The organism is Streptomyces sp. NP160 (assembly GCF_006335115.1).
Classification (GTDB): Bacteria; Actinomycetota; Actinomycetes; order Actinomycetales; family Quadrisphaeraceae; genus Quadrisphaera.
The window spans coordinates 169,826-255,869 of the sequence record NZ_VDMJ01000009.1; the positions used below are offsets into that span (position 1 = coordinate 169,826).

At 76.0% G+C, this 86,044-nt stretch carries 75 protein-coding genes and 3 pseudogenes (1 of these 78 only partly in view); 25 read left to right on the plus strand and 53 right to left on the minus strand.

Annotation, left to right across the window (positions count from 1 at the left end; genetic code table 11):
• The 11 genes from FHN55_RS07060 to FHN55_RS07110 form a co-directional block, all read right to left on the minus strand.
• On the minus strand, positions 1-422 hold the 5' portion of the coding sequence (locus FHN55_RS07060) for a nitroreductase family protein (RefSeq protein WP_139711539.1). Its footprint begins 370 nt before the window's first position; 422 of the gene's 792 nt are visible here — the first part of the coding sequence; the start codon lies at positions 420-422; the stop codon falls past the left edge of the window.
• A 5-nt stretch (positions 423-427) separates the two neighbouring features.
• A complete protein-coding gene (locus FHN55_RS07065; RefSeq protein WP_139711540.1) occupies positions 428-787 on the minus strand; it encodes a hypothetical protein in 360 nt (119 codons plus the stop codon).
• A gap of 148 nt (positions 788-935) precedes the next feature.
• Positions 936-1,349: a RidA family protein gene (locus FHN55_RS07070; RefSeq protein WP_139711541.1), complete on the minus strand. Its 414-nt coding sequence runs from the start codon at positions 1,347-1,349 to the stop codon at positions 936-938.
• Positions 1,350-1,682: 333 nt separating this feature from the next.
• Complete coding sequence (locus tag FHN55_RS07075; RefSeq protein WP_218974418.1) at positions 1,683-5,129, minus strand: ATP-dependent DNA helicase; 3,447 nt, start codon at positions 5,127-5,129, stop codon at positions 1,683-1,685.
• Positions 5,126-8,437 carry an ATP-dependent DNA helicase gene (locus FHN55_RS07080; RefSeq protein ID WP_139711542.1) on the minus strand — a complete coding sequence of 1,104 codons (3,312 nt, stop codon included), beginning with the start codon at positions 8,435-8,437 and terminating at the stop codon, positions 5,126-5,128. The genes FHN55_RS07075 and FHN55_RS07080 overlap by 4 nt, the downstream gene beginning before the upstream one ends.
• Positions 8,438-8,489: 52 nt before the next feature.
• Positions 8,490-9,257, minus strand: coding sequence for a YafY family protein (locus FHN55_RS07085; RefSeq protein WP_139711543.1), 768 nt, complete (start codon positions 9,255-9,257; stop codon positions 8,490-8,492).
• An 11-nt stretch (positions 9,258-9,268) separates the two neighbouring features.
• A complete protein-coding gene (locus FHN55_RS07090; protein WP_139711544.1) occupies positions 9,269-9,667 on the minus strand; it encodes a nuclear transport factor 2 family protein in 399 nt (132 codons plus the stop codon).
• 94 nt (positions 9,668-9,761) lie between these two features.
• Positions 9,762-10,229 (minus strand): MGMT family protein, encoded by a 468-nt coding sequence (locus FHN55_RS07095; RefSeq protein ID WP_373995704.1) that lies wholly within the window; start codon positions 10,227-10,229, stop codon positions 9,762-9,764.
• Complete coding sequence (idi, locus tag FHN55_RS07100; protein ID WP_139711546.1) at positions 10,115-10,693, minus strand: isopentenyl-diphosphate Delta-isomerase; 579 nt, start codon at positions 10,691-10,693, stop codon at positions 10,115-10,117. Before idi ends, FHN55_RS07095 begins: the two co-directional genes overlap by 115 nt.
• A gap of 17 nt (positions 10,694-10,710) precedes the next feature.
• Positions 10,711-11,838 carry a ThiF family adenylyltransferase gene (locus tag FHN55_RS07105; protein ID WP_139711548.1) on the minus strand — a complete coding sequence of 376 codons (1,128 nt, stop codon included), beginning with the start codon at positions 11,836-11,838 and terminating at the stop codon, positions 10,711-10,713.
• A 108-nt stretch (positions 11,839-11,946) separates the two neighbouring features.
• On the minus strand, positions 11,947-12,864 hold the full coding sequence (locus FHN55_RS07110) for a hypothetical protein (RefSeq protein ID WP_139711550.1): 918 nt from the start codon (positions 12,862-12,864) through the stop codon (positions 11,947-11,949).
• A gap of 203 nt (positions 12,865-13,067) precedes the next feature.
• On the opposite strand from FHN55_RS07110, the gene FHN55_RS07115 reads away from it, so the two are divergent.
• Together FHN55_RS07115 and FHN55_RS07120 are read left to right on the plus strand one after the other, a co-directional pair.
• The gene (locus FHN55_RS07115; RefSeq protein ID WP_139711552.1) at positions 13,068-13,292 is read left to right on the plus strand and encodes a DUF3107 domain-containing protein; all 225 of its coding nucleotides are present in this window, start codon (positions 13,068-13,070) and stop codon (positions 13,290-13,292) included.
• 21 nt (positions 13,293-13,313) lie between these two features.
• Positions 13,314-14,096 (plus strand): SDR family oxidoreductase, encoded by a 783-nt coding sequence (locus FHN55_RS07120; RefSeq protein ID WP_139711553.1) that lies wholly within the window; start codon positions 13,314-13,316, stop codon positions 14,094-14,096.
• A 105-nt stretch (positions 14,097-14,201) separates the two neighbouring features.
• Here the strand turns inward: FHN55_RS07120 and FHN55_RS07125 are convergent, their stop codons facing one another.
• The gene (locus FHN55_RS07125) at positions 14,202-14,933 is read right to left on the minus strand and encodes a ferritin-like fold-containing protein (RefSeq protein WP_139711555.1); all 732 of its coding nucleotides are present in this window, start codon (positions 14,931-14,933) and stop codon (positions 14,202-14,204) included.
• A gap of 177 nt (positions 14,934-15,110) precedes the next feature.
• Between FHN55_RS07125 and FHN55_RS07130 the strand changes: the two genes are divergently transcribed.
• The 3 genes from FHN55_RS07130 (at position 15,111) to FHN55_RS07140 (ending at position 19,108) form a co-directional block, all read left to right on the plus strand.
• Positions 15,111-17,087 (plus strand): DEAD/DEAH box helicase, encoded by a 1,977-nt coding sequence (locus FHN55_RS07130; RefSeq protein ID WP_373995705.1) that lies wholly within the window; start codon positions 15,111-15,113, stop codon positions 17,085-17,087.
• Positions 17,088-17,238: 151 nt separating this feature from the next.
• Positions 17,239-18,234, plus strand: coding sequence for a Rieske (2Fe-2S) protein (locus FHN55_RS07135; protein ID WP_139711557.1), 996 nt, complete (start codon positions 17,239-17,241; stop codon positions 18,232-18,234).
• Between the two features lie 10 nt (positions 18,235-18,244).
• Positions 18,245-19,108 carry an oxygenase MpaB family protein gene (locus FHN55_RS07140; protein ID WP_139711558.1) on the plus strand — a complete coding sequence of 288 codons (864 nt, stop codon included), beginning with the start codon at positions 18,245-18,247 and terminating at the stop codon, positions 19,106-19,108.
• 265 nt (positions 19,109-19,373) lie between these two features.
• On the opposite strand, the gene FHN55_RS07145 is transcribed toward FHN55_RS07140, so the two are convergent.
• From FHN55_RS07145 to FHN55_RS24090, 3 genes are all read right to left on the minus strand, one after another.
• Positions 19,374-20,258: a PD-(D/E)XK nuclease family protein gene (locus tag FHN55_RS07145; protein ID WP_257570753.1), complete on the minus strand. Its 885-nt coding sequence runs from the start codon at positions 20,256-20,258 to the stop codon at positions 19,374-19,376.
• A complete protein-coding gene (locus FHN55_RS07150) occupies positions 20,255-21,115 on the minus strand; it encodes a PHP domain-containing protein (protein WP_139711560.1) in 861 nt (286 codons plus the stop codon). The genes FHN55_RS07145 and FHN55_RS07150 overlap by 4 nt, the downstream gene beginning before the upstream one ends.
• A 62-nt stretch (positions 21,116-21,177) precedes the next feature.
• On the minus strand, positions 21,178-22,965 hold the full coding sequence (locus FHN55_RS24090; protein WP_139711561.1) for a lytic transglycosylase domain-containing protein: 1,788 nt from the start codon (positions 22,963-22,965) through the stop codon (positions 21,178-21,180).
• Between the two features lie 231 nt (positions 22,966-23,196).
• On the opposite strand from FHN55_RS24090, the gene FHN55_RS07160 reads away from it, so the two are divergent.
• Positions 23,197-24,801, plus strand: a complete 1,605-nt coding sequence (locus FHN55_RS07160; RefSeq protein WP_139711563.1) for an aminopeptidase P family protein — start codon at positions 23,197-23,199, stop codon at positions 24,799-24,801.
• Positions 24,802-24,873: 72 nt separating this feature from the next.
• On the opposite strand, the gene FHN55_RS07165 is transcribed toward FHN55_RS07160, so the two are convergent.
• The 3 genes from FHN55_RS07165 to FHN55_RS07175 all read right to left on the minus strand — a co-directional run bounded on the left by FHN55_RS07165 (position 24,874) and on the right by FHN55_RS07175 (position 26,889).
• Complete coding sequence (locus FHN55_RS07165) at positions 24,874-25,392, minus strand: general stress protein (RefSeq protein WP_139711565.1); 519 nt, start codon at positions 25,390-25,392, stop codon at positions 24,874-24,876.
• On the minus strand, positions 25,389-25,955 hold the full coding sequence (locus FHN55_RS07170; RefSeq protein ID WP_139711567.1) for a Dps family protein: 567 nt from the start codon (positions 25,953-25,955) through the stop codon (positions 25,389-25,391). Before FHN55_RS07170 ends, FHN55_RS07165 begins: the two co-directional genes overlap by 4 nt.
• Before the next feature lie 73 nt (positions 25,956-26,028).
• The gene (locus FHN55_RS07175) at positions 26,029-26,889 is read right to left on the minus strand and encodes a L,D-transpeptidase family protein (protein WP_218974419.1); all 861 of its coding nucleotides are present in this window, start codon (positions 26,887-26,889) and stop codon (positions 26,029-26,031) included.
• A gap of 182 nt (positions 26,890-27,071) precedes the next feature.
• Between FHN55_RS07175 and FHN55_RS07180 the strand changes: the two genes are divergently transcribed.
• The 5 genes and pseudogenes from FHN55_RS07180 to FHN55_RS07200 all read left to right on the plus strand — a co-directional run bounded on the left by FHN55_RS07180 (position 27,072) and on the right by FHN55_RS07200 (position 33,500).
• Positions 27,072-28,466, plus strand: coding sequence for a magnesium transporter MgtE N-terminal domain-containing protein (locus tag FHN55_RS07180; protein ID WP_257570754.1), 1,395 nt, complete (start codon positions 27,072-27,074; stop codon positions 28,464-28,466).
• Positions 28,459-28,950: pseudogene (locus FHN55_RS23620) on the plus strand (DUF1003 domain-containing protein); the annotation flags it as partial. The gene FHN55_RS07180 and the pseudogene FHN55_RS23620, both read left to right, overlap by 8 nt.
• 332 nt (positions 28,951-29,282) lie before the next feature.
• On the plus strand, positions 29,283-31,376 hold the full coding sequence (locus FHN55_RS07190; protein ID WP_218974420.1) for an ATPase, T2SS/T4P/T4SS family: 2,094 nt from the start codon (positions 29,283-29,285) through the stop codon (positions 31,374-31,376).
• A gap of 53 nt (positions 31,377-31,429) precedes the next feature.
• Positions 31,430-32,266 (plus strand): hypothetical protein, encoded by an 837-nt coding sequence (locus FHN55_RS07195; protein ID WP_139711571.1) that lies wholly within the window; start codon positions 31,430-31,432, stop codon positions 32,264-32,266.
• A gap of 49 nt (positions 32,267-32,315) precedes the next feature.
• Entirely contained in the window at positions 32,316-33,500 is a 1,185-nt protein-coding gene (locus FHN55_RS07200) for an Mrp/NBP35 family ATP-binding protein (RefSeq protein ID WP_373995706.1), read from the plus strand.
• A gap of 44 nt (positions 33,501-33,544) precedes the next feature.
• On the opposite strand, the gene FHN55_RS07205 is transcribed toward FHN55_RS07200, so the two are convergent.
• From FHN55_RS07205 to FHN55_RS23625, 12 genes and pseudogenes are all read right to left on the minus strand, one after another.
• Positions 33,545-34,201 carry a twin-arginine translocase TatA/TatE family subunit gene (locus tag FHN55_RS07205; protein WP_139711573.1) on the minus strand — a complete coding sequence of 219 codons (657 nt, stop codon included), beginning with the start codon at positions 34,199-34,201 and terminating at the stop codon, positions 33,545-33,547.
• A 119-nt stretch (positions 34,202-34,320) separates the two neighbouring features.
• Complete coding sequence (gene sigE / locus FHN55_RS07210; protein WP_257570755.1) at positions 34,321-35,004, minus strand: RNA polymerase sigma factor SigE; 684 nt, start codon at positions 35,002-35,004, stop codon at positions 34,321-34,323.
• Positions 35,005-35,029: 25 nt separating this feature from the next.
• Positions 35,030-35,734 (minus strand): O-methyltransferase, encoded by a 705-nt coding sequence (locus FHN55_RS07215; protein ID WP_139711576.1) that lies wholly within the window; start codon positions 35,732-35,734, stop codon positions 35,030-35,032.
• Positions 35,734-37,410, minus strand: coding sequence for a M17 family metallopeptidase (locus FHN55_RS07220; protein ID WP_218974421.1), 1,677 nt, complete (start codon positions 37,408-37,410; stop codon positions 35,734-35,736). The genes FHN55_RS07215 and FHN55_RS07220 overlap by 1 nt, the downstream gene beginning before the upstream one ends.
• A gap of 47 nt (positions 37,411-37,457) precedes the next feature.
• A complete protein-coding gene (locus tag FHN55_RS07225) occupies positions 37,458-37,625 on the minus strand; it encodes a DUF3117 domain-containing protein (protein WP_109772666.1) in 168 nt (55 codons plus the stop codon).
• 148 nt (positions 37,626-37,773) lie between these two features.
• Positions 37,774-39,012 carry a hypothetical protein gene (locus FHN55_RS07230; protein ID WP_139711578.1) on the minus strand — a complete coding sequence of 413 codons (1,239 nt, stop codon included), beginning with the start codon at positions 39,010-39,012 and terminating at the stop codon, positions 37,774-37,776.
• 10 nt (positions 39,013-39,022) lie between these two features.
• Positions 39,023-39,484, minus strand: coding sequence for an SRPBCC family protein (locus FHN55_RS07235; RefSeq protein ID WP_139711580.1), 462 nt, complete (start codon positions 39,482-39,484; stop codon positions 39,023-39,025).
• 1 nt (position 39,485) lies between these two features.
• Positions 39,486-39,842 (minus strand): DivIVA domain-containing protein, encoded by a 357-nt coding sequence (locus FHN55_RS07240; protein ID WP_257570756.1) that lies wholly within the window; start codon positions 39,840-39,842, stop codon positions 39,486-39,488.
• Positions 39,843-39,910: 68 nt separating this feature from the next.
• Positions 39,911-40,537: a TIGR00730 family Rossman fold protein gene (locus FHN55_RS07245; protein WP_139711582.1), complete on the minus strand. Its 627-nt coding sequence runs from the start codon at positions 40,535-40,537 to the stop codon at positions 39,911-39,913.
• Between the two features lie 86 nt (positions 40,538-40,623).
• On the minus strand, positions 40,624-40,902 hold the full coding sequence (locus tag FHN55_RS07250) for a hypothetical protein (protein ID WP_139711584.1): 279 nt from the start codon (positions 40,900-40,902) through the stop codon (positions 40,624-40,626).
• 88 nt (positions 40,903-40,990) lie between these two features.
• On the minus strand, positions 40,991-42,370 hold the full coding sequence (locus FHN55_RS07255; RefSeq protein ID WP_257570757.1) for an FAD-dependent oxidoreductase: 1,380 nt from the start codon (positions 42,368-42,370) through the stop codon (positions 40,991-40,993).
• A 110-nt stretch (positions 42,371-42,480) separates the two neighbouring features.
• Positions 42,481-43,848: pseudogene (locus FHN55_RS23625) on the minus strand (MFS transporter); the annotation flags it as partial.
• A gap of 39 nt (positions 43,849-43,887) precedes the next feature.
• On the opposite strand from FHN55_RS23625, the gene FHN55_RS07265 reads away from it, so the two are divergent.
• Positions 43,888-44,844, plus strand: a complete 957-nt coding sequence (locus FHN55_RS07265; protein WP_139711588.1) for a LysR family transcriptional regulator — start codon at positions 43,888-43,890, stop codon at positions 44,842-44,844.
• A gap of 54 nt (positions 44,845-44,898) precedes the next feature.
• On the opposite strand, the pseudogene FHN55_RS23630 reads toward FHN55_RS07265, so the two are convergent.
• Both FHN55_RS23630 and dapE read right to left on the minus strand, forming a co-directional pair.
• A pseudogene (locus FHN55_RS23630) lies at positions 44,899-45,918 on the minus strand (YihY/virulence factor BrkB family protein); the annotation flags it as partial.
• Complete coding sequence (gene dapE, locus FHN55_RS07275; protein ID WP_139711591.1) at positions 45,825-47,051, minus strand: succinyl-diaminopimelate desuccinylase; 1,227 nt, start codon at positions 47,049-47,051, stop codon at positions 45,825-45,827. The pseudogene FHN55_RS23630 and the gene dapE, both read right to left, overlap by 94 nt.
• A 132-nt stretch (positions 47,052-47,183) precedes the next feature.
• Between dapE and dapD the strand changes: the two genes are divergently transcribed.
• Both dapD and FHN55_RS07285 read left to right on the plus strand, forming a co-directional pair.
• A complete protein-coding gene (dapD, locus tag FHN55_RS07280) occupies positions 47,184-48,197 on the plus strand; it encodes a 2,3,4,5-tetrahydropyridine-2,6-dicarboxylate N-succinyltransferase (RefSeq protein ID WP_139711593.1) in 1,014 nt (337 codons plus the stop codon).
• A gap of 33 nt (positions 48,198-48,230) precedes the next feature.
• Positions 48,231-49,244 carry a hypothetical protein gene (locus FHN55_RS07285; protein ID WP_180357691.1) on the plus strand — a complete coding sequence of 338 codons (1,014 nt, stop codon included), beginning with the start codon at positions 48,231-48,233 and terminating at the stop codon, positions 49,242-49,244.
• A gap of 163 nt (positions 49,245-49,407) precedes the next feature.
• Here FHN55_RS07285 and FHN55_RS07290 read toward each other — a convergent pair whose 3' ends face one another.
• From FHN55_RS07290 to FHN55_RS07325, 8 genes are all read right to left on the minus strand, one after another.
• The gene (locus FHN55_RS07290; protein ID WP_139711594.1) at positions 49,408-50,727 is read right to left on the minus strand and encodes a citrate synthase; all 1,320 of its coding nucleotides are present in this window, start codon (positions 50,725-50,727) and stop codon (positions 49,408-49,410) included.
• A gap of 89 nt (positions 50,728-50,816) precedes the next feature.
• Entirely contained in the window at positions 50,817-51,986 is a 1,170-nt protein-coding gene (gene dapC / locus FHN55_RS07295) for a succinyldiaminopimelate transaminase (RefSeq protein ID WP_218974432.1), read from the minus strand.
• Complete coding sequence (fdxA, locus tag FHN55_RS07300; RefSeq protein ID WP_139711597.1) at positions 51,983-52,309, minus strand: ferredoxin; 327 nt, start codon at positions 52,307-52,309, stop codon at positions 51,983-51,985. Before fdxA ends, dapC begins: the two co-directional genes overlap by 4 nt.
• A gap of 55 nt (positions 52,310-52,364) precedes the next feature.
• Complete coding sequence (locus FHN55_RS07305; protein ID WP_139711599.1) at positions 52,365-54,371, minus strand: VanW family protein; 2,007 nt, start codon at positions 54,369-54,371, stop codon at positions 52,365-52,367.
• A gap of 20 nt (positions 54,372-54,391) precedes the next feature.
• Complete coding sequence (locus FHN55_RS07310) at positions 54,392-54,925, minus strand: flavin reductase family protein (RefSeq protein WP_139711600.1); 534 nt, start codon at positions 54,923-54,925, stop codon at positions 54,392-54,394.
• Entirely contained in the window at positions 54,922-56,880 is a 1,959-nt protein-coding gene (locus FHN55_RS07315; RefSeq protein WP_139711602.1) for an AAA family ATPase, read from the minus strand. The genes FHN55_RS07310 and FHN55_RS07315 overlap by 4 nt, the downstream gene beginning before the upstream one ends.
• Positions 56,881-56,985: 105 nt before the next feature.
• Positions 56,986-57,924, minus strand: a complete 939-nt coding sequence (gene mshB / locus FHN55_RS07320) for an N-acetyl-1-D-myo-inositol-2-amino-2-deoxy-alpha-D-glucopyranoside deacetylase (RefSeq protein ID WP_139711687.1) — start codon at positions 57,922-57,924, stop codon at positions 56,986-56,988.
• Positions 57,925-58,251: 327 nt separating this feature from the next.
• Positions 58,252-58,893 (minus strand): TetR/AcrR family transcriptional regulator, encoded by a 642-nt coding sequence (locus FHN55_RS07325; protein WP_139711604.1) that lies wholly within the window; start codon positions 58,891-58,893, stop codon positions 58,252-58,254.
• 90 nt (positions 58,894-58,983) lie between these two features.
• Here FHN55_RS07325 and FHN55_RS07330 point away from each other — a divergent pair, with 90 nt between their 5' ends.
• Complete coding sequence (locus FHN55_RS07330; RefSeq protein ID WP_139711605.1) at positions 58,984-59,535, plus strand: DUF1772 domain-containing protein; 552 nt, start codon at positions 58,984-58,986, stop codon at positions 59,533-59,535.
• A gap of 93 nt (positions 59,536-59,628) precedes the next feature.
• Here the strand turns inward: FHN55_RS07330 and typA are convergent, their stop codons facing one another.
• The 12 genes from typA to FHN55_RS07390 form a co-directional block, all read right to left on the minus strand.
• Positions 59,629-61,533, minus strand: a complete 1,905-nt coding sequence (gene typA / locus FHN55_RS07335) for a translational GTPase TypA (protein WP_139711608.1) — start codon at positions 61,531-61,533, stop codon at positions 59,629-59,631.
• A 34-nt stretch (positions 61,534-61,567) separates the two neighbouring features.
• Positions 61,568-64,270 carry a bifunctional diguanylate cyclase/phosphodiesterase gene (locus FHN55_RS24095; protein WP_139711609.1) on the minus strand — a complete coding sequence of 901 codons (2,703 nt, stop codon included), beginning with the start codon at positions 64,268-64,270 and terminating at the stop codon, positions 61,568-61,570.
• A gap of 112 nt (positions 64,271-64,382) precedes the next feature.
• Entirely contained in the window at positions 64,383-65,369 is a 987-nt protein-coding gene (locus FHN55_RS07345; protein WP_139711688.1) for an aldo/keto reductase, read from the minus strand.
• 23 nt (positions 65,370-65,392) lie between these two features.
• The gene (locus FHN55_RS07350) at positions 65,393-66,184 is read right to left on the minus strand and encodes an SDR family NAD(P)-dependent oxidoreductase (protein ID WP_139711611.1); all 792 of its coding nucleotides are present in this window, start codon (positions 66,182-66,184) and stop codon (positions 65,393-65,395) included.
• Entirely contained in the window at positions 66,181-67,056 is an 876-nt protein-coding gene (locus FHN55_RS07355; protein ID WP_139711613.1) for a fumarylacetoacetate hydrolase family protein, read from the minus strand. The genes FHN55_RS07350 and FHN55_RS07355 overlap by 4 nt, the downstream gene beginning before the upstream one ends.
• Before the next feature lie 67 nt (positions 67,057-67,123).
• On the minus strand, positions 67,124-68,281 hold the full coding sequence (locus tag FHN55_RS07360; RefSeq protein ID WP_139711615.1) for a sugar kinase: 1,158 nt from the start codon (positions 68,279-68,281) through the stop codon (positions 67,124-67,126).
• Positions 68,278-68,961 carry a bifunctional 4-hydroxy-2-oxoglutarate aldolase/2-dehydro-3-deoxy-phosphogluconate aldolase gene (locus FHN55_RS07365; protein ID WP_139711617.1) on the minus strand — a complete coding sequence of 228 codons (684 nt, stop codon included), beginning with the start codon at positions 68,959-68,961 and terminating at the stop codon, positions 68,278-68,280. Before FHN55_RS07365 ends, FHN55_RS07360 begins: the two co-directional genes overlap by 4 nt.
• On the minus strand, positions 68,958-69,722 hold the full coding sequence (locus FHN55_RS07370; protein WP_139711618.1) for an SDR family oxidoreductase: 765 nt from the start codon (positions 69,720-69,722) through the stop codon (positions 68,958-68,960). The genes FHN55_RS07365 and FHN55_RS07370 overlap by 4 nt, the downstream gene beginning before the upstream one ends.
• The gene (locus FHN55_RS07375; protein WP_373995707.1) at positions 69,719-70,756 is read right to left on the minus strand and encodes a zinc-binding dehydrogenase; all 1,038 of its coding nucleotides are present in this window, start codon (positions 70,754-70,756) and stop codon (positions 69,719-69,721) included. The genes FHN55_RS07370 and FHN55_RS07375 overlap by 4 nt, the downstream gene beginning before the upstream one ends.
• Entirely contained in the window at positions 70,753-71,214 is a 462-nt protein-coding gene (locus tag FHN55_RS07380) for an RbsD/FucU domain-containing protein (protein ID WP_139711620.1), read from the minus strand. The genes FHN55_RS07375 and FHN55_RS07380 overlap by 4 nt, the downstream gene beginning before the upstream one ends.
• Positions 71,215-71,265: 51 nt before the next feature.
• The gene (locus tag FHN55_RS07385; protein WP_257570759.1) at positions 71,266-72,228 is read right to left on the minus strand and encodes an amidohydrolase; all 963 of its coding nucleotides are present in this window, start codon (positions 72,226-72,228) and stop codon (positions 71,266-71,268) included.
• On the minus strand, positions 72,218-73,552 hold the full coding sequence (locus tag FHN55_RS07390; protein ID WP_139711622.1) for an enolase C-terminal domain-like protein: 1,335 nt from the start codon (positions 73,550-73,552) through the stop codon (positions 72,218-72,220). Before FHN55_RS07390 ends, FHN55_RS07385 begins: the two co-directional genes overlap by 11 nt.
• 268 nt (positions 73,553-73,820) lie before the next feature.
• Here FHN55_RS07390 and FHN55_RS07395 point away from each other — a divergent pair, with 268 nt between their 5' ends.
• From FHN55_RS07395 to FHN55_RS07420, 6 genes are all read left to right on the plus strand, one after another.
• A complete protein-coding gene (locus tag FHN55_RS07395) occupies positions 73,821-74,522 on the plus strand; it encodes a FadR/GntR family transcriptional regulator (protein ID WP_257570760.1) in 702 nt (233 codons plus the stop codon).
• 125 nt (positions 74,523-74,647) lie between these two features.
• Complete coding sequence (locus FHN55_RS07400; RefSeq protein WP_139711624.1) at positions 74,648-75,901, plus strand: sugar ABC transporter substrate-binding protein; 1,254 nt, start codon at positions 74,648-74,650, stop codon at positions 75,899-75,901.
• A gap of 48 nt (positions 75,902-75,949) precedes the next feature.
• Positions 75,950-76,897: a carbohydrate ABC transporter permease gene (locus tag FHN55_RS07405; RefSeq protein WP_139711625.1), complete on the plus strand. Its 948-nt coding sequence runs from the start codon at positions 75,950-75,952 to the stop codon at positions 76,895-76,897.
• Positions 76,887-77,819 carry a carbohydrate ABC transporter permease gene (locus tag FHN55_RS07410; RefSeq protein ID WP_139711626.1) on the plus strand — a complete coding sequence of 311 codons (933 nt, stop codon included), beginning with the start codon at positions 76,887-76,889 and terminating at the stop codon, positions 77,817-77,819. The genes FHN55_RS07405 and FHN55_RS07410 overlap by 11 nt, the downstream gene beginning before the upstream one ends.
• A 46-nt stretch (positions 77,820-77,865) precedes the next feature.
• Entirely contained in the window at positions 77,866-79,263 is a 1,398-nt protein-coding gene (locus tag FHN55_RS07415) for an alpha-L-fucosidase (RefSeq protein ID WP_139711627.1), read from the plus strand.
• The gene (locus FHN55_RS07420; RefSeq protein ID WP_218974423.1) at positions 79,260-80,894 is read left to right on the plus strand and encodes an alpha-L-fucosidase; all 1,635 of its coding nucleotides are present in this window, start codon (positions 79,260-79,262) and stop codon (positions 80,892-80,894) included. Before FHN55_RS07415 ends, FHN55_RS07420 begins: the two co-directional genes overlap by 4 nt.
• Positions 80,895-80,983: 89 nt before the next feature.
• Here FHN55_RS07420 and FHN55_RS07425 read toward each other — a convergent pair whose 3' ends face one another.
• Entirely contained in the window at positions 80,984-82,591 is a 1,608-nt protein-coding gene (locus FHN55_RS07425) for an alpha-N-arabinofuranosidase (protein ID WP_139711628.1), read from the minus strand.
• 111 nt (positions 82,592-82,702) lie between these two features.
• Between FHN55_RS07425 and FHN55_RS07430 the strand changes: the two genes are divergently transcribed.
• The 4 genes from FHN55_RS07430 to FHN55_RS07445 all read left to right on the plus strand — a co-directional run.
• Positions 82,703-83,749: a LacI family DNA-binding transcriptional regulator gene (locus FHN55_RS07430; RefSeq protein ID WP_139711629.1), complete on the plus strand. Its 1,047-nt coding sequence runs from the start codon at positions 82,703-82,705 to the stop codon at positions 83,747-83,749.
• A gap of 57 nt (positions 83,750-83,806) precedes the next feature.
• Positions 83,807-84,478 carry a MerR family transcriptional regulator gene (locus FHN55_RS07435; RefSeq protein ID WP_139711630.1) on the plus strand — a complete coding sequence of 224 codons (672 nt, stop codon included), beginning with the start codon at positions 83,807-83,809 and terminating at the stop codon, positions 84,476-84,478.
• Positions 84,475-85,449 (plus strand): hypothetical protein, encoded by a 975-nt coding sequence (locus FHN55_RS07440; protein WP_139711631.1) that lies wholly within the window; start codon positions 84,475-84,477, stop codon positions 85,447-85,449. Before FHN55_RS07435 ends, FHN55_RS07440 begins: the two co-directional genes overlap by 4 nt.
• A 120-nt stretch (positions 85,450-85,569) precedes the next feature.
• The coding region (locus tag FHN55_RS07445) for an alpha-hydroxy-acid oxidizing protein (protein WP_180357692.1) at positions 85,570-86,044 on the plus strand (475 nt) is incomplete at its 3' end.

The window sequence follows — 86,044 nt, forward strand, 5'->3', positions numbered from 1 at the left end:
ACGAGCTTGCGGTTCTCCTCCCCCAGCGTCTGCGGCACGCGGAGCGCGTTCATGAGCTTCTGCCCGCGGCGCGTGAACACCTGCCCGGTGAAGGGGCGCAGCGGTGCGGGCAGCCTGTCGAACAGCATGCCGCTGCGCTGCTCGGCCATCTCCTGCGCGCTGAAGCGGAAGTACCGCTTGTAGCGCTCGAAGAAGGTGCCGTTCGACATCGCCGTGGTCATGCTCTCGCCGCTGATCGCGGCGACCTGCTCGATGGTGGAGCGGTCCTCGACGAGCACGAACCGCCACGGCTGGCTGTTGAGCTGGCTCGGCGCGCGCCCGGCCACCTCCACGAGCAGTCGCTGGTGCTCCGGGCTGACGGGGTCGGGCAGGAAGGGACCGTTGGTGGTGCGCCGGCGGCGGATCGCGTCGAGGAGGTCCACGTCGGCTACTCCCCCGCCCGCGCCGCGGCCCACGCGGCAGCGGTGGCGCCCAGCAGCGGCGGTGCCAGCGACGCCGCGAGCGCCACATGACCGCGCCCGCCCGCCCGGACCCGGGGGACGACGACGAGCGGCAGGAGCGCGGCCGCCAGCAGCGGCGTGGTCGTCCGGCTGCGGCGGTCGAGGGCAGAGGCGGCCAGCGCGAGCAGCGTCCACGCACAGGTGGAGGCGTACAGGGCGTGGTGCGGCCAGCGGCTCCCCCGGCGCCCGCGCCACGCCGCCACACCGACGGCGCAGTTCGCGGCCCAGCTCGCAGCTGCTGCGCCGGCCAGGGCGGCGGGGACGGCCCGCAGGCCGGTCGGTGTCACCGGCTCACGCTAGGTCAGGTGCCTGGGAGCAGCCCCCGCAGCGTGCGCAGCGGCGCGCCGCCCGGCCCTCCACGTGGCACGGGGGGCGCCCGCGTCAGGACAGCACGGCGTCGAGGCTGCAGGGAGCGCCCTCGCGCTGGTCGGACGCTCAGGGCAGGACGGCGACGGCCTCGACCTCCACCAGCTGGTCGGGCCACCCGAGCGCAGCGACGCCGAGGAGCGTGCTGGGGGCGTCGTGCTCACCGAAGGTGCGAGCGACCACGTCCCACACCTCACCCAGCACCTCCCGCCGGTCCGAGGCCACGTAGACGGTGGTCTTGACGACGTCGGTGAGGTCGGTGCCCGCCTCGCGCAGCACGGTGCGGAGGTTGGCGAGCACCTGCTCGGCCTGCGCGACGTGGTCGCCCGGAGCCACGACGCGGCACTCCTCGTCCAGGGGGCACGCACCGGCGGTGAACAGCAGGCGCCCGGGACGGTCGGTGGCGGCGGCGTAGGCGTACGGCACGGACGGCGTGAGCTGCCCGCTGCGGAGCAGCCGCACAGGTCCGAAGGGGGAGGTCATGCGCGCACCCTCGCAGCGGCGCGACCCACCACGCCACCGGGTTCTGACGTCGGCCACCGGGTGCGGACGACGGTGTCCGCGGGGGCCACCAGCAGCTGCAGCGTCCGCGGGCGCCACAGGACCACAAGGACCCGCACCGTGGTGAGGAGCTCACCGGACGGTCGACCACCACGACCAGCAGCCCCAGCACCAGGCGGCGCACCGCCGAGGACGACGCCAGCGGCGTCGAGGAAGCGGCGGAGGTGGGCACCACACCCGGAGGCCAGGGGCGCTGGCGATCACCGGGAAGCAGCCGCACCGCGTGTCCGTCCGGGGGGAGGGGCGTCTGAGGGCTCACACGGCGGTCGGGCCGGCGGCCGCGGCGGCGCCCCGCACGAGGGCCTCCAGGCCGTCGGCGTCGAGGAGGTCGGCGGGCCGGCTGGTGGTGCCGGTGGCGGCGTAGAAGAACGCCGCGCCCACCTGCTCCAGCGGCACGCCCTTCCACCGCGACCACGCCAGCCGGTACACGGCCAGCTGCACCGCGGCCGCGCGGGCTGCCTCGCCGGTGGGCGGCCGGCCGGTCTTCCAGTCGACGACGTCGACCCCGCCGCCCTCGCTGGCCGGGCGCGGGAAGACGGCGTCGACGCGGCAGCGCACGACGAGTCCCGCGACCGGCGTCTCCAGGTCGACCTCGACGGCGATCGGCTCGCGCTGGGCCCACTCCGAGGCGAGGAAGCTCTCCTGGAGGGCGGCGAGCTCCTCCTCGTCGGCGCCGAGCGGACCGAGGCCGTCGCCGGGCTCCCCCTCGCCGTCGTCCTCACCGCCGTCGTCGGGGCCGAGCACCTCGTCGACATCGAGCAGTGCGGCCGAGCGGAACCGCTCCTCCAGCCAGGCGTGGAAGGCCACGCCGCGGCGCGTGGCCACGCGCGGTTGCACGGGCACCGGACGGCGCACCGCGAGCGCGAGCGCCGCAGGGTCGGCGGCGAGCTGCACCAGGCGGGAGGCCGACAGGTGGGCGGGCAGCTCCACGTCAGGAGTGCCCCCCGCGTCGCCGCGGGCTCGCTCCGCCAGCAGCGCCTCGACCTCCTCAGCCCAGGGGCCGCCGTCGCTGGGAGGCTGGCCCGTGACGTCGTCGTCCGTGAGGGCCAGGGCGACCGCGGCCTGGCGCACCGCGCTGGCCGCCGCGTCGAGGACCGGACGGCGGGGGCCGAGCGGGTCGAAGGGCCAGGTGGCGCGCCGCGGCTCGCGCAGCTCGGGGTTCTCCGCCTCCTCGGGCGCCTCGGGGAGCGCGGGGACCTCCTCGTCGCCGCGGGCGCGCAGGTGCTCGACCACCTCGACGAGGAACGCCGACGGTACGCGCTCCTTCTTCCGCTCACCGCCCCACCACGCGCCGGTGAGCAGCAGCAGCGAGCGGGCGCGGGTGAGCGCCACGTAGGCCAGGCGGCGCTCCTCGGCGCGGTGGGCCTCGGCGCAGCGCTCGGCGTACGCGGCGCGCTCGGTCTCGGCGCCCTTGGCGTCCAGCGCGGCCTCCCACCCGAGGTGGGGCAGGGAGTCGGCGTCTCCGCGAAGCGGGTGCGGCAGCACCCCGAGGCCGGACAACCATCCCTGCGACGTGCGCGGCCGCGTCGGGAAGCCGTTCTCGGCGAGGCCGGCGACGGCGACGACGTCCCACTCGAGGCCCTTGCTGGCGTGCACGGTGAGCAGCTGCACGGCGCTGCGGCTGGGCTCGGTGCCCTCCTCGCCGCCGTCGCCCAGGCCGGGAGCGGGCTCGTCGGACTCCGACGACGACTGGTCCAGGCCGTGCTCGTGCTCCTCGGCGAGGCTCAGCCAGGCGAGGAACGCCCGCAGCGACGAGCGGTGCGACGCGCCGGCTCCGGTGGCTTGCGTGAACGAGGCCGCCACCTCGGCGAGCGCGTCGAGCCCGGCCCGCGCCGCCGCGGGGCTGCTGCCGGGGCGCGCGGCCAGCTCGACGTCGAGCAGCAGCGCCCTCTCGACGGCGACGACGAGGTCCGCCAGCGGCAGGTCCAGCTCGCGCAGCCGGCGCAGCAGCAGCCCGGCCTCGTGGACCCGCTCCCGGGCCGCCTCGGACAGGCGGAAGCCCTCGGAGGTCTCCCAGTCGGCGGGGGGCGGGTCGTCCACGGCGTCGACGAGGCTGGCCTCCTCGGCGAGCTCCGGCTGCGCACCACCCGGGTGCTCCGCTCCCTGCTCGGCGCGCGACCGCCGGGACGTGGCGCGGCGGCGCGACCACGCCGCGAGCACCGCGAGGTCGCGCGGCCCCAGGCGCCAGCGGGGGCCGGTGAGCAGGCGGACGACGGCGTCGCCGCGGGTGGGGTCGGCGACGGCGCGCAGCGCGGAGACGACGTCGACCACCTCCGGGCGCAGCAGCAGCCCGCCCAGGCCCACCACCTCGACGGGCACGTCGCGGGTGCGCAGCGCCTCCTCGAGGAGCGGGAACTGCGAGCGGGCGCGGCACAGCACGGCGGCGGTGCGGCGCTGGTCGGCGGGGAGCCGGGAGTCGGCGTGCCAGAGCACGGCGATCCGGTCTGCGAGCAGCGCGGCCTCCTCCCCCGCCGTCTGGGCCCACGCCACCTCCACGCGGCCCTCACCGGCGCTGGGCCGCGGGCCGAGCACCGGCAGCGGCAGGCGCGAGGCGGCGCGCAGCGGCTGGGCCACGACGGCGGCGGCGCCGAGCACGGCCACGTCGTTGCGCCAGCTCGTCGAGAGCGCCAGGTGCGCCGCGGCCGCGCCGTCGGAGCGGCGGAACCGGGTGGGGAACGCCTGCAGGCCGCCCGCGCTCGCACCGCGCCAGCCGTAGATGGCCTGGTGCGGGTCGCCGACGGCGGTGACGGGGTGCCCGCCTCCGAACAGCCGCGAGAGCAGCTCGGCCTGGGCGGTGGAGGTGTCCTGGTACTCGTCGAGCAGCACCACGCCCCACCGGGCGCGCTCCAGCGCGGCGACGGCCGGCACCTCGGCGGCGATGCGCGCGGCCAGGCGCACCTGGTCGCCGTGGTCGAGCACGCCCAGCTCGCGCTTGCGCTCCGCGTACCGGCGCAGCAGCGGCAGCACCCGGCGGCGCTGCTGCAGCACCGCCAGCGCCGCCGCCACCTTGGCCGGCTGCTTGCCCGGCAGGGCGCTGACGCGCTGGACCACGCCCGCGAGGGTCGCCTCGACGGCGTCGACGTCCACGAGGTGCTCCGCGCACTCCCCCGCCAGCCCGAGCACGGCCGTGACCACGGTGGAGGGGGCGGCGTCGAGGTCGCCCAGACCGTCCGCGCCCTCCCCGTCGGCACCGTCCACGACGTCCGCGGCCAGCTGCCACGCCGCCGCCGGCCCGATGAGCTGCGAGCGGGGCTCGATGCCGATGCGCAGGCCGTGGTCGGTCACGAGGCCGGCGGCGTAGGCGTGGTAGGTCGCGACCGTCGGCGAGGCGTCACCGATCGCGCCGCCGGGGCCGTCCGCGCCGTCACCGCTGTCGAGGACGGGCAGCAGGCCGGCGCGGTCCAGCGCGGCCAGGCGCAGGCGCACCCGCTCGGCCAGCTCGCCCGCGGCCTTGCGCGTGAAGGTCAGGCCCAGCACGCGTTCGGGCTCGACGTGCCCGTTGGCCACCAGCCAGACGACGCGCGCGGCCATCGTCTCGGTCTTGCCCGAGCCCGCCCCGGCCACCACGAGCAGGGGCGCGAGCGGCGCCTCGATGACGGCGGCCTGCTCGGGAGTGGGCGGGTGCTGGCCGAGCGCGGAGGCGATGTCGGCGGCGCTGAGGGCCTGCACGGGCCTCGTCGTCGTCGTGCTGTCGGTGCTCACCGGACGCAGCCGCCCTCGGGGCGCAGGGGGCAGCTGGTCCGCACGGGGCACTTCGAGCACAGGTCGTTGGCGACCGCGTCGAAGGCGCTGGCGGCCATGCCTTCGGCGGTGCGCTGCAGCAGGTCGTGCGCCCACTGCGGGTCCGCGGCGTCGGAGAGGCGCTCCTGCGCCTGCTCGCCCGGCTTGGTGCGCTTGCCGCCCAGCTGCACCAGCGCGGCGCCACCGCTGCGCTCCCCCTCGCCGAGGGCACCGGAGTCGACCACGGCCTGGTAGAGCCCGAGCTGCGGGTGGGTGGGCAGCTCGTCGGCCCGGGGCGCGCGCTGCCCGGTCTTGAGGTCCACCACGCGCAGCGACCCGTCAGGCTCGCGCTCGAGCCTGTCGAGGCGCCCCCTGACGAGGGCGCGGCCGATCGCGGCGTCCACCTCGACCTCCACGCCGGCGAGCGTGCGCCCCGCCGACCGGGCGTCGAGCACGTAGGCGGCGAGCATCCGCACCATCCGCTCGGCCTTGCGCCGCTCCCGCTGCCCCACCCACGTGTCGGGCAGCCCGAGGGTCGGCCACAGCTCCTCGAGGCGCGCCGACATCTCGCCGAGGCTCCCCTCGGGCAGCTCCTGGGCGATGCGGTGCACGAGGTTGCCGACGCCCTGCTGCACCGAGTCGGCGGGGCGCCCTCCGCTCGCCTCCAGCAGCCAGCGCAGCCCGCAGCGGCCGAAGGACTCCACCGCGGACGGGCTGACCGGGACGGGCTGGTCGGGGTCGCGCAGGGGCCGCTCGTCGGAGACCGGCGGCAGGCCGTACCAGTCGCGGGGGTCGGCGCCGGGCACGCCGGCAGCGGCCAGGCGCGCCAGCGCAGCGGCGGCGTGGTCGAGCCGCGCCTGGTCGACGACGACCCCTGCGCGGTCGCGGGCGCCGACCGGGGTCAGGAGCACCGAGCGCAGCTCCGCCACGAGCGCCGGCAGCGACGTGGCGCGCGGGACGGTGCTCAGCGGCCGCTCGGCGTCAGCGGCGGCGCCGTGCTCGCCGTCGGCGGGCGCGTCGGGCGGGCAGACGAGGTCGACGAAGGCCGAGGGCCGCTCGTCCTCGCTGCGCACGGCCGTCACCACCGCGCGGCGTCGCGCGCGGGAGACGGCCACCTGCAGCAGGCGGTGCTCGTCGTCGAGGACCTGGCGGCGGGCCGCGGCGGCCGCCGCGGACGCGGCGATCCGCTCGTCGGCCGACAGACGGCCCGCCAGCACGTCCGCGAGCTCGGGCGCCCCGAGCAGCGACCCGCGCAGGCGGGTGTCGGGCCAGGCGCCCTCCTGCAGCCCCGGGACGACCACGACGTCCCACTCCCGCCCCGCAGCCGCCGTCGGCGTCAGCAGCTCCACCGCACCAGCGCCCGTCGCGCGGGCGGCCAGGGAGTCCGCGGGGACGTCCTGCGCCTCGAGGTGCTCCAGGAACCGCTGCGGGGGCGCGCCCGGCTCGCGCTCCTCGTAGCGGGACGCGGCGTCGAAGAGGGCGACGACGGCGTCGAGGTCGCGGTCGGCCAGGGCCGCGGCGGACTCCGCGCCCAGCCCGGACGCCGAGGGCGCGGCCAGGGCCCGGGCCCGCCACCGCTCCGCCAGGCCGGTGCTGGCCCACAGGGCCCACAGCACCTCCTCCGCGCTGCCGCCGGCTCGCGCGGCGGCGCGGCCGGCGGCCAGCACGGACGCGACGTGCCGCGCCGGGCGGGCCGCGCGCGCCGGGAGGTCGGGCCACCGCTCGGGGTGCAGGACGACGTCGACGAGGAGCGCGTCGCTGCTGCGGGAGGCGCCGGAGGGCGCGCCCCCGACCCGCTGGCGCTCGGCGGCCAGCAGCACCTGGCGCAGCCGGCGCAGCGCCAGCGGGTCCGCGCCGCCGACGGGAGGGGCGAGCAGGGTGAGCACGTCGTCGACGGCGGGCCGGCGGCCCTCGTCGTCGTCCTCGTGGTCCCAGGCGTCGGACAGGACGAGGCGCAGGGCGACGAGGAGCGGCACCACGGCGGGCTCGGCGCGGACGGGCACCTCGGCGGGCGGCACCACCACGGGCACCCCCGCACGGCCCAGCTCGCGGCGCAGCGTGCCCGTGCCGGCGGCGCTGCGGACCACCACGGCCATCTCCCGCCACGGGGTCCCGGCGCGCACGTGCTCCTCGCGCAGCAGCGCGGCGACGAGGGCCGCCTCCTGCGCGGGGGTGGGCAGCAGGTGCGCCTCGACCGCGCCGTCCTCGGCGGTGGCCGGCGGGTCGGCGTCGCGGTGGGCGACCGCGCCGACGCTGCCGGTGCGGCGCGCCACGCGCGCCGACGCCGCCGCGACGGCGCGCGCGGAGCGCCAGCGGGTGGGCAGCACGGCCACGGGCGCCGGGCCGTCCGGTCCGGCGAACCGCTCGGCGGCGCCGGCGAGCAGCGTCGGGTCGCCACCGCGGAACGTCGTCGTGGTGGTGTCGGGATCTCCGAGGAGCAGCACGTCGCCGCCGCGGCCGGCGAGCAGGTCGAGCAGCTCGGCCGTGGCGGCGGTGGACTCGTGGTGGTCGTCGACGGCGACCAGGGACAGCCGCGAACGCTCCGCCGCGAGCAGCGCCGGGTCTGCCCTCAGGGCGCTGCAGGCGTCGTGGACGATGGCCGCGGGGTCGTGGGCGCCCGGACTCGCCAGAGCCGTGACCTGCAGGTACTCGGCCAGGACGACGGCGGCGGCGCGCCAGGCGGGGCGGCCGTGGACGTCGGCGAGGCGGGCGAGGTCACGCGGGCCCAGCCCGCGCTCGAGGGCGCGCATGAGCAGGTCGCGCAGCTCTCCGCGGAACGCCGGGACACCGCGGACGGCGGCGGCGACCTCGTCCGGCCACGGCGGCGCCGGCGCGTCGCCGGCGTCGTGGCCGCGGAGCAGCTCGGCGAGCACCTGGTCCTGCTCGGGGCCGGTCAGCAGGCGCGGCGCGGGACCTCCGGAGGCCTGCGCCGCGCGGCGCAGCAGCGCCCACGCGAGGGAGTGCGGCGTGCGCACGAGGGCCTCGGTGGTGGTGCGGCCCAGGCGGGAGCTCACGCGGTCGCGCAGGGAGGCCGCGGCGCGCCGCGAGGGCGCGAGCACGAGCAGGGAGGAGGGGTCGGCGCCGTCGCGCTCGACGCGGGTGACGAGCGCTTCGAGCAGCGCCGTCGTCTTGCCGGTCCCCGGAGCGCCGAGGACGACGAGCGGGCCGCCGCCGGTGGGGTGCTCCGCGACGCGGCGCTGCACGGGGTCGAGGGCCGGCGCCGCGGCACTGCTCGCCGCCGTCGTCGACAGCGCACCGCGCACGAAGCGCGGGACGGCGACGGCGGTCATGGCACGACCGTGCCACGCACCACCGACAGCGCGGCCGAGGGGCCGCTCCGGGTCACCGCCCCCGTCGAGGGTGCCGGGGGCCGCCGCTGGCCCCGCCGACCCGCTGGACGGCGTCGGGAGCGGGCCCCGTCAGCGGCCGCGTCGACCACCGGGCGAGGTCGGCCTCCCACAGCGCCGGGTCGCGCACCGGAGCGACCTCGTCCAGCACCTGCAGCTGCGTGATCCGCTCGGTGCGGAACCCGCGGACCGCGTCCCGCAGGCGGCACCAGCCGGCGAGCAGCCACGCGTCCCCCGCGCGCAGGAGCCCCATCGCCTCGACGTCGCGGGTGGTGGTGGCGCCGTCCTCGCCGAGGTAGGTGAGCCGGACCACGCGCCGGGCGGCGATGACGTCGGACAGCACCGTGCGCGGGACGGCGGCGCCCGCGCCCGCGACGGCGTCGACGACGCGCATCCGCCCGAGCAGCTCCTCCACGGGGGCGCGGTGCGCCTCGTCCACCACGGCGGCGATCTTGGCGTGGGCCCGGCGAGCAGCCGCCTGGTAGGGCGACGACTCCAGCAGCGCCAGACCGGCCAGCACCGCCAGGGACTCCGCGGCCGAGAGGTTCAGGGGCGGGAGGGAGTACTCGCGCAGGACGGAGTACCCGCCTGCTGCTCCGCGGTCGGCGTAGAGGGGCACCCCCGCCTGCTGCAGCGAGGCGATGTCGCGCTCGATCGTGCGGCTGGACACCTCGAAGTGGGCAGCGAGCCGAGCGGCCGACCAAGGTCGCCGTGCAGCGCGCAGCAGGTCCACCAGCGCGTGGTGCCGCTCAGCTCGCTTCACGTCCGGCTCTCTCAGCTCCGCAGGCTGCGCTGGCCCCCCACGGACCACACGCGTGAGACCCGCCCCTCGTGGTCGAAGTCGAACACGTCGACGCCGCCCGCCGTGCGTCCCCCCGACTCGACGTCCCAGAGGAGGCGGCCGTGGTCGGCGTCGACGGCGTCGGACACCCTGGTGAAGACGGTGCCGGGGTTCTGCTCGTGCCACCAGCGCAGGTACCGGACGAAGTCCTCGCTGCTGCGGATCTCGTCGGCGGGGGTGGACCCGTCGGGTTCCGTGACGGCGAAGCGGATGCGGAAGTCGTGCGCGCAGATCTGCCGGGCGAGGTCGCCGTCGGTGTTCCACATGGTCAGCCACAGGTCGAGGGAGCGCCGTGCTCCGGAGCTGGCGAGGGCGCTCGTGCTGTTCGTCATGCGCCCACCCTCGGGCCCGGTCGCGACAACGGTGTGTCGGAGTTCCCGCGACCGGCCACGGCCCGCGTCCCGCGACCGCTCACCCCGAGCCGCGTCAGGCGGGGCCGTCCTCGGGGCCGTCCTCGGGGCCGTCCCAGCGGCACCTGACCAGGTCGAGGCGGCTCGTGCCGAGCACCAGCGGGTGCCCCTCGTCGGCCCAGTGGACCATCGCGCGCGGGGTGAGCCCCTCCGGCAGGGAGCCGTCGGCGCGGACCACGCGCCACCAGGGCAGCTCGTGCCCGTGCTGGCTCATCACCGCGCCCACGGCACGGGCGGCGCCCCAGCCCGTCAGCTCGGCGACGTCTCCGTACGTCAGCGCCATGCCCTCGGGGATGGCGAGGACCAGCGGGCCGACGTCGTCGATGTAGGCGCGCCCCGGAGGGCGTTGCCGGTGCTGGGGCGGCGGGGTCAGCGGGTCGCTCCTGCGCCGAGGTCGAGCTGGCTGAGCTGGCCCAGCTGCAGGACGGCCCACGGGGAGATGGCGAACGGCGTGCGCGCGGCGAGCGCCACGGCGTCGTCCCACTCCACCCAGGCCCACTCGGCGACCTCGTCGGGGTCGGGCACCGGGTCGGCGTCGGCCACGGCGGTGAAGACCGGGCAGAACTCGTTCTCCACCACGCCGGAGGCGTCCACGGCGCGGTAGGCGAACTCGGGCAGGCGCTCGACGAGGTCGCGGACCTCCAGGCCGAGCTCCTGGCGGGCGCGGCGGCGCACCGCGTCCTCGAAGGGCTCTCCCGGTGCGGGGTGGCCGCACACGGAGTTGGTCCACACGCCGGGCCACGTCAGCTTGGAGACCGCGCGGCGCGTGAGCAGGAGCCGGCCGCGGCTGTCGCTGACGTAGCAGGAGAACGCCAGGTGCAGGGGGGTGTCAGCGGTGTGCACGCCCGCCTTCGGGGTGCTGCCGACGGGGCGGCGCTGCTCGTCGAGGAGCACCACGAGCTCGGGCGCCGCGGTCTGCGCGCCGGGGGCGGCCAGGGAGGTCGTCACCGCACGAGCGTAGGCGCTCAGGCGACGACGAGGCCGGGGTCGACCTCGGCCGCCCACGCCAGCAGGCCGCCGCGCAGGTGCCCCACCTCGACGTGCCCGGCAGCGCGCAGGGCCCGCACGGCCCGCTCGGAGCGGGCGCCGGAGCGGCAGTGCACCACGACGCGGCCCGGCGGCAGCGGCGGCAGCACCCCGGCCACGGCGTCCTCCAGCGGGACGGGCACCGACCCCGGCAGCGCACCCAGCGACCGCTCGGCCTCGGTCCTGACGTCGACGAGGACGACGTCGACGCCGCCGGCCAGCGCCTCCGCGAGCTGGCGCGGGCTCAGCTCGGCGTCCGCGGGCAGCGGCTCCTCGACGCGCGGCTGCGGCACGGCGGCGCGAGCAGCACCAGCGCGGATGCGCACGGTCCGCCAGGACATCGACAGCGCGTCGAGCACGAGCAGCCGGCCGAGCAGGGGCTCCCCCGCGCCGACCAGCAGCTTCACGGCCTCGACCGCCATGACCGAGCCGACCACGCCGCAGAGCGCCCCGAGCACGCCGGCCTCGGCGCAGGAGGCGACGGAGCCGGGCGGCGGCGGGGCGGGGAACAGGTCGCGGTACCCCGGCCCGGTCCCGCCGGCGGACGACGGCCAGAACACGGCGACCTGCGCGTCGTGCTGCAGCAGCGACCCGAACACCTCCGGCACGCCCAGCTCCTCGCAGGCGTCGGCGACGGCGTAGCGGGTCGCGAAGTTGTCGGCCCCGTCGACGACGAGGTGGCAGCCGGCCAGGAGCCGCGTGGCGCTGTCGGCGGTCAGGCGCTCGGGCGCGCGGACCACGTGGGTCCACGGCGCCTGGCGGGCCAGGGCGTCGGCAGCCGAGTCGACCTTGGGCCGCCCGACGTCCGCGGCGCCGTGCAGCACCTGCCGCTGGAGGTTCGAGGCCTCGACGTCGTCGTCGTCGACCACCACCAGCTCACCGACGCCCGCGGCCGCGAGGTAGGCGAGCACCGGGGAGCCCAGGCCCCCGGCACCGACGACCCCGACGCGCGCGGCGCGCAGCCGGCGCTGCCCCAGCTCACCGACCGACGGCAGCAGGAGGTGGCGTGACCACCGCTGGCGCTCCTCGGGGGTCAGCGGCGGGCCGGGCTCGACGAGCGGCTCCACCGCTCAACTCTCGCACGCCCGTCCTCCTCGCACTTTCCGCGGGAAGTGCGAGGAGGAGAGGGGTCCATGGCGCACTTCCCGCGGAAAGTGCGGGAAGGGTGAGGTGGGTCAGCGCAGGTCGGGCGCGAGGCGGCGGTTGCACGCCGCCAGGACGGCCCGCACGACGGCGGGCTGCGAGCCGCCCTCCAGCGCGGTGCCCACCAGCTGCTCGCTGCCCCGCGCGCTCGCGGTGCCGACCATCACCGTGACGGCGGCGCGCCCGTCGAGCTCGCACGGGCGCACGGCCTCGACCTCGGCGCGCAGGGCGCCGCCCGCGGCGGACTCCAGCGCGCGCAGCGTCGCCGACGCCAGCGCACGGTGACCGCCGGCCGGGGTGTTCGCCGACTCGGCCACGCCGGTGTGCACCGTGCGGCCGCGCGCGAGCACCACGGTGGCCGTGGTGGACAGGCCCTCGGTGACCACCTGCACGCGCTCCAGCACGAGGCGCTCGCCGCCGTCGCCCTTCGGCTCGGGGGTGACGTCGCCGAGCCACTGCGGGGCGGGGGTCGCCGCCACCGAGGAGGCGCTCAGCGGCGGCACGGAGATGCGCCCGGTGCGCGGGCGCTCGGACTTGTCCGGGCGCTCGCTCTTCTCCGGCGTGACGGCGGGCATGGGGACGCGCGCCCCGGCGCGGGGCGCCACGGGCGCGTCGGCCGCGGCCTGGTCGGCGGGCGGGTCCGCGACGGCGACGGGCGCGACGAGCGCCACCGGGCCGGGGCCGGGCTCCGCGCCGGGCGCGACGGGCGAGGCCTGCTCGGGCGCGACCGGACCGGTCGCGGCGTCGCGCTCCAGCGCGGCCTCCACGGCGGCGGCCACCTGCTGCTCGTCGGCGCCGGGGGCCAGCTCGAGGCGGACGGTGGCGGAGCCGTCGGCGTCGGGCTGCACGCGCACGCCCGTCACGCCCGGCACGGTGAGCGCCACCCTCACGACGTCGTCCACGCGCGACGCGGTGCGGTCGGTGGTCTGGCCGATCGTCTGACCGGTCATCGTGCGCCTCCCGGCGGTCGTCGGCAGTGCATGAGCGCCCTGTGGTGAGCGCTTCACGGAGTGTCACAGACCTCGTGGGTTCGGCGAGGGCGAACGCGAGCACTCGTCCTGCGACCGCCCACGACCCGTCGGTGCAGGATGGAGCCCTGCGCACGCGGTGCGCACGCAGGACAGCCAGCAGCACATCCAGCACAGGAGGCCCCGTGGAGATCCGGATCGGCGTGCAGAACAGCCCTCGCGAGGTGGTGCTGGAGTCCACCGACAGCGTCGCCGACGTCAGCGCCGCGGTCAGCGCCGCGCTCAAGGGCGGCACCACGCTGACCCTCAAGGACGAGCGCGGACGCACCGTGCTGGTCCCCGGTGCGGCGATCGCCTTCGTGGAGATCGGCTCCGAGGAGAAGCGCGGCGTCGGCTTCGGCGCGCTCTGACGCCCCGGTGGGGCGCGCTCGATGAGCCGCGTCGCGGTGGCCGGCGGCACGGGTGCCGTCGGCCGCCTCGTGGTCGGGCGGCTGCGGGCGGCGGGCCACGAGCCCGTCGTCCTCAGCCGCTCGGCCGGCGTCGACGTGCTCCGCGGCCCTCGGTCGGCGCTGGTCGCGGCGCTGATCGGGTGTGACGCCGTCGTCGACGTCCTCGGTCCCACCGGCCCCGCTGCGCAGACCGCCGCGGGCAGCCGCGCGTTCTTCAGGACGACGACGGCGGCGCTGCTGCGAGCCGGTCACGAGGCCGGCGTTGCGCACCACGTGGCGCTGTCGGTCGTGGGCGCCGCGCGCGTCGACGCCGGCTACTACGCCGGCAAAGCGCTGCAGGAGCGCCAGCTGACCGTCCGCCGCGAGGGCGGGTGGACCCTGCTGCGGACGACGCAGTTCCACGAGTTCGCGCCGGGGCTGGCGGCGCTCGGTGCGCTGGGCGGACGCGGGCGCGACCCGCGGGTGGTGGTCGTGCCGAGCTTCGTCAGCCAGCCCGTGGCCGCCGCCGAGGTGGCCGACGAGCTGGTGGCGCTGGCCGCGGGAGAGCCGCGCGGCGCGGTGCGCGACCTGGCCGGGCCGCGCGTGGAGGTCATGGCGGACCTGGTCCGGCGATGGCTGCGCGCGCGGGGCCGTGACGCCCGCGTGGTGCAGGTGCCGCTGCCGGGCCGCTTCGGCGCTGGTCTCCGCCACGGGCTCGCGCTGCCGGGCCCGTGGGCGCGACTCGGTCGGCAGCCCTTCGACGACTGGCTCGCCGCCCAGCCCTGACGCCACTCACCCGGCCGTGGTCGTGGACCTCCGAAGCACTCTCCCGCCGTGGGACGCGCTCGGGAAACCCGTGATCACGGGAAGGGGTGGGGTCAGGGGGTGGGGTCAGGCGGTGAGGCCGAGGCGCAGCATGCGGCGCACGTGGTTCTCCGTGAGCCGGTTGAACATCTTGCCGATGGCCACGAGGTCAGTTCCCGCCCCGCCGCCCTCCACGAGCAGCACGGTGAGCGAGTCCCGGTCAGCGGCCACCCGCTGGGCCTGGCTGAGGGCCTCCCCCACCAGGCGGCGCCCCCACAGCGCCAGCCGGCCGGCCACGCGCGGGTCCCGCTCGGTGGCCTCGCGCACCGCGCCCACCACGAACTCCGCGCCGCTGGTCTCGTCGAGGAGCCTCTCCACCAGGTCCCGCGTGGGCTCGGGCGCGAACGCCGCCACCTCCCGGTAGAAGTCGGTGGCGATCCCCTCCCCCACGTAGGCCTTGAGGAGGCCTTCCAGCCAGTCGTTGGGGGTGGTGCGCTCGTGGTAGGCGTCGACCGCGGCCACGAAGGGCCGCATGGCGGCCTGCGGGTCGGCGCCCAGCTCGCGCAGCCGCTCCACGAGCAGCGTGTAGTGGCGGAACTCCTCCACCGCGAGCGCCCCGACCTCCGCGGTCTGCTCCAGCGTCGGCGCCTTGTCGGCGTGGGCCGACAGCCTCAGGAAGCCGGTGAGCTCCCCGTAGGCCAGGGCGCCCAGCAGGTCCACCTCGGCCTGGAGGGCGCCGCCGCGACCGCTCGCGCCGGTGGCTCCGTCGGCGCCCTTGTCGGCCCTGGCGGACGATCGGCTCAGGCGGGGCGGCGTCATGCCGATCAGACTAGGACGACGACCCGACGGCGAGCGCCGGTAGCATGGGGCTTGACAACCTCGGTCGACCGGTCGCTGCCACGATCGGCAGCCGAACCGCCGCGGAGCCGTCCGAGCCGCGCCGTCACCACTGACCGGCGCCCGACGAGCTCCTGCCACCGAGACGTGAGGCCGCACGTGCCCGACACCACCACCGACCAGGTCGACGAGACCACCACCGAGTCCACCGGGACCGCCGACGAGCAGGTCACGGTCGTCGCGGCGAGCGACGCCGACCGCGCCGCCCTCCCCGAGGACGCCATCCTCGCCGGTGACGACGAGACGCCCACCGTCGAGGTGCTGGCGCAGAAGTCCTTCGCCGACTACGGCGTGGAGCCGGCCATCGTGGCCGCGCTCGACCGCGCCGGCATCACCCACCCGTTCCCCATCCAGGCGATGACCCTGCCGGTGGCGCTGGCGGGCCACGACATCATCGGCCAGGCCAAGACCGGCACCGGCAAGACGCTCGGCTTCGGCGTGCCCGTCGTCCAGCGCGTCACCGGCCCCGGCGAGGACGGCTGGGACGCCCTGGAGGCGCCCGGCAAGCCCCAGGCGCTCGTCGTCGTCCCCACCCGCGAGCTGGCCGTGCAGGTCGCGCGCGACCTCGAGCGCGCCGCCACCGACCGCGCCGCCCGCGTGCTGGTCATCTACGGCGGCCGGGCCTTCGAGCCGCAGGTCGAGGCGCTGCAGCGCGGTGTCGAGGTGGTGGTCGGCACCCCCGGCCGCCTGCTCGACCTGGCGCAGCAGGGCCACCTCAGCCTGGCCGCGGCCCGCGCCGTCGTCCTCGACGAGGCCGACGAGATGCTCGACCTGGGCTTCCTGCCCGACGTCGAGAAGCTGCTGTCGATGACCCCGGCGGGCCGCCAGACGCTGCTGTTCTCCGCCACGATGCCCGGCCCCGTGGTCGCCATGGCCCGCCGGTACATGAGCCAGCCCACGCACATCCGCGCCGCCGACCCCGACGACGACGGCGCCACGGTGAAGGCGACCACGCAGTACATCTACCGCGCCCACGCGCTCGACAAGGTCGAGGTGCTGGCCCGCATCCTGCAGGCCGAGGGCCGCGGCCTGACCATCGTCTTCGCCCGCACCAAGCGGACCGCCGCCAAGGTGGCCGACGAGCTGGTCGAGCGCGGGTTCGCCGCGGCGCCGCTGCACGGCGACCTCGGCCAGGGCGCCCGCGAGCAGGCGCTGCGCGCGTTCCGCAACGGCAAGGTCGACGTGCTCGTGGCCACCGACGTCGCCGCCCGCGGCATCGACGTCAGCGACGTCACGCACGTCGTGAACTACCAGTGCCCCGAGGACGAGAAGACCTACCTGCACCGCATCGGCCGCACCGGCCGCGCCGGCGCCACGGGCACCGCAGTGACCTTCGTCGACTGGGACGACCTGCACCGCTGGACGATGATCGACAGGACCCTCGACCTCGGCATCCCCGAGCCCGTCGAGACCTACTCCACCTCCCCGCACCTCTACGAGGACCTCGGCATCCCGGCCGGCACCAAGGGCCGCCTGCCGCGCTCGGCGCGCACCCGTGCCGGCCTCGACGCCGAGGAGCTCGAGGACCTCGGCGAGACCGGCCGCCGCGGTGGCCGTGACGGCGAGCGCGGTGGCCGTGACGGCGGTCGCGGTGGACGCGGCGGACGTGACGGCGAGCGCGGTGGCCGTGACGGTGGTCGCGGGCGCGGCGGCGAGCGCTCCGAGCGCCCGGCGCGCTCGGAGCGCCCGGCCCGCGAGGACCGGCCCGCCCGCGCCGAGGGCGAGGAGGGCTCGGGCTCCGAGGCCCCCCGCCGCCGTCGTCGCCGTGGTGGCAGCGGGTCCGGCGAGGCCGGCGCGGCGGCTGCGGAGGGCGCCGCCGCGGTGACCTCCGAGGGCGGCGAGCCGGCGAGCCTGGACCAGATCGCCCTGCCCGACCGCTCCGGCGGCACCGGTCCCGACGGCGAGCGCGCCGAGGGCGGTGAGGGCGCTCCGCGCCGTCGTCGTCGTCGCGGTGGCCGCGGCCGCGGTCGCGCCGGCCAGGCCTCCGGCGAGGGCGCGTCCGAGAGCGCCTCGGAGGGCACGTCCGAAGGCTCGTCCGCGAGCTCCGCGGGCGAGGCCTCCGGTACCGACGCCTGACCCCTCCCCCCTCGTCGCAGCCGGGCGCCCGGTTGCGGTTCAGACACCCCTCGGAACCGCAACGGGGCGCCCGGTTGCGGTGGGGGGACGGGCGGTGATCACCGAGGGTGATCGGTTCGCGGGCCTGCGTGAGCAGGGCGAGGCTGGCGGCATGGCCGAGCAGCGCCCCGCCGACGCCCGCCCCCAGCCGTCCGCGGTGGCCCCGCGGCCGCTGCTCCTGCGCATCCTCGACGTGCCGGTGCACTGGGCGTGGCTCGACCCGCTCGCCGGCCCGGTGCGCGACCTCGTCCACCGGGTGGAGCCCCGCTGGCTCGCCGACCTGCTGCACGGCTCGCCGATCGGCCACCCGCTGCACCCGATCCTCGCGCAGGTGGTGGTGGGCTCCTGGACGAGCTCCGCCCTGGTCGACGCCCTCACCCTCACCGGCCTGGTGCCCGACGACCTGGAGGAGGGCGCCGAGGCCGCCTCCACCACCCTGGCCGCGACGGGTCTGGCGGCGGCGCTGCCGACCATCGCCTCGGGGTGGACGGACTGGTCGGACCTCCACGAGGACCAGCAGCGCCTCGGCCTGGTCCACGCCGCGGGCAACTACGCCGCCACCGCCATGGTCGCGCTGTCGCTGGTGCAGCGCTGGCGGGGACGGCGCACGAGCGGACGCCTGTGGTCGATGGCGGCGCTGACCACCGCCACGGCGGGCGCCGCGCTGGGCGGGCACCTCGCCTACCGGTGGGCGGCCGGCGCCTCGCACGCCGAGCACGTCCCCCACGTCGCGCCCGAGGGCTGGTACGCGGTCGGCGCCTGGGACGACCTGGAGGTCGACTCCCCGGCCAAGGCGCAGCTGGGCGACGTCCCCGTCGTCGTCGTCCGCACGCACACGGGCGTCACCGTCCTCGCCGACTCCTGCAGCCACCTCGCAGCCCCCCTGTCCGGTGGACGGGTGGTCCGCGAGCGCGGTGAGGACTGCCTCGTGTGCCCCTGGCACGGCAGCACCTTCCGGCTGGCGGACGGCTCAGTCGCGCACGGTCCGGCCACCGCGCCGCAGCCGGTGCTGGCCAGCCGGGTGGAGCCGGACGGCACCGTGCTCGCCCGCGTGGTGGAGCTCCCGGGCGTGGCCGCCTCGCCGGGCCTGGACTCGCGCGCGGGGTGAGGATGGGTCGGTGGACCCCGAGCGCGACGACGACGACGGCCTGTTCGGCCCGACCAGCGCCACGTGGGAGCTGCACACCGACCCGATGATCGGGCCTGCGGGCCTTCGGGCGCTGGTGCTGCAGGCCCTGCACCCGCTGGCCATGCACGTGGTGGCGCAGCACTCGACGTTCAAGCAGGAGACCTGGCAGCGCCTGCAGCGCACCGGGGAGTACGTGGACGCGACCACCTTCGGCAGCACCCGCACCGCGCACCGCGCTGCTGCCAGGGTGCGCGGGATCCACGCGCGCATCCGCGGCACCGACCCGGACACCGGGCTGGAGTACCGCGCGGACGACGAGGACCTGCTGCTGTACATCCACTGCGCCCTGGTCGACAGCATCCTCGACGTCGTCTCCCGCAGCCGGCCCGCGCGCGAGGCGGTCAGCGACGAGACCGCCGACCGGTACGTGGCCGAGCAGGTGGTGGCCGCCGAGCTGGTCGGGGTGCGTCCCGAGGTGGTGCCCGCCAGCCGCGCCGACCTGGCCGCGTACTTCGAGGAGGTCCGGCCGCACCTGCGGGTGACCCGCGAGGCGCGCGAGGCCGCCAGCTACGTGGTCGCCCCGCCGATGGAGCCGAAGGTGCTGCTCACCACGCCGGCGGCACCGGTGTGGTTCGGGGTGGCCAGCACGGCCGTCGCGTCGCTGCCCGGCTGGGCGCGGCGCATGTACGCCCTGCCCCAGCTGCCCGGCACCGGCCCGTCCGTGGAGGCCGCCACCACCGCGGCGCTGCGCGGGCTGCGCCTGGCGCTGGTGCGCTCGGCGGGGAAGGTCCCCGGTGTGGAGCAGTCCGAGCACCGCAAGCGCGCCGTGCAGCGGCTCGCCGAGGCCTCCTGACCGCGGCCCTCCTCAGACCCCGTCCGCGACGTCGAGGGCCTCCGGGCCACCCCCCGTCACGGGCACGCGCTGCGGGACGCCGCGACCGCCGCGCACCGCAGGTGACCGCGGTCAGGTGTCGCGCCGTCCGTGCAGGAGCTGACGTCCGCGGCTGACCGAGGTCANNTGACCTCGGTCAGCCGCGGAGGGCCCACCACCCCAGCGGCACCGGCCCACCCGTGGCTGCGTGGGTGACCGTGGCACGCAGCGCCCCGGTCGAGAGGGGTCAGGCCGGGTCGAGCGCGGCCCACGGCTCGGCGGCCGGAGCCGTCCGCTGGCCGGTCGGGCACGACGGGCGGAAGTCGCACCAGGCGCACAGCGACGACGGTGCGGTCGGGAAGGCCTCGTCGGGGTCCGCACCGGCGGCCAGCGCCGCCTCGGCGCGCACCGCGTCCGACGCGATCGACTCAGCCCGCCGCACCACCCGCTCCAGGGAGGTGCTGGTGTGCTCGGCCGCCGCCACCGAGCCCGTGGGCACGTGGTGCAGCTCCACGCGGCGGCAGCGCGTCCGCAGCGTCCGACCCGTCGCGAGGGCGTAGAGCCCCAGCGCCAGGGAGGACCGCGCGTCGTCGTCGTCCGGCACCCGGCGGCCGAGCTTGTAGTCGACCACCACCGGCTCGTCGCCGTCGCCCTCCGGACGCGGCCGCCTGTCGATGCGGTCCACCCGCCCGGAGAGGGCGAGCGCCGCGGTGGGCGTGCCGACCGTGCGCTCCACGCCGACGGGCTCGGCGCGCGGGTCGAGCCGCTCGGCGTACGCGGCCACGGCCGCCTGCGCGCGCTCGCGCTGCTGCGCGGACTGCTCGGCGTCCCGGAAGCCGCCGCTGGACGGCGTGGGCCAGGCCGACCAGGCCTCGGCGACGAGCTCGGCCGCGCGCTCGGGCGTGCGCCGCTGCAGCGGCTGGTCCCACCAGCGCGCCAGCGCCGTGTGCACGGCGGCGCCCACGCTCGTGTGCGCGAAGGCACCGCCGCGCTGCGGCGCCGGCCTGTCGAGGTAGGTGAAGCGGTAGCGGCGGGGGCAGGCCTCGAACGTCGTGAGCTTGGTGGGCGTGCAGCGGAACAGCCGCACCGGCATGCCCGGCAGCACGCCCTGGCCGGAGCCTCGGTCGCTCACGGCAGCGCCTTCAGCGTGCCGACCGGGTCGACCCCGCGCCCCTCGGCGAGCACGCGCTGCAGCGACTCCGGCGACGTCGTGTTCTCCGCGAGGCGGTTCTGCTTGCCGGTGCCGTGGTAGTCGCTCGAGCCCGTGGTCAGCAGGTCGTGCGCCTTCGCGAAGCCGCGCAGCCACTGCTTGGCGTCCTCGGTGTGGTCGCGGTGGTCCACCTCGACACCCGCCAGGCCCGCAGCGACCATCTCCTCCAGCACGTCCTCCCCCACGACCTTGCCGCGCGCCGACGCCAGGGCGTGGGCGATGACCGGCACCCCGCCGGCGGCGCGCACGCGCTGCACCGCCTCGACGGGGTGGGGCGCCCCGTGGTGCACCACGTACGGCGAGCCGTCGGCCAGCAGGCCCGCGAACGCCTCGTCGCGGTCGGCCACCACGCCCGCGGCGACCAGGGCGTCGGCCACGTGCGGACGCCCCACGGTGGCGCCGTGCGCGGCCTGGGCCAGCACGTCGTCCCAGGTGATGGGGAAGTCCCGGGCCAGCAGCTCGGCCATGGTGCGGGCCCGGCTGAAACGGATGTCGCGAGAGGTGGCCAGCGTCTGGGCGAGCACGGGCTCCTGCGGGTCGTGCAGGTAGCTCAGGAGGTGCACGGTGACGCCGCGGACCCGGCAGGAGACCTCGGCGCCCGGCACCAGGAGCACACCGCAGCGCTCGGCCTGCCGGCCCGCGCGGGCCCACCCGGCGGTGGTGTCGTGGTCGGTGATGGCCAGCGCCTGCACACCGGCCTCCGCCGCAGCGCTGACGAGCCCGGCGGGGTCGTCGGTGCCGTCCGAGGCGGTGGAGTGGGTGTGCAGGTCGATGAGCACCCGGGAAGCCTAGGTCGCGACGGCGAGACCGACCGCTCGAGGACCGGCTGCGCGACGCGCGATCAGCGCGTCGGCTCCGCCGAGGCCGTCGCACCGGAGGACTCCGGGGACGACGACGTCGGCGGTGCGCTCGCGGTCGGCTGCGCCGCCGGGTCCTGCGTCGACTGCTCGGTGGGTGCGCTGCTCGTCGGCTCCGCGGTCGCTGACGCGGTCGCCGACGCGGTCGCGCTCGGGGACGAGGTCGCCGCGGGAGAGGTGCTGCCGGTGGGCGAGGAGGTCGCGCTGGGCGAGGCCGAGGCTCCCTCGGAGCTGCTGCCGTCGTGGTGCTGGTGGTGGTGGTGCGAGGCGCTCGGCTCCGCTGTGGGTTCCGCGGTCGCCTCAGCTGTGGGCTCCGCCGTCGGCTCCACGGTCGCCGCAGCGGTCGGCTCCGACGTGGGCTCTGCGGTCGGCTCCGCGGTGGGCTCCGCGGTCACCGCAGCCGTCGGCTCGCACGTGGCGAGCGCGGGCGTGCCCGTGCCCGGCTCAGCGGTGGGTGCCGCCGGCTCAGCGCTGGTCGTCGGCTGGTCGGTCGGCTGGTCGGTCGGCTGGTCGGTCGGCTGCTCGGTCGGCTGGTCGGTCGGCTGGTCGGTCGGCTGCTCGGTCGGCTGCTCGGTCGCCGTCGCGTCCGGTGCGGGGCAGCAGACCGCGGCCTGCGGGACCGGGGCGCCAGCGGTGACCGCGGTCGCCTGGTCCGTCGGCTGGTCCGTCGCCTGGGCAGTCGGCTCGGCAGTCGGCTCGGCAGTCGGCTCGGCAGTCGGCTCGGCAGTCGGCTCGCCGGTCGGCTCGGCGGTCGCGGTCGGGTCCGCCGCGGCGAGGGCGTCCGCGGGCGGGACGCACGCGTCGACAGGCGGTCCTGCCGGCGGCGCAGGGGCCGGGTCAGCCGGCGCCGCCGGCGCGGCGGGGGCCGCGGTCGGCTCCGGCTGCGCCGGAGCGGGCGGAGCAGCGGGCAGCGCCACGAGACCGGGGAGCGCCGGCAGCACCGACAGGCCGTCGGTGTAGGCCTGGCTCCACGCCAGCACGGTGGCGGCGTAGGTGCTCGAGCGGTTGTACCGCCACAGGGCGGCCACCTGACCGTCGTGCGTCGACAGGTCAGCGCCGCTGGCGCACAGGTAGCGGGCCGCGCCCAGGGCGGCGTCGTCCACGTCGCTGGGGTCGGCCACGCCGTCACCGTCGGCGTCGGCGCCCCAGGCGCGCCACGTGCTCGGCAGGAACTGCATGGGACCGACGGCGCGGTCGAACTGGGCGTCACCGTCGAAGCGGCCGGCGTCACCGTCGCTGATGACCGCGGTGCCCGCCAGCGACCCGTCGAGGCGCGGGCCCAGGATCGTGGTGACGGTGCGCCCCGCCGCGTCGACCCGGCCACCTGACGCGTGGCCGGACTCGACCTTCCCGATGCCGGCCAGCAGCTGCCACGGGATCCGGCAGCTGGCGTCGGTGACGGCCGCGCGGGCCGCAGCGGCCTGGTAGGCGGCGAGGACGCGCTCCGGGATCCCGGCCTGCGTCCCCTGGACCACGACCGGGCCGACCTCGCGTCCGCCGTCGGCCGGGGGCTCGACCGCGTCCGCTGGAGCGGGGGGCGCCACCTCGTCGGACAGCGGGACCACCTCGGCCGCTGCTCCCTGCGTCGAGCCCGCCGCTCCCGACGGCGCGGCGGCCGGCGCCACGAGCACGACGTCGGCCTCGGGGGTGCCCGCGTCGGACGATGCCGCCACCACCGTGGCCGTGGCCACGGCCACGGCGCACAGGGCAGCGGTGGACCTCGCCCGCGCGCGGCGGGACGGCCCGTCGCCCGAGCGACCGGCGTTGCGCATGGAACCCCCCTCGCGGCGCCACCAGGTGCGGTGGGCGTCAGCGGAGGTTCCAGCATGCGGGTGGACGAACCAGGACACAACCGACGTGGCGGTGACCTCAGAGCGACGCCCGGGTGGCGCAGCGTGATCATGATGCCTGTGAGCACCGGTGACGGTGCGCGACGACCGCGGCCTGCGGACGCGGCGCCGGGGCCGGGGCCACCTGCGGACCCGCGGTGGGAGGATCGGGTCATGAGCGAGGCCACGAGCACCGCGGAGACCGTCGACCGCCCCCTCGGCGAGGCCGCCGGGCCCGTCGTGGAGGCCGAGGGCACCGGGGAGACGGTCGGAGCCGACGAGGCGCAGCGGCTCGCGGAGCGCGGCTCCAACCGCAGCCAGCGACCGACCTCCCAGGCCTTCCGCGACTTCATCGCCGGCGGCTGGGCGCCGCGCCCCGCTCCCCCGGAGCGCCTCGCGGCGGCCCCGTGGGCAGCCGCTCGCCGCGAGCGCATCAGCGCCCGGTTCCCCGGCGACCGGCTGGTGCTCCCGGCCGGGCCGCTGAAGGTGCGCAGCAACGACACCGACTACCGCTTCCGGCCGCACTCGGCCTTCGCGCACCTGACGGGCCTGGGCGCCGACCGCGAGCCCGACGCCGTGCTCGTGCTGGAGCCGCAGGACGGCGGCGGCCACGAGGCCCAGCTGTTCTTCCGCCCCCGCGCCGAGCGCACCACGGACGAGTTCTGGGCCGACGCCCGCTACGGGGAGTTCTGGGTGGGGGTGCGCCCCTCCCTGGAGGACGTCGAGGCCGAGCTGGGTCTGGTGTGCCGCCACGTCGACGGCCTGGTCGAGGCGCTCACCGGTCCGCTGGCGGCGCCCGGCGGCGTGGTGCGCGTGGTGCCCGACGCCGACCCCGCCGTCAGCGCCCTCGTGCAGGCCGGCCGGTCGGTCGGGGGGCCGCCCCTGGAGAGCGGGACGGGCGAGTCGCCGGACCCGGACGCGGAGCTGGCGGAGGCGCTGTCCGAGCTGCGCCTGGTCAAGGACGCCTGGGAGGTCGAGCAGCTGCAGGAGGCCGTCGCCGCCACCGTGGCCGGCTTCGCCGACGTGGCGCGCTCCCTGCGCGCGGCGGTGCGCCACGAGCGCGGCGAGCGGGTGGTGGAGAGCGCCTTCGAGGGCGTCGCGCGCCGCGAGGGCAACGGCGTCGGGTACGAGACCATCGCTGCCGCGGGGCCGCACGCCTGCACGCTGCACTGGATCCGCAACGACGGCCCGGTCCGCCCGGGCCAGCTGGTGCTGGTGGACGCGGGCGTCGAGGCGACGTCGCTGTACACCGCCGACGTCACGCGCACGCTGCCGGTGGACGGGCGCTTCTCCCCCGCGCAGCGGCGCGTCTACCAAGCGGTGCTCGACGCCGCCGACGCCGCCTTCGCCGTCGCCAGGCCGGGCTCGAGGTTCCGCGACCTGCACGCCGCCGCGATGGAGGTCGTCGCCGCGCGCCTGGAGGAGTGGGGGCTGCTGCCGGTGACCGCCGCCGAGGCGCTCGACGCCGAGACCGGTGGGCAGCACCGCCGCTGGATGGTGCACGGCACCTCCCACCACCTGGGCCTCGACGTGCACGACTGCGCGCAGGCGCGGCGCGAGATGTACCTCGACGCCGAGCTGGTGCCCGGCATGGTGTTCACCATCGAGCCTGGCCTGTACTTCAAGGCCGACGACCTGCTCGTCCCGGACGAGCTGCGCGGCATCGGCGTGCGCATCGAGGACGACGTGCTGGTCACGCAGGACGGGTGCGTCAACCTGTCGGCGGCGCTGCCGCGGCGCCCCGCCGACGTCGAGAGCTGGATGGCCTCCCTGCGCTGAGCGGCGCAGACACGACGAGGCCCGTCGTCGTCCTGATCGGGACGGCGACGGGCCTCGTGCGTGCGGGGGGGCTCAGAGGGGGCCGGGCTCCCGCTGCAGCGGTCGCACGCCCTCCAGGCCCTGCAGCAGCTGGCGGGCGCGGCCCGCCTCCTGGTCGGCGCAGATCACGGAGTACCGCGACGCGAGGATGGCGTTGACGGAGCTGAAGTCGCGCCGGCCGCCCGTGAGGGCGTAGCTGATGACGCCGAAGAGCATCCCCGAGCCGGCGCCGATGAGGACCGCCGCCAGCCAGAGGTTGAGGCCGCCGCCCCCCACGAACAGGGTGAGCAGCAGGCCGAGGAAGAGGCCGAACCACAGGCCCGACGCTGCCCCGGCGAGCGCCACGCGGGCGTACGTGAGGCGCCCGGTGACGCGCTCGACGCTGCGCAGGTCCGTGCCGACGATGCTCACCAGCTGCACCGGGAACCCCTCGTCGGAGAGGTGGTCGACCGCCTTCTGCGCCTCCAGGTAGGTGGCGTAGGAGGCGACCTCGGAGCCGGTGGGCAGCGTGATGCCCCCGCGCACGCGGGGCTGGGGCGAGCCGGCTGTCACACGGTCTCCTCGGCGCCGGCCTCGGCCAGCACCGTCGCCTCGCGCTCGGAGCTCGCGCCGGAGGTGGAGAGCTCACCACCGGCGTTCTCCAGGTGCGCGCGCACGAACCAGTGGTACTGCTCCAGCTGGCCGGACTGGCCGATGAGCAGGTCCTCGGTGATGGGGTCGATGTCACCGGTGGCCTCGATGGCCTCGCGGTGGCTGGAGATCACCCCGGAGTACACGAGGTCGAGCGCGCCCAGGTGCTCGATGGCGCCGGCGCGGCCGATCGAGTACTCGTTCCAGCCGCGGTTCTCGACGAGGGCGCCGGGGGTGCCCTTCGGGGACCCGCCGAGGGTGGCGATGCGCTCGGCCACCTCGTCGGCGTACTCGCGCACGGTGTCGACCTGGGGGTCGAGCATCTCGTGCACGGCGATGAAGTGGGGACCCACGACGTTCCAGTGGACGTGCTTGAGGGTGAGGTGGAGGTCGTTGAGGGCGTACAGCCGGTCCTGCAGGATGTCGGCGACCTTCGCGGAGTCGCCCTCGCCCATGCCGGGCACGCCGTAGTGGTTGGAAGCCATGCTGCAACGCTAGATCGACGAGCGGCGCTCCGCCCGTCGGCGCTGAGCCGCCCCGGTGCCGGGCGCCGCACCCTCAGCGCACGACGACGGTGCTCCCGACCGGCATGAGGTCGCGCTCCCAGACGAGGTCCATCGCCTGCAGGCTCACCCGGGCGCAGCCGTGGGAGGCCGGGAGGGCCGGCACCGACCCGTAGCCGTGCACGGCGATGCCGTCGGGGTGGAAGTAGCGCGGCCGGTACAGGCGGCCCAGGTCTCCCTCGCGCCACCCGTCGACGGCGCGGCTCACCCGGAAGGTGCCCGCGGGGGTGTCGGCGAGGTAGCTCCGACCGCCGTGGGTGTACCGCTCGAAGGTGCCGGTGGAGGTGTGCAGGACGAGCTGGACCTGCCCGTCGAGCACGAAGAGGACGAGCCCGCGCTCCCTGTCGACCTCGGTGGCGCGCCCGGAGGTGGTGGTGGCCGTCGGTCGCACGCCCGCCTCCAGCGCCGCCAGGGTCGCCGGCCCCGCCACGCCGTCGCGGCGCAGGTCGGCGGCGCCCTGCAGGGCGAGCACGGCCTGCGTGGTGAGGCCGCCCCAGCGCGCGTCGGGAGCGCCCAGCCAGTACCCCAGGTCGGACAGGCGCTGCTGGAGCGCCAGCACCCGCGGGCCGCTGTCACCGGGACGCAGCACCTGCGAGGCCGCCGCCTCCGCCGGGGCCGGTGCCGGGTCGGACGGGGACGACGACGGGAGCGCAGCGGGCGACGGCGCGGGGCCCGCCGGCGCCGGGTCCGCCGCAGGGTCCGCCGCCGGGTCCGCGGGGACCTCGACGACGGCCGGCGGCGCGGACGCCTCCGAGCCCCCCGCACCGCTCGCCGCCTCGGCCGGGGCGCAGGCGCTGGCCGCCACCGCCGCCCCGAGCACCACCGCGAGCCACCCGCCGGACCTGCGCACCGCCACCACTGCTCTCCCCACCCCTGCGGCCGCGTCCCCCAGCGGCTCCCACCCCCATGACGCAGCACCGTCCCCGTCTGTTGCAGCAGGCACCCACCGTGTCCGCCGCCGTCGTCGTCCTCAGGCGTCCCCCGGGCGGGCGCGAACCCACCGTGACCTCCCAGCCGGCGCCGCTACCCTCGTCAGACGTGAGTGGCGCACCGACCCGGGTCTTCGTCGCGCGCCTGGCCGGACTGCCGGTCTTCGACCCCGTGGGAGACCGCGTGGGGCGGGTGCGCGACGTGGTCGTCGTCCCCCGCGCGGCACGGCGTCCTCGCGCGGTGGGCCTGGTGGTGGAGGTCCCCGGCAAGAAGCGCATCTTCGTCCCCATGACCCGCGTGACCAGCATGGACACCGGCCAGGTCATCACCACCGGCGTGCTCAACGTGCGGCGCTTCGAGCAGCGCGAGGCCGAGGTGCTGGTCATCACCGACCTGTTCGACCGGGAGGTCGTGCTCAGCGGCTCCGCGGCGCGCGCCGTGCACGGCGGTGACGTCGACGGGCCCATCGAGGGGTTCGTCGAGGACGTCGCGCTCGAGCAGGCCCGCTCGCGCGACTGGGAGGTCGGGCGCCTGTTCGTCCGCGAGGCGGGCAAGGGCGGTCGCAAGAAGGGCCTGCGCCGCAAGGGCTCCACCGCCCTCATCGACGTGCACGACGCCGCGGGCCTGTTCGGCACCCCGCAGGAGCAGGGCGCCACGCTGCTGGCGGCCTCCCTGGAGGAGATGAAGCCCGCCGACATCGCCGACCTCCTCCACGACATGCCGCTCAAGCGCCGCGTGGAGCTGGCCTCCGAGCTGGACGACGAGCGGCTGGCCGACGTGGTGCAGGAGCTCCCGAACGACGACCAGGTGCAGGTGCTGTCGGCCCTGGGCCGCGAGCGCGCCGCCGACGTCCTGGAGGCGATGGAGCCCGACGACGCCGCCGACCTGCTCAACGAGCTGTCGGAGGAGGCGGCCGAGCAGCTGCTGGGCCTCATGGAGCCCGAGGACGCGCGCGACGTGCGCCGCCTGCTGGCCTACGAGGAGGACACCGCCGGCGGCCTCATGACCACCGAGCCGGTGGTCATGGGCCCGGAGGCGACCGTGGCGCAGGCGCTGGCCACCGTGCGCCGCACGGAGGTGCCGTACACGCTGGCCGCCGCGGTGTTCGTGGTGCGCCCGCCCACGGAGACGCCCACGGGCCGGCTGCTGGGCGTGGTGCACCTGCAGCGGCTGCTGCGCGAGCCCCCGCACGAGGCCATCGGCGGTCTGCTCGACCGCGAGATCGAGCCGCTGTCCCCCGACACCCCGCTCGCGGTGGTGACGCGGCGCCTGGCGACCTACGACCTCGTGTCGCTGCCCGTGGCGGACCCGGAGGGCCGCCTGCTGGGCGCGGTCACGGTGGACGACGTGCTCGACCACCTCCTCCCCGAGGACTGGCGCCAGGTGGACGAGGAGGCCGTCGAGCCGCAGCGCGAGCTCGAGACGGTGACGGGGCAGCTGCGGGCCGTCGACGCGGGCACCGTCCGCCAGCCGGGGAAGGGCGGGAGGTCCGGACGTGGCTGACGAGCGCGAGAGCCGCCGCCGCGAGGCCCTCGACGTCCCCCGCGAGAGCCGCCAGCGCCTCGCGCCGCGCGTGCCGCGCATGGACGGGGAGCGCTTCGGCAGGCTGTCCGAGGCGTTCGCCCGATTCATGGGCACGCCGCAGTTCCTGCTGTACATGACGGTGTTCGTGCTGGTGTGGCTGGCCTGGAACACCTACGCGCCCGCGTCGGCGCAGTTCGACCCCCGGGCGCTGAACTACACCCTGCTGACGCTGATCCTGTCGCTGCAGGCCTCCTACGCGGCCCCGCTGATCCTCCTGGCGCAGAACCGCCAGGACGACCGCGACCGGGTGGGCCTCGAGCAGGACCGCCAGCGCGCCGAGCGCAACCTCGCCGACACCGAGTACCTGGCACGGGAGGTGGCGGCGCTGCGCCTGGCGGTGAGCGAGGTGGCCACCCGCGACTTCGTGCGCTCCGAGCTGCGCTCGCTGCTGGCCGACCTGGAGCTCGTCACTGCCGAGGCGCGCCGCGGCGAGGAGGACGAGGACGACGACGACGCCGAGCCGCGGCTGGACCGGCCGCTGGACCGCAGCCGGGAGAAGGCGCGCGAGAAGGCCCGCAAGCGGGAGCGGGCGCAGCCCCGGGCCGACGCCGCCGAGGAACCCGGCGCGCCCGGTCAGCCCGGTCAGCCCGGTCAGCCCACGGGGCGCACGACCGCTCCCGCGCAGCCGGTGCCCGCCGCCACGGACCGCTGACCCGGTCCGCCGCCGCGTCGCCCTGCTGAAGATCTGCAGGTCAGGCGCTCAACCGGGTGGTGCCGCGTGCCGATGGACCGGGGGTGAACCACGGCCGTCCCTCCCCCACGCTGTCCACGCTGCAGTCCCTGCAGCGGCGGCGGCTCGGTGACGTCCTCGTCGACGCCGGCGTCCTCACGCCGGCGCAGCTGAGCGAGGTCCTCGCCGGGCAGCAGAGCAGCACGGGCCGGCGCAAGCGCCTCGGCGAGCTGCTGGTGCAGTCCGGGGTGGCCGACGAGAAGACCATCGCGCGTGCGCTGGCCGACCAGCTGGGCCTGACGGTGGTGGACCTGTCGCGCATGGTCCCGGACCCCGAGGTCGTGCGCAGCCTGCCGCAGGCCGTGGCCGAGCGGACCCGCGTGGTGCCGCTGGAGCGCACGCGCACTGGGCTCGTGGTGGCCGTGGCCGACCCCACCAACGTGCTCGCCCTCGACGACGTGCGCCTGCACACCGGTGCCGGTGACCTCGTGGTGACGGTGGCCACCGAGAGCCAGGTGCGCGAGCAGCTGGCCCGCGCCTGGTCGCTCGGCCAGGACCGCTCGTCCGCGGCGGCCGTCGAGGACGCCGGTGGCGACCTCGACAGCTCCCTGGGCTCCTCCTCGGCGCTGGAGCAGGACGCCGGGGCGGGCGACGAGGAGTCGCCCGTGGTCAAGCTGGTCAACCGGATCCTGTCCGACGCCGTGCGCGCCCGCGCCTCCGACATCCACATCGAGACCCAGCGCGACGAGCTGCGCGTGCGCTACCGCGTGGACGGCATGCTGCGCGAGGTGATGAGCGCCTCCAAGCGCGCCGCCGGGCCCATCATCAGCCGCATCAAGATCATGTCTGGCCTCGACATCGCCGAGCGCCGCGTGCCGCAGGACGGCCGCAGCCGCGTCATCGTGGACGGCTCCGCCTTCGACTGCCGCGTCTCCACGCTGCCGGCGCTGCACGGGGAGAAGGTGGTCATCCGACTGCTCACCCGCGGTGACGCCGTGCCCGACCTCGACTCCCTGGGCTTCGAGGCGGCGCAGCTGGAGGTCTTCCGCAAGGCCCTGTCCGTGCCGCAGGGCCTGGTGCTCATCACCGGTCCCACCGGGTCGGGCAAGACCAACACGCTGTACTCCGCGCTGGCCGAGGTGCTGACGCCGGAGAAGAACATCATCACGCTGGAGGACCCGGTCGAGGTCCAGCTCCCCGGCATCACGCAGGTGCAGGTGAACGTGAAGACGGGCCTGACGTTCCAGGCCGGGCTGCGCTCGGTGCTGCGGCAGGACCCCGACATCGTGCTGGTCGGCGAGGTCCGCGACTCCGAGACCGCCGAGCTGGCCCTCAAGGCCTCCCTCACCGGTCACCTGGTGCTCACCACGCTGCACACCAACTCCGCCGTCGCGGCGCTGACGCGCCTGGTGGACATGGGCGTGCAGCCCTTCCTCGTGGCGTCCTCCCTCACCGCCGCCATCGCCCAGCGCCTGGTGCGCAAGCCCTGCTCCTCCTGCGCGGCCCCCTACGAGCCGCCGGCGGCGGTGCTGCAGGCCCTCGGGCTGCACCCCTCCGACCTGGTCGGCGCCACCCCCCGCAAGGGGACCGGGTGCCCCGACTGCGGCGGCACCGGCTACAGCGGGCGCACCGCCGTGTACGAGGTGCTCGAGGTGGACGCCGACCTGCGCCGCGTGCTCATCGCCGACCCGCGCGAGGCGGCGGTCGGTGAGGCCGCCGCGCAGCGGGGCATGGAGTCGCTGCGCGACTCCGCCGTCCGCAAGGCGCTCGCCGGCCAGACCACCTTCGAGGAGGCGCTGCGCGTGACCGCCTCCGACGACGCCGCCCCCACCAGCTGCCGCGCCTGCGAGCGCACGCTGGAGGAGGGCATGGTCGCCTGCCCGTACTGCGGCACCGCCCAGCAGCCGGAGGGCTGCACCGACTGCCACCGGCCGCTGCGCCAGGAGTGGGCGTGCTGCCCGTGGTGCGCCACCCCCGTGGCCGGGCGAGCGCTGCGCCCCGCTGCCGTCGAGGCCCAGCCCGCGCCCGTGACCGGCCCTGCGCCCGCCCCCGCACCGCGCGCAGGGACCTTCATCGGCGGTGACGCGCTGCCGCCCTCCTCGCGGCTGCAGTCGGTGCAGGCGCTGCACCAGGAGGCCGCACCCCAGCACTGGGCCTAGCCTCGTCGGAGGCCGGGTGCTCGTGCGCCCGGCGCCGGCCTGCGGGAGGACGCGTGAGACCTGCCGGGACGGCTGACGCCGACGACGCGCTCCTGGTCGACCTCAGCGCCGACCCGTGGCAGGGCGCGAGCGACCCCGACGCCTTCGACCTCGACGCCGACCTCGACGCCGACCTCGACGCCGACCTCGACGCCGAGGAGCCGGCTGGCGCCGCGGGCGGCGGCACGCGCACCGGCGAGCCGGCCCGCGGGGCCGGCCGGCGCGGACGCCGCCTGCGGGCGGGCGCGGTGGGGGCGGCCGCGCTCGTCGTCGTCGTCGTGCTCGTGGGCGCCTCCCACGCGCTGCGGAGCCCGCAGGAGCGCCTGGAGGACCGGCTCTCCGACGCCCTCGACGAGGCGGGCGTGCAGCTGGCCGAGCCGGTGTCGCTGGAGGACGACGGCGACGACGAGGTGTGGACCGGCAGGCTGCGGGTGCTGGACGCCGAAGGGGACGTCTCGGGCGTGCGCGTCGCGCTGCGGCCCGACGCCGACGACCCGAGCACCCCCACGGCCACCGCGGGCCTGTTCCCGCTGGTCGACTGCACCTCCCGCTACCCCCTCAGCTGGGCCGGCGACAGCGACACCAGCTTCCGCACCACCCGCGCCGACCTGGCCGAGTGCGTCACCGCAGCCCCCGGCGGCGGGGTGCTCGTCACCATCTCCTGGGCCACCGACGACGACGACGCGGGCGGCGCCGCGCGGCAGACCTGGCGCACCGACCCCCGCGGAGGCGTGGTGTGGCTGCACAACGGCTCCGACGACGGGCGCGGCGCCCCGGACGGGTCCGAGGGCCTCACGGGCGAGCAGATGCGCGCCGTCGCGACCGCCGAGGGGCTGCTCGCGCCGCTGTGAGCCCCTGCCGGGTGGGCGGGACCTGCGCGGACGCACCTAGGCTCGAGGGGTGAGCCTGCTCCGCCGTCCCTCGTCCGCCGCGACGCCCGCCGCGAGGCCGGGGCCGGAGGAGTCCGCGGTGCGCCAGGCGCTGGGCACCGTGCTCGACCCGGAGATCCGCCGGCCCATCACCGACCTCGGCATGGTCGGGTCGCTGGAGGTCTCCAGCACCGGGGCCGTGCTGGTGCAGGTGCTGCTGACCACGTCGGGCTGCCCGCTGCGCGACACCCTCGAGCGCGACGTCACCGCCGCCGTCATGGGGGTGGACGGCGTGCGCGGGGTGCGGGTCGACCTGGGCCTCATGGACGACGGGCAGCGCTCCCGCCTGCGCGACGTGCTGCGCGGTCCCGCCGGCTCCTCCGGCGGCGAGCGCGACGTGCCGTTCGCCCGGCCGGGCTCGCTGACCCGGGTGTACTGCGTGGCCTCCGGCAAGGGCGGGGTCGGCAAGTCCACCCTGACGGTGAACCTCGCGGTGGCGATGGCCCGCGACGGGCTGCGGGTGGGCCTCGTCGACGCCGACGTCCACGGGTTCTCCGTACCCGGCATGCTCGGCACCCACGACAGGCCCGTGAAGATCGACGACGTCGTCATCCCGCCGGTGGCGCACGGCGTCAAGGTGATCTCCATGGGCATGGTGGTGCCCGACGGCCAGCCGGTGATGCACCGCGGGCCGCTGCTGCACCGCGCGCTGCAGCAGTTCCTCACCGAGGTGCACTTCGGCGACCTCGACGTGCTGCTGCTCGACATGCCGCCCGGGACCGGCGACGTGCCGATCAGCGCCGCGCAGCTGCTGCCGGGCTCGGAGCTGCTCGTGGTGACCACCCCGCAGCCCGCCGCCGCCGAGGTCGCGCACCGCTCGGGCGGGCTGGCGGCGCGCACGGGGCAGGGCGTGGTCGGCGTGGTGGAGAACATGAGCTGGATGCCGATGCCCGACGGCTCCCGCCTGGAGGTCTTCGGCTCGGGCGGCGGCGCCGCCGTGGCCGAGCGGCTCTCACGCGACTCGGGAGCGCCGGTGCCGCTGCTGGCCCAGGTGCCGATGGACGTCGCCGTGCGCGAAGGAGGGGACGCCGGCACGCCCGTGGTGCTGTCCGCGCCCGGCTCGCCCGCGGCCCAGGTGCTGTCGGACCTGGCCCGCACGCTCGGCCGGCGCGCCCGCGGCCTGGCCGGGCGCCCCCTGGGCGTCGTCCCCGTCTGAGGCCCGCACCGGCCGGTCCTGCCGGCCGGGCCTCGGCGGTCCCGTCAGGTGGCCTCAAGGTCGACGGCGGCGCCGGCCGAGGAACGGGCCATCGGCACCGCCGGGCCGTCCGCGCCCTCGACCGCCTGGCCGTTCGCCTGACCCGCCGCCTCCGCGGCCGGGGTCGTCTCGCTCGGCTTCCCGACGGCAGCGGCCTCCAGCGGCGAGGCCGCGCTGGCCGGGCGCTTGTCGGCGGGGCTCACGGACGGCAGGCCCGCGCCCGGGGGGAGGCTGCTCGTGCTGGCAGCGCCGTTCGCGCTCGCCGAGCCGTTGGCGGTGGACCCGTTCGAGGCCGCACCGGCCGCACCGACGGCTCCGGCGGCAGCGGCCGCACCACCGACCGCCGCGGGGCCACCGCTGCTCACGGGCTTGGGGGCGGGCTTGGCCGGCGGCTCGTCGTCGTCCTCGAGGGTGTCCGTGAGGGCGTCGCGGATGATCTTGCGGGGGTCGTACTGGCGGGGGTCGAGCTTCTTCCAGTCCACGTCGTCGAACTCGGGACCGAGCTCACCGCGCACCTGCTCGCGCAGCCCCATCGCCATCTTGCGGCCCTCGCGGACCATGCGGCCCAGCTGCGCGGCGTACTTCGGCAGCCGCTCCGGTCCCACCACGATGAGCGCGATGACCAGCAGGACGGCGAACTCGCCGGGGTTGATGCCGAACACAGCTTGCTCCCTCGCTCACCGCACACGCCGGGCCCCGAAGACCGGGTCCACAGGCACCATCCTGCCCCCGCTGCCCCCGCGCGGGGGCCGCACCCGCCCTCGCGGGGCGCTCTGCGGCCTCAGCCGACGAGCGGAACCACCCGTCCGGGGCCTCCCAGGACCCGCGGCCCCGAGCGCCGGGCGGGCGGGGAGGTCGGGCGTGCGGCACGCGCCGGAGCGCGGTGCTCCAGGTGCTTGCGCAGCTGCGCGCGGGCCCGCGAGAGTCGCGAGCGCACGGTGCCGGTCTTGACGCCGAGCACTTCGGCGACCTCCTCGTAGGTCAGCCCCTCGACGTCGGCGAGCACCACCACGGCCCGGAAGTCGGGGGACAGCCTGTCGAGCGCCGCCTGCACGTCCACGTCGAAGCGCCCGGCCTCGAAAGCCCGCTCCGGGCCCGCACCGCGGTCGGGCAGCCGGGCGGAGATCTCCTCGGTCAGCGCGTCGAAGCGCAGCCGCCGGCGCCGGCGGGCCTGGTCGAGGAAGAGGTTGGTGGTGATCCGGTGCAGCCAGCCCTCGAACGTGCCGGGCACGTAGGTGTCGAGCGAGCGGAACACCCGGACGAAGACCTCCTGCGTGAGGTCGTCGGCGTCGTCGCGGTCACCCGTCAGCCGGTAGGCGAGCCGGTGGACCCGGGCGGAGTGCTCGCGGACCAGGTCCTCCCACGAGGGAGGGGTCCACGGCTGCTCACCCGCCTGCGCTGACATGCGTCCACTCTGCCGCTCCTTGCTGGCAACGGCCTGAGGAGCAGGTGTGAGCCGGGTCACGCCCCCGGGCGACGGTCCCGGCGGGTCACCGGCGACGCGCCGCGAGCAGCAGGCCCTCGCCGCTGGGCACCAGGGCCGGCAGCAGGTCCGGGGAGCTGCGCAGCGCCCGGGAGAGCTCGCGCACCGCGGTGGTCACGGGGTCGCGCTGCGCCGGGTCGCCGGCGCGGTCCGCCGAGAGCGCCCCGTGCAGGGCGACCACCCCGCCGGGCCGCAGCAGCCGCACCGCACGCTCGAGGTAGGCCTCGGTGCCGATCGGGTCGGCGTCGAGGAGCACGAGGTCGTAGCCGCCCTCGGTGAGGCGCGGCAGCACGTCCACGGCGCGGCCGGTGATGCCGCGGATGCGGCCGCTGCGCACCCCCAGCTCGGCGAAGGCCGTGCGGGCGGCGCGCAGGTGCTCGCCCTCGGCGTCGATGGTGGTGAGGACGCCGTCGCGCGGCATGCCCCCGAGCATCCAGAGCCCGGACACGCCGGCCCCGGTGCCCACCTCCACCACGGCGCGGGCGTCGACCGCGGCGCACAGCGTCTGCAGCAGCGCCCCGGCGCCGTTGCCGACGGCGGCGATGCCCAGCTCGCGGGCGCGGGTGCGGGCCCGCTCGACCGCCTCGGACTCGGGCACGAAGTGCTCGGCGTACTGCCAGCTCGCGGCCTTGGAGCCGCTGGCCGAGGTGGCCGGTGCGCGCCGCGCGGGTGCGCCCGCGGGCTGGTGCTGCGCCCCGGGGAGCCCGGGCATCACGCCAGGTCCTCGAGGAGGCGCAGCAGCACGCGCGCCCCCCAGCCGGTGGCGCCGCGCGGCACCTCGTGCGACTCCTTCTCCGAGCGCCCGACACCGGCGATGTCCAGGTGCGCCCAGCGGCGCTGCCCCACGAACTCGCGCAGGAACAGGGCCGCGGTGACCGAGCCGGCCCCGGGTGCCGGCCGCGACGGCACGTGGCGCAGGTCGGCGACGTCGGAGTCGAGGCTGGCGCGGTACTCCTCCACGAGCGGCATCCGCCACACCCGCTCCCCCGTCGACTCACCGGCGGCGGCCAGGGCGGCGGCCAGCGCGTCGTCGGAGGTGTAGAGCGCGGCGTGCTGGCGCCCCAGGCCCAGCGTGGCCGCACCGGTGAGGGTGGCGACGTCGACGAGGAGCGCCGGGTCGAGCTCGGCGTCGGCCAGCGCCAGGGCGTCGGCGAGGACGAGCCGGCCCTCGGCGTCGGGGTTGTCGACCTCGACGGTGGTGCCGTCGAGCACGCGGATGACGTCTCCGGGGCGGTAGCTGCTGGCACCCAGGCCGTTCTCGGCCAGCGGCAGCAGGGCGGTGACGGGCCGGGGCAGACCGGCCTCAGCGGCGGCCACGACGGCGGCGAGCACCACGGCCGCGCCCGCCATGTCGGTCTTCATGGCCACCATCGACTCGCGCGGCTTGAGCGCGAGGCCCCCGGTGTCGAAGGTGATGCCCTTGCCCACGAGCACCGCCCGCCCCCGGCCGGCCGCGCCGGGGGCGGCGGGGGTCCAGTCGACGCGCACGAGGCACGGCGGGTGCTGGGAGGCGGCCCCCACGGCCAGCAGGCCGCCGGCGCGCCGCTGGGCGAGCTCCTCCTCGTCGAGCACGGCGACCTCGAGGGTCCCGGCGGCCGGGTCCACCGCGGCGGCCGCCGCGAGGGCCCGCGCCTGACCCGCCACCCAGGCCGGGGTCTTGGTGGACGACGGCGTGGCGGCGAGGTCGCGGACGCGCCAGGTGGCGGTGGCCGCCGTGGCGGCGGAGCCCAGGGCGCGCTCGTGGCCGGCTGGGGCGCCGAGGAGCACGACCGTGCGCACCGCGGGCTCCGGCCCCTCCTCGACGCCCGTGCGCGGGGGCGACCACGCGCCGAGCAGCAGGCCCTCCGCCAGGGAGCGCAGGCCCTCGGCGTCGAGCTCCGCGGCAGCCGCGGTGGCCACCCGGTCGCAGCCGCGAGCGGCGCGCGCGAGCGCGGCGCCCGCACGGCGCAGGGCCCGCGCGGACCCGGACCCGGTGCCGAGGAGCACCAGGCGCACCGGTGCGCCGCCACCGTCGCGGGGGTCGCCCGCGAGGCGGGCGCCGTGCACCGGCAGCGACGTCCCGGCGGCGCCGCGCCAGCGCGCCAGCGCGCAGACCTCGACGAGGTCGAGGCCGGAGCTGGCCGCGGCCCAGGAGCCGGCGGCGCCGAGCACCACGCGGGCAGCCGAGGCGTCGTCGTCCTGGGCCTCGTCCACGGCACCCGGCTGGGCACCGTCCTGGTGGCGCGCTGCGCGGCCGACGGGGACCACCAGCAGGGAGCAGCCGGCCAGCGCACCGACGCCACCGGCGAGGCCGGTGGCGTCGGTGACCTCGGCGACGTCGAGGGGAGCGGCGACCTCCACCCGCGGCAGCGGGCGGTCGGTCCGTGGGCCGGCCCGGAGGTCGGGCACCCTGCCGAGCGCGGGCGGCGCCGAGGGGGGAGGCGCGCCGGCCACGCTCAGCCCGCGGCGGTCTTGAGGGCGTCGCCCAGGGCGTTGGCCTCGTCGGGGTTCATCTCGACGACGAGACGGCCACCGCCCTCGAGCGGCATGCGCATGACGATGCCCCGCCCCTCCTTGGTGACCTCGAGGGGACCGTCACCAGTCCTGGGCTTCATGGCAGCCATGCGGCACACCCCTTCCACGTGCAAGGCACGCCATCGGTGGGAGCGGGCGCGTGAGCACCCGCGGTCTGTGAGCATCATCCCATCGGGGACCGGCGTCCGGTAACCGAGGCGTCCACCGGTCGGTCGCGCCTCGCAGGTCACCCGCCCGTCACGGTGGCCAGTCCGACGGCGGGGAGAACCTCCACAGCCACGCGACCCACACCACCTGGAGGGCCAGCCCCGCCACCGCCCACGCCGCGACGGCGGCCCGCGAGCGCACCTGGACGGCGATGAGCAGGGCCAGCGGGACCTGCAGGAGCAGGTAGCGGAACAGCGACGTCCACGGGTCGAGGACCACGAGCAGGTAGGCCTGCTGCGCGAGCACCCAGGCGGGCAGCTCCGGCCCCAGCGAGCGGGCCGCGGGCCCGGTGCACCACCACACCAGCGCGCCGACCAGCACCACCAGCAGGACGGGGCCGGCGACATCGCCGAACAGCTGTGAGGAGGCGCGGAACCACGGCTCCACCCACACCACGCGACCGCTGCGCCACGCCGACTGCACCTGCGTGTACGCGTCGGGGACCCCGGTGGCCACGCCCACCGCCACCGGCCACGCCACCCCCGCGACGCCGCTGGCGGCGAGCAGGCCGAGCAGCGCGACGCGGTCCCGCACGGGCAGCGCCCGGCCCTCCGCGCGCCAGCGGGCCACGGCGTGCACCAGCACCACCAGCGCGAACGGCAGGGCGACGGCGCGGGTGGCGCCCAGAAGCAGCACCGCCAGCACGCACCAGCCGTAGCGGCGCTCCACCAGCGCCAGCAGCGCCCAGGCGAGCGCCAGCAGCGCGAGCGACTCCGTGTAGGCGTACTGCAGCACCGGCGCCGCGGGGGCGCAGAGCACCAGGAGCAGGCCCGCCAGGGCGGGGCCCTCCCCCGCGACGCGGGCGAACAGCCGCCTCAGCACCACGGCGGCCCCGGCGCCGAGCAGCAGCGCGGTGGTGGGCGCCACCGCCTCCCAGCTGCCGCCGGTCACGGCCATGAGCAGCCGCACGAGCCCCGGGTAGGCGGGGAAGAACGCCCACTCGCTCTGGGAGGCGGCGCCGTCGCCCGAGCGGGGCAGCGGGAGCGGGTACCCGCCCTCGGCGATGCTGCGGTACCAGGTGGCGTCCCACAGGTCCGCCGCCATGACGGCGTAGGACGGCGAGGCGGGCGTCCACACCGAGGCCGCCTGGAACCGCGCGACACACACCGTCACGACGACGGCGAAGAGCCGCGTGGCGGCGTACACGAGCAGCGCCTGCGCCCACCCGGGCAGGAGCAGGAGGCCCGTCCAGGCGCGGCCGCCGGCGGCCGCGAGGGCCGCGCCGGTGCGCTCGCGCAGGTCGAGCAGCCCGGCGACCGGAGCGCTCACGCGCCCGTGCTCACCGGGCGACCCGCGCCTCGGCCTCGGCGGCGACCTTCTTCAGGGTGCTGCCGAAGGCGAGGCGCCCGCCGACGGCGATGGGCAGGGTCACGGCGCGCGACAGCTTCCGGCTGACCAGCGCGATGTCCTCGGTCCAGCGCAGGCGGCTGCGCCCGCCCGGCAGCGGCACCACCTGCACCTCCGCGTGGCCCAGCACGAGCGAGCCCCGGTGGTCGATGGCCGCGGTGCCGGCGCGGGTGGGCGTGGGCGGCTCCCAGGAGGTGACCTCCATGGGGTCGTCGAAGGCCAGCCGGCCCACGCCGCTGCGGCCGGTGAAGCGGGTGCCGACGCCGCCGGTGTCGCGCTCCACGGTCATGGTGGTCAGCGGGATCCAGTCGCCGTGGCGGGCCCAGTCGGTGACCAGCCCCCAGACGACGTCGGCGGGTGCGGCCACCTCGCGGTGGGCGGTGAAGCGGGCCACGTCAGCTCCCCTCCTCGGGGGTCAGGGCTCGGGTCGGGGCGGTGGGGCCGTAGCGGGGCGCACCCGGGGCCGGGGGCGTGGCCGCCGCGGCGGCCAGCGCCTCCAGGCGGCGGTCCCGCTCGGCGAGCTCGGCGCGGAGCCTGTCGAGGACGGCGTCCACCTGGTCCATGCGGTAGCCGCGGGGCACCACCGAGAACCGCACCGCGTCGAGGTCGGCCGGCTCCAGGGGCCGCGGCGGCAGGGGCCGGTGCGGGCTGCTCGACGCCGCGGCGGGCATGCCGGCGGGCAGGCGGCCCGCAGCGACGGCCACCACCACCCCGACCACGACCACCGCGAGCAGCAGCAGGACGAGGCTCACGCGGCGATGCTGCCAGACGATCGTGGGTGCGGCGCCCGTGACGGCCCGCCCGACCGGTCGGCGGCGGGTCAGGCGCCGGCCTCGAGGCCCTCCTGGGTGCGCACCGCCGGGTGCGGGACCCCGGGCGCGTCCCGGCGGGCGCTCCCGGCCCCGGCCAGCTCGGCCTCCACCACGTCGAGCGCCTGCTCAGGGCTGGTCGTCCAGGTCACCGCCGCCGCGGCCGCGGGCTGGACGAAGCCGCCGGCCACGAGCTCGTCGACGGCGCGGCGCAGCGGAGCGAGCACCCCGGTCGGGTCGCACACGACGACGGGCTTGGCGTGCAGCGCCAGCGTCCGCGCGCTCCACACCTCCAGCAGCTCCTCGAGGGTGCCCAGCCCGCCCGGCAGCACCACGAAGGCGTCGGCGGCGTCGTCCATGAGGCCCTTGCGCTCGCGCATGCCCTCGGTGACCACCAGCTCGTCGGCGTACCGGTCGCCGACCTCCTTCTCCAGGAGCGCGCGCGGGATGACGCCGTAGGTGCGCCCACCGCCCTCGCGGACGGCCTTGGCGACGGCGCCCATCATCGACACCGAGCCGCCCCCGGAGACCAGGGAGTGGCCGCGCGCGGCGATGAGGGCGCCGACGTCAGCGGCCAGCTGCACGTGGACGGGGTCGATCCGCTCGGAGGCGGAGCAGTACACGGCGATCGCGGGCACGTCCACACCCTGCCAGCCGCCCCCGGGGGCGCGCCGGAGGACGCCCCACCAGCCCCCTCGCCCGCGGGTGGCGCGGGAGGGGCGCCTCAGCTGGCGGCGGCGACCTCACCGGTGGTCGGGCCGTGCGGGGAGCGCGGGCGCCGCGGGGCGGCGGCCACGGCGGCGTCGGTGAGGGCGCGGACGAGGTCGGCGGCGTCCTCGGGGTCGAGCCGCAGGGTGGTGGCGCAGACGTCGCCGTCCCACAGCGACAGCACCACGAGGCCGCCGCCGGGGGCGTCGGGGTGGGTCGTCACCCGCAGGGCGCGGGCGGAGCGGTCGCGGTCGCGCACGACCGCGCTGCGGGCGGGAGCCGGAACGACGCGCATGCGAGATCATCGCCCCTGCTCACAGGGTTCCGCCAGCCCCCGGTCGGCCCCACCGCAGCAGCGCCTGCGTGGCGCCGGAGTGTCGCCCTCAGCCGCGCTGGCAGGCCGCCTCCACGGCCTGCGCCGCCTTGCGGGCCGCGATGAGCACGGGATCCCACACGGGCGCGAACGGCGGCGCGTACGCGAGGTCGAGGGAGAGCACCTCCTCGACCGCCATCTCGTTCCACACGCAGATGGCGAGCGCGTCCACGCGCTTGCCCGCCCCGGAGCGGCCCACCACCTGACCGCCGAGCAGGCGCCCGCTGCGCTCGTCGGCGATGAGCTTCACCCGGACCGGCTCGGCGCCGGGCATGTAGCCGGCCGTGGTCGTGGAGTCGACGGCGGCGGTGACCACCTGGAACCCCGCAGCCGCGGCCTCCTCCGTCGACAGGCCCGTGCGCCCGATCTCCACCCGGCACACCTTCGTGATGGCGGTGCCGACCACGCCCGGGAAGGTCGCGTACCCGCCGCCGAGGTTGATGCCCGCCACCCGGCCCTGCTTGTTGGCGTGCGTGCCCAGCGGCACGTGCACCCCGCGGCCGGAGACGCGGTGGCGCACCTCGGTGCAGTCGCCCGCGGCCCAGACCCCGTCGGCCCGGGTGCGCTGGGAGACGTCGACGGCGATCGCGCCGGACTCCCCCAGCGGCACCCCGGCCTCGCGCGCGAGCGCCACAGACGGCTCCACGCCCAGCCCCAGCACCACGAGGTCGCACGGCAGCTCCAGGCCGCTGGCGCAGTGCACGGCGCGCACCCGGCCGCCCTCCGAGGCCGGGGCCAGCTCCAGGCCGCACACCTCCTCGCCGGTGACCAGGTGCACACCCTCTCCCCGCACGGCGCCGGCGATGAAGGCGCCCATGTCGTCGTCGACGGTGCCCAGCGGGGTCTGCCCGCGCTGCACCACGGTGACGTGCAGGCCCCGCACCACGCACGCCTCGGCCACCTCCAGGCCGATGTACCCGCCGCCGACCACCACCACCCGCCGCACGCCGCCGGACCCGAGGTCCGCGATGAGCGCCGAGCCGTCGTCGAGGGTCTGCACCCCGTGGACGCCCGCCTCCGGGCCGGCGTCGAAGCCGGGCGCGGCGGGGCGTCGGGGCACGGCCCCGGTGGCGAGGACGAGCTGGTCGAAGCCGTCGGTGCCCTCGCGCGGGCGGCCGTCGTCCTGCCCGTCCAGCCGCCGCCAGGTCACGGTGCGGGCGGACAGGTCCACGCCGACCACCTCGGTGCCCATCCGGAGGTCGACCCCGCGCCTGCGGTGCTCCTCGGGGGTGCGGGCGACGAGCTCCTCGCGGGAGTCGACTACCCCGCCGACCCAGTACGGGATGCCGCACGCCGAGTACGACGTGGCGCTGCCGCGCTCGAACGCGACGACCTCCAGGTCGCGGCCGCGGGCTGCGGCCTGCTGGAGGGCCTGCGAGGCCGCTGCCATGCCGGCCGCGTCACCTCCGACGACGACGACGCGGGTGCGGCCGGGAGCCATGCGCTCGACGCTAGCCGGAGATCGCCGGCGCGCGCGGCGACGGCCCTGCCGACGGTCTGCGCGGGGTGGACGCCCACCCTGCGGGCCAGCAGGACGGCGGCGACGAGCGCGGCGCCGGCCGGCACGAGCCCGCAGAACGCCAGCCCGACCCGGGCGCCCCAGGTCTCGGTGATCCAGCCGACCAGCGGTGCGCCGAAGGGCGTGCCCCCGACGAAGGCCAGCAGGTACAGGCCCATGACGCGGCCGCGGACGTCCGGGTCCACCCAGAGCTGCACCGAGGAGTTGGCCATGGCCTGGAAGGCCAGGTTGACCAGGCCCACCGCCACCAGGACGACCAGCAGGACGGCGGCGTTCGGCGCCAGCGAGGCCGCGGCCTGCAGGGCCCCGAAGCCCAGGCAGGCGGCCACGATGAGGCGGAGCCGGGTGGTGGCGCGCGTGCCGGCCACGAGGGCGCCGGCGGTGGAGCCGAGGGCGAGGGCGGTGTTGAAGGCGCCGTAGAGCTCCGGCCCGCCGTGCAGCACCTCGGTGGACATGGCGGTGAGGACCACCGGGAAGTTCAGCCCGAAGGTCCCGACGATCCCCACCAGCACGATCGTGACCAGCACGTGCGGGCGCTGGCGGACGTGCGCCAGCGCGGTGCGCACGCTGCCGCGGTCGCGAGGAGCACCGGGCACGCGCGGGACGGGCAGGGTGAGCAGGTCGGCGGGGCGCAGCAGCGCCAGGGCCACCAGCGGCGCGGTGAAGCACACGGCGGTGGCGGCGAAGGCCCAGCCGGTGCCCACGGTGCTGATGAGCGTCGCCGCGACCGCGGGCCCGAGCAGGCGGGAGGTCTGGAAGACGGCGGAGTTCAGCGAGACGGCACCGCGCAGGTGGTCGGCGGGCACCAGCTCACCGGCGAAGGCCTGGCGGGCGGGCCCGTCGACGGCGGTGACGCACCCGCCCACCAGCGCCAGCGCCCAGACCAGCGGGGCCGTGGCCACACCGGTGAGCGTCACCACCGCGAGCGTCGCGGTGAGGGTGAGGAAGGCGGCCTGGGTGAGCATGAGCAGGGTCCGCTTGGGGAACCTGTCCGCCAGCTGCCCGGCGTGCAGCCCGAGCAGCAGCACGGGCGCGAACTGGCAGGCCATGGTGACGCCGACGGCGGCGGGGCTGCCGGTGAGCTCGAGGACGAGCCAGTCGGTGGCGATGTTCTGCATCCACACGCCGGTGCTGGCGACGGCGTGGCCTGCGAGGTAGGTGCGGTAGGGGCGGTTGGACAGCGGGGCCAGGGCGCGGGGGGCCAAGGGAGCCTCTTCCGGGAGGTCGGCGGGCAGCACCGACCGGGGGTGGTCACGGGTGGGGTCGGCGGCGCGGGCGGACCTGGCGGTCACCGACCGTTGCTGCCGGACACCAGCCTCTCCCGCGGGCGGGTGCCTCCGCAGCATCATCAGCGCCGATCGGTGCTCTCACTGTCATCATGCTCTGTGATGAGCACGCAGGCGGAGACCGGGTACGACGTGGTGCAGCTGCGCTCCTTCCTCGCCGTCGCGCAGGCGCGGAGCTTCACCCGGGCCGCCGCGCGCCTCGGCGTGGGGCAACCCACGGTGAGCCAGCACGTGCGCAAGCTCGAGGCCGCGACCGGCCGGCTGCTGGTGCTGCGCGACACCCGGACGGTGTCGCTGACACCGGACGGCGAGGCGATGATCGGGCTGGCGCAGGAGATCGTGGCCGCCCACGAGCGGGCGACGGCGTACTTCCGCGGGCACCGGCCCCACGGCCGGCTGCGCCTGGGCATGTCCGACGACCTGGCGCTGACCCGGCTGCCGGCCATCCTGCGCGAGTTCCGCCGGGAGAACCCCCTGGTGGACCTCGACCTGACGGTGGACCAGAGCGGCACGCTGCACCGGCGGCTGGCCGCCGACCGCCTGGACGTCTACGTGGGACGCCGCCCCGCGGCGGGCGACGCCAACCGCCACGCCACCGGCGCCGAGATCCCCGAGCAGCTGGTCAGCCGCGAGCGCATGGTGTGGGTCGGCACCCCCACCACGCGGCTGGACCCGACGGCGCCGGTGCCGCTGGTGCTGTACCCGCCGCCGTCGCTGGCGAGGACGGCGATGGAGGAGGCGCTGCAGCGGGCGGGCACGGCCTACCGGACCGCGGCGCTGTGCCGCGGCACCAACGGCCTCATCGCGGCGGTGGCCGCCGGCATCGGGGTCTCAGCGGTGCCGCGCAGCCTCGTGCCGCTGCAGCTGTCAGCGCTGCGCCTCGACCGGCGGGGGGACCGGCTGGGCGACGGGCGGGGCGACTCCCCCGGCGTCCGGCTGCCCGAGCTGGGCACCATCGACCTGGTGCTGCTCACCAACCCGCGCACCGCCGACCGGCCGGCCTCGCGCGCCCTCGTGGCCGCCGTCCTCGCCAGCGGTCCCTCCGGCGTCTCCGCCTGAGGTCGCTGCGCCCGCGGGAGCGCTGCGGGCCGCTGCGGCCCACTCCTCGTTGACCAGGCCCCCGAGCAGCACCACGCCGCTGCCGAACCACCCCAGGAGCATCACCGCCACGAGCGCGCCCACCACGGTGGCCGCGGCCTGCACCGCCTCGTCGCCGGAGGTGGTCACCGGGCCGGGCGTGCCGAGCACCGCCAGGGACGCGCGGAACGCCACCACCAGCCCCACCAGCGCGCCGGTGGCCAGTGCGGCTCCCGGGACCACGGAGCGCCACGCGACGCGCACCGGGGCGCCCACGCGGTAGAGCAGCGCCAGGCCCGCGGCGACGACGAGCAGCAGCACCGGCCAGCGGCCGACCGCCCACGCCGTGGAGAAGACCTCCCCGCCGCCGACCGCCGCCGCGAGCCGCTCGCCGCCGCCGAGCAGCGGCCCGACGACGAGCACGAGCAGCATCAGCGAGCCGGCCACCACCCCGACGAACGTCAGCGCGAAGGACAGGAGGAACAGCAGCACGGGCCGGCGCTCCTCCACGGGCGTCTCCCCCTCGCGCAGCACGCGCAGCGCCGCCCGCGCCACGCGGCTGGCCACCACCAGCGCCACCAGGGCGCTGCCCAGGGCGACGCCGGTCTGCTCCTGCGCCAGCAGCTCGCGCACCAGGGGCGCGCCCAGGCTGGCGGCGAGCGCGGGGCTGAGCACGGCGTCGAGCAGCTGCACGAGGAAGGCCTGTGCGTCGCCCACGGCGTCCGGGTCGAGCCAGCGGCCCAGCAGCCCCAGGCCCGTGCCGAGCGCCGTCAGCAGGGGGACGGCGGACAGCAGCAGGTAGAAGCACATCTCCGCGGCCCGCCCGCCCAGGCGCAGGCCCGAGGCGCGCAGCGCCACCCGCGCGGCCACCGCCACGGGATTGCGGCCGCGCAGCCTCCAGGCGGCCCGCTGGGCGGGGGCCTGCAGCCTGACGACGAGCCGCGTCGGGGGCACGGCCCCGGCTACCGGCCGGCCGCGGCGGTCGTCGTCGTCGTCGGCAGGAGCCAGGCCAGGAGCGCCTCGCGGCACTCGCGGACCTCGTCGACCGGGCACCACTCACCGGCGGTGTGGGCCAGCAGCGGGTCGCCGGGGCCGAAGTTCACCGCGGGCACGCCCAGCTCGGAGAAGCGCGCGACGTCGGTCCAGCCGAGCTTGGCCACGGGCTGGCGCCCGCTGCGGGCGAGCACCTGCTGCACGAAGTCGCGCGCGGCCGGGTGGTCCAGGCCGGGGCGCGCCCCGGGCGCGGCGTCGACCACCACCACCTCGGCGCCGACCTGCTCCTCCAGGCCGGCGAAGACCTCGCGCACGTGCTCCTCGGCCTGCGCCGGGGTGAAGCAGGGGGCGAAGCGGTGGTTGACCGTGACGGTGCAGGCGTCGGGGATGACGTTGCCGGCCACGCCGCCGGAGATGCCCACGGCGTTGAGGCCCTCGCGGTAGACCAGCCCGTCGACCTCGATGCTGCGCGCCTCGTAGGCGGCCAGGCGGGCCAGCACGGGCGCGGCGAGGTGGACCGCGTTGACGCCCACCCACGAGCGCGCGGAGTGCGCGGCGCGGCCCGTGAGGCGCACCTCGGCGCGCAGCGTGCCGTTGCAGCCGCCCTCGATGCTGGCGTTGGTGGGCTCCCCGAGGACGGCGACGTCGCCGGCGAGCCAGTCCGGGCGGCGGCGCGCCAGGCGGCCGAGGCCGTTGAGGGCGGAGTCGACCTCCTCGTGGTCGTAGAAGACCCACGTCACGTCCCGCACCACGCGGCGCGGCTCGCTGGCCAGGGCCTCCGCCACGGCCGCGGCCGCCGACAGCGCCATCGCGACGCCGCCCTTCATGTCCGTGGAGCCGCGGGCCACCAGCCGCTCCACCCCGTCGACCACCTCGCGGCGCGAGGGCACGTCGCCGCCCGCCAGCGGCACGGTGTCGAGGTGCCCGGCGACGACGACGCGCTCCGCGCGGCCCAGGCGGGTGCGCGCCACCACGGCGTCACCGTCGCGCAGGACCTCGTAGTGGCCACCGCCCCCTCCGGAGGTGCGCGACCCCAGGCGCCGCAGGGCGTCCTCCACGAGGTCGGCCAGGGGCCCCTCGCGCCCGCTCACCGACTCGACGTCGCACACGGCCGCGGCCAGCTCGACCACGTCGCCAGCCAGGTCGAGCTGCCGCTCGGGTGCCGGCTGCTGGTTCCGCCCGGGGGTGCTGCTCACGGCGACGACCCTACGGCGCGCACGGCCCCCGCCCGGCGATCTCGAGGTCGAGGCAACCCGGTCGGTCACCCGCACCCGACCAGGGTGGCCAAGCGCGCCACACGCGTCCCAGGCGCACCTACCCTGTGGACCATGAGCACGGCAGCCGGCACGGACGCGACCACTCCCCGCAGCGCCTGGGGGTACGGCCTGGCCACGACGGCCACCGCGGACGGGACCGTGCTCGACACCTGGTACCCCTCCCCCGCCCTGGGCGCCGCGCCCGCCGACGACAGCCCCTACGCCGTGCCCGCCGCGCTGGCGGCGCTGGAGGGCGAGGACCCGGCGCGCGGCGTGCGCACCCACGTCGTGCGCACCGAGGTCGACCTCGACGCCGCGCCCGCGGACGCCCCCGACGCCTACCTGCGCCTGCACCTGCTGTCCGCGCGGCTGGTGGCGCCCCGGACGGTCAACCTCGACGGCCTCTTCGGCAAGCTCGCCAACGTCGTGTGGACCGACCGCGGGCCCTGCCCCGTCGCGGGCTTCGAGGAGACGCGCCTGCGGCTGCGGGCCCACGTGCCGGTGCAGGTCCTCGGGGTGGACAAGTTCCCGCGCATGGTCGACTACGTGCTGCCCACCGGCGTCCGCATCGCCGACGCCGACCGCGTGCGCCTGGGCGCCCACCTCGCCGAGGGCACCACGGTCATGCACGAGGGCTTCGTCAACTTCAACGCCGGCACGCTGGGCGCCTCCATGGTCGAGGGCCGCATCTCCGCGGGCGTGGTGGTCGGGGACGGCAGCGACGTCGGCGGCGGGGCCTCGATCATGGGCACCCTCTCCGGCGGCGGCACGCAGGTCATCTCGGTGGGGAAGCGCTCGCTGCTGGGGGCCAACGCCGGCATCGGCATCTCCCTGGGCGACGACTGCGTGGTCGAGGCGGGCCTGTACGTGACCGCCGGCACCAAGGTGGTGCTCACGGGCGACCTCGCGCGGGCGCAGGCGCCCGAGGGCTGGCAGCCGGGTGACGAGGCCGTCGTCGTCAAGGCCCGCGAGCTGTCCGGGCGCGACGGGCTGCTGCTGCGCCGCAACTCCACCACCGGCGCCGTCGAGGCGGTGGCGCTGACGAAGGCCGCCGTCGTCCTCAACGACGCGCTGCACGCCAACTGAGCGCACCACCCCCGCACCTCCATGAGCTCCCCGATGGTCGCTCGGCAGCAGCGCCGCCGCCGCCCCCCGCCCCCACCGCCACCGCGGCGCAGGGGCGGGCACCGCGTCCTGGGCCGGCTGGTGGGCACCGGAGCCGTGCTGGCGGTGCTCGCGGGCGGGGCCTGGGTGGCGCTGCAGCAGGTGGCGCCGTCCTCCACGGTGGTGGTGGAGCGGTGCACCGCTGTCAGCGGTGAGGGCGACGGCGCCGCCGAGTACGACCTCGCGCCCGACCAGGCCGCCAACGCCGCCCTCATCACCGCCATCACGCAGCAGCGCGGCATGCCCGCGCGCGCGGCCACGATCGCCCTGGCCACGGCGGTCCAGGAGAGCAAGCTGCGCAACATCGCCTACGGAGACCGCGACTCCCTGGGCCTGTTCCAGCAGCGGCCCTCGCAGGGGTGGGGCACCGAGGCGCAGATCCAGGACCCGGTCTACTCCACCAACGCCTTCCTCGACGTGCTGGCGAAGGTGGACGGGTACGCCGACGCCCCCATCACCGAGGTCGCGCAGCGCGTGCAGCGCTCGGCGTTCCCCGACGCCTACGCCGACCACGAGCCGGAGGGCCGCGCGTACGCCTCCGCCCTCACCGGCTACTCCCCCGCCGCGCTGACCTGCCGGCTGCGCCCGGTGCAGGACTCCTCCGCGCAGGCCGCGGGCGAGAGCGGCTACTGGCCGCGCACGCAGCCGCTGGTCGAGGCGTTCGGCCGCGAGCGCGGTGGCGGGGTGCCGATCGCCCCGGCCGACGAGGGCGCGGGCGCTCTCGTCGGGACCCCGGTGGCCGCCGGTTCCGCCCCCGACGACGCGCAGCGCCGCACCGGCTGGTCCGCCGCGCAGTGGGCCGTCGCGCACGCCGCCGACTTCCAGGTGGTGGCCGTGGGCACGGACGGGAAGCAGTGGCGCCGCGACCGGCCCGACGACGGCTGGGTCGACGTCCCCGAGGCCGACCGCGAGCGCCTCGCGCCGGGCGGTGCCGCCGTCGTCCTCGTCGCCGGCGGCCGCACCGAGTAGCCGCCCTCCCCGCACTTTCCGCGGAAAGCGCAAGGCCCCCGTGCACAGCGCACTGTCCGCGGAGGGTGCGAAACAAGGACGACGGGGGCGGACGCGCGGAAGGGCCGTCCCCGTGTGCCGGGGACGGCCCTCCGCGTCGTGCCGTGGGTCGGGCTGCTGCGGGTCAGCGCTCCGTCACGGGCACGTAGGCGCGCTCGCCGGCACCGGTGTAGACCTGGCGCGGGCGGTTGATCTTCATGGCGGGGTCGGTGACGCCCTCGCGCCACTGCGCGATCCAGCCCGGCAGGCGCCCGAGGGCGAACAGCACCGTGAACATCCGCGTCGGGAAGCCCATCGCCTGGTAGATCAGGCCGGTGTAGAAGTCGACGTTGGGGTAGAGCTTGCGCTCCACGAAGTAGTCGTCCTGCAGGGCGATCTCCTCGAGGCGCTTGGCGATGTCGAGGAGCGGGTTGTCGGCCCGGGCGAGCACCTGGTCGGCCGTCTTCTTCACGATGGCGGCCCGCGGGTCGTAGTTCTTGTACACGCGGTGGCCGAAGCCCATGAGGCGCACGCCGTCGCGCTTGTCCTTCACCTTGGCCATGAAGGAGTCGGCGTCGTCGTCGCCGCGGTGGATCGCCTCGAGCATCTCCAGCACCGCCGAGTTGGCGCCGCCGTGCGCGGGGCCCGACAGGGCGTGGATGCCGGCGGAGACGGACGCGAAGAGGTTGGCGCCGGAGGAGCCCACCATGCGGACCGTGGAGGTGGAGCAGTTCTGCTCGTGGTCGGCGTGGAGCACGAAGAGCAGGTCGAGCGCCTTGACCATCTCGGGGTCGGGCTCGTAGGGCTCGGCCGGCCAGCCGAACGTCATGCGGAGGAAGTTCTCCACCAGGCCCTTGGAGTTGTCCGGGTAGAGCATCGGACGGCCGGTGGACTTGGAGTAGGCGTACGCCGCGATGGTCGGCAGCTTGGCCAGCAGGCGGAACGTCGACAGGTCGACCTGCGCGGCGTCCTTGGGGTTGAGCGAGTCCTGGTAGAAGGTCGACAGCGTCGAGACCGCCGAGCTGAGCACCGGCATCGGGTGCGCGTCGCGCGGGAAGCCGTCGAAGAAGCGCTTGAGGTCCTCGTGGAGGATCGTGTGGCGGTTGATCCGCGCGGTGAACTCCTCCAGCTGCGGCGCCGTCGGCAGCTCGCCGTTGATGAGCAGGTAGCTCACCTCGGCGAAGGTCGAGTGCTCGGCCAGCTGCTCGATCGGGTAGCCGCGGTAGCGCAGGACGCCGGCGTCGCCGTCGATGTAGGTGATGTCGCTCTGGCAGGAGGCGGTGTTCACGAAGCCCGGGTCGAGCGTGACGTAGTCGGTCCGCTTGAGCAGCCCGGACACGTCGAGCCCGGAGTTGCCGTCGACCGCGGGGACCACCGTCAGCGGCAGCACGCCCCCGGGGTGGACCAGGGCCACGGGCGATTCCGCGGGCACGGCGTTCAGCGGGCCGGTCGCGGGGTCGGTCATGGCTCGGCTCCTCGTCGTCGGGGGGGTGTGCGGGCAAGAGCGGGCGGGCGGGGCGACGAGCGTCACCCTCGGGTGGTGCCGGGGGGACGCTACCTGGCGAGCTGGTCCAGCCGCGCAGCGGCGGCCGCGACCCGCTCGTCCGAGGCCGTCAGCGCCACCCTGGTGTGATCACCCGCTGACGGTCCGTAGAAGTCTCCCGGGGCCACGAGGACGCCGACGCCGGCCAGCCGGTCGAGCAGCTCGCGGCCGCTCGACCCGTCGGTGGACCGGGTCCACAGGTACAGGCCGGCCTCGGAGTGCTCGACCACGAGGCCGGCGCCCTCCAGCGCGGCACGCAGCACCGCCCGGCGCGCGCGGTAGCGCTCGCGCTGCACGGCGACGTGCTCGTCGTCGGAGAAGGCCGCCGCCACGGCGGCCTGGACGGGCGCGGGGACGATCATGCCGGCGTGCTTGCGCACCGACAGCAGGTGCGCCACGAGCTCGCGGTCCCCCAGGACCACCCCACCGCGGTACCCGGCCAGGTTGGAGCGCTTGGACAGGGAGGTGACCAGCAGCAGCCCGTCGTGGCTGCCGGGCCCCGTGCCGCACACGCGCGGGTCCAGCACGCTGGGGACCTCGGGCACGTCCCAGGCCAGCTCGGCGTAGCACTCGTCCGAGGCCACCACGGCGCCCTCGGCGCGGGCGCGCTCCACGGCGGCGCGCAGCTCCTCCACGCCCGCCACGGCCCCGGTGGGGTTGGAGGGGCTGTTCAGCCACACCAGCCGCACGCGGTCACCGGCGAGCTGCTCGTCGGTGGGCCAGCCGCCCGGGGGGACGGCGACGGCGCGGGCTCCGGCCAGGCGGGCGCCCACGTCGTACGTGGGGTAGGCCACGTCGGGGATGACGACGACGTCGCCGGGGCCCAGCCCGAGCTGCGTGGGCAGCCAGGCCACCAGCTCCTTGGAGCCGACGGTCGGCAGCACCGACGCCGGGTCCAGGCCCACCGCACCCCGCGAGCGCTCCGCCCAGCCGGCGGCCGCCTCGCGCAGCGCCGGCGTGCCCGCCGTCTGCGGGTACCCGGGGGCGTCGGCGGCCTCGCGCAGGGCGCGCTGGACCACCTCGGGCGTCGGGTCCACGGGGGTGCCGACCGAGAGGTCGACGATGCCACCGGGGTGGCTGCGGGCGCGCTGCGCGGCCTCGCGGATGGTGTCCCAGGGGAAGTCCGGCAGGGAGCCGGTCCGGGAGGCCCCGCCGCCGGCCCGCGCGGACCAGCCGCTCAGTGGCCGGTCTCCTGCGGCGGCAGGGCGGCGACGAGCGGGCCGTCCTTGGCGATGGCACCGAGCTTGGCAGCACCGCCCGGCGAGCCGATGTCGTCGAAGAACACCGCGTTGTCGGTGGTGTAGTCAGCCCACTGCGCGGGGACGTCGTCCTCGTAGTAGATCGCCTCGACCGGGCACACCGGCTCGCAGGCGCCGCAGTCGACGCACTCGTCGGGGTGGATGTAGAGCGACCGGCTGCCCTCGTAGATGCAGTCGACCGGGCACTCCTCCACGCAGGCGCGGTCCTTCAGGTCGACGCAGGGCTGCGCGATCACGTAGGTCACGCCACCAGTGTTCCACCCGTGCGCCCGTCGCGACGAGCGGAGGTGGCGCCCGGCGTCAGTCCAGCGCCAGCGGGACCCCGGTGGACGCTCCGCCTCCGGGTGCGGTGCACGTCACGGCGGGCCGCGGGGCGTAGGTGGTGGTCACCTCGTCGGTGACCGGCTGCCCGCCACCGCCCCTGGGCGCCGCGGTGCGCGTCACCGTGGTGGTGAAACCGTCCTGGCCCGGCTGGGCCACGCACTGCGGCGACGGGTCGGACAGCTGCGGCGCGGGGCGGGGGTCTGCGGCGGGCGACGTGGCCAGGCTGACCTGCCGGTCCGGCGAGCCCCACACCTGCACGCGCAGCGCGCCGTCGGACACCTCCACCCGCAGCAGCGCGCCCGTCGACGCGGCCTCGGTGAGCACGAGCGGCGTGCCGGTGCCCACCACCGCGTCCAGGCCCACCGGGTCGCGCGGGTTCCAGGACTCCGGGGCCGTACGGGCGTCCACCTGGAGCCCGGCGGCGAAGGCGGCGGCGTGGACGGCCGAGGCGACCTGCGTGGTGCCGGCCGAGAGGGTGGAGGTGGCGCGGCCGTCCACCACCACCGTGGCCGGCACCCAGCCGGCCTCAGCGCTGGGGACGCCCATCCGGGCGCCCACGTCCAGCGGCTCCCCCGGCGCCAGCACAGCGCCGTCGAGCGCCCGGGCGGCGGCCGTGACGTCCTGCGTGCGGGCGGGGTCGGCGGTGAGCGGCGAGACGACCTGGCCCAGGAGCGCGCTGATGCCCATCGAGGTGAGCGCCTCGGTGGTCAGGCCCGGTGCCACCTCCCGGCTGGAGGCCCGGGCCGTGCGCGCGTCGCCGGTGGCCACCAGCGCGGCCTCCGCGGTGTGCGCGAGCGACTCCGGGTCGGGCTCGGAGCCGGCGACGGCGGCCACCACCACGGGGGCGCTGCCGCTGGTGTCGACCCGGGCGTCCTGCGCGGGGGTGCGGGTGGCGGGGTCGGCGGCGGCCACGGCGTCGGCCAGCGCGGCCCCGTCCACGTGCAGCCTCAGCGCCGGACCGTCCTGCACCACGGACAGCGCCGGCAGCACCTGGGCCGGCGCCAGCACCACGCTGCGGTCGCCCACCACCACGGTCAGCGGTGCGGAGACGGCGGGGCGGGCCTGGGTCTGCAGGGCGGCGTCCACGGCGTCAGCGGTGGCCTGCGGCTCCTCGGTGCTCGCCGGCAGGGGCAGCGGGCGCTCTCCTGCCGGCGCTCCCGGCGCCGCCAGCCAGGCGCGGCGCACCAGCGCCGCGGCCGCGGTGCGGTCCAGCACGGTCCCCGGCACCGGAGCCACCGCCACCGGCTCGCCGGAGGCGAAGCTGATGGAGCCCTCCACCGCGGGGACGTCGAGCGCGACGGCCGCCCGGTCGAGGGCCGCGGCGAGGTCGGCGTCGGACCCCTCGAGCACCGGGGCGACGGCGCCCCGGCCCTGCAGCTGGTGCCACAGGGTGGTGGGCAGGCCCGCCGGCCCGATGGCCCGCGAGACGGTCGCGGCGGCGTCGAGGCGCAGCCCGGCCACGCCGGGGTCCACCGTCGTCGTCCTGCCCTCCCGGGAGGGCGCGTCGAGGCGGACCGGCAGCGGCGCCGCCAGGCGGGGCTGCAGGGTGCGGGCCAGCAGCTGGACTGCGTCGTCGCGGTCGAGGCCTCCGATCGCCACCCCCGCGACGGTGGTGCCCTCGGGGACGCGGTCCGCCAGGCGGAAGGAGGCTCCGGACCAGGCAGCTGCCACGAGACCGCCCGCGGCCACCAGCGCCAGCACCCGGACGCGCTGCCGGCGGGCGGCCGCGGCCTCCGAGGGCCCGGCCGGAGCTGCGGGTCCGGGGTGGGCTGACGGCGCCCAGGAGGCGGGTGGCCCGGCCACCGGTGCCTCGTCGGTCTCCGGGAGGACGACGGTGGTGGTGGTGGTGGAGGCTGCCTCGTCGAGGCGGTGCTGCGGCCTGCGCGGGGCGGGGACCCGCCCAGCGGGGTCCGCCCCGGGCGAGGCGGTCGCCCCGCGCTCGAGCATCTCCAGCAGCTGCGCAGCTCCGCCTGCTCGTCCCACCCCAGCGAGGCTAGGGAGGTTCAGGCCAGCGCGTGGTAGGAACGCCGGAACCTGACCAGCGGCTTCTCCCCCGTCGTGGGCCCCAGGCCCACCACCTCGCCGAGCACCACGACGTGGTCGCCCGCGGGGTGAACCGCGGTGGTGCGGCACTCGAAGGCCGCGAGCGCGCCGTCCAGCAGAGGCACCCCCGTGGTGGGCCCGGAGCGGTGGGGCACCCGGTCCAGCTGCCCCACGGCGGGCCTGCCGGGGGTCGACAGCCACGTGGCGGTCGCCCGCGCCGACTGGGGCAGCAGCGACAGCCCCCACGCGCCGGCGCCCTCGACGGCGTCGAGGAAGCGCGCGTCCTCGTGGACGCACACGAGCAGCAGCGCCGGCTCGCGGCTGACCCACGTGTAGGACGTCACGGTGATGGCGTGGTCGAGCCTGCGCCAGCGGGTGCTGGCGACGGCGACCCCCGCCGCGATGCCCTCGAAGGCCGCGGCGGCCGCGTCGAGGTCGACGCGGCCGCCCACGGGCTGGTCGGGCTGGTCGGGCTGGTCGGCCTGCTCGCTCACGCGCCCACGGTAGGAGCGGCGGCCGGGCCGGTCGCCGGCAGCACCACGGCGACGGGTCCGGCGCTGACGCCGGACACCACCACGGCGGGGCCTGCGGCGGCGAGCACGTCGGTGATCTCGTGGCCGATGAGCTCGTGGCGCTCCAGCAGGGCGTCGCGCAGGGCGGCCACGAGGTGGGTGTTGGCGCCGAGCAGCGCGCGCACGGCCTCGCGCTGGGCGCCGAGCAGCTCCTCCAGCTGCCCGCGGGCGCTGGCGTCGCCGAGCACGCGGCCCACCAGGCCCTCGCCCACCGGAGAGGCCTCGGCGGCGGCGAAGGAGACCAGGGAGCCGGCCATGCCGGCCGAGCCGACCATCTGCGCCCCGATGCGGGTGGCGTAGGCGAGGTCGGAGCTGGGCCCCGTGGAGACGTCGCCGAAGGCGAGCTCCTCGGCGACCTGCCCGCCGAAGGCGATCTGCACCAGCGCGACCAGCTCGCTGCGCGAGCGGGTCCACACCTCCTCGGCGTCGCCGTGGGCGAGCAGGCCCAGCGCGCCGGCCCGCTTGATGATGGTGAGCACCTCCAGGCGGCGCTGCGGCGCCACGAGGTGGGCGACCACGGCGTGGCCCGCCTCGTGCGTGGCGATGAGGCGCGCCTCCCGGGCCGTGTAGCCGACCGGGGAGCCCAGGCCCACCGACGTCACCAGGCGCGCGTGCTCGACGTCCTTCCAGCTCATCGCGGACGCGCCGCGGCGCACGGCGTTGACGAGGGCCTCGTCGAGGAGGTTCTCGATCATCACCGGCGTGGAGCCGGCGGTGATGCCGGCGAGGGCGTCGCGGCGCTCGTCGTCGTCGAGCTCGGCCTCGTGCGCCTTGCGGGACAGGAAGTGGTCGAGCACCTCCCGGCGGCCCCGCTGGTCGGGGGCGTCGAAGGTGAGGCGGCGGTCGAAGCGGCCCGGGCGGAGCAGGGCGGGGTCGAGGGAGTCGGCGCGGTTGGTGGCGGCGATGAGCAGGACGTCGACCGGCTCGACCTTCGGGCGCGGCAGCTGGCGGTGCGCCGGGAGCAGCAGGTTCACCGCGTCGACGAGCTTCCCGAGCAGCTGCTGGGCGCCCGTGGGCTCGTCGAAGGACTGCATCTGCACCAGCAGCTCGTTGACCACGCCGCCGACGCCCTCGGTGCCCATCGCCGAGACGACCGGTGCGCCGTGCGACGCGACGCCGGCGGTGCTGCGCACCTGGCCCGGCAGGCCCTCGAGGCCACCGCAGCACACGACGGCGCTCGCGCTCGCCGGAGCGGCGAGCGAGCCGGCGGGCGCCATCGGCATGCCGTGGCGGACGGTCGCGATGGCGTCGATCTCCTCGATGAAGCCGATCGCCCCACCCTCGGCGCGCGCGGCCCTGCGCAGCGCGCGGAAGTAGGACCGGATCCTGCGGGCCGTCGCGCCGTAGTACATGGACTGGAAGCTGGTGCCGGAGACGTAGAGGAACGGCACGCCCGCCTCGCGCGCCATGGCCTTGGCCATGTGGGTCTTGCCCGTGCCCGGCGGCCCCTCGAACAGCAGGCCCCGGCGCGGGGTGCCGCCCATCTCGCGGCGGAAGGTGCGCCCGGCCAGGAACAGGTCGAGCGAGCGCTGCACCTCCTCCTTGACCGGGCCCAGCCCCTTGACGTCGTCCAGGGAGACGTCGATCTGCTCCGGGCGGTAGACGAGGTGGGGCGAGCGGCCCGAGACGACCACCTGCGCGAGCAGCACGCCGATCATCACGAGGAAGAACAGCCCGACGACGAGGTAGAGCGGGTCGACCACCGGGAGGGCGAAGTCCTCCCCCGACACCGGGTCGCCCGTGAGGAGCCGGTACCAGAGGTAGACCGCCACCGGAGCCAGCAGGACGGCGATGCGCAGCAGCCGGCGCTGACGACGCCGCTCGCGGTTGCGGCCGACGTCGGCGCTGTCGCGGCGGGCGCCCTGCTGTGACTCCATGCTCACTCCCCGTGTCGACTGGAGGTCATCACAGCGACAGTCCGCCACTCTCTGCAACTAGTCACCCACGCATCGGTGGCCGTCATCACGCTCGGTAGCGAATCGTCACGCTGGAGGAGCGATACCGGCGAAGAGGTCGGTCTCAAGACCGTCGCCGCGTCGGGTGTCCGGAGCGGGGACCCCGCGTGCGAGGCGGTAGGCCTCCGTGGTCCAGACGGGCTGCCACCGGTCCTGGCTGACCATGAACTCGGGTCCGCCCTCGAAGCGCGTGCGCACCTGGCTGCGGTGGGCCCGCAGCGCAGCGGCCTTGGCGGACAGCTGCTCTGGGGCCTCCACGACGCACGCGACCTGGTCGTCGTCCACGACCATCGAGGGCCACGACGAGCGGTCACCGCCGAAGGAGTCGGCCGCCACGGACGCGGGCACCACGCCCTCGTAGAACTTGGCGACCTCCCACGGCACACCGCCGGCCACCCGCGCCGCCGCCGGGTCGGCCGCCAGCTCCACGGCGCGGCGCGCCACGGCGGCCGCCTGCACGTGGTCCGGGTGGCCGTAGCCACCGCCCGGCTCGTAGGTGACCACCACCTGCGGGCGCACCTCGCGCAGCACGCCGGCCAGGCGCGCGGCCGCCTCGTCGAGGTCGGCGCGGGCGAAGGCCGCCGGTCCGGTGTCCGGGGCGGCGACGGCGCGCATGCCCTCGCCCCACGCCATGCCGGAGTCCTCGTAGCGCGCGGCCGCCGTGGCGGCGGGCTCCTCGCCGTCGAGAGGGGCGTCGTCGAGGAAGCGGTGGTCGCTGACGCCGAGGGCCTCCATGGCGGCGGCCAGCTCCAGCACGCGGTGCGCGCCGAGGGCGGCGCGGTCGCCCTCGAGGTGGGCGAGCTCGGGCTCCACCACCTCGCCGCGCTCCCCGCGGGTGCAGGTGACCAGCGTGACGCCGGCGCCCGCGCTGGCGTAGCGCGCCATGGTGGCGCCGTTGCCGATGGTCTCGTCGTCGGGGTGGGCGTGGACCAGCAGCACCCGCCGCGGGACGTCGAGGGACTCCATCGCGGCGAGCTCCTCGGGCTCGAAGGCGCGCTCGGCGACGTCGTCGACGACGTCGGCCAGCTGCGACAGCACGTCGTCGGCGGGCGCGGCCGTCGTCGCGGCCTGGTCAGGACCCTCGGGACGGGGCTCGGGTGCGTCGGGCGTCGTCGTCACAGCTGGCCACGCTAGCCAGTCAGTCCGGCCCGCACCCCTGCTGACGGGCTCGCGGGTGCGGGCCGCAGGCAACTTCCAGCAGAGCGCGTGTCGCGGCCAGGGGCTGTGGACAGCTGCAGCAGCAGACCTCGACCTGCGCGAGTCCGTCGGGGTGCCTCGAGGCACCGCCGGCGCTCAGGTGAGCACAGCCGCCACGAAGAGCCGCTCGAGCGCCTCGCCGTAGGCGGCCGGGCTCCAGCCCCGCTGCACCACGAGCTGGTCCCACAGCTGGGTGCTGTTCAGCGCCCACAGCGCGTCGCGCACCGCATCGAGGTCCATGTCCGGCCGCGTCTGCCCGGTCCCCACCAGGTGCCGCGCCAGGCCGGTCATGCCCATCAGCCGCTCGCCGTCGGCCTTGGCGAGCAGCGCAGCGGCGCCGGGGTCGCCGGAGGAGCGCAGCGCCAGCAGCAGCAGCGGCGCGGTCCGCTCCTGCACCCCGACGGCGACGGCGGTGTAGCCGCGCAGGACCTCCCGCGCATCGGTCAGCGACCGCAGCGCCGTCAGCGACTCGCGCTCGGCGAGGGCGACCGGCTCGTCGTCGCCACCCACCGCGACGTCGAGCAGGGTCGCCAGGAGCGCGGCGCGGCCGCCGACCGCCTTGTAGACGAGCTCGACCGAGACGCCCGCCTCGGCCGCGACCCGCGCCACGGAGAACTCCGCGAACCCCTCGGCCAGCAGCAGGTCCCGGGCGACGGCCAGCACGCGGGCGCGGTTCTCCGCGGCCCGCGCCCGCCGGCCGCTCGCGTCGTACGCGCGCCGACCCTTGACCTCTTCCACTTTCGATTCCACACTTCCGTATCGAATACAGATGACTGGATCTGAAGTCTCGCCTAGCCCTGGAGTCTCACCCCGCACCGGAGGCCCGCCATGAGCACGTCCGCCGCGACCACCTCATCGACCGCAGCCGCTGCTGGCCGGCCCAGAGCGGCGAGGTGGTGCTCAGCGCTGGCCGTGCTCGGCGCGGGTGCCACCGGGCTGGTGGCGGGGGTCCACATCAGCGGCATCCCGCTCGCGGAGGCGTTGCGGACCCTGGACCCGGCGGGCTACACCACCACCAAGCAGGCGCTCGACGTCAGCTACCCGAAGCTCATGAGGCCCCTGCTGCTGGCCACGCTCGGGGTGCTCGCCGCCTCCCTGGCCGCCCAGTGCCTGGCGGAGCGCCGGGGGGCGGCGCTGGCCAGCGGGGTCGCGCTCGCGGCGGGGGTCGTCGTCCTGGTCGCGGTCCTGCGCGGAGACCTGCCGATCAACCAGACGATGGACGCGTGGGACCCCCTCGGACCGCCTGCGGGCTGGGAGGCGGTGCGGGCGGACTGGGAGCGGTGGTTCGCCGTCCGGGCCGCGGCCGGCCTGGCCTCGTTCGCCGCCGCCCTGGCGGCGCTGGCCGCCCTGGTCGCTCGGACGCGAACGCCGTCGTCCTGAGCTCGTCCCGCCAGCGGGTGGATCTGCGCCACTCCCTCACTGGCACGGGGTGGCNNGGGCCACCCCGTGCCAGTGCGCGGGTGGCGCGCCGGGTCAGCGGCGGGCGCGGGCCACCTTGCTGCGCTCGGTCTGGTCGAGGACGACCTTGCGGATGCGCACGGCGTCGTGGGTGACCTCGACGCACTCGTCCTCGCGGCAGAACTCCAGGCTCTGCTCGAGGGAGAGCTTGCGGGCCGGCACGAGGCGCTCCAGCTCGTCCGCGTTGGAGCGGACGTTGGTCATCTTCTTCTCCTTGGTGATGTTGACGTCCATGTCGTCAGAGCGGGAGTTCTCCCCCACCACCATGCCCTCGTAGACCTCCGTGGAGGGCTCCACGAAGAGCGTGCCGCGCTCCTGCAGCGACGTCATCGCGTAGGAGGTCGCCGCGCCGGCGCGGTCGGCCACCATCGAGCCCGAGGGGCGCGTGCGCAGCTCACCGAACCACGGCTCGTACTTCTCGAACGTCGCGTGGGCGATGCCGGTGCCGCGGGTCTCGGTGAGGAACTCCGTGCGGAACCCGATGAGCCCGCGCGAGGGCACGAGGAACTCCATGCGGACCCAGCCGGTGCCGTGGTTGGTCATCTGCTCCATGCGGCCCTTGCGGACGGCGAGCAGCTGCGTGACGGCGCCGAGGTAGTCCTGCGGGACGTCGATGGTGAGGCGCTCGACGGGCTCGTGGACCTTGCCGCCGATCTCCTTGGTGACCACCTGCGGCTTGCCGACGGTCAGCTCGAAGTTCTCGCGGCGCATCTGCTCCACGAGGATCGCCAGCGCCAGCTCGCCGCGGCCCTGCACCTCCCACGCGTCGGGGCGCTCGGTGGGCAGCACGCGCATGGACACGTTGCCGACCAGCTCGCGGTCGAGGCGGTCCTTGACCAGGCGGGCGGTGACCTTGGCGCCCTTGACCTTGCCGGCGGTGGGCGCGGTGTTGGTGCCGATGGTCATGGAGATGGCCGGCTCGTCGACCGTGATGAGCGGCAGCGGGCGCGGGTCCTCGGCGTCGGCGAGGGTCTCGCCGATGGTGATCTCCGGGATGCCGGCGACCGCGCAGATGTCGCCCGGACCGGCGGAGTCGGCGGGCTTGCGCTCGAGCGCCTCGGTCATGAGGAGCTCGGTGAGCTTCACGCGCTGCTGCGTGCCGTCGGCGCGGCACCACATGACCGAGTCGCCCTTGTGCAGCTCACCCTCGTGGATGCGGCACAGCGCGATGCGGCCGAGGAACGGGGAGGCGTCGAGGTTGGTGACGTGAGCCTGCAGCGGCGCGCCCGGCGTGTAGGAGGGCGCCGGCACCGTCTCGAGGATGGTGCGGAAGAGCGGCTCGAGGTTGTCCTCGTCGGGCATGCCGCCGTCGGCGGGCTGGGTCAGCGACGCGCGGCCGGCGCGGGCCGAGGCGTAGACCACGGGGAAGTCGAGGAGGTCGTCGGCGTCGGGGAGGTCGCCGGCGAGGTCGAGGAAGAGGTCACCGGTCTCCTCGACGACCTCGGAGATGCGGGCGTCGGGGCGGTCGACCTTGTTGACCACGAGGATGACCGGCAGCTTCGCGGCCAGCGCCTTGCGCAGCACGAAGCGGGTCTGGGGCAGCGGGCCCTCGCTGGCGTCCACGAGCAGCGCGATCGCGTCGACCATGGACAGGCCGCGCTCCACCTCGCCGCCGAAGTCGGCGTGGCCCGGGGTGTCGATGATGTTGATGGTCACGCCCTCGGGAGCGCCCACCGCCGCCGCCGACGGACCGGTGTACCGGACCGCCGTGTTCTTGGCGAGGATGGTGATGCCCTTCTCGCGCTCCAGGTCGCCGGAGTCCATGACGCGGTCGTCCACGTGCTGGTGGTCGCCGAAGGCGCCGGACTGCTTGAGCATCGCGTCGACCAGGGTGGTCTTGCCGTGGTCGACGTGGGCGACGATCGCGATGTTGCGCAGGTCTGCGCGGGTCGCGGTCTTGCTGGAGGTGCCAGCGGACATGGGTGTGCACTCGATCCGTCGTGGGGTGAGGCCCTCAGAGTACCGGCGCGGGGCTGTCCCCCGTGAGCAGCGGGAGCCGGTGCTCGAGCTCGTCGGCGGCCAGCGCGGGGCCGAAGTGCCACCCCTGCCCGCCGGTGCAGCCGGCCACCACGGCGCGCGCCGCCTGCTCGGCGGTCTCGACCCCCTCGGCCACCACCTCCAGCCCGAAGGCCGAGCCCGCGCGGGCCATCAGCTCCAGCAGCGCCGCGTCCGCGGGACCCTCGGCCACCACGAAGGAGCGGCCCACCTTGAGCTGGTCGGCGGGGGTGGTGGCGAGCGCGGAGATGGAGGTGAACCCGGTGCCGAAGTCGTCGATGGCCACGCGGACGCCGTGCGCGCGCAGCGCCCGCAGGTTGGCCGTGGCGCGGGGGTCGTCGACGAGCACCGTCTCGGTGATCTCCAGCACGAGCCGCTGCGGGGCCAGCCCGGCGGTCGCCAGCGCCTCCAGGACGTCGGTGACCACGCGGGGGTCCGCCAGGTGGCGCCCCGAGACGTTCACCGACACCGACGGCACGTCGCGCCCGCGCACGGTCCACCGCACCAGCTGCAGCGCGGCCTCCGCCAGCACGAAGCAGCCCAGGTCGCGCACCAGCGAGCTGCGCTCGGCCACGGCGATGAACTCGGTCGGGTCCACCGGCCCGTGACCGGGCCGGTCCCAGCGCAGGAGCGCCTCCACGCCGAGCAGGCGCACGTCGTCGTCGCCGGCGCCGAGGGGCACCACCGGCTGGTAGACCACCCGCAGCTGGTTCAGCGCGAGCGCCGTGCGCAGCGCCTGCTCGGTGCGGGCGGTCTGGGTGAGCTCGGAGCGCAGCTGCTCGCCGAAGAGCTCCACCCGGCCCCGGCCCGCGGCCTTCGCGCGGTAGGCGGCGGTGTCGGCCTCGGCCAGGAGGGTGCGCGCCGCTCCCGCCGCACCGGCCTGCTCGGCGCCCCCGTCCTCGCCGTCGACGACGACGGGGGCGGTCAGCGCCACGCCGATGCTGGCGCCGACCACCACGCCGTACCCGCCGAGCCCCACGGGCTCGCTGACGGCACGCACCAGCTTGCCGGCGCGGCGCAGCAGGGCGTCGGCGTCCGGCGCGTCCGGCACCACCACCACGAACTCGTCGCCGCCCAGGCGGCCCACCACGTCACCGCCGCGCACCGCCTCGCGCAGGCGCCCGGCCACCACCTGCAGCAGCTGGTCACCGGCGGCGTGGCCGTGGGCGTCGTTGACGGCCTTGAAGCCGTCGAGGTCCACGAAGAGCAGGCCCGTGCGACGGCCGGCGGCGCGGTCGGCCACGAGCACCGCCTCGAGGTCGGCGAGCACGCGGCGGCGCACGGCCAGGCCCGTGAGCCCGTCGTGGTCGGCCTGGTGGCTGACCTGGTGCTGCAGCTGCTCGCGCGCCTGCGCGGAGCGGGCCACCTGCACCGTCCAGGCGTGCACGTCCCGGCCCAGCGGACCGGGCAGCGCGGGCAGCGCCAGCGCCTCGGCGTGCCGGCCGGCCACCACGAGCCGCGCCTGGACCTGCACGTGCTGCAGCGCGGCGACGGCGGCGGACAGGGCCCTCGACGCGGCGCGCAGCTCACGGGGACCGGTCTCGGGGACCTCCACCAGCTCCCCGCGGCTGATGCGCCCGGCCACGGCGGCCAGCTGCGCCGAGGAGCGAGCCAGCCACCGGCCGACGAGCAGCGCGGCCGCCAGGCTGACCAGCAGCAGCGCGGCGCAGGCCTGCAGCAGCACCCCGGCGCGCTCGCGGGCCGCCCCGGCGTCCTGCGCGCTGGACGAGCGCACCTCGGCGGCGGTGGCGGCGAGCAGGTCGCCCACCGCCCGGTCGCGCGCCTCGCTGGCCGGCACCAGGTCGGTGAGGTCCTGGACCGACAGCCTCTGCGCCGGAGCCGCCAGCGCCTCGCCGTCGAGCGCCGCGGACAGCGCCGCCACCTCGGGGCGCGCCAGAGCGGCGTCCCACGCGTCCTGCAGGGACGGCGTGGCCAGCACGGCCCCGCGCGCGCTCAGGTCCGCTGCGGGGCCGTCACCGGCGAGCTCGGCGTAACCGCCCCAGGCCGCCAGCCAGGCGCGCCGGTCGGCCCCGGCCTCCGGGCCGTCGGTGGCGCTCGCGACGAGCAGCAGCGGTAGCTGCCGGCTGGCGAGCTGGCCCAGGCGGACCACCTGCTGCAGGTCCTCCAGCGCCGTGGCGGTGCGAGGGCTCAGGCTCCCCGACAGCGCGCGAGCGGTGGCGCGGGCCTGGGCGTCGGCGAGGAGGTTGGAGGTGCGCTGGTAGGAGGCGGCCACGCGGGCTGGGTCGGGCGAGGGGGCGTCCGCGAGGGCGCGGGCCGCGGCGAGGCGGTTGCCGGCGTCGGTGGCGGTGGAGCCGACGTCGAGCCGCTGCGCGGTGCCCGCCTCCTCGTGCTGCGCCAGGCCCTGCACCGCGTCCACGGCCGCGTCCGAGGCGGCTCTCGACGGTGCCCGGTCCTCCACCAGCGAGGGCACCAGCGCCGGTGCCATCTCCGCGTCGACGGCGCGGCGGGCGTCGTCCAGGACCGCGACCGCAGCCACCTCGCGCTGCGCCTGCGCGGCGGCGCGGGCCTCCTGCACCGACCCGGCCACCGAGGTGCCGGCGAGCGCCGACGCCGCGAGCACCGGCAGCAGCACGAGCGCCGCGAGCGCCTGCCACAGCGGGCGGCCGGCGGCCGCCCGCGGCGGTGCGTCGGCCCGGGTCACCCCCGTCACATCGACCCGCGCCTGCCCCGACGTGAGGAGGCGGACGGGTGACCCCCGCCCGGCAGACGCGCCGGGCGGGGCCCAGGAGGGAGGGGTGGAGCCCGGGACGGGCTCAGGGGGTGCGGACGAGTCCCCGGTCGGCGAGGTCGTCCCACAGCGGCTGCCACCCGCCGGCAGGCTCCTCGGCGAGCAGCGCGGCGTTGCGCTCGACCTGCTGCGGCGTGCGCATCCCCAGCACCACGCCGACGACGGCGGGGTGCCGCAGCGCGAACGCGACGGCCGCCGCCGGCAGCGTGGTGCCGTGCTCGGCGCAGAGCGCGGCCAGCTCGCGGGCCCGCGCCAGCACGTGCGGCGGTGCCTGCTCGTAGTTCCAGTTCGCGTCGTCCGGGACCTCCTGGCGCGCCAGCAGCCCCGAGTTGAACACCCCCACGGCCACGACGGCCCTGCCCAGCTCCAGCGCCGCCGGCAGCACGTCGTCCAGCGCTCCCTGCTCCAGCAGCGTGTACCGGCCGGCGAGCATGACGACGTCGGCGTCGGTCTCGCGCAGCACCCTGGTGAGCGGTGCCGAGTAGTTCATGCCGGCTCCGACGGCGCCGACCACGCCCTGCTCGCGCAGCTCCACGAGGGCCGGCAGCCCCTCGGCGACCACCTGGTCGAGCTCCTCGGGGGCGTCGGGGTCGTGGACGTAGACGACGTCGAGCCGGTCCAGCCCCGTCCGCTGCAGCGTCTCCTCGATGGAGCGCAGCACGCCGTCGCGGGAGTAGTCGCGCACCCTCCCGACGTCGCCGGGGACGTCGAAGCCGTCGTCGTCCTTCTCCAGGGGCTGCTGGCGCGGGCGCAGCAGGCGCCCGACCTTGGAGGAGATGACGAACTCGTCACGGGGGCGTCCGCGCAGCGCCTCGCCGAGCCGCCGCTCCGACAGCCCGACCCCGTAGTGGGGCGCGGTGTCGAAGTAGCGGATCCCGGCGTCCCACGCGGCGTCCACGGCGGCGCGCGCGGTGTCGTCGTCGACGGCGCGGAACAGGTTGCCGATGACGGCGGCCCCGAAACCGAGGGTGGTCAGGTGCACCCCCGTCGAGCGGACCTCCCGGGTGGGCATCGGCTGGGCAGCGGGGGTGTCGGTCACGAGGTCTCCCTGGGTGGCAGGACGAGGCTGTGGGCGCCGCCGTCCACCTGCAGCACGCTGCCGGTGGTGGCGCCCGCGAGCGGGCTGGCGAGGTAGCAGATGGCGTGCGCCACCTGCCCGGGCTCCACGAGCCGCCCGGTGGGCTGGCGGGCCGTGAGCGCCGCGCGGGCGGCGTCCGGGTCGTCGGCCTGGGACAGCAGGCGGCCCACCCAGGGGGTGTCCGCGGTGCCGGGGGCCACGGCGTTGACGCGCACGCCCTCGCGGACGAGGTCGGCGGCCATCGCCTGGACCAGGGCGTGCAGCGCGCCCTTGCTGGCGTTGTAGGCGGCGCGCTGCACGAGGCCGGTCCAGCCACCGATCGAGCCGGTGCAGACCACCGCCGCGGGGCTGGGCCGCCCCTCGGCGAGCGCGGCGGCGGCGGAGGCCCGCAGGTGCGGCAGCGCCGCCCGCACCAGGCGCGCGGTGCCGACCACGTTGACGTCGAGGACCCGGTGCCACTCGTCGTCGTCGACGTCCTCGACGGTGCCGACCGAGCCGGTCCCGGCGTTCGAGACCACGACGTCGAGCCCACCGAGGAGCTCCGCGGACCTGGCCACGGCGGCGCGGACGGAGGCGTCGTCACCGACGTCGCAGGTGACCTCCGCGATGCCGGCCTCGGGGTGCTCCAGGGGGCGCAGGTCGAGGGAGGCGACGGCGGCGCCGCGCTCGGCCAGGGCCCGGGCGGCGGCGCGCCCGATGCCGCTCGCGCCCCCGGTGACCACCGCCCGGACGCCGGAGAACTCGCTCACGCCTGCCCCATGACCGTGCGCTGGCTGCCCAGGCCGGAGATGGAGCACTCCACGACGTCGCCCTCGCGCAGGTACGGCTTGGGGTCGGGGAAGCCGAGCGCGACGCCGGCGGGCGTGCCGCTGTTGATGACGTCGCCGGGGTGCAGCACCATCTTGTGGCTCAGGTAGTGGATGAGCGCCGCGACGCCGAAGACCATCTGCGCCGTCGACCCGTGCTGGCGCTGCTCGCCGTCGACGGACAGGCGCAGCTCGAGCGCCTGCGGGTCGGGCACCTCGTCGGCGGTGAGCAGCCACGGACCGAGCGGGTTGAACGTCTCGCAGCTCTTGCCCTTGTCCCAGGTGCCGGTGCCCTCCAGCTGGAAGGCCCGCTCGGAGACGTCGTGGCTGACCGCGTAGCCGGCCACGCACGCCAGCGCGTCGTCCGGGGAGTCGAGGTAGCGGGCGACCGATCCGATGACCACGGCCATCTCCACCTCGTAGTCGGTCTTCACCGAGCCGCGCGGCACGAGCACGGTGTCGCGGTGGCCGATCACGGTCCACGGGTCCTTCATGAAGACCACGGGCTCGGGAGGGGTCTCCATGCCGGACTCGGCGGCGTGGTCGGCGTAGTTCACGCCGATGCAGACGACCTTGCCGGGCCGGGCCACGGGCGACCCGAGACGCAGGCCGCCACCGGTCTCCGCGTGCTCGGGCTCCCAGCCGGGGACGGCCGGCAGGTCGGCGACGCGCCCCCGCAGCGCGGCCAGGCGGTCCGGTGCGAGCGACGGGCCGTCCCAGTCGGTGGTGAGCGAGGAGGCGTCGCGCAGCACGCCGCCGCCGTCGAGGACGCCGGGCTTCTCCGCGCCGGGGTCGCCGAAGCGCACGAGCCTCATCGCTGGTCCTCCGCAGTCGCTGCGGCGCCGGTGGTGGTCATGTCGTCGGTCCTCCGTGGGTGTGGGGTCATCGCTGGACGTGGGCGGTGCCGCCGGCGGCCAGGGCGCGCACCTCGGCGAGGGTGGCGGCGCAGGTGTCACCGGGAGTGGTCATCGTCAGCGCCCCGGCCGCCACCCCCAGCGCCAGGGCCCGGCCCAGCGCCGCGGCGTCCAGGGCCGTGCCGGCGGCGCGGGCGGCCAGCACCCCGTCCAGCACCCCGGCGCTCAGGGCGTCCCCGCTGCCGATGCGGTCCAGCACCCCCACCCCCTCCAGACGCGGACCGACCACGACACCGGTGCCCGGGCTCCAGGCGGCCGCACCCCAGTCGTTGACCCCGGCTGAGACCACCCGGCGCCAGGAGCTCACCAGCACCGGCCCCCGCCCGCCGCCGTCGTGGCTCTCAGCGCCGGTCAGCGCGCCCCAGTCAGCACCGAGCCCGGCCAGTACCTGCCCGACCGCCTCCGGCGAGGCCAGCTCCCCCACCGGCCCTCCTCGCAGCCGAGCGCCCGGTTGCGGTTCAGAAGCCCCCGGGAGCCCCAACGGGGCGCCCGGTTGCGGGAAGGGGGCCAGCTGCAGGGCACCCAGGACGACGTCGGCCAGACCCGCCAGGCGCAGGTCCACCTCCCGCGCCGCGGCAGCACCCCCGCGTGAGCGCCACAGCGAGGGGCGGTGGTTGACGTCGTAGGAGGTGCTCACCCCGAGGCGGCGCGCGGCGCGCAGTCCCTGCTCGGCCAGCGCCGTGGTGGAGGCCGACAGCCCGGCGAAGACCCCGCCGGTGTGCAGGTGGACCACCCCGGACAGGACCGCGTCCCAGTCCACGTCACCGGGGGCCATCCGGGAGGCCGCTGAGCCGGCGCGGTCGGAGACGCCCAGCGCCCCGCGCACCCCGAAGCCGCGTTCGACGAAGTTCAGTCCCGTGCGCGCCCCGCTGACCGGGTCCACCCAGGCCACCCTGCTCACGTCCACCCCACCGGCGCGCACCAGCCCCGCGGCCAGGTGCCCGACCGGGTCATCAGCGAAGGCGCTGACCAGACCGGTGCGGTGGCCGAAGGTGGTGGCCAGGGCGCGCACGGCGTTGTACTCCCCCCCGCCCTCCCACACCGTGAAGGAGCGGGTGGTGGCGATGCGGCCCTCCCCGGGGTCCAGGCGCAGCATCACCTCCCCCAGCGCCAGCACCTCGCTCACGGACGCACTGCCCGGCAGGCGGCGACGGCGACGGCGACGTCCTCGGCGAGGTCGTCCCACGCGGGCACCCCCCGGCCGGTGACGTCCGCGACGAGCGCTGCCGGCACGCACCAGCTGCCCCCGACACCGGCCACCGACCGCACGGCCAGGTAGTCGGCCAGGTCGGCCTCACCGATGCCGCCGGTGGGCACGAAGGAGACGTCCGGGAACGGGCCGGCCAGCCCGCTCAGCAGCGCCGTACCGCCGACCGCGCCGGCGGGGAAGACCTTCAGCAGACGCAGCCCCGCGCGCCGGGCCAGCTGCACCTCGCTCGCCGTGGACACCCCCGGCACCGCCGGCACTCCTCGGGCGTGGCAGCGGGCCACGACGTCCGGGTCGTACCCGGGGCTCACCACGAACCGCGCCCCCGCGTCCACCACGGCGTCCACCTGGTCCGGGTCGACCACGGTGCCTGCCCCCACCAGCAGTCCCGCGGTGGGCGCGAGCTCGGCCAGCACCCGCAGCGCGGCGGGGGTGCGCAGCACCACCTCGGCAGCGGTCAGCCCACCCTCGACGAGGGCTGCGCCGAGGGCGCCCCCGTCGGTGCGCTCACCGACGACGACGACGGGCAGCAGCGGGCAGGCCGCGAGGGCGTCAGCCAGCTCCTGGGTGCTGGGCAGCTGGTCTGCGGAGGAGGTCATCTGCCGAGCCAACCACCGTCGACGGGCAGCACCACGCCGTGCACGTACTCCGCCGCCGGACTGCACAGGTACACCACCGCCCCCGCGATGTCCTGCGCCCGACCCCACCTCCCCGCGGGGATGCGCTCGAGGATGGCGCGGGAGCGGTCCTCATCCTCCCGCAGCGCCGCGGTGTTGTCCGTGGCGATGTAGCCCGGCGCCACCGCGTTCACGCCCACACCCCGGCTGCTCCACTCGTTGGCCAGCGCCTTGGTCAACCCCGCCAACCCGTGCTTGGCCGCGGTGTAGCCCGGCACGTTGATCCCACCCTGGAAGCTCAACAACGACGCGGTGAACACGATCCGCCCCGAGCCCCGCTCCAGCATCGACGCACCCACCGCCTGAGCCAGCACGAACTGCGCCGACAGGTCCACCTGCAGCACGTGGTCCCAATCGCTCAACGAGTGCTCCACCGCCGGCGCACGCCGGATCGTGCCGCCGTTGGCCACCAGCACATCCACCCCACGCCCGCCGTCCCAACCAGCCAGGTCCACCCCCAGCTGCTGGACGGCTCCCCGGTCGGCCAGGTCGCACGCCAGGGAGGTGAACTCTCGCCCCGTGGCGCGCACCGCCGCCGCGACGTCCTCACCCGGGCCGGTGCTCGAGCAACCGATGACGTCGGCGCCGGCCTGCGCCAGCGCGACCGCGACCGCCGCCCCGATCCCCCGGCTGGCCCCGGTCACCGCCGCCACCTTCCCGCTCAGGTCGAACGGCCCGCTCATGCAGACACCTCCGAGACCTGGCTCTGGCAGTCGATGAGCACCTTCACCGCGCCACCACCGGCCAACGCCGCGAACGCCTCACCCACCCGCTCCAACGGCACCACGTCGCTGATCAACCGCGCCGCCGGCACCTCACCGGAAGCCACCAGCTGCACAGCACGGGTGAAGTCCTCCCGCTGGTACAACCGCGCCCCCACCAGCTCCAGCTCCCGCCAGAAGAACCGGTGCAGGTCGATCACCCGCTTCTCGGCGTGGATGCCCACCTGGCACAACCGCCCCCGCACCGCCAGCACCCCCACCGCGGAGTCCAACCCACCCTGAGACCCCGAGACCTCGAAGGCCACCTGCGCCCCCGCCCCACCCGACAGCTCCCGCGCCCGCGCCGCGACATCCACCCCCCGCGGGTCCACCGCCTCCAGGCCCAGGTCCTCAGCCAGCCCTCGCCGGGCAGCGTCCAGCTCCACCAGCACCACCCGCGCCCCCACCTGCGCCGCGACCAGGGCGATCAGGATCCCCACCGGGCCCCCACCGACCACCACCGCACACTCCCCCGCCACCAACCGCGAGCGGCGCACGTCGTGCACCGCCACCGCCGCCGGCTCCAGCAGCGCCGCCGTGCGCAGATCCATCCCCACCGGCAGCGCCACCAGGGTGTGCGCAGGCACCACCCAGGACTGCGCCAGCGCACCGGGTGAGTCGATGCCGATGAAGTCCATCGCCTCGCACACGTGCCCGTACCCCGCCCGGCACGCCGGGCACGTCCCATCCGGGCGCAGCGGCATCACCGTGACCGCATCCCCCACCGACCACCCCGACACACCCTCCCCGACGGCCGCGATCCGCCCAGCGGTCTCATGACCGATCACCGCCGGGACGCTGACGCGGGCGTCCATGTGCCCCGCCGCGATGTGCAGGTCCGTCCCGCAGATCCCGGTGAACGCCGGAGCCACCTCCACCTCACCCGGACCGGGCTCGCGCCGCTCCACCTCACCGGCGGCGACGACACCGCCGCCGCGGTACTGCGCGGCCCTCACAGGACGGCCTTGCCGGAGGCGGAGTCAGCGGCCGAGACGCCCTGCACCCCGACGGTCAGCAGGAGGTTGGCGTACTGCCGCACGTCACCGGTGACGACGACGAGGGCGAGGTCCTCGCCCTTGGCGGCGGCGTAGAACGCGTGGCGGTCCAGCGCGGTGACGGGCACCTCCCCCAGCTGCGAGAGCCGTGCACGGTGCGCGGTGACGGCCGCGGAGTCCGACCCGTCCGGCGGCACCATGACGGCGGCCGCCTCCACCGGCAGGGCGTCGAGGAGGACGTCGAGGACGGCGGAGGCGTCCAGCAGGCCGGGGGCGAGGTTGAGGTGCACCCGCTCGGCGTGCGGGCCGACGGCCGTGGTGGCGGGGTAGTGCGCGTCGCACAGCAGCACGGTCGCGCCGTGCCCGGCGGCGGCGAGCGCTGCGAGCAGCGGTGGGTGGACGAGTCGTCCGGCGATCACTCGGTCTCCTCAGGTGGTGCTGGCGGTGCGGTCGGTCGTCGGGCCAGCGGGTCAGCGGGTCAGGCGGTAGGCCCGGCGGGCGGTGCCGCCGAAGAGGGCGTCCCTGTCGGCGGACGGGAGCTGCGCCGCGTGCTCGGCCACGAGGTCGGCCCACCCCTTCCAGGAGGAGGTGAGCAGGCACACGGGCCAGTCCGAGCCGAAGGCCAGGCGCTGCGGGCCGAAGGCGTCCAGCAGGACGTCGAGCACGCGGTGCACGGCGTCGTCGTCCCAACCGGCGTCACCGACCTCGCTGAGCACGCCGGAGACCTTGCAGACCGACCCCTCGACAGCCGCCAGCGAACGGACCTGGGCGGTCCAGCCGTCGAGGGCGTCCGTGGGGGCGCCCCGGCGGACGTCCGGCTTGCCGGCGTGGTCGAGCACCGCCACCAGCCCGTGCTCGGCAGCGCGGCGGGCGCCCTCCACGCCGGCAGCGCGCTGCGGCTCCCGGACCAGCAGGTCGAACACGAGACGCGCGTCCGCGAGCGCGCGCAGGCCGCGCTGCACGTCGTCACGGAGCACCCAGGCCGGGTCGGCCTCGCCCTGCACGAGGTGCCGCACCCCCACGAGCAGCTCACCGCCGGGTCCGGAGCGGAGCTGTTCGAGCTGGGCGACGACGTCGCCGGTGAGGTCCACCCACCCGACGACACCAGCGAGCAGCGGGTCCGCGGCGGCGGTGGCGAGCAGCGCGCGGCTCTCCTCGAGCGTGCAGACGGACTGCACCACCACGGTGGCGCCCAGCGGCCGCCCGTCCACGCCGCCGGCCGCGGCCTCGCGCAGGTCGTCGGCCGTGAAGGTCCTGTCGATGGCGGCGTGCTCCGGAGCCGCCAGCCAGTCCTGCCCGGGGTCGGCCGGGTCCCACAGGTGGTGGTGGGCGTCCACGACGGGCTGTGGCGGTGCGGCCGAGGGCTGCTGGAAGCCCCCGCCGTCGCCGTCGCCGTGGACGCCCACCGGCTCGGGGGTGCCGTCAGCGGGCACCGCGCGCCCTCCACTGGGGGCCGCCGGGGAAGGTGTAGTCGGCCACGGACGCGGCGTGCATCTCCCCGCCACCCCCGGGGGCCAGCGGTGCGCGGTAGCGGCCGCGCTCCAGCTGCACGGGGGTGACGAAGTGCTCGTGCAGGTGGTCGACGTGCTCGACGACGCGGTCGTCCCAGGTGCCGGAGACGGCCACGAAGTCGGCCATCGAGAGGTGCTGGACCATCTCGCACAGGCCCACGCCGCCGGCGTGCGGACACACGGGCACGCCGTGGTGGGCGGCCATGAGCAGGATCGCGAGGTTCTCGTTGACCCCGGCCACGCGAGCGGCGTCGATCTGGACGACGTCGACGGCGCGCAGCTGCAGCAGCTGCTTGAACACCACGCGGTTGGCGACGTGCTCACCGGTGGCCACCTTGGTGGGGTGCACCGCGCGGCGGACCGTGGCGTGGCCGAGGACGTCGTCGGGGCTGGTGGGCTCCTCGATCCAGTACGGGTCGTAGGGCGCCAGGGCGTGCATCCAGGCGATGGCCTGCCCGACGTCCCAGCGCTGGTTGGCGTCCACGGCGATCCTGATGTCGTCGCCGACGGCCGCGCGGGCCACCTTCATGCGGCGCACGTCGTCGGTGAGGTCGGCCCCCACCTTGAGCTTGATCTGGGTGAAGCCGTCGGCGACGGCCTCGCGCGCCAGGCGCTCCAGCTTGTCGTCGGAGTAGCCGAGCCAGCCGGGCGTCGTCGTGTACGCCGGGTACCCCCGCTCCAGCAGCAGGGCCTCGCGCTCCTCGCGCCCGGGCAGCGCCCGGGTGAGCACGGCCTTCGCCTCGGCACGGGTCATGGCGTCGGTGAGCCAGCGGAAGTCGACGAGGTCGAGCAGCTCCTCGACGCCGAGGTGCGCCAGGTGCTGCCACAGCGGCTGGCCGGCGCGCTTGGCGCGCAGGTCCCACGCGGCGTTGAGGACGGCGCCCACCGCCATCTGCACGACGCCCTTCTCGGGGCCGAGCCAGCGCAGCTGGGGCTCGTGCACCATCTCGCGGGAGAAGGCGCCGAGGTCGTCCAGGACCTCGTCCACGCGGCGGCCGACCACCCACTGCTCCAGGGCCTTGATGGCGGCGGACTGGATGTCGTTGCCGCGCCCGGTGGTGAAGGCCAGGGCGTGGCCCTCGTGGCCGTCGCCGGCGTCGGTGTGGAGCACGGCGTAGGCGGCGGAGTAGTCGGGCTCGGGGTTCATGGCGTCGGAGCCGTCGAGGTGCTCGGAGGTGGGGAAGCGCACGTCGTGGACCTCGAGCGCGGTGAACCGCGCAGCGGTGGGAAGCGGGTCTGACGGCACGGGGTCCTCCAGGGCGGTCGTTCGGCGGCGGACGGTGGCGGTGCTGGGTCGTGCTGGTCCTGCGAGCTGCCCGCGGGAGCACGGGGGCCGTCCACGGCCCTGCGCGCCCGGCACCCCCCACAGCGCCGGCGGCGCGGCGTCTCCCTCGACGCCCCGCTGACGCTAGCCACTCAGTCATCCGATGTCTAGACGCCACAAACATCAGACGTGCAGAGTGGAGACCCGCCCGGGAGACCCGGACGGCAGCCCCAGGACCGGAGGTGACGAGGTGGCAGCTCCGCTCACGGAGGCCGCGATCGAGAAGGTGCGGGACCTCATCCGCACCGGGGACCTCGAGCCGGGGCAGCGCCTGCCCGCCGAGGCGGCGCTGTCGGCCCAGCTCGGCGTCAGCCGCTCCAGCCTGCGGGAGGCCGTCCGAGCGCTGGCGACAGCGGGCGTGCTCGACGTGCGCCGCGGCGACGGCACCTTCGTCACGGCGCTCACCCCCGAGCAGCTCTTCACCGGCATCGGCGAGGCGGTGGACCTCATGCCCGAGGAGTCGCTGCTGGAGCTCATGGAGTGCCGTCGCGTGGTGGAGCCGCAGGTCACAGCTCTAGCAGCGACGCGCTGCGAGGACGCCGACCTGACCGAGATCCACCACCACCTCCAGCTCATGGAGGCCGCCACGGACGAGGCGGACCTCATCTCCCACGACGCCGACTTCCACGCCGCCATCGCCGCCGCGAGCGGCAACGCGGCGCTGGCGGCCATCCTGCGGGGCATCTCGGGGGTGACCCTGCGCGCCCGCGTCTGGCGGGCGCTCACGGAGGCCGACTCCTCCCGCCACACCATCGACGAGCACCGCGCCATCTACGACGCCGTCCGCGACGGCGACGCGCCGCGCGCCGAGGCGGCGGCGCTGCTGCACGTCGCCAACGTCGAGACGTGGATGCGGCGGACCCTCGTGCCGAAACACGCCCGAAACGCTTGACAGAGCCGTCGACGGCGGACGAGAGTGCGCAGTCATCGGATGTATCGCCCCGTGGAGCGCTGGTGCCCCACGGCCCGGACGTCCGACGCGCCCCATCTCTCGACGACGTCGTCCTGGAGGCTCCGATGGCACCCACCCTCTCGCGCCGGCAGCTGCTCGGCCTCGGTGGCGGCGCTGCCGCCGCGCTCGCCCTGTCCGCCTGCGGCGGCGGCTCGTCCTCCGGCGGCTCCGGCGGCTCGGGCGGGACCAACCTCACCTGGCAGATGTGGAGCGCCTCCACGGCCGAGGTCGACGCCTGGAAGAAGGTCGCCGACATCGCCGGCAAGGCCTCCGGCTCGACCATCACCTTCCAGACCGCAGCCTGGAACGACTACTGGACCAAGCTGACCTCCCAGGCCGCCAGCGGCCAGACCGCTGACATCGTCAGCGTGCAGTCGCTGCGCGCCCCGCAGTTCGCGCAGCTCTTCACCGACCTCACGCCGAAGCTCTCGGACATGGGCGTCACCGAGTCCGACTTCGACTCCAGCATCCTCGACGCCCTCAAGGTGGACGGGAAGCTGCTCGCGCTCCCCTACGACTTCGGGCCGCTGGTGGTCTTCTACAACAAGACCGCCTTCGAGCAGGCGGGACTCCCCCTGCCGGCCATCGGGTGGACGCAGGACGACTTCGTGGCCGCCGCCAAGAAGCTGACCAGCGGCAGCACCTACGGCTTCTTCGCCGGCGCCGTGCCGGACAGCGTCATCCCGTTCGCCATGAGCCAGCACGGCGTGCAGGCCGTGAACGCCGACGGGGAGCTCGACATCGACAACGACGAGTGGCGCGACACCCTGAACTGGTACCGCGACCTCGTCGTCACCGAGAAGGTCGCCTCACCCCTGCCCGCCGCCGGTTCGCAGGCCGCGGCCACCAACCAGTTCCTGGCCGGCAACGCCGCCATGAACATCGACGGCCCGTGGAGCCTCATCAACGCCAAGGCCACGGCCAAGTTCGAGGTGGGCATCGCCCCCATGCCGGTCGGCGGCAGCGGCTCCAAGACCGTCACCGCCGGGTCCGGGTTCGGCGTCTCGGCCAAGGCTGAGAACCAGGACCTCGCCGCCAAGGCCACCGCCGGCCTGGTCAACGTGGAGTCCGAGACCTACCTGGGCCAGTCCGGGCGCGCCTTCCCGGCGCGCACCGCGCAGCAGGGCGCCTGGTACGAGGGGAACCAGCTCCAGGACGCCCAGGAGGTCATGGACGCCATGATCAAGGCCGCCGAGGGGTACCGCACCACGGCCAAGTGGACCCAGGTCAACAACGAGTGGAACAAGTACGCGGTCCCCTGCTTCAACGGCGACTCCGACGTCGACTCCTTCATCCAGCAGGTGATGGCGCAGGCCTGACGGGCCGGACGGCGCAGTCCCCGCGATGTCACGGCCCGAGGAGGTCCCATGGCGCTGACCGGCGCCGTCCGCGTCACCGATGCCACCGACCCCGCGGCGGCCCCTGCACCCCCGCAGGGGACCAAGCGGGGCGACGGTCGCGCCGCCTCGGCCTTCCTGCTGCCGGGCGCGATCGGGTTCGTCGCCTTCACGGCGTTCCCGATCGTCGCCTCGCTGGTGATGAGCTTCTTCGACTGGCCGGTGCTCGGCGAACCGAGCTTCGTCGGGTTCCAGAACTTCGTCGAGCTCTTCACCACCGACCCGGTCTTCAAGACCGCGCTGCTCAACACGGCCGTGTTCGTGCTGCTGTACGTGCCGATCAACATCGTGGTGTCGATGGGCCTGGCGGTGTGGATCTCCCCGCGCATCGTGGGACGGCGCTACTACCGAGTGCTGTTCTTCGTCCCCGCGGTGACGCCGATGGTGGGCAACGCGGTGGTGTTCGGGCTGCTGTACACCCCCCGCGGGCTCATCGACAGCGTGTTCCAGACCTGGTTCGGGGTCAGCGCCCCCAACTTCCTGGGGTCCAGCGCCTGGGCGCTGCCCGCGGTCGTCCTCATGTCGGTCTGGCAGGGGTTCGGGTACAACCTGCTCGTCTTCTCCGCCGCGCTGGACGCGGTGCCGCCCACGCTCACCGAGGCGGCCGCCATCGACGGCGCCGGTCCGGTGCGGCAGTTCTTCTCCGTCGTCCTGCCGCTGCTCAGCCCGTCGCTGTTCTTCGCCACCGTGCTGACGCTCATCAGCTCGTTCCAGGTGTTCGTGCAGCCGTACATCCTGACCGGCGGCGGCCCGGGCAACAGCACCACCACGCTGGTCATGTACCTGTACCAGTCCGGCTTCCAGAATTTCCGGCTCGGCTTCGCCTCGGCCATCGCGTGGGTGCTCTTCGTGATCATCATGGCGCTCACCGCCATCCAGTTCCTCGGCCAGAAGAAGTGGGTGCACTATGACCAGTGAGGCCCTCGGCACCAGGTCACCAGGTCTGACCGCCGACGACGGCGCCGGTGCTGGCACTCACGAGGGGACCGGCGCTGCCGGGGGCGTCGTCCCCCAGCGCCGCAGGAAGCGGCCGCCCGTCGTCTCCCAGCTCCTGCTGACGCTGGCGCTGCTGGTCTTCCTCGCCCCCCTGGCGTGGATGGTCCTGTCCAGCCTCAAGAGCGCCGGCGAGATCTTCACCACGCCGCCGAAGCTGTTCGGCGAGAGCCTGCTGTGGAGCAACTACAGCGACGCGCTCGACTTCCTGCCGTTCGGGCGCTTCATGCTCAACACGGCGTTCGTGGCGGTCACGGGCACGATCATCACGCTGGTCACCTCGGCGCTGTCGGCGTACGCGTTCGCCCGGCTGCGGTTCAAGGGGCGCGACTCGCTGTTCCTGGTCTACCTGGGCACGCTCATGGTGCCGCAGGAGGTCGTCGTCGTCCCGATGTTCCTGATCATGAACCAGCTGGGCTGGATCAACACCTTCCAGGCGCTGATCCTCCCCTGGGCGTTCACCGCCTTCGGCACCTTCCTGCTGCGCCAGTTCTTCCTGACCATCCCCAAGGAGCTGGAGGAGTCCGCGCGCATCGACGGCGCCGGGCACTGGCGGATCCTCACGCAGATCATCGTGCCGATCGCCGCACCGGCCTTCGCCGTGCTGGCGGTCTTCACCTTCATCACGTACTGGAACAGCTTCCTGTGGCCGCTGATCGTCACCAACGACGTCACCACCACCACCGTGCCGCTCGGCCTCAACCTCTTCCTCGGCCAGAACGGCCAGGCCTGGAACCTGCTCATGGCCGCCGCGACCATCTCCATGGCCCCCACCGCGCTGCTCGTGCTGCTGCTGCAGCGCTACCTCGTCAAGGGCATCGCCCTGTCGGGGCTCGGCGGCCGCTGAGCTCGCCCGAAGACCGGATCCGCACCACCACCGGAGGTCTCACCCCGTGTTCTCCGACGACGCCCGCACGGAGCTCTACCAGCGCTTCGAGAGGCCCGTTCCCGCCTGGTTCTCCGACGCCAAGCTCGGCATCTTCATCCACTGGGGCGCCTACTCGGTGCCGGCCTGGGCCGAGCCCATCGGCGAGCTGGGCACCATCGAGCGCACCACCTGGATGAAGCACAACCCGTACGCCGAGTGGTACTGCAACACCATCCGCATCGAGGGCTCCCCCGCGCAGCAGCACCACCGCGAGGTCCACGGCGGCGCCCCCTACGACGACTTCCTCGACGCCTGGAAGGCCGAGGAGTTCGACCCCGACGACTGGGCGTCCCTGTTCGCGCGCGCCGGGGCGAGGTACGTGGTCCCCACCACCAAGCACCACGACGGCATCTGCCTGTGGGACGCCCCGGGCACCCCGTCGCGCAACACCGTGGCGCGCGGTCCGCAGCGGGACCTCGTCGGTGACATCGCCGCCGCCACCCGCCGCGCGGGGATGCGCTTCGGGACCTACTACTCCGGCGGGCTCGACTGGGACGTCGCCGACCTCGGCCCGATCACCTCGGACATCGGCGAGGAGAAGCGCCCGCAGGACGAGGCCTACACCGCCTACGCCAACGCGCACGTGCGCGACCTCATCGCCCGCTACGCGCCCGACGTGCTCTGGGGCGACATCAACTGGCCCGACGCCGGCAAGCCCGACGGGCCGCTCTCCTTCGCCCACGTGCTGGACGAGTACTACGCGGCCGTGCCCGAGGGCGTGGTCAACGACAGGTTCGGGCAGACCCACTGGGACTTCCGCACCAGCGAGTACCAGCAGGGCCGCGACCTGGAGTCCGGAGCGTGGGAGAACTGCCGCGGCATCGGCTACTCCTTCGGCTACAACCAGGTCGAGGGGCCCGAGCACCACCTCACCGGTCCTCAGGCCGTGAAGCACCTGCTCGACGTGGTCGCCCGCGGCGGCAACCTCCTCCTCGACGTCGGGCCGACCGCCTCGGGCCGCATCCCCGAGCTGCAGCGCCGCTGCCTGGAGGGCCTGGCCGACTGGATGGCCGTCAACGGCGCAGCCGTCCACGGCACGACGACGGTCGACGCCTCGGTCGCGCGTCCGTCCGGGCACCAGGGCCACGACGACGACCGCAGCGGCGCGACCTGGGTGCGCTGGACGCGCTCCGGTGACGTCCTCAACGCCGTCGTCGACGCCTCCGGCGAGGTCGCGCTGCCGCTCAGCGCCAGCGCCGTGGACCTCGGCAGCGCCCGCCTGCTCGACGGCACACCCGTCGGGGCCCGCGAGGGCTCCGACGGCGCGGCGTCCGTCGTCGTCGACGTCCCGGACAGCGCCACCCACCACGGTCCCGCCGTCGTGGCCTTCGACCTGACCACCGACCGAGGAGAGAGCGCGTGACCACCGCCACCAGCAACGGCACCCCGAGCACCGGCGCCACCGGCGCCGGCGCAGCCCGGAGCACCGACCGCAGCTGGGTGCCCGACCCCGTCGAGGTCCCCGACACGCAGGCGGCGCTGGCCGCCGTGCGCGAGGTCATCGACGCCGGTCCGTTCACCGACACCTGGGAGTCGCTCGCCGACTACGAGGTGCCCGACTGGTTCCGCGACGCGAAGTTCGGGATCTTCATCCACTGGGGCGCGTACTCGGTGCCCGCCTTCGGCAACGAGTGGTACCCGCGCAACATGTACAAGGCGGGCACCAAGGAGCACGCGCACCACCGCGAGGTCTACGGCGACCACACCGAGGTGGGCTACAAGGACTTCCTGCCCCGCTTCACGATGGAGCAGTTCGACCCCGCCGGCATGGCGCAGCTCTTCCGCCGGGCGGGGGCGCAGTTCCTCGTCCCGGTCGCCGAGCACCACGACGGCCTGGCGATGTACGACGAGCCGCGCACGCGCTGGGACGTCACCAAGGTCGGGCCGGGGCGCGACGTGCTCGGAGAGGTCCTGGGCGCCTGCGACGACCAGTGGATCACCCGCGGTGCGTCCAGCCACCGCGCGGAGCACTGGTTCTTCTTCCACCCGGGCCGCTCGTTCCCCTCCGACGTGCGCGACGACGCGGACTTCGCCGACCTGTACGGCCCGGCCATGCCGCAGGCCACCGGCCCGAGCGAGGCCTACCTCGAGGACTGGCTGCTCCGCACGGTGCGGATCATCGACCACTACCGGCCGCAGGTGCTGTGGTTCGACTGGTGGATCGAGCACCCCGCCTTCGAGCCGTACCGGCGCATGCTGGCCGCCTACTACTACAACCGGGCTGCGCAGTGGGGCCGCGGCGTGGTGATCCAGTACAAGTGGGACGCCTTCGAGCCGGGCACCGCGGTGCTCGACGTCGAGCGCGGCGGCATGGCCGACGTGCAGGAGCGGCCCTGGCAGAACGACACCTCGGTCTCGCGCACGTCGTGGGGCTGGATCGAGGGCCACGAGTGGAAGAGCGACGTCGACCTCGTCGGCGAGCTGGTCGACGTCGTCGCCAAGAACGGCTGCCTGCTGCTGAACATCGGTCCCAAGCCCGACGGGACCATCCCGCCGGAGGAGGTCGCGCTGCTCGAGCAGCTCGGGGCGTGGCTGGAGCTCAACGGCGAGGCCGTCTACGGCACCCGCCCGTGGCGCGTCGCCGGGGAGGGCCCGACCTCGGTGCCGGAGGGCTCCTTCACGGACGCCGCGTCGCTGGGGTGGACCTCGTCCGACCTGCGCTTCACGCAGCGGACCGAGGTCGGTCAGACGGCGCTGTACGCCATCGGCGTGGAGCGGCCGGAGGACGGCGTGGTGCGCATCCGGGCGCTCGGCAGCGCCTCGCCGCTGGCGGTCCGGCACCTCGGCGACGTGCACCTCATCGGTCACCCGAAGCGCCTGGAGGTGCGCCGCACCGAGGACGCCCTCGAGGTGGTGCTGCCCTCACCGCTGCCGGCCCGCGTCGAGGCCGTGCCCGGCTTCGCGGTGCGCGTCGTCCTGCCCGACCCCGCGGCGCCGGCGCCACGGACCCTGCTCAACGCGGAGGGCGAGGGCGAGCACGAGAGCGGCGGCTGACCGCCGGTCCCCTGCGACGACAGGTGGCCGACCGCCCATGATCACCGTGATCATGGGCGGTCGGCCACCTGTGTGAGGGGCTGGTCCCGTCAGACCAGGGGCAGCGACACCGTGGCGAAGGAGTGCGCCGGCAGCTCGACGACGAGCACGCCGTCCTCGACGCGCGCGCCGTCGAAGGCGCGCGGGGCCACCGCGTCGCCCTGCTCGGGCGTGTTGTGCGCCTGCAGCGCGTCGGCGGTGAGCAGGCGGGCGGTCGGCTCGCCGACCGCGGCGCCGCGCAGGTCGAGGCGCACGGTCACCGGCGCCTCGGCGTCGAGGTTGGTCAGCGAGACCAGCGCCGCGCCGTCCTTGGTGCTGGCGGACAGCGACACGGTCCGCAGCTCGACGTCGCTGCGGTCGAGGGCGTGCCCGCCCACTCCGACGACGCCCGCCACGGTGCGGCTCGGCACCGCGCTGCGCAGGTGGACGGGCAGGTGCGCGGCGTCCTGGTGGCCCTTGTTCATCTCGAAGACGTGGTAGCTCGGCGTCAGCACCAGCGCCCCCGACTCCTCGTCGGTGAGGATCATCGCCTGCAGCACGTTGACCGTCTGGGCGATGTTGGCCATCACCAGCCGGTCGGCCACGCGGTGGAAGCCGTCGAAGTGCACCGAGGCCACGAGCGCGTCGCGCAGGGAGTTCTGCTGGAACAGGAACCCCGGGTTGGTGCCCGGCTCGACGTCGAACCAGGTGCCCCACTCGTCGAGCACGAGGCCCACGCGCTTCTCGGGGTCGTAGGCGTCCATCACCTTCACGTGCCCGTTCAGCACGGCCTCGACGCGCTGCGCCTGGGCCATCGTCGCGTAGTACTCGTCGGCGTCGAAGTCGGTGGCGCTGCCCTTGTGGTCCCAGGGACCGGCCACCGTGTAGCAGTGGAAGGAGATGGCCTGGAAGCTCGAGTTGCCGTGGCCGAGCACCTCGCCGTCGCCCAGGGCGCGCCCGAGCGCCTTCATGAGCACCTCGGTCCACCGGTAGTCGGCGTTCGTGGCGCCGGCGGCGATCCGGTACAGCTTGTTGTCGCCCATGTCGCGGCTGTAGGTGGCGAACTGGCGGGCGAGGTCGGCGTAGGCCTCCGCGCTCATGTTGCCCCCGCAGCCCCACGGCTCGTTGCCCAGCCCCCAGTAGGTGACCTTCCACGGCTCGTCGCGGCCGTTGGCGCGGCGCAGCGCGGCCATGGGGGAGTCGTCGCCGCGGGTCAGGTACTGCACCCAGTCGCTGGTCTCGGCCACGGTGCCGGAGCCGACGTTGGCCGAGATGTAGGGCTCGGTGCCCAGCAGCTCGCACAGGTGCATGAACTCGTGGGTGCCGAAGGAGTTGTCCTCCACCACGTCGCCCCAGTGGCTGTTGACCATGCGCGGGCGCTGCTCGCGCGGGCCGATGCCGTCCTTCCAGTGGTAGTCGTCGGCGAAGCAGCCGCCGGGCCAGCGCAGGTTGGGGATGTCCAGGGCGCGCAGCGCCTCCACCACGTCGAGGCGGATGCCGCCCTCGTTCGGGACGTCGCTGTCCTCGCCCACGTAGAAGCCGCCGTAGATGCAGCGGCCCAGGTGCTCGGAGAAGTGGCCGTAGACGTGCCGGCTGATGCTGTGGCCGGGCAGGTCGAGGTCGACCACCGCCTCGACGACGGTCGCGGTGGTGCTGGGGCTGGTCGGGGTGGTGCTCACGGGGCTCCTCGGGGCGGCATTGCGTGGGAGGGTGGTTTATCGATACAACCAAGGGGTGCGCGCCCTGTCAAGGTGCGCCGCGGGCAGACTCGACGCACCTGGAGGTGGCGGATGACGACGATGCGCGACGTCGCAGCGGCAGCCGGCGTCTCGCCGATGACCGTCTCCAACGTGCTCGCCGGCCGCAGCAACGTCAGCGAGGAGACGCGCCGCCGCGTCCTCGAGGTCGTCGAGCGGACCGGCTACCGCGTCAACACCGCGGCGCAGAGCCTGCGGCGGGGGCGCACGAGCATCGTGGGCCTGGCGGTGCCGGAGGTCCACAGCCACTACTTCGGCCTGCTGGCCTCCCGCCTCATCAAGCGCCTGGCCCCCGAGGGGCTGCGCGTGGTGGTGGAGCAGACCGGCGCCAGCCGCGAGGGCGAGCTCGCGGCGATCGCGGCCTCGCGCGTCAACGCCTACGACGGCCTCGTCCTCTCGGCCGTCGGCCTCGACCCCGACGACGTCCTGGCGATCGCCGGCGACCTGCCCGTCGTCGTCCTCGGCGAGCGGCAGGACGTGCGCCGCTTCGACCACGTGGAGATGGCCAACACCGAGGGGGCGGCCGCCGCGACCCGCCTGCTGCTCGAGCGGGGCTGCCGTCGCCTCGTGGCCCTCGGCATGCCGGACCTCGAGTCCCTGGACCCCCTCGACGACGACGAGCCGCGCCCCCACGGACCCGGTCACCTCGGCGACGCGTTCCGCCTGCGGGCCCTCGGGGTGCGCGACGCCGTGGCGGCGGTCCCGGACGCCCGGGCCGTGGCCGTGCAGGGCGGCGCGAGCACGCTGGCCACGGGGGCGGCGCTCGCGCGCGAGGCCCTGGCTCGCGAACCGCACCTCGACGCCCTCGTCTGCGCCACCGACACCCTGGCCCTCGGCGCCCTGCGGGCCCTCGCCGACGCCGGCCGGCGCGTGCCGGACGAGGTGCTGGTCACCGGCTTCGACGACGTCGCGGACGCCGCGTACACCGTGCCGTCCCTGACCAGCGTCTCCCCCGGCCACGACGTCATGGTCGAGCAGACCGCCCGGCTGCTGCTGCGGCGCATCGCCGATCCCGGTGCCGCTCCCGAGCGCTTCGTCAGCCCGTTCACCGTCGTGGAGCGCGAGTCGACCCGACGCTGACCGCGTGGATACCATCACTATCGACAGTGGCACTATCGATCGGCTAGCGTCAGCGCCGTGCGCATCTCCGAGCTCGCCGAGCGCAGCGGCACCGCCCCCGCCACGATCAAGTTCTACATCCGCGAGGGGCTGCTCCCGCCCGCCGAGAGGACCGGCTACAACCAGGTCTCCTACGGCGAGGAGCACGTCCGCCGCCTGCACCTCGTCCGCGCCCTGGTCGACGTCGGCGGCCTCCCGATCGCTCGCGTGCGCGCCGTCGTCGCGGCCGTCGACGACCCCGCCACCGACCTGCAGCAGGTCATGGGCGCCGCGCAGCGCGCGCTGCCCGGCCGGGACGCGCCCGCACCACCGCCGTCGCCGTCGTCGCTCGCGGCGGTCGCCGAGCTCTCGCGGGCGCAGGGGTGGGTGGTCGAGGACGGCAACCCCGGGGTCGCCCAGGCCGCCGCGGTGCTCGACAGCTGGGTGGCGGTGGGCCGCAAGGACCTCTTCGACGGCCTGCCGGCCTACGCGAGCGCCTCCGACGCCATCGCCCGCGCCGACCTGGCCCTCGTCTGGCCCGACGCCGCCGACCGCGACCGCAGCGCCGAGACCGTCGTGGTCGGCACCGTGCTCGGCGACGCCCTGGTGGCGGGTCTGCGGCGGATCGCCCAGGAGCACGTCGCGCGCACCACCCGACCCCGCCCCACCAGCAGCCCCACCAGCAGCCCGACCGTCGAGGAGCCGTCATGACCGCCTCCGACCTGCGCCGCTCGCCCCTCCTCTGGGTGGCGGCGGCGATGCTCCTGCTCGTGGTGCCCACCGCGGTGCTCGCGGTGGCCGACCCCGTCCGCACCGGCGGCAGCGACGGGTGGGTCAAGCCGCTGAAGTTCGAGCTGTCGATCGCGCTCTACGCGGTCACCCTCGCGTGGCTCGTCACGCGGCTGCGCCGCGGCCGCCGCCTCGCCGAGGCGCTCGGGGCGGTGGCCGGCGGCCTGCTCGTCGTCGAGGTGGTCATCATCCTCGGCGCTGCGGCGCTGGGGACGACGAGCCACTTCAACGTCTCCACCCCGGCCCACGCGACGGCTTTCGCGGTGATGGGCGTGAGCATCGCCGTGGTCTGGGTCATCACCGCGGTGGTCGGCGTGCTGCTGTGGCGCAGCCCGTCCGACGACCCCGCCGTCGACCTGTCCGTGCGCGCCGGCGTGGTCATCGCCCTGGCGGGCATGGCGGTCGCGTTCCTCATGACGTCGCCGACGTCGGCTCAGCTGGCCGACTTCCGCGGCACCTCCGGCGCCCACACCGTGGGCGCCGCGGACGGTGGCCCCGGACTACCGCTGCTCGGGTGGAGCACGGTCGCCGGCGACCTGCGCGTGCCGCACTTCGTCGGCATGCACGCCCTCCAGGCGCTGCCCCTGCTGGCGCTGCTGCTGTCGCTCGCTGCGGACCGCTGGCCAGCGGCCGCCGCGGTCCTCACCCCGCGCACGCGGCGGCAGCTCGTCACCCTCGCGAGCACGGGCTCGGCCGCGGCCCTGGTGCTGCTGACGTGGCAGGCCCTGGTCGGCCAGTCGGTCGTGGCGCCCACCGGCGCCGTCCTGGCCGCCGGGTCCGTGACGGCCGCTGCGCTGGCCGTGGCCACCGCCGTCGTCCTGCTCCGGGCCCGGCGCGCAGCGTGCGCCGGCGCCGCGAGGGAGCCGGCGGTGCCGCACCCGGCAGCTCCCTGAGGTCCGACGACCCCGGCGCGAGCACGAGAGCGGGCGCAGGAGGGCGCCCTCGTGCTCGGCGCGTCCGGGCGCGTGCCACGCTGCGCACGACGCGCTGGTGCGAGAACGGAGGCCCCACCCGTGGTGCAGCGACAGGTCCCCAGGCCCGCCGAGCTGCTCGAGCACGTGCGGCTCAAGAAGCCCACCCTGGACGGCCGCAAACGCCGCCTGCAGGCAGCCCTGACCATCGAGGACCTGCGCACCATCGCCAAGCGCCGCACCCCCAAGGCCGCCTTCGACTACACCGACGGCTCCGCCGAAGCCGAGATCTCCATCACCCGCGCCCGCCAAGCCTTCCACGACGTCGAGTTCCACCCCCGGGTGCTCAGAGACGTCGCCCACGTCGACACCACCTGCACGGTGCTGGGCGGCCCCTCCGCGATGCCCTTCGGCATCGCCCCCACCGGCTTCACCCGCCTCATGCAGACCGAAGGCGAGACCGCCGGCGCCAGCGCCGCCGCCGCCGCCGGCATCCCCTTCACCCTGTCCACCCTGGGCACCACCTCCATCGAAGACGTCAAGACCGCCAACCCCAACGGCCGCAACTGGTTCCAGC

Bases quoted from the DNA above. Each gene is read 5' to 3' on its own strand.
- FHN55_RS07070 (WP_139711541.1), bottom strand. From the start codon at position 1,349: ATGACCTCCCCCTTCGGACCTGTGCGGCTGCTCCGCAGCGGGCAGCTC.
- FHN55_RS07080 (WP_139711542.1), bottom strand. From the start codon at position 8,437: ATGACCGCCGTCGCCGTCCCGCGCTTCGTGCGCGGTGCGCTGTCGACG.
- FHN55_RS07090 (WP_139711544.1), bottom strand. From the start codon at position 9,667: ATGACGAACAGCACGAGCGCCCTCGCCAGCTCCGGAGCACGGCGCTCC.
- FHN55_RS07110 (WP_139711550.1), bottom strand. From the start codon at position 12,864: ATGACCGGTCAGACGATCGGCCAGACCACCGACCGCACCGCGTCGCGC.
- FHN55_RS07120 (WP_139711553.1), top strand. From the start codon at position 13,314: ATGAGCCGCGTCGCGGTGGCCGGCGGCACGGGTGCCGTCGGCCGCCTC.
- FHN55_RS07125 (WP_139711555.1), bottom strand. From the start codon at position 14,933: ATGACGCCGCCCCGCCTGAGCCGATCGTCCGCCAGGGCCGACAAGGGC.
- FHN55_RS07135 (WP_139711557.1), top strand. From the start codon at position 17,239: ATGGCCGAGCAGCGCCCCGCCGACGCCCGCCCCCAGCCGTCCGCGGTG.
- FHN55_RS24090 (WP_139711561.1), bottom strand. From the start codon at position 22,965: ATGCGCAACGCCGGTCGCTCGGGCGACGGGCCGTCCCGCCGCGCGCGG.
- FHN55_RS07160 (WP_139711563.1), top strand. From the start codon at position 23,197: ATGAGCGAGGCCACGAGCACCGCGGAGACCGTCGACCGCCCCCTCGGC.
- FHN55_RS07170 (WP_139711567.1), bottom strand. From the start codon at position 25,955: ATGGCTTCCAACCACTACGGCGTGCCCGGCATGGGCGAGGGCGACTCC.
- FHN55_RS07215 (WP_139711576.1), bottom strand. From the start codon at position 35,734: ATGCCCGGGCTCCCCGGGGCGCAGCACCAGCCCGCGGGCGCACCCGCG.
- FHN55_RS07225 (WP_109772666.1), bottom strand. From the start codon at position 37,625: ATGGCTGCCATGAAGCCCAGGACTGGTGACGGTCCCCTCGAGGTCACC.
- FHN55_RS07250 (WP_139711584.1), bottom strand. From the start codon at position 40,902: ATGCGCGTCGTTCCGGCTCCCGCCCGCAGCGCGGTCGTGCGCGACCGC.
- FHN55_RS07255 (WP_257570757.1), bottom strand. From the start codon at position 42,370: ATGGCAGCGGCCTCGCAGGCCCTCCAGCAGGCCGCAGCCCGCGGCCGC.
- FHN55_RS07265 (WP_139711588.1), top strand. From the start codon at position 43,888: ATGAGCACGCAGGCGGAGACCGGGTACGACGTGGTGCAGCTGCGCTCC.
- dapD (WP_139711593.1), top strand. From the start codon at position 47,184: ATGAGCACGGCAGCCGGCACGGACGCGACCACTCCCCGCAGCGCCTGG.
- FHN55_RS07285 (WP_180357691.1), top strand. From the start codon at position 48,231: ATGGTCGCTCGGCAGCAGCGCCGCCGCCGCCCCCCGCCCCCACCGCCA.
- FHN55_RS07290 (WP_139711594.1), bottom strand. From the start codon at position 50,727: ATGACCGACCCCGCGACCGGCCCGCTGAACGCCGTGCCCGCGGAATCG.
- FHN55_RS07315 (WP_139711602.1), bottom strand. From the start codon at position 56,880: ATGGAGTCACAGCAGGGCGCCCGCCGCGACAGCGCCGACGTCGGCCGC.
- mshB (WP_139711687.1), bottom strand. From the start codon at position 57,924: ATGGAGTCCCTCGACGTCCCGCGGCGGGTGCTGCTGGTCCACGCCCAC.
- FHN55_RS07330 (WP_139711605.1), top strand. From the start codon at position 58,984: ATGAGCACGTCCGCCGCGACCACCTCATCGACCGCAGCCGCTGCTGGC.
- typA (WP_139711608.1), bottom strand. From the start codon at position 61,533: ATGTCCGCTGGCACCTCCAGCAAGACCGCGACCCGCGCAGACCTGCGC.
- FHN55_RS07345 (WP_139711688.1), bottom strand. From the start codon at position 65,369: ATGCCCACCCGGGAGGTCCGCTCGACGGGGGTGCACCTGACCACCCTC.
- FHN55_RS07355 (WP_139711613.1), bottom strand. From the start codon at position 67,056: ATGAGGCTCGTGCGCTTCGGCGACCCCGGCGCGGAGAAGCCCGGCGTC.
- FHN55_RS07365 (WP_139711617.1), bottom strand. From the start codon at position 68,961: ATGACCTCCTCCGCAGACCAGCTGCCCAGCACCCAGGAGCTGGCTGAC.
- FHN55_RS07370 (WP_139711618.1), bottom strand. From the start codon at position 69,722: ATGAGCGGGCCGTTCGACCTGAGCGGGAAGGTGGCGGCGGTGACCGGG.
- FHN55_RS07400 (WP_139711624.1), top strand. From the start codon at position 74,648: ATGGCACCCACCCTCTCGCGCCGGCAGCTGCTCGGCCTCGGTGGCGGC.
- FHN55_RS07405 (WP_139711625.1), top strand. From the start codon at position 75,950: ATGGCGCTGACCGGCGCCGTCCGCGTCACCGATGCCACCGACCCCGCG.
- FHN55_RS07410 (WP_139711626.1), top strand. From the start codon at position 76,887: ATGACCAGTGAGGCCCTCGGCACCAGGTCACCAGGTCTGACCGCCGAC.
- FHN55_RS07430 (WP_139711629.1), top strand. From the start codon at position 82,703: ATGACGACGATGCGCGACGTCGCAGCGGCAGCCGGCGTCTCGCCGATG.
- FHN55_RS07440 (WP_139711631.1), top strand. From the start codon at position 84,475: ATGACCGCCTCCGACCTGCGCCGCTCGCCCCTCCTCTGGGTGGCGGCG.